At 43.2% G+C, this 115,343-nt stretch carries 101 protein-coding genes (2 of these 101 only partly in view); 52 read left to right on the top strand and 49 right to left on the bottom strand.

What is annotated here, in order from left to right:
* A protein-coding gene (locus IRJ18_RS09630) for a glutamine synthetase beta-grasp domain-containing protein (RefSeq protein WP_194105967.1) crosses the window boundary here: on the bottom strand, positions 1 to 345 show its beginning. The gene continues 663 nt to the left of window position 1, outside the view; 345 of the gene's 1,008 nt are visible here — the first part of the coding sequence; the start codon lies at positions 343 to 345; the stop codon falls past the left edge of the window.
* Between the two features lie 292 nt (positions 346 to 637).
* Here IRJ18_RS09630 and IRJ18_RS09635 point away from each other — a divergent pair, with 292 nt between their 5' ends.
* Positions 638 to 2,434 (top strand): alpha-L-rhamnosidase-related protein, encoded by a 1,797-nt coding sequence (locus tag IRJ18_RS09635; protein ID WP_194105968.1) that lies wholly within the window; start codon positions 638 to 640, stop codon positions 2,432 to 2,434.
* Positions 2,435 to 2,940: 506 nt separating this feature from the next.
* Here IRJ18_RS09635 and IRJ18_RS09640 read toward each other — a convergent pair.
* The 13 genes from IRJ18_RS09640 to IRJ18_RS09700 all read right to left on the bottom strand — a co-directional run bounded on the left by IRJ18_RS09640 (position 2,941) and on the right by IRJ18_RS09700 (position 22,358).
* Positions 2,941 to 4,593 (bottom strand): UxaA family hydrolase, encoded by a 1,653-nt coding sequence (locus IRJ18_RS09640; protein WP_194105969.1) that lies wholly within the window; start codon positions 4,591 to 4,593, stop codon positions 2,941 to 2,943.
* Between the two features lie 7 nt (positions 4,594 to 4,600).
* Entirely contained in the window at positions 4,601 to 6,103 is a 1,503-nt protein-coding gene (locus IRJ18_RS09645) for a tagaturonate reductase (RefSeq protein ID WP_194105970.1), read from the bottom strand.
* Between the two features lie 46 nt (positions 6,104 to 6,149).
* Positions 6,150 to 8,120, bottom strand: a complete 1,971-nt coding sequence (locus IRJ18_RS09650) for a glycoside hydrolase family 88 protein (RefSeq protein WP_228072682.1) — start codon at positions 8,118 to 8,120, stop codon at positions 6,150 to 6,152.
* A 188-nt stretch (positions 8,121 to 8,308) separates the two neighbouring features.
* On the bottom strand, positions 8,309 to 9,955 hold the full coding sequence (locus IRJ18_RS09655) for a glycoside hydrolase family 43 protein (protein WP_194105971.1): 1,647 nt from the start codon (positions 9,953 to 9,955) through the stop codon (positions 8,309 to 8,311).
* Position 9,956: 1 nt separating this feature from the next.
* The gene (locus IRJ18_RS09660; protein WP_194105972.1) at positions 9,957 to 10,964 is read right to left on the bottom strand and encodes a pectinesterase family protein; all 1,008 of its coding nucleotides are present in this window, start codon (positions 10,962 to 10,964) and stop codon (positions 9,957 to 9,959) included.
* 5 nt (positions 10,965 to 10,969) lie between these two features.
* Positions 10,970 to 12,628: a glycoside hydrolase family 28 protein gene (locus IRJ18_RS09665; protein WP_194105973.1), complete on the bottom strand. Its 1,659-nt coding sequence runs from the start codon at positions 12,626 to 12,628 to the stop codon at positions 10,970 to 10,972.
* A gap of 16 nt (positions 12,629 to 12,644) precedes the next feature.
* Positions 12,645 to 13,589 carry an alpha/beta hydrolase gene (locus IRJ18_RS09670; RefSeq protein ID WP_228072684.1) on the bottom strand — a complete coding sequence of 315 codons (945 nt, stop codon included), beginning with the start codon at positions 13,587 to 13,589 and terminating at the stop codon, positions 12,645 to 12,647.
* Entirely contained in the window at positions 13,589 to 14,557 is a 969-nt protein-coding gene (locus tag IRJ18_RS09675; protein WP_194105974.1) for a pectinesterase family protein, read from the bottom strand. The genes IRJ18_RS09670 and IRJ18_RS09675 overlap by 1 nt, the downstream gene beginning before the upstream one ends.
* A 3-nt stretch (positions 14,558 to 14,560) precedes the next feature.
* Positions 14,561 to 15,511, bottom strand: a complete 951-nt coding sequence (locus IRJ18_RS09680; RefSeq protein WP_194105975.1) for a pectinesterase family protein — start codon at positions 15,509 to 15,511, stop codon at positions 14,561 to 14,563.
* Positions 15,508 to 16,299 (bottom strand): rhamnogalacturonan acetylesterase, encoded by a 792-nt coding sequence (locus IRJ18_RS09685; protein WP_194105976.1) that lies wholly within the window; start codon positions 16,297 to 16,299, stop codon positions 15,508 to 15,510. The genes IRJ18_RS09680 and IRJ18_RS09685 overlap by 4 nt, the downstream gene beginning before the upstream one ends.
* Positions 16,300 to 16,302: 3 nt before the next feature.
* A complete protein-coding gene (locus tag IRJ18_RS09690) occupies positions 16,303 to 17,082 on the bottom strand; it encodes a rhamnogalacturonan acetylesterase (protein WP_194105977.1) in 780 nt (259 codons plus the stop codon).
* Positions 17,083 to 17,211: 129 nt separating this feature from the next.
* Complete coding sequence (locus IRJ18_RS09695) at positions 17,212 to 19,068, bottom strand: RagB/SusD family nutrient uptake outer membrane protein (RefSeq protein ID WP_228072686.1); 1,857 nt, start codon at positions 19,066 to 19,068, stop codon at positions 17,212 to 17,214.
* Between the two features lie 17 nt (positions 19,069 to 19,085).
* Entirely contained in the window at positions 19,086 to 22,358 is a 3,273-nt protein-coding gene (locus IRJ18_RS09700; protein ID WP_194105978.1) for a SusC/RagA family TonB-linked outer membrane protein, read from the bottom strand.
* A 293-nt stretch (positions 22,359 to 22,651) separates the two neighbouring features.
* Here IRJ18_RS09700 and IRJ18_RS09705 point away from each other — a divergent pair, with 293 nt between their 5' ends.
* Both IRJ18_RS09705 and IRJ18_RS09710 read left to right on the top strand, forming a co-directional pair.
* The gene (locus IRJ18_RS09705; protein WP_194105979.1) at positions 22,652 to 23,701 is read left to right on the top strand and encodes a LacI family DNA-binding transcriptional regulator; all 1,050 of its coding nucleotides are present in this window, start codon (positions 22,652 to 22,654) and stop codon (positions 23,699 to 23,701) included.
* Between the two features lie 174 nt (positions 23,702 to 23,875).
* On the top strand, positions 23,876 to 25,372 hold the full coding sequence (locus IRJ18_RS09710; protein ID WP_194106697.1) for a malate:quinone oxidoreductase: 1,497 nt from the start codon (positions 23,876 to 23,878) through the stop codon (positions 25,370 to 25,372).
* A gap of 29 nt (positions 25,373 to 25,401) precedes the next feature.
* Here IRJ18_RS09710 and glgB read toward each other — a convergent pair whose 3' ends face one another.
* From glgB to IRJ18_RS09740, 6 genes are all read right to left on the bottom strand, one after another.
* Positions 25,402 to 27,306, bottom strand: a complete 1,905-nt coding sequence (gene glgB, locus IRJ18_RS09715) for a 1,4-alpha-glucan branching protein GlgB (RefSeq protein ID WP_228072804.1) — start codon at positions 27,304 to 27,306, stop codon at positions 25,402 to 25,404.
* 425 nt (positions 27,307 to 27,731) lie between these two features.
* On the bottom strand, positions 27,732 to 30,182 hold the full coding sequence (locus IRJ18_RS09720) for a glycoside hydrolase family 31 protein (RefSeq protein WP_194105981.1): 2,451 nt from the start codon (positions 30,180 to 30,182) through the stop codon (positions 27,732 to 27,734).
* Between the two features lie 317 nt (positions 30,183 to 30,499).
* Positions 30,500 to 32,215 (bottom strand): alpha-amylase family glycosyl hydrolase, encoded by a 1,716-nt coding sequence (locus IRJ18_RS09725; protein ID WP_194105982.1) that lies wholly within the window; start codon positions 32,213 to 32,215, stop codon positions 30,500 to 30,502.
* Positions 32,216 to 32,341: 126 nt separating this feature from the next.
* Entirely contained in the window at positions 32,342 to 34,639 is a 2,298-nt protein-coding gene (locus IRJ18_RS09730; protein WP_194105983.1) for a glycoside hydrolase family 65 protein, read from the bottom strand.
* Positions 34,640 to 34,946: 307 nt separating this feature from the next.
* On the bottom strand, positions 34,947 to 35,597 hold the full coding sequence (gene pgmB / locus IRJ18_RS09735) for a beta-phosphoglucomutase (protein ID WP_194105984.1): 651 nt from the start codon (positions 35,595 to 35,597) through the stop codon (positions 34,947 to 34,949).
* Between the two features lie 27 nt (positions 35,598 to 35,624).
* Complete coding sequence (locus IRJ18_RS09740) at positions 35,625 to 35,960, bottom strand: hypothetical protein (protein WP_194105985.1); 336 nt, start codon at positions 35,958 to 35,960, stop codon at positions 35,625 to 35,627.
* A gap of 142 nt (positions 35,961 to 36,102) precedes the next feature.
* On the opposite strand from IRJ18_RS09740, the gene IRJ18_RS09745 reads away from it, so the two are divergent.
* Together IRJ18_RS09745 and IRJ18_RS09750 are read left to right on the top strand one after the other, a co-directional pair.
* Positions 36,103 to 38,535, top strand: a complete 2,433-nt coding sequence (locus IRJ18_RS09745; protein WP_194105986.1) for a penicillin acylase family protein — start codon at positions 36,103 to 36,105, stop codon at positions 38,533 to 38,535.
* Between the two features lies 1 nt (position 38,536).
* The gene (locus tag IRJ18_RS09750; protein ID WP_194105987.1) at positions 38,537 to 38,872 is read left to right on the top strand and encodes a hypothetical protein; all 336 of its coding nucleotides are present in this window, start codon (positions 38,537 to 38,539) and stop codon (positions 38,870 to 38,872) included.
* Positions 38,873 to 39,007: 135 nt separating this feature from the next.
* Here IRJ18_RS09750 and IRJ18_RS09755 read toward each other — a convergent pair whose 3' ends face one another.
* The 3 genes from IRJ18_RS09755 to IRJ18_RS09765 form a co-directional block, all read right to left on the bottom strand.
* Positions 39,008 to 39,730 carry an ABC transporter ATP-binding protein gene (locus tag IRJ18_RS09755; protein ID WP_194105988.1) on the bottom strand — a complete coding sequence of 241 codons (723 nt, stop codon included), beginning with the start codon at positions 39,728 to 39,730 and terminating at the stop codon, positions 39,008 to 39,010.
* Positions 39,731 to 39,872: 142 nt separating this feature from the next.
* Complete coding sequence (gene gatC, locus IRJ18_RS09760; protein ID WP_194105989.1) at positions 39,873 to 40,160, bottom strand: Asp-tRNA(Asn)/Glu-tRNA(Gln) amidotransferase subunit GatC; 288 nt, start codon at positions 40,158 to 40,160, stop codon at positions 39,873 to 39,875.
* Positions 40,157 to 40,891, bottom strand: coding sequence for a lysophospholipid acyltransferase family protein (locus IRJ18_RS09765; protein WP_194105990.1), 735 nt, complete (start codon positions 40,889 to 40,891; stop codon positions 40,157 to 40,159). The genes gatC and IRJ18_RS09765 overlap by 4 nt, the downstream gene beginning before the upstream one ends.
* A gap of 112 nt (positions 40,892 to 41,003) precedes the next feature.
* Between IRJ18_RS09765 and trpS the strand changes: the two genes are divergently transcribed.
* The 4 genes from trpS (at position 41,004) to IRJ18_RS09785 (ending at position 44,144) form a co-directional block, all read left to right on the top strand.
* Entirely contained in the window at positions 41,004 to 41,999 is a 996-nt protein-coding gene (gene trpS, locus IRJ18_RS09770; protein WP_194105991.1) for a tryptophan--tRNA ligase, read from the top strand.
* Between the two features lie 126 nt (positions 42,000 to 42,125).
* The gene (locus IRJ18_RS09775; protein WP_194105992.1) at positions 42,126 to 42,740 is read left to right on the top strand and encodes a deoxynucleoside kinase; all 615 of its coding nucleotides are present in this window, start codon (positions 42,126 to 42,128) and stop codon (positions 42,738 to 42,740) included.
* A 66-nt stretch (positions 42,741 to 42,806) separates the two neighbouring features.
* Entirely contained in the window at positions 42,807 to 43,535 is a 729-nt protein-coding gene (gene kdsB / locus IRJ18_RS09780) for a 3-deoxy-manno-octulosonate cytidylyltransferase (protein ID WP_194105993.1), read from the top strand.
* A 6-nt stretch (positions 43,536 to 43,541) separates the two neighbouring features.
* A complete protein-coding gene (locus tag IRJ18_RS09785) occupies positions 43,542 to 44,144 on the top strand; it encodes a hypothetical protein (RefSeq protein ID WP_194105994.1) in 603 nt (200 codons plus the stop codon).
* Here the strand turns inward: IRJ18_RS09785 and IRJ18_RS09790 are convergent.
* Positions 44,141 to 45,394, bottom strand: a complete 1,254-nt coding sequence (locus IRJ18_RS09790; protein ID WP_194105995.1) for a TlpA family protein disulfide reductase — start codon at positions 45,392 to 45,394, stop codon at positions 44,141 to 44,143. The two genes, IRJ18_RS09785 and IRJ18_RS09790, sit on opposite strands and share 4 nt — an antisense overlap.
* Positions 45,395 to 45,708: 314 nt before the next feature.
* Between IRJ18_RS09790 and IRJ18_RS09795 the strand changes: the two genes are divergently transcribed.
* The 5 genes from IRJ18_RS09795 (at position 45,709) to IRJ18_RS09815 (ending at position 51,865) form a co-directional block, all read left to right on the top strand.
* Positions 45,709 to 47,319 carry a CTP synthase gene (locus tag IRJ18_RS09795; RefSeq protein ID WP_194105996.1) on the top strand — a complete coding sequence of 537 codons (1,611 nt, stop codon included), beginning with the start codon at positions 45,709 to 45,711 and terminating at the stop codon, positions 47,317 to 47,319.
* Positions 47,320 to 47,336: 17 nt separating this feature from the next.
* Positions 47,337 to 49,166 (top strand): membrane protein insertase YidC, encoded by a 1,830-nt coding sequence (gene yidC / locus IRJ18_RS09800; protein ID WP_194105997.1) that lies wholly within the window; start codon positions 47,337 to 47,339, stop codon positions 49,164 to 49,166.
* A 134-nt stretch (positions 49,167 to 49,300) separates the two neighbouring features.
* Positions 49,301 to 50,677: an exonuclease domain-containing protein gene (locus IRJ18_RS09805; protein ID WP_194105998.1), complete on the top strand. Its 1,377-nt coding sequence runs from the start codon at positions 49,301 to 49,303 to the stop codon at positions 50,675 to 50,677.
* A gap of 203 nt (positions 50,678 to 50,880) precedes the next feature.
* Positions 50,881 to 51,420, top strand: coding sequence for a pyridoxamine 5'-phosphate oxidase family protein (locus IRJ18_RS09810; protein WP_194105999.1), 540 nt, complete (start codon positions 50,881 to 50,883; stop codon positions 51,418 to 51,420).
* Between the two features lie 76 nt (positions 51,421 to 51,496).
* Complete coding sequence (locus tag IRJ18_RS09815) at positions 51,497 to 51,865, top strand: glyoxalase superfamily protein (RefSeq protein ID WP_194106000.1); 369 nt, start codon at positions 51,497 to 51,499, stop codon at positions 51,863 to 51,865.
* Here the strand turns inward: IRJ18_RS09815 and pyrF are convergent, their stop codons facing one another.
* Positions 51,866 to 52,696 carry an orotidine-5'-phosphate decarboxylase gene (pyrF, locus tag IRJ18_RS09820; protein WP_194106001.1) on the bottom strand — a complete coding sequence of 277 codons (831 nt, stop codon included), beginning with the start codon at positions 52,694 to 52,696 and terminating at the stop codon, positions 51,866 to 51,868.
* 278 nt (positions 52,697 to 52,974) lie between these two features.
* Between pyrF and rho the strand changes: the two genes are divergently transcribed.
* The 4 genes from rho to IRJ18_RS09840 all read left to right on the top strand — a co-directional run bounded on the left by rho (position 52,975) and on the right by IRJ18_RS09840 (position 56,449).
* Positions 52,975 to 54,612, top strand: coding sequence for a transcription termination factor Rho (rho, locus tag IRJ18_RS09825; protein ID WP_194106002.1), 1,638 nt, complete (start codon positions 52,975 to 52,977; stop codon positions 54,610 to 54,612).
* Between the two features lie 104 nt (positions 54,613 to 54,716).
* On the top strand, positions 54,717 to 55,439 hold the full coding sequence (locus IRJ18_RS09830) for a CDP-alcohol phosphatidyltransferase family protein (protein ID WP_194106003.1): 723 nt from the start codon (positions 54,717 to 54,719) through the stop codon (positions 55,437 to 55,439).
* Positions 55,420 to 55,674, top strand: a complete 255-nt coding sequence (gene purS / locus IRJ18_RS09835; RefSeq protein ID WP_194106004.1) for a phosphoribosylformylglycinamidine synthase subunit PurS — start codon at positions 55,420 to 55,422, stop codon at positions 55,672 to 55,674. Before IRJ18_RS09830 ends, purS begins: the two co-directional genes overlap by 20 nt.
* Before the next feature lie 358 nt (positions 55,675 to 56,032).
* A complete protein-coding gene (locus IRJ18_RS09840) occupies positions 56,033 to 56,449 on the top strand; it encodes a hypothetical protein (protein WP_194106005.1) in 417 nt (138 codons plus the stop codon).
* A gap of 60 nt (positions 56,450 to 56,509) precedes the next feature.
* Here IRJ18_RS09840 and IRJ18_RS09845 read toward each other — a convergent pair whose 3' ends face one another.
* The gene (locus IRJ18_RS09845) at positions 56,510 to 56,878 is read right to left on the bottom strand and encodes an Hpt domain-containing protein (RefSeq protein ID WP_194106006.1); all 369 of its coding nucleotides are present in this window, start codon (positions 56,876 to 56,878) and stop codon (positions 56,510 to 56,512) included.
* Between the two features lie 22 nt (positions 56,879 to 56,900).
* Positions 56,901 to 57,380: a 2-amino-4-hydroxy-6-hydroxymethyldihydropteridine diphosphokinase gene (gene folK / locus IRJ18_RS09850; protein WP_194106007.1), complete on the bottom strand. Its 480-nt coding sequence runs from the start codon at positions 57,378 to 57,380 to the stop codon at positions 56,901 to 56,903.
* An 88-nt stretch (positions 57,381 to 57,468) separates the two neighbouring features.
* Here folK and sppA point away from each other — a divergent pair, with 88 nt between their 5' ends.
* The 4 genes from sppA to ctlX all read left to right on the top strand — a co-directional run bounded on the left by sppA (position 57,469) and on the right by ctlX (position 62,676).
* Positions 57,469 to 59,238, top strand: a complete 1,770-nt coding sequence (sppA, locus tag IRJ18_RS09855) for a signal peptide peptidase SppA (RefSeq protein WP_194106008.1) — start codon at positions 57,469 to 57,471, stop codon at positions 59,236 to 59,238.
* A gap of 202 nt (positions 59,239 to 59,440) precedes the next feature.
* A complete protein-coding gene (tnpA, locus tag IRJ18_RS09860) occupies positions 59,441 to 59,902 on the top strand; it encodes an IS200/IS605 family transposase (RefSeq protein ID WP_194106009.1) in 462 nt (153 codons plus the stop codon).
* Between the two features lie 167 nt (positions 59,903 to 60,069).
* Entirely contained in the window at positions 60,070 to 61,749 is a 1,680-nt protein-coding gene (locus IRJ18_RS09865; protein ID WP_194106010.1) for a DNA polymerase/3'-5' exonuclease PolX, read from the top strand.
* 12 nt (positions 61,750 to 61,761) lie between these two features.
* Positions 61,762 to 62,676: a citrulline utilization hydrolase CtlX gene (gene ctlX, locus IRJ18_RS09870; protein WP_194106011.1), complete on the top strand. Its 915-nt coding sequence runs from the start codon at positions 61,762 to 61,764 to the stop codon at positions 62,674 to 62,676.
* A 35-nt stretch (positions 62,677 to 62,711) separates the two neighbouring features.
* On the opposite strand, the gene IRJ18_RS09875 is transcribed toward ctlX, so the two are convergent.
* The 3 genes from IRJ18_RS09875 to IRJ18_RS09885 all read right to left on the bottom strand — a co-directional run bounded on the left by IRJ18_RS09875 (position 62,712) and on the right by IRJ18_RS09885 (position 66,790).
* Positions 62,712 to 64,145 (bottom strand): hypothetical protein, encoded by a 1,434-nt coding sequence (locus IRJ18_RS09875; RefSeq protein ID WP_194106012.1) that lies wholly within the window; start codon positions 64,143 to 64,145, stop codon positions 62,712 to 62,714.
* Positions 64,142 to 65,137, bottom strand: coding sequence for an aspartyl protease family protein (locus tag IRJ18_RS09880; RefSeq protein WP_194106013.1), 996 nt, complete (start codon positions 65,135 to 65,137; stop codon positions 64,142 to 64,144). Before IRJ18_RS09880 ends, IRJ18_RS09875 begins: the two co-directional genes overlap by 4 nt.
* 258 nt (positions 65,138 to 65,395) lie before the next feature.
* Positions 65,396 to 66,790: an arginine decarboxylase gene (locus IRJ18_RS09885; protein WP_194106014.1), complete on the bottom strand. Its 1,395-nt coding sequence runs from the start codon at positions 66,788 to 66,790 to the stop codon at positions 65,396 to 65,398.
* Between the two features lie 164 nt (positions 66,791 to 66,954).
* On the opposite strand from IRJ18_RS09885, the gene IRJ18_RS09890 reads away from it, so the two are divergent.
* Together IRJ18_RS09890 and smc are read left to right on the top strand one after the other, a co-directional pair.
* Complete coding sequence (locus IRJ18_RS09890) at positions 66,955 to 67,740, top strand: PhzF family phenazine biosynthesis protein (RefSeq protein WP_194106015.1); 786 nt, start codon at positions 66,955 to 66,957, stop codon at positions 67,738 to 67,740.
* A 179-nt stretch (positions 67,741 to 67,919) separates the two neighbouring features.
* On the top strand, positions 67,920 to 71,456 hold the full coding sequence (gene smc / locus IRJ18_RS09895; RefSeq protein WP_194106016.1) for a chromosome segregation protein SMC: 3,537 nt from the start codon (positions 67,920 to 67,922) through the stop codon (positions 71,454 to 71,456).
* Between the two features lie 216 nt (positions 71,457 to 71,672).
* Here the strand turns inward: smc and IRJ18_RS09900 are convergent, their stop codons facing one another.
* From IRJ18_RS09900 to IRJ18_RS09930, 7 genes are all read right to left on the bottom strand, one after another.
* Positions 71,673 to 73,208 carry a S41 family peptidase gene (locus tag IRJ18_RS09900; protein WP_194106017.1) on the bottom strand — a complete coding sequence of 512 codons (1,536 nt, stop codon included), beginning with the start codon at positions 73,206 to 73,208 and terminating at the stop codon, positions 71,673 to 71,675.
* Positions 73,209 to 73,353: 145 nt separating this feature from the next.
* Positions 73,354 to 74,856, bottom strand: coding sequence for a S41 family peptidase (locus IRJ18_RS09905; RefSeq protein ID WP_194106018.1), 1,503 nt, complete (start codon positions 74,854 to 74,856; stop codon positions 73,354 to 73,356).
* 59 nt (positions 74,857 to 74,915) lie between these two features.
* Positions 74,916 to 75,530 (bottom strand): HAD family hydrolase, encoded by a 615-nt coding sequence (locus IRJ18_RS09910; RefSeq protein ID WP_194106019.1) that lies wholly within the window; start codon positions 75,528 to 75,530, stop codon positions 74,916 to 74,918.
* On the bottom strand, positions 75,520 to 75,825 hold the full coding sequence (locus IRJ18_RS09915) for a hypothetical protein (protein ID WP_194106020.1): 306 nt from the start codon (positions 75,823 to 75,825) through the stop codon (positions 75,520 to 75,522). The genes IRJ18_RS09910 and IRJ18_RS09915 overlap by 11 nt, the downstream gene beginning before the upstream one ends.
* A 4-nt stretch (positions 75,826 to 75,829) precedes the next feature.
* Positions 75,830 to 76,483, bottom strand: a complete 654-nt coding sequence (locus IRJ18_RS09920) for an ABC transporter ATP-binding protein (protein WP_194106021.1) — start codon at positions 76,481 to 76,483, stop codon at positions 75,830 to 75,832.
* A 175-nt stretch (positions 76,484 to 76,658) separates the two neighbouring features.
* On the bottom strand, positions 76,659 to 77,675 hold the full coding sequence (locus IRJ18_RS09925) for a zinc-binding alcohol dehydrogenase family protein (RefSeq protein ID WP_317174065.1): 1,017 nt from the start codon (positions 77,673 to 77,675) through the stop codon (positions 76,659 to 76,661).
* Between the two features lie 11 nt (positions 77,676 to 77,686).
* Positions 77,687 to 78,712, bottom strand: coding sequence for an aldo/keto reductase (locus IRJ18_RS09930; protein ID WP_194106022.1), 1,026 nt, complete (start codon positions 78,710 to 78,712; stop codon positions 77,687 to 77,689).
* Between the two features lie 122 nt (positions 78,713 to 78,834).
* Between IRJ18_RS09930 and IRJ18_RS09935 the strand changes: the two genes are divergently transcribed.
* The 13 genes from IRJ18_RS09935 to IRJ18_RS09990 all read left to right on the top strand — a co-directional run bounded on the left by IRJ18_RS09935 (position 78,835) and on the right by IRJ18_RS09990 (position 93,241).
* The gene (locus IRJ18_RS09935) at positions 78,835 to 79,257 is read left to right on the top strand and encodes a secondary thiamine-phosphate synthase enzyme YjbQ (protein WP_194106699.1); all 423 of its coding nucleotides are present in this window, start codon (positions 78,835 to 78,837) and stop codon (positions 79,255 to 79,257) included.
* 124 nt (positions 79,258 to 79,381) lie between these two features.
* Positions 79,382 to 80,305, top strand: coding sequence for a hypothetical protein (locus tag IRJ18_RS09940; protein WP_194106023.1), 924 nt, complete (start codon positions 79,382 to 79,384; stop codon positions 80,303 to 80,305).
* Positions 80,306 to 80,523: 218 nt separating this feature from the next.
* A complete protein-coding gene (locus tag IRJ18_RS09945; RefSeq protein WP_194106024.1) occupies positions 80,524 to 81,966 on the top strand; it encodes an arginine deiminase family protein in 1,443 nt (480 codons plus the stop codon).
* Between the two features lie 123 nt (positions 81,967 to 82,089).
* The gene (locus IRJ18_RS09950) at positions 82,090 to 82,299 is read left to right on the top strand and encodes a hypothetical protein (protein ID WP_194106025.1); all 210 of its coding nucleotides are present in this window, start codon (positions 82,090 to 82,092) and stop codon (positions 82,297 to 82,299) included.
* 102 nt (positions 82,300 to 82,401) lie between these two features.
* Positions 82,402 to 82,971, top strand: coding sequence for an isocitrate lyase/PEP mutase family protein (locus IRJ18_RS09955; RefSeq protein ID WP_262893267.1), 570 nt, complete (start codon positions 82,402 to 82,404; stop codon positions 82,969 to 82,971).
* A complete protein-coding gene (locus IRJ18_RS21140) occupies positions 82,953 to 83,231 on the top strand; it encodes an isocitrate lyase/phosphoenolpyruvate mutase family protein (protein WP_262893268.1) in 279 nt (92 codons plus the stop codon). The genes IRJ18_RS09955 and IRJ18_RS21140 overlap by 19 nt, the downstream gene beginning before the upstream one ends.
* A 127-nt stretch (positions 83,232 to 83,358) precedes the next feature.
* Positions 83,359 to 85,407, top strand: a complete 2,049-nt coding sequence (locus IRJ18_RS09960; RefSeq protein WP_194106026.1) for a polysaccharide lyase family 8 super-sandwich domain-containing protein — start codon at positions 83,359 to 83,361, stop codon at positions 85,405 to 85,407.
* A gap of 12 nt (positions 85,408 to 85,419) precedes the next feature.
* Positions 85,420 to 85,974 carry a hypothetical protein gene (locus IRJ18_RS09965; RefSeq protein ID WP_194106027.1) on the top strand — a complete coding sequence of 185 codons (555 nt, stop codon included), beginning with the start codon at positions 85,420 to 85,422 and terminating at the stop codon, positions 85,972 to 85,974.
* 125 nt (positions 85,975 to 86,099) lie between these two features.
* Positions 86,100 to 88,820, top strand: a complete 2,721-nt coding sequence (locus IRJ18_RS09970) for a carboxypeptidase regulatory-like domain-containing protein (protein WP_194106028.1) — start codon at positions 86,100 to 86,102, stop codon at positions 88,818 to 88,820.
* Between the two features lie 201 nt (positions 88,821 to 89,021).
* Positions 89,022 to 90,566, top strand: coding sequence for a DHA2 family efflux MFS transporter permease subunit (locus IRJ18_RS09975; RefSeq protein ID WP_194106029.1), 1,545 nt, complete (start codon positions 89,022 to 89,024; stop codon positions 90,564 to 90,566).
* 40 nt (positions 90,567 to 90,606) lie between these two features.
* On the top strand, positions 90,607 to 91,212 hold the full coding sequence (locus tag IRJ18_RS09980; RefSeq protein ID WP_194106030.1) for a TetR/AcrR family transcriptional regulator: 606 nt from the start codon (positions 90,607 to 90,609) through the stop codon (positions 91,210 to 91,212).
* Positions 91,213 to 91,323: 111 nt separating this feature from the next.
* Positions 91,324 to 92,154: an alpha/beta hydrolase gene (locus IRJ18_RS09985; protein ID WP_194106031.1), complete on the top strand. Its 831-nt coding sequence runs from the start codon at positions 91,324 to 91,326 to the stop codon at positions 92,152 to 92,154.
* Positions 92,155 to 92,242: 88 nt separating this feature from the next.
* On the top strand, positions 92,243 to 93,241 hold the full coding sequence (locus tag IRJ18_RS09990; protein WP_194106032.1) for an MBL fold metallo-hydrolase: 999 nt from the start codon (positions 92,243 to 92,245) through the stop codon (positions 93,239 to 93,241).
* 160 nt (positions 93,242 to 93,401) lie between these two features.
* Here the strand turns inward: IRJ18_RS09990 and IRJ18_RS09995 are convergent, their stop codons facing one another.
* On the bottom strand, positions 93,402 to 95,138 hold the full coding sequence (locus IRJ18_RS09995) for a thiamine pyrophosphate-dependent enzyme (RefSeq protein WP_194106033.1): 1,737 nt from the start codon (positions 95,136 to 95,138) through the stop codon (positions 93,402 to 93,404).
* Positions 95,139 to 95,215: 77 nt separating this feature from the next.
* On the opposite strand from IRJ18_RS09995, the gene IRJ18_RS10000 reads away from it, so the two are divergent.
* The gene (locus IRJ18_RS10000) at positions 95,216 to 95,545 is read left to right on the top strand and encodes an antibiotic biosynthesis monooxygenase family protein (protein ID WP_194106034.1); all 330 of its coding nucleotides are present in this window, start codon (positions 95,216 to 95,218) and stop codon (positions 95,543 to 95,545) included.
* Here IRJ18_RS10000 and IRJ18_RS10005 read toward each other — a convergent pair.
* Together IRJ18_RS10005 and IRJ18_RS10010 are read right to left on the bottom strand one after the other, a co-directional pair.
* Positions 95,538 to 96,269, bottom strand: coding sequence for a LytR/AlgR family response regulator transcription factor (locus IRJ18_RS10005; RefSeq protein WP_194106035.1), 732 nt, complete (start codon positions 96,267 to 96,269; stop codon positions 95,538 to 95,540). The genes IRJ18_RS10000 and IRJ18_RS10005 overlap by 8 nt on opposite strands.
* Positions 96,266 to 97,369, bottom strand: a complete 1,104-nt coding sequence (locus tag IRJ18_RS10010; RefSeq protein WP_194106036.1) for a sensor histidine kinase — start codon at positions 97,367 to 97,369, stop codon at positions 96,266 to 96,268. Before IRJ18_RS10010 ends, IRJ18_RS10005 begins: the two co-directional genes overlap by 4 nt.
* Positions 97,370 to 97,606: 237 nt before the next feature.
* On the opposite strand from IRJ18_RS10010, the gene IRJ18_RS10015 reads away from it, so the two are divergent.
* Positions 97,607 to 97,915, top strand: a complete 309-nt coding sequence (locus tag IRJ18_RS10015; protein ID WP_194106037.1) for a hypothetical protein — start codon at positions 97,607 to 97,609, stop codon at positions 97,913 to 97,915.
* Between the two features lie 175 nt (positions 97,916 to 98,090).
* Here IRJ18_RS10015 and ispG read toward each other — a convergent pair whose 3' ends face one another.
* From ispG to IRJ18_RS10040, 5 genes are all read right to left on the bottom strand, one after another.
* Positions 98,091 to 100,115, bottom strand: a complete 2,025-nt coding sequence (ispG, locus tag IRJ18_RS10020) for a (E)-4-hydroxy-3-methylbut-2-enyl-diphosphate synthase (RefSeq protein WP_194106038.1) — start codon at positions 100,113 to 100,115, stop codon at positions 98,091 to 98,093.
* A gap of 121 nt (positions 100,116 to 100,236) precedes the next feature.
* On the bottom strand, positions 100,237 to 100,761 hold the full coding sequence (locus IRJ18_RS10025) for a GNAT family N-acetyltransferase (protein ID WP_194106039.1): 525 nt from the start codon (positions 100,759 to 100,761) through the stop codon (positions 100,237 to 100,239).
* Positions 100,762 to 101,352, bottom strand: a complete 591-nt coding sequence (locus IRJ18_RS10030) for a hypothetical protein (RefSeq protein ID WP_194106040.1) — start codon at positions 101,350 to 101,352, stop codon at positions 100,762 to 100,764.
* The gene (locus IRJ18_RS10035; protein WP_194106041.1) at positions 101,339 to 101,836 is read right to left on the bottom strand and encodes an RNA polymerase sigma factor; all 498 of its coding nucleotides are present in this window, start codon (positions 101,834 to 101,836) and stop codon (positions 101,339 to 101,341) included. Before IRJ18_RS10035 ends, IRJ18_RS10030 begins: the two co-directional genes overlap by 14 nt.
* Positions 101,837 to 101,993: 157 nt before the next feature.
* The gene (locus IRJ18_RS10040) at positions 101,994 to 102,521 is read right to left on the bottom strand and encodes a hypothetical protein (RefSeq protein ID WP_194106042.1); all 528 of its coding nucleotides are present in this window, start codon (positions 102,519 to 102,521) and stop codon (positions 101,994 to 101,996) included.
* A 121-nt stretch (positions 102,522 to 102,642) separates the two neighbouring features.
* Between IRJ18_RS10040 and IRJ18_RS10045 the strand changes: the two genes are divergently transcribed.
* The 10 genes from IRJ18_RS10045 (at position 102,643) to IRJ18_RS10090 (ending at position 110,247) form a co-directional block, all read left to right on the top strand.
* Positions 102,643 to 102,963 (top strand): YbjQ family protein, encoded by a 321-nt coding sequence (locus IRJ18_RS10045; protein ID WP_194106043.1) that lies wholly within the window; start codon positions 102,643 to 102,645, stop codon positions 102,961 to 102,963.
* Between the two features lie 143 nt (positions 102,964 to 103,106).
* A complete protein-coding gene (locus IRJ18_RS10050; RefSeq protein ID WP_194106044.1) occupies positions 103,107 to 104,504 on the top strand; it encodes a dicarboxylate/amino acid:cation symporter in 1,398 nt (465 codons plus the stop codon).
* A gap of 94 nt (positions 104,505 to 104,598) precedes the next feature.
* On the top strand, positions 104,599 to 105,111 hold the full coding sequence (locus IRJ18_RS10055; protein WP_194106045.1) for a hypothetical protein: 513 nt from the start codon (positions 104,599 to 104,601) through the stop codon (positions 105,109 to 105,111).
* 259 nt (positions 105,112 to 105,370) lie between these two features.
* Positions 105,371 to 105,679, top strand: coding sequence for a 50S ribosomal protein L21 (gene rplU / locus IRJ18_RS10060; protein WP_194106046.1), 309 nt, complete (start codon positions 105,371 to 105,373; stop codon positions 105,677 to 105,679).
* Positions 105,680 to 105,734: 55 nt separating this feature from the next.
* Positions 105,735 to 106,184 (top strand): 50S ribosomal protein L27, encoded by a 450-nt coding sequence (gene rpmA / locus IRJ18_RS10065; RefSeq protein ID WP_194106047.1) that lies wholly within the window; start codon positions 105,735 to 105,737, stop codon positions 106,182 to 106,184.
* A 393-nt stretch (positions 106,185 to 106,577) separates the two neighbouring features.
* Positions 106,578 to 107,081, top strand: coding sequence for a D-glycero-beta-D-manno-heptose 1-phosphate adenylyltransferase (rfaE2, locus tag IRJ18_RS10070; RefSeq protein ID WP_194106048.1), 504 nt, complete (start codon positions 106,578 to 106,580; stop codon positions 107,079 to 107,081).
* A gap of 4 nt (positions 107,082 to 107,085) precedes the next feature.
* Positions 107,086 to 108,045, top strand: coding sequence for a glycosyltransferase family 9 protein (locus tag IRJ18_RS10075; protein ID WP_194106049.1), 960 nt, complete (start codon positions 107,086 to 107,088; stop codon positions 108,043 to 108,045).
* 19 nt (positions 108,046 to 108,064) lie between these two features.
* Complete coding sequence (locus IRJ18_RS10080) at positions 108,065 to 108,697, top strand: outer membrane beta-barrel protein (RefSeq protein ID WP_194106050.1); 633 nt, start codon at positions 108,065 to 108,067, stop codon at positions 108,695 to 108,697.
* A gap of 23 nt (positions 108,698 to 108,720) precedes the next feature.
* Positions 108,721 to 109,197: a SixA phosphatase family protein gene (locus IRJ18_RS10085; protein WP_194106051.1), complete on the top strand. Its 477-nt coding sequence runs from the start codon at positions 108,721 to 108,723 to the stop codon at positions 109,195 to 109,197.
* A gap of 81 nt (positions 109,198 to 109,278) precedes the next feature.
* Positions 109,279 to 110,247, top strand: a complete 969-nt coding sequence (locus tag IRJ18_RS10090) for an energy transducer TonB (RefSeq protein ID WP_194106052.1) — start codon at positions 109,279 to 109,281, stop codon at positions 110,245 to 110,247.
* 30 nt (positions 110,248 to 110,277) lie between these two features.
* Here the strand turns inward: IRJ18_RS10090 and dprA are convergent, their stop codons facing one another.
* Entirely contained in the window at positions 110,278 to 111,381 is a 1,104-nt protein-coding gene (gene dprA, locus IRJ18_RS10095; protein WP_194106053.1) for a DNA-processing protein DprA, read from the bottom strand.
* A gap of 114 nt (positions 111,382 to 111,495) precedes the next feature.
* On the opposite strand from dprA, the gene IRJ18_RS10100 reads away from it, so the two are divergent.
* The gene (locus IRJ18_RS10100; protein ID WP_194106054.1) at positions 111,496 to 111,807 is read left to right on the top strand and encodes a hypothetical protein; all 312 of its coding nucleotides are present in this window, start codon (positions 111,496 to 111,498) and stop codon (positions 111,805 to 111,807) included.
* Positions 111,808 to 111,842: 35 nt separating this feature from the next.
* Here the strand turns inward: IRJ18_RS10100 and IRJ18_RS10105 are convergent, their stop codons facing one another.
* Genes IRJ18_RS10105 through IRJ18_RS10115 form a run of 3 tightly spaced genes read right to left on the bottom strand, consistent with a single transcriptional unit; the run spans position 111,843 to position 113,758 of the window.
* Entirely contained in the window at positions 111,843 to 112,712 is an 870-nt protein-coding gene (locus IRJ18_RS10105) for a helix-turn-helix domain-containing protein (RefSeq protein ID WP_194106055.1), read from the bottom strand.
* 20 nt (positions 112,713 to 112,732) lie between these two features.
* Positions 112,733 to 113,146 (bottom strand): nuclear transport factor 2 family protein, encoded by a 414-nt coding sequence (locus IRJ18_RS10110; protein ID WP_194106056.1) that lies wholly within the window; start codon positions 113,144 to 113,146, stop codon positions 112,733 to 112,735.
* Between the two features lie 54 nt (positions 113,147 to 113,200).
* Complete coding sequence (locus tag IRJ18_RS10115; protein WP_194106057.1) at positions 113,201 to 113,758, bottom strand: carboxymuconolactone decarboxylase family protein; 558 nt, start codon at positions 113,756 to 113,758, stop codon at positions 113,201 to 113,203.
* Between the two features lie 309 nt (positions 113,759 to 114,067).
* Here IRJ18_RS10115 and IRJ18_RS10120 point away from each other — a divergent pair, with 309 nt between their 5' ends.
* The gene (locus IRJ18_RS10120; protein ID WP_377094620.1) at positions 114,068 to 114,406 is read left to right on the top strand and encodes a BlaI/MecI/CopY family transcriptional regulator; all 339 of its coding nucleotides are present in this window, start codon (positions 114,068 to 114,070) and stop codon (positions 114,404 to 114,406) included.
* Positions 114,403 to 115,343, top strand: the 5' portion of a protein-coding gene (locus IRJ18_RS10125) for a M56 family metallopeptidase (RefSeq protein ID WP_194106059.1). The gene runs 781 nt beyond the window's last position; the window shows 941 of its 1,722 coding nt (coding positions 1–941); its start codon is at positions 114,403 to 114,405; its stop codon lies beyond the right edge, outside the window. Before IRJ18_RS10120 ends, IRJ18_RS10125 begins: the two co-directional genes overlap by 4 nt.

The following is a 115,343-nucleotide window of genomic DNA, read 5'->3' on the forward strand; positions in this document are numbered from 1 at the left end:
TTTTGGATCCCACAGGAAATATTCCTGCTCAAAACCAAACCAAAAATCGTTATCATCATCCTGGATAAGGGCACGGCCATTAGATTCGTGTGGTACACCTTTTGAATCCAATACTTCGCACATTACCAGGTAGCCGTCTTTTCTTTGCGGGTCAGGACAAATAAAAACTGGTTTTAATATACAATCTGATGAACCACCGGGAGCCTGCTCAGTTGATGAACCATCAAAACTCCAGTTAGGGCAATCTTCTAATTTGCCACTAAAATCCTTTTCAATTTTTGTTTTACTACGCAGGCTTTGTGTTGGTTTGTAGCCATCCAGCCAGATGTACTCTAATTTTGCCATTTTTTTAATCGAGATTTATGTTTTGCTTAATATTTAGTGATGTATAATTCAATTTACCAGTTAAACGATGCTAATCTAAAGTTTTTTTATTTAATTTTTATAATTTTTGTGCTAATTTATATAAATCACACTAAAAATTCATAAAAACATTCACTTTTTTATATAAATATTAAAAAATGAACGAAAATTTATTTCGCAACAATTTTTAAATTTTCTCCCAAACAGGATGTTTATTTGGCTTGCGGCGGGCGGCTTAAAATAATATATTTGATAGAGCCAATAAACCCGTACCATGCCACTAAAAGTCAATCTTAAATTGTTTTTATCTGCAATTATTGCCCTGATAACCACAAACCAGACCATTTTTGCTCAACTTCCGGCAGTTTTTGGCCCGGAAATTAACAAAACGGTCAAAAAAGATGAGTTAACCCGCTATTATATCACGCCGCAACGCATAGTTTGGATGAGCGACAGCAGCGGCAAGCTCATAACTAATCCGCAATTGTTATTACAGCAAGGCATTGGGCAAACTTTTATGGAGAACCGTACCGTTTGCAAGATCATTAACAAGGGCAGCACTGTATCGGGCCTGGTGCTTGATTTTGGAAAGGAAATACAAGGTGGCATACAGATTACCTTAAGCCAGAGTAACCGGGTTACCCCGAAAGTAAGGCTGCGGTTTGGCGAATCGGTAAGTGAAACCATGAGCTACGTAATTGGCGACGGTACCACCGGTAAGGAAGGTGGCGCTACCAATCACCATTCCCTGCGCGATTTTATGGTGCAGATTCCCGGCCTCGGCTCGCAGGAAGTCGGCCGCGAAGGTTTCCGGTTTTTACGGATAGACCTGGCCGATACCAACGCCAGCATAGCTATTAAGGAAATACGGGCGGTGGCTACCATGCGCGATATCCCCTACCTGGGTTCGTTTAAATGCAATGATGAGCTATTGAATAAGATTTGGATGACGGGCGCTTATACCGTTCATCTTAATATGCAGGATTACTTGTGGGACGGCATTAAGCGCGACCGTCTGGTTTGGATCGGTGATATGCACCCTGAGACCATGACCATCAGCAACGTATTTGGCAACAACCCTGTTGTGCCCAAAAGCCTGGATTTTGTACGCGACCATACCCCGCTGCCTGCGTGGATGAACGGCATACCATCCTATTCTATGTGGTGGATAATTATGCAGCACGATTGGTATTATTTCCATGGTGATAAAAACTACCTGATGCAGCAAAAAAGCTACCTATTGCCTTTATTGGATGCTTTATTAAGCAAGGTTGGTGCCGATGGTAACGAAAATCTCAACGGTTTTCGTTTCCTGGACTGGCCATCCAGCGAGAATAAACCTGGTGTGCATGCGGGTTTGCAAGCCTTAATGGTGATAGCATTTGATAAAGGAGCCGAACTTTGCAAAATAATGGGCGAAACCAAACTGGCCACCTTATACAGCAGCAAAGCCAACCAAATGCGCCAGCATGCCCCTGATGCGAATAACAGCAAACAAGCAGCCTGCCTGATGGCCTTGGCGGGTATGATCCCCGCCGAAAAAGCTAACCGCGAGGTTATTGATGTTGGTGGTGTTAAAAAATTCTCAACCTATTTTGGTTACTACATGCTACAGGCGCAGGCCAAAGCTGGTGCTTATGAAACGGCCATCAACAACATCCGCCAGTATTGGGGTGGTATGCTTAAACTGGGCGCCACTACCTTTTGGGAGGACTTTGATTTGGAAGAGGCCGCAAATGCCGCACCTATAGATAATATAGTGCCATCAGGTAAATTAGATTATCACCGCAATACGGGCGCTTACTGTTACATTGGTCTTCGCCGCAGCCTTTGCCATGGCTGGGCATCGGGCCCAACATCATGGCTTACCGAAAACGTTTTAGGCATACACGTAACCGCGCCGGGCTGCAAAACCATTAAAATTGAACCTCACCTGGGCGATCTGGCCTGGGTTGAAGGCACATTCCCCACGCCGTATGGTATAGTAAAAGTAAAACATGTGAAATTAAAAAGCGGTAAAATCCAGACCACGGTATCAGCACCGGCGCAGGTGCATATTATTAAAGTGTAATATTTCTCAATGCTGTAGTTAACACGGTGTCATTTCGAACGAACTGTGGGGGGATTAGTGCGAGGTGTGAGCAGAAATCTTCTACATATAACCGCTTCGCGCAGAAGATTTCTCCTCGTACCTCGTTCGAAATGACATAATATTTCTCTGTTGTAAAGGCTCTGAGATAACTTAGAAGTATAATCCTTATAAAAAGAAATCCCCCACCGGGCGGCGGGGGATATTCATAGTATGTTCCTTTGCACAAAACATACTAACCAAAACCTAATCGATGTAAAATTGCACTTTCTGTATGAAGAAAGTATGAAGTCTAAATCGCAACGTCATGCCGAACTTGTTTCGGCATCCCACTTGCTGAGTGACCTGCGTGATTTACCTTATGATGGGATGCCGAAACAAGTTCGGCATGACGTGATTTGTGAGGGCACAAAAAAAGTTACGAAGTTTTTCAACTTTGTAACTTTGATATTATTACGCTTGCGAACTGCAAGCGGCTTACTGCAAACTTATAAAGAAACGCCTCTCTTCCACGGAATAAAATCATCCTGCCCGTGCGATACGGCGGCAACCTCAACTTCGCCGCTGGCCACTTTTATAACGTAATCTAAAATACGTTCGCCGGCCTGTTGTATGGTTTCTTCACCTTCAATAATAGTCCCGGTGTTTACGTCCATAATATCGCTCATGCGGTTATATAAACTGGTGTTAGTAGCAATTTTTACTACCGGCACAATGGGGTTACCAGTTGGGGTACCTAAACCTGTAGTAAACAGCACTACGTTAGCGCCCGAACCTACTTCGGCCGTGGTGGATTCCACATCATTTCCCGGCGTACAAAGCAGATTTAAACCCGGCTTAGTTACTTTCTCCGGATAGTCCAGCACATCAACCACCGGCGATGTACCGCCTTTTTTAGCCGCCCCTGCCGATTTAATAGCATCGGTGATCAAACCGTCCTTAATATTACCCGGCGAGGGGTTCATATCAAAACCCGAGCCTGCTTCTTCGGCACGCTGGGCGTAAGTGCGTATTAAATTGGTAAAGCGTTCGGCTTTGCTCTCATCCACACAGCGGTCAATTAAATTTTGCTCAACACCACATAATTCAGGGAATTCAGCTAAAATAACCGAACCGCCTAAGGCCACTAACAAGTCTGACGTATAACCAATAGCAGGGTTGGCAGATATGCCCGAAAAACCATCAGAACCGCCGCATTCTAAACCAATAGTAATTTTGTTTAAAGGCGCTGGTTTGCGTTCGTTTTGATTAGCCTGAATTAATCCGGCTAAAGTTTGGCGCAAAGCTTGCTCCAGCATCACCGATTCCTTACCTGTTTTTTGCTGATCGATGACATACAGCGGTTTGCTGAAGTTAGGATCGCGTTTAGCAATCTCTTCCTGTAAAATGCTTACCTGCGCGTTTTGGCAACCAAGACTTAATACTGTAGCACCGGCTACATTAGGATGGGTGATATAACCAGCCAGTAAACCGCACAGCGCAACCGAATCCTGACGGATACCGCCGCAACCGCCTTCATGTGTCAGGAATTTGATACCATCAACATTGGGGAACACTTTCGGACTTTTCTCGCCATCGGTACCGGTTTCTATTTCAGTAAATAATACTTCATCAACGCTTACGCCGTTCTTCACCATGTTAATGAGTTGCTGGGCTTGCGTTTCGTAAACCTTTTTACGGCCGTAGCCCAAAGGTTTTACCAAAGCTTCCTGCAAAACTTCCACATTGCGGTTTTCGCAAAAAACCATTGGGATAACCAGCCAGTAATTGGCCGTACCTACGCTTCCGTCGGCACGGTGAAAGCCGTTAAACGTTTTGTCTTTCCAGTTGCTTACATCCGGCTGTTTCCAGTTCAGGTGTTTTTCGCCGGTTAAAAAGCCACTGGCCGCATGCTTAATATTTTTGGTAGATAATAAGCCTCCCGCAGGTATTTCACTTTGGGTTTTGCCCACTAAAACGCCATACATAATTACGTTGGCGCCCGCAGGCAAGGTGTTAATAGCAAACTTATGTTTGGCGGGGATAAATTCAGTTACTTTGTATAATACATCCTCGTATTTCACTATCTCATCAGCCTGCAAATCGCGCAGGGCAACCAATACATTATCGTTAGGGTGTACTTTTAAAATGCTTTGTTTCATTATTTAGTTAAACTTTTGCTCCTGTTTCTAAAACTTCCAATGCGCCGTTATGCATAATTGCCGCTAATTGGGCGGTAACCGCTGCCGCAAAGCCCGGTAACTGTGTAAGATCGGTATCCCACAGTGTTTTGTTACTTAAAACGTTTTTAACCACCTGTTCCGCATCGGCTTTTGTCCAGGCTTTGTAAAAAATATCAGCCTGGGTATCCGTTACCGGGTATTCAACACCGTCAATCTCGCCTGCAAATCTACCATCAATTTTATTAACTTTCATAAACCTGATGAATGCCGCGAAACCTAAAGCAATAAATTCGGGTACCGATTGCGTTTGTTTGTAGTGATTTAACAGCAAAGGCAGTACCCGCATTTTAATTTTTGATGAATATTGTGCCGAAATGCTGATCCACTGGTGCTCGATATTCGGGTTACGGAACCTGTCCAGCACTTTGTAGGTAAAGTCGTCTGTTTCTTCGGTAGTTACTTTATACGGTATAGCCGGGGCAATATCCGTACGCATCAGCTGCAGAATAAATTGAGAGAACGCCTCGTTATCCATAGCCAGCTTTACAGTCTTAAACCCTGAAAGGAAAGCGATGGCGCAGCTTAGAGTATGCGTGGCATTTAGCAAACGCAGCTTCAGTTCCCTGAATTTTTCAATATCCGAAGTTATTACCACGCCCTTATCTGCCTGGGCAAAGGTTAATACCGATGCTACCTTCTCATCACCTTCTATGGCCCATAAACTATATACTTCCGATACCGTACGCAGGTCATCCTCGTAACCGCACTCCTTTGTTATTGCACTATTGGTTGCCGCATCGGGTTTGCCGGGTACTATCCTATCTACCAGCGAATTGCAGAAGTGGTTACAGCCCTCTAGCCAATCCATAAATGCAGGCTCAAGTTTATTCAGGTGAGCCAATTCCAGGATAATCGATTCCAGCTTCTTGCCGTTATCAACGATCAATTCAGTCGGTACAATTACCAATCCGCATTTATCGCTGCCATTAAAAGCTTTATAACGCTCGTACAACACGGCTAATAATTTACCGGGGAAAGATACCGGCGGGTGCTTGCGGATGTCGTCCTGCACCAATTGGATGCCCACTTCGGTTGTATTTGATATTACTACCTGTAAATGCGGACTGTGCGCTACCTTCAGTATCGCTTCCCAATCCTTACCCGCAGATAATACACGACTGATGGCCGAACAAACAATCTGCTCGTTCACTTCCCTACCGTCTTCGATGCCTTTAATATATAAAGAATATAGGCCGTCCTGTTTATCAAACTCATCTGCTGAACCTGTATCGGTCGATTTAACCACTACTACCCGGCCATTAAACAAACCATTGCGGTTGGCTTTATCAATAAAGTAATCGGGCAGGCCGCGCAGCAATACGCCGGTGCCAAATTGCAGCACCTTTTCAGGCAGGTTAAATAACGCTTCGTCTGGTACAACCAATCCCGGTACGTTAATTTTCTTTAAATTATATTTCGATAAAATCATGTTCAGTTTAAATTATCAGGGCTTTTGTCCCAAACCTTAATATTTATTATTTCTTAGCGGCAATTTGTTTTGTTACCCATTTCACCAGATCTTCCGCGGCTTTATAGTTATCGTAGTCAGCCGGTAATTTCCTTCCGTCGGTATATTCATTATAGAACCATGGGTCGCCAACGGCAAACACAGTCCCTTTACCATATTTGGCGGTAGTGATCACAATATCACCCTTGTCCGTCAGTGCCGATACAGCCGGCGTGGTAACCTTAAAGGTGCTGATCTCTTTAATATAGATTTTCTTAGCTGTTTTAAAAATGGCATTACCCGCAGGGATGTTAATAGCCCCGGTTTCAAAATGCGGCGTGGTTACATGGTTGCGGCTATCTAAATTGAAGGTGATACCAAATTTCCCCATCAGCTTATTCAGGTGGGTAAATTCCGCGTTGCCGGTATCGTTGTTAAACACCAACAGTACACCGCCTTCTTTAACCCAATCGCTGATGGCTTTTATATGCGGTTCTTCAATGTATTTGGTATCCGGGTTTTCCTTGGGGATATCGGGATCGACAATGATGTATACGGATGCTTTTTTCAGGTTATTAGCGTTAGGGGCGTCATATAACGTTTGGGTATTGAAACCGTAGTTATTAAACACATGACCGAAAATAGAGAAGCCGTTATTGTCCATTTCCTCCCATTTATAATGGAACGATTCAGTTTTACCTGTTACTTTATTTTTCAGGTGCTCGTTATTAAAATAGCTATCCAGTAACACCGTTTTGCCTTTAGCGGCTGATAGGTTGGCTAATCGCTCCATTTCCACCGCGGCTAAAATGAACGAGCCCACGCCTTTCATATCGTTGGTCACTACCTTTTCGCTCAGGTAGTATTTATAGCTGCCATCACGATATGGGTTACCGCCTAAACCACCCACGCTTACGGTTTTGGTTAAGTTGATCTGGCCATCGGCATCGGTAGCGATAAACTCTTTCAAGATACCCTTATACCCTTTTTCGGCTACCGTTTGATAGCTGGCAGGGATATAACCTTCGCGCACGGCTTTAGCCAGTGTGTACACAAACATACAGGATACGGACGATTCCAGGTAATTGCCTTCGGCATTCGGCTTATCCAAAATCTGCCACCATGTGCCCGATCTTGCATCCTGATATTTTTGTACTGCGGCTACATAACGGTTAAGGATGGCTATGATCTCAGCACGTTGCGGATGGTTCTTGGGGAAATCATCCAGCGCGTCTACCAGTGCCATACCGTACCAGCCCATGGCCCTGCCCCAAAAGTTTGGCGACAAGCCGGTCTTGGGGTCGGCCCATTTTTGTTTGCGGCTCTCGTCCCATCCGTGATAGATCAACCCCGTTTTTGGGTCGCGGGCGCTTTTCTCCATCAAGATAAACTGCTTCGCGATATCATCAAAATCGGCAGTTTCGCCCATGGTGGATGCATAACGCGAGTAAAAAGTATCGCCCATATACAGGCCATCCAGCCACATTTGGTCAACATAGATCTTCTTATGCCAAAAACCACCTGAAGCCGTGCGGGGCTGGTCTTTCAGTTGCGCACGCAATAGGTTGGCAGCCTTATAATATTTATCGGAACCCAGCACCTTGTACATGGTTAGTACACTGCGGCCCATCAGCAGGTTATCCAGTGTATAAACATCGGCTTTGTAACCACCGCCTACAGTGCCATCAGCGCCTACAAACCTATCAACCGTATGCTGAATGTATCTGAAATAATCGCCGTTGCCAGTTTGCTGCCAAAGGCTTTCCAGGCCGTCTAAAATTACACCGCGCTCGTATGTCCAGCGGGCGTTGGCGGCGGTATCGCTCCATAACTTCATAGCGGTTGCCGCCATGCGTTGCGAGTATGGTTTCTCTTGTGCCTGTACCGCGCTAAACGCGGCCATCATCAGCAAGCCAATCAACAATAGTTTTTTCATCTTATTTCTTGTCCCGATATTTTTATTCAGCGCAGAACTCCTTCTGCGCTTTAATTTTTTCATTATAATTGGTGTTCAAAACGCCATTTTTAACGCAATTTTAAACGTTTTTTCAGGCTTACTTTAGGTTTTGCCGGTAAATAAATGTGCAATCGTTCCCGGCAACGTTACCGAAAAATTCATTCCACGGTTTAATGTACTTCAAAGGTTCAATTTATCCTTAATGTAACCGTCCTGCTGTATCCTGAACGTTACTCATTTTTCGTTACCCTAAACCAGTCTACGTCTGCATAACCCGAATCATTAGTCTGGCTTTCGCGCGTGCAAAACAATCCAACTTTAGCCCCTATCCAGCGCCCAACTTCAGCCTGGAATGTATTGCCTGCGCTGGTAAAGCTTTTACCATCCAAACTATAACTAAAGTCGCATTTAGCGCCGGTACTTATTTTTACCCGCAGATAAACGGTCGGATTATCCAGTTTACTTATTGTTTTCTCCTCTTCGCTTTTTCCTTTATCCGCATCTTTACAAGCCGTGTAGACTAAGTACAGCCCATCTTTTTTACTTTTCACGGCAAGGTTGGCATAGCTAAAGCCCATCACCGTTAGCCCGGCCTTTTCATTTTCCAGCTTAGCATTTGGCGTAAAGGTTAGTTTGCTTGTCGCGGTAAATTCATCAGCTGGGAATTTTTGCAGCAGCACGTTGGATGCACCCCATAAGTTTTTAGCTGTTTCCGGTAGTTTATCCGAATATAGCCTTAACGAACCTTTTGCCGGGTTTAAATAGCTCCAAGTAGCCTGCTGGTTAGCCATCCATTGCCATTGCAGGCCTAAGGTGTTGCCGTTAAATTCATCGCTTTCCGCTGGTGTTTCTATGGGATAAACCTTGCCCACATTTGGTTTTTTATATACCGATACCGGTTCGCCTTTACCATCGCCGTCTTTATCTGTGCCTATTACCGGCCAGTTATCTTTCCATTGCATAGGCTGTAAGTGCACCACCCTGCCATACGGGCCCTTGTCCTGGAAATGCAGGAACCAGTCCTCGCCGGTTTGGGTATTCACCCAGGCACCCTGGTGCGGGCCGTTGGTAGCGCTTTTACCCTGGTCCATTACCACCTTACGTTCGTATGGACCGTAAATATTTTTCGACCTTAGTACTAACTGCCAGCCTGTAGGCACACCGCCCGCAGGGGCAAATATGTAGTAATAGCCATTGCGTTTGTAAAACTTAGGCCCTTCAATAGTGGGGTCTAAGTCGTGACCGTCGTAAACCAATACCCCGGCATCGGTTACTTTGGTACCTTCGGCATTCAGTTTATTCACAGCTATAACGCTTTTAATACCTGCGCGGCTGCCTGCAAAGGCATGTACAAGGTACATCTGGCCGTCATCGTCAATCAGCGGACAAGGGTCTATCAAACCTTTACCGGCATAAACCATTACCGGCGCGCTCCATGGCCCGGCGGGGTTTTTAGCTTTGGTTAGATAGATGCCATAGTCGGGATCTGGATAATAGATATAAAACTCGCCTTTGTAAAACCTGATGGCCGGCGCCCAAACACCATCGCCATGGCGCGGGGTATCAAAATGTTCGAATGGCGGCTGGCGCAGCAACGCGTGACCAACTATCGACCAGTTCACCAAATCTTTAGAATGCAGGATAGGCAAGCCGGGAATATCTTCAAAGCTTGATGATACGAGGTAAAAATCGTCACCAACACGTACAGCGTCCGGATCGGAGTAATCGGCGTTCAGCACTGGGTTTTTATACGTCCCATTACCCTGATCGGCTACCCAAACTTTTGATATATAATTGCTTTTTGCAGCAAGTCTCACCTGTGCTTCTGCCGCGTAAACAGTAGTAAATAAGGCAATTATAGCGATTGAATACTTCATGTTATTTAGCTTCCGGGTTCCAATTGTCTTTACCGCCCAGGATGTTTTTTATAGTGTATTTATTTGCCTGTTTAGGCGTCAGCTGGTGCGACCAAGCTACCCGCGCTTTAGGATTAGCTCCCGGCCCGGTGCTCCCGTATTCCGCATAGTAAGCTGTTTTTTCCTTATCAGGGAACATGGCGTCGCCTTTCCAAGGGTTCCAGCCTTCAGGGATAATATGATTGCCCATTTCTGTACGGATATAAACCGTTTTAGCGTACGATCGCCACGGCCGCCCTAAATATTCTTTATGTACCGATGTATCGGCTATCAGTTTGCAATCCAGTAGTACGTAACCATATTTTTGTAAGGGTGTGGTAGCTGCCGCGGTGATGTAGGAATTAACCAGGCTTTTAATAGTGCAGCGCTGGAAAACTACGGTAGCTTCACCGAAAAGGAAATCGGTAGTGCCCTCAATATAGCAATCCTGGTATAACTCGCGTGAGCTGCCGGTTGCGGTGTATAACGTATCCTGGTTACCCAATATGCGGCAATTTTTCACTACGCAACGGTCACCTTCCACATGCAAAGCCACCGCCTGGCCTACCCTGCCCGCGGTATTGGCAATGGTCAGGTTTTCAGCCCGGAAGTTATCGCCTTGCACCAATACGGTGTACGAGGTATAAGTTGACATTTTATCGCGGCCAAAGGCATCTTTACCACCCGGAACTAATTTTCCCGAAAAATCATCGTTGGTGATGATGGTATTTTCCTTATCCTCGCCAATCAGCGAAATGTGTGTTTTCCACGATGGGATAACCAGCTTTTCGTGATAAACGCCTTTTTTGATATAAATAGGCACTTGCTCAGCCCCCAGGTCGCGCACGTTGTTTACCGCTTCCTGGATGGTTTTAAAATCACCGCTGCCATCCTGGGCAACGGTGATCTTTTTATATATTTTGCTGATGGGCTGTGCATTGGCGGCTAAGCCAACAGCAAACATCATCAATAAGAGCCCCAATCTTTTCATAACAATTACTTTATGGTAATAGCTTTACTATCAGCGCCGGCTTTAAATGTTACTTTCTCTTTTGCTTTAGAGGTATCAGTATTAATAACACTGATATTTTTTGACCTGTCGCCTGTTACGCTGAATAATACATCGGCATTATTGGTGTACTTCAAACCGTCCAATTTAATATCACTGCTATTTTCAATAGTTACTACAGGTTTGGTATCGGTACATTCCAGGTATACATTTTTTAAGGTAACATTGCTGGCTTCAGATATATCAGCGCCTTTGGTTGTCTTCAGCACGATGTTTTCCAAGTGGATGCCTTTAATAGCTAATTCAGGTAAACCACGGATCAATAAACCGCTGGCGGCACCGTCACAAACTACGTTACTCACATAAAAATCTTTGAATTGCGGGGTAGTAATATCAGCAGTGTAAGTTTTGGTATTAGCTACCTTATTGCCCTCGCCATCCAGTACAGATTTACCGCCGTAGTACATATCAAACAAAATAGCACTGCCGATAATATCTTTCATGCTGATGTTCTTCACGTAGATCTTCTCTACCACGCCGCCACGGCCACGGGTTGTTTTAAAACGCAGACCGATATCGGTACCAATGAAAGTACAATCGGTAACGAAGATATTTCGGGCGCCACCGCTCATTTCGCTGCCAATTACAAAGCCGCCATGTGCACGGTAAACTACGTTATTACGCGCAATCACGTTCTCGGTTGGTTTGCCGCGTTTACGGCCTTCCTCATCGCGACCGGATTTAATACAGATACCATCGTCACCCGCATCGAACGTATTGCCTTCCAGCAGTACGTTACGGCATGATTCTATATCTATAGCATCGCCATTTTGCGCGTTCCATGGATTGCGTACACGTACGTTGCGCAGGGTCAAATCTTCACACAAAAGCGGGTGCAGGCACCAGGCCGGCGAGTTTTGCACGGTTACGTTTTGCAATAGCACCTTTTTACAGTTAGTCAGCACCACCATGTTCGGGCGGAAGAAATCCTTCATATCCTCATAATCTTTTAGCGATTTGCCGGGTTTCAGGTAAATGGCTTCCTTCTCGTTCATGCCTTTTAGATAGCTATCTGATGGGTACCAGGTTTTACCATTTTCGCTTACTTTACCGCCTGAGGCTACCAGCATTTTCCATTCAGCTTCGCTTAAACGCTCTTTGCCAATGGCGCGCCAAACACCGCCCGCACCGTCGATAATCCCATCACCGGTAATGCCGATGTTTACCAAATTAGTGCCCGATATAGGCGACTGGTTACGCGGCGAAGGGTGCCCTTCGTAGTTACCCTCAACCAGTGGGTACTGGCTTTTATCATTTGTAAATTGCAATAACGCCGCGCGGCTTACATGCAGGTTTACATTACTTTTCAGCACAATAGGCCCGGTTAGCCATAAGCCTTGCGGAATGAGTACCACGCCACCACCTTTAGCGCTGCAAGCGCTGATGGCCGCGTTAATGCTTTTGGTATTCAGCGTCATACCGTCAGGCTTAGCGCCATACTTTAAAATGTTAACAGTATCTTTTTTAAATACCGGCTGGGCTATCTTAGGCAGGTTAGTCCACGAGTATTCTTTTTGCTGCGCCGAAGCGCTAAATCCATACGCGCCTAATAATAAGGCAATGCAGATGTTCTTTTTGATATTCATAGTTGGTAATTGCATATTATTTTTTTTCAGGTACAATATCTTTTATAAAACCCATTTCGTTAAGCCACGCCTCGCAAAGGGATGTCCATAAGGCGGTTGATCCGGGGTTATTTCTTACCGCTATAGCGTGCTTGCCTTGCGGGAAAGCATGAAAACTTGCCGATACTTTATTTTGCAGCAAGGCCTGGTAAAACAGCAGGCTGTTCATTGGATTTACTGTAGGGTCGTTCACCGCGTCGGCTATAAAGCAGGGCGGCGTGGTAGGCGTTACCAATAATTGCGGCGAAAACTTCTTCGCCAGTTCCTCTGGAGCATCAGGCCCTAAATAATTTTTGCGGCTGGTAGCATGGGCAATGCTTGTGCTCATATCAATCACTGGCGAAACCAGTATCATAAAATTAGGCTTGTAAGATACATTGTCCAGGCTGTCTTTTATCATAGCAACATCATTGTTAAACGTGCCACTCAGCGCCGCCAGGTGCCCGCCTGCCGATGAACCCATAATGCCAATTTTAGCCGTATCTATCCCCCACTGTTTGGCATTGGCGCGGATATATTTGATAGCGCGCTGGACATCCTGTAGCGGCCCTAATTCGCGTTGTACCAGATCGGGCGAGTTAGGCAGACGATAGTTCAGTACAAAGGCATTTACTCCCATCGTATTAAACCATTTCGCCAGTTGTGTACCGCTAATAATGTAGGCTAAGCGTTCGTAACCGCCACCGGGGCATATCACTACCGCCGCGCCTTTGTTTTCCTGTTTGCCAGGGAAGTAAGCATACATACCGGGCAGCATTACGCGATAAATACGCTCGTTAGCAATACTGTCTTTCAGTTTAAGGTGTTTTGAATTAGGAATGTGATTTTTAGGCCATATCGGAATAAAATCCTGCGCGAAGGCAGCTACCCCGCTAAACAGCAGGAACAAACAAAGCGATATGTTAATCACCCAACCTTTCATTATTTATTTGCTTTTACCGGGTCCCAGTTATCCGCTCCGCCTAATATATTTTTGATGGTATAGGCTTTCACCTCATCATCTGTTAGCTGATGTGCCCAGCTTACCCGCGTTGCAGGATTAGCGCCGGGGCCGGTATCCTTATATTCGCTATAACGTGCGGTTTTATAACTTTCAGTTTGGTTCCAGTTGCTCCAACCCTCGGGTTTAATGTGCGGGCCAATCTCGCAGCGGATATAAGCCACCGCGGCATACGGGCGCCATGGGCGACCTAAAGAAACATTATGCAGCGATGTATCACCGGTCAATTTGCAATCGAAAAACACATAGCCGAATTTGCTATCCTGCGTGGTTCCGGCTGCTGTTACGTGCGAGTTCTTTTTACTGTGGATCAGGCAATCTTTAAATACACAAGTTGATGGCCCAAAGATAAAATCGGTAGTGCCTTCGATATAGCATTTGTGATAATACTGCCTGCTTTTAGGCCCTGACGTATACAACACATCCTGGAAACCCACAAAACGGCAATTGTCAAATATCAATTTATCGCCCCAGGCAAAAACGGCTACTGCCTGCCCGGCAGTGAAACCGGCGTCGTTCTGAAAAGTAATGTTCTTAGCTTTAAAATCACCCGCGTAAATAAAAAACGAGGCCGAGCTTGGCGTACTGATAGGTTTGCCATCCGGCGATGTCATGCCGGCGTGGTTGTTATAGGTTAATATCGTATTGTCCTTATCTTCACCAACCAGGGTCACAAAATTCTTAGTGGAATCAAGCACCAGGCGTTCTTTGTAGATGCCTTTCTTTACGAATATTTCTACCGGTTTTTTGTTATTCAGCGGAACAGCATTGAAAGCCTCCTGCACGGTTTGGAAATCGCCGCTGCCGTCCTGCGCTACGGTTATCTTTTTAGTTTGACCAAAGACTGTAGCGGTAATAAATAACAAGCAAATAATTAATATCCTTTTCATTATTTACGGCATTTTAGGATCCCACCCATTAAGGATCAATTTCTTAGTATAAATTTTAGCCTCATCGTCGGTTAGTTGGTGTGACCAGGCCGCCCGTTTATCAGGTTGATAACCGGGGCCGCTACTTTTGTATTCGGCATAGTAAGCCGTTTTTTCATTCTCGGGATTGCGCCAATTATCCCAGCCGGCATCGCTGATTATATCGCCCAGCTTGCAATACAGGTATACCACTTTGGCATGCGGCCGCCACGGCCTGCCCAATGCGAAGGAATGTTCAGGTGCGTTGCCTGTGATATTGCAATGCATCAATACGTAGCCATATTTGGTAGTATCTAAAGTAGATGCCGCCGTGATATAAGCACCATGTTGTTTGCAATAGATATCGCAATCATCGAACAAAGCTGTTGCCGCACCAAAAATAAAATCGACCGTACCCTCAATATAACATTTGCTATAGTACTGGTGACTGCCTAAACCATGTGTATAGATCGTATCCTGAAAACCCAGGAAAAGGCAATTAAAGAATGCAGCCTTATCGCCGGCCACATAAATTGCCAGCGCCTGACCTACCGGGCCTGATGAATTTTGGAACGTAATATTCTTAGCTGTAAAATATGCGCCATACACATAAAAACTTGCCGAGCGCGAGGTACCAAAAGCCTTGCCGGTGCTGTCCAGTTTACCGGCGTAGTTATCATAAGTAAGCACGGTTTGTTTAGCATCTTCGCCTATCAGCGTCACGTGCATTTTGTTTATAGGAACAATGATGTGCTCTTTATAAGTGCCTTTTTTGATAAATATCTCAGTTGTTTTATTCGAACTATCAGGTACCGAATTAATGGCAGCCTGCACAGTTTTGAAATCGCCGCTGCCATCCTGCGCTACTACAATACGTTTTTGCGCAGTTGCGCCAAACGCGATCAATAAAAATGCTATGGCAATTAAATGCTTCATTTTGCGGCAGGTGCTACGTTAGATTTATTTGTCCCGACAACAATGTGCGCTGCCAACGGGTTGTTCTGCGCCTTTAACTCATTCAATACCAGTTCGGCTATTTTGCGGGCGCCATAATCGTTAAAATGGGTGTTATCCAGGCGGCCCACCGGATAGTTTGGATGTTCGGCGGAATCCAGCTGCATAAATAACAGTTTAGATTGCTCGGGGCCTAATTGCTGTATCAGTTCACGACTTTTTTTGTCCAGGTCAATTACCGGCACTTTGTATTCATTACCAATTTCAAATACCGCTTTTGAGTACTCCACATGTGTTTCTTTGGCTTTGTTGTCTTTATCAAACATGCGGCGACTAACCGGGGTAATTAGTATAGGGTTGGCATTTTTAGCCTTAGTTTCAGTAATAAATTTGATGAGGTTCTTTTTAAAATCGGGCACCGGGGTAAAACGGTCTTTATATTTCACAGAGTCGCCTTCATCATTATGGCCGAATTGGATCAGCACGTAATCGCCGGCTTGTAAACTATCAGCAATAGGCTTCCAGCGGTTCTCTGCTAAAAAAGTACGGGTGCTGCGGCCTGGGCGGGCGCGGTTAACAATAGTAACCCCATTATCAAAATAATTGGCAAAAGGCATCCCCCAGCCATTTATCGGGAATTGATGCTGGTTATACAAACTCATGGTGGAATCGCCTATCATATAAACCTTAATAGGTTTGGGTTGCTGCATAAACGACATCAGCACCAACGAAAAAACAATGACAATGCACCAGGACAGCCTCTTTTTCATTCTTTATTTAACGCCTAAGTGTGAAACATAAATACGGTTGGCCAAATCAAGCTTCAGATGTTTAATATCAGCTAAAACTATTTCGGCCATTTTGCGCGCGCCTAATTCGCTGAAGTGCGTATCATCGGCACGGCCATCCGGATAATTAGGGTTTTCGCCTTTATCTAAATAGTTATAAAGCATTTTTGAATTATCAGGTCCCATTTTTTGCAGTAAAGCCTGGCTTTCACGGTCAAGGTCTATCAGGGGTACATTTTGTTCGGCAGCAACTTTGCGCACTATTTCGGCATAAACATCGTGCGTGCCTTGTATTTTCCCATTTGCATCAAATTTGCGGCGGGCCACAGGGGTGATTAGCACCGGGTTACCTTGTTTTGCACGTGTTTCGGTTACGTAACGCACCAAATTATCGTGGAACTGCACCTCAGTAGTAGCGGTTTTTTTGGTCGGTACTTCATCGTTATGGCCAAACTGGATCAGTACGTAATCGCCTGGTTTCAACTTATCAACAATCGATTGCCACAAACCCTCCGTAATAAAACTTTTGGTGCTGCGCCCATTCTTCGCAATATTGGCCACCGTAACTGTTGAGTCCCAAAAAACTTTAAAGGGCATCCCCCAACCTGTTTCAGGGTAAGTATTTACGGCTTTATCAGCCATGGTTGAATCTCCCGCAAGGTAAATAGTGATGTGTTTTGGTTGTTGTGTAAATGCAAAAAACACTACAGTAGTTATAGTTAAAAAGCTGTATAGAATTTTGTTTTTATATAGGCGCTTCTTCATTTTTGGTAATTTGTATAGTTGGCAAAAACCATGCTACTAATGTAGGATATATATGGTTGCTTGCTTTCCTAAGCTGTCATGATATCAAAAAAAAGGCCGCCAATTGGCGGCCTTTTTACCAATTATTATTTAGTAACCATAATCCTGTGTAAGGGCAGAATTAGCAGATAAAGTAGCATTTGCCAAAGGCAATAATTCACTATGGTTTGGTTTATATGCATAAGCAAACACCGTTGTGAATGTAGAATTTATAGCCGAGGCCCCTAACCAGTTTAGCTTGGTTGTACCCGTAGGTGTGGCTGTTGGTGCTGGTTTATATAACGAGTTCAGGAATATTTTTGAATCGTCGGCAGTTGATGTATTGATTGAATACATAAACTTAGGCAAAGTATTAACCAGGCAATAAGCCGGTGGCGGCGCCATATAGCTTGGCGGGGTAATAGCAATTGGAGTTGCAGTACCCATGTTAGCCAGGTTAGCCTTAGTTTCATTAATAGCCGCGGTTAACAGGTTCCAGCGGATCAAATCATATTTACGTACAGCTTCACTGCCAAATTCAAGCATGCGCTCGCGAACGATGAACTTGAAGAAACCGTCTTTATCAGTTGGTATAGTTGGTACCAAAGCGGCGTTGCCGCCGTGCCCACGCTGACTTACTTCTTTAACAGCGGCAATGTCTGAAGCGGAAGGGCCGTTGTTCAATTCGTTATCAGCTTCAGCATACATCAACAGGATGTCTGAAAAACGTTGGATAACCCAGTTTAAACCAAGGTTAGCGGCTGACGAACCCGGAGTGAAAGCCGGATTGCTTAACCACTCTTTGCGCCATTTACCATCAACAATTGCATTAATTGCGTGGCCTTTACGGGTTACCAAATCCGTATTGGTTTCGTACGGGACAGCAACCACATCGCGGCGCACATCCGTTGAATCGAACATGTAAAAATAGGTAGGCAAAATGGTTAACGCACCACCGCCAACAGTACCAAATTTTGTACCGTTATAAGTGCCTAATTTACTATCAGTCGATGCTGTTTGTCCGCCCATGGCTACCTGAAACATCAGCTCGCCGCTTGGGTCGTTAGCGTTATGGCCGCATACATAATCTTTCCAAACCGATTTATAGCTTGGATTTAGTGTATGCTGATCGCGACGTGCCATTAATTCCTGACACTCCTGTAAAGCGATTTGATAGTAGGTTTTATAATCAGCACGGCGTTCCATTATGCCAGATGCACGGCGCAGTGAATAACCGCCACGGAACATTGCAATACGAGCCCTTAAACCTTTAGCAGTACCTTTAGTAATACGCTCATCAGGCTGGTCGCCCAGTGATGCTACTTCAGTGCGCCATGGTAATAAGCTTTCCGCTTGTAAAAGATCGGCCAAAATGTGATTATAAATCGTATCCCTATCTGTTTTTGGTAAAAACAAATTAGGTAGTTGTGCTGATGGAACACGTTGTTCTGGCACATCGCCAAAGTTCCGTACCAATTCAAAATAATACTGGGCACGTAATGTTAACGCCTCACCATATAATCTGCGTAATTCGCCTTTCACCTGTGTTGTGCCAGTAGTATAAAGGGCCATTTTGGGAATATTATCAATACAGATATTAGAACGTTCAATACCTGAATAGGACTGATTATAAACAGGTGCCAATTGCGTATTTGATGAGAACAAATAATAACGGGCAATATTACGGCGTTCGCCATCATCAGTAGTACCACCTGCACCCATCATTTCATCGCTGTCGTACGGATAGTACATGCTAATACGGATACCATAGCCATAATCGCCGGCAAGATTGTTATAGGCCCCAATTACAGCGCTTTTAGCAAAGAAAACGCTATTGCCAAACACCAGGCTATTATCAAATGACGAAAGTGGTTCGGGTGAAAGGTATTTCTTACAGGATGTGAAACCAATGGCTACTATCACCATAGCCAGCAACATCCTTTTTGTTGTTATTTTCAAATTTTTCATTTTAATATACTTTATTGTTAAAATGTAACATTAAGACCTAAGAAATAGGTACGGCTTTTAGGATAAGCTGAATAATCCACATTAGGCGTTAATGGTGACTGACGTCTTACATTAACTTCCGGATCATAGCCTGAATAACCTGTTATAGTAGCGATATTGCTGCCTGTAGCATATACTCTTAAATTGTTTATTTTCAGCTTGCTCAAAACGCTTTTTGGCAAGGTATAGCCTATTGTCAGGGTGTTCAACCTAAGATACGAAGAATTCTCTACAGCAAAAGATTGAGGCTGGTTATATTCAACACCAGTACCAGGGTACCAGTATTTAGGATTGGGATTAATAGCATCCAACACGTCGGGTGCGGCACCTACTACAGTTGTACCAACAGTTGCCTGCGTACGTGCACCTGTAACCGGGTTAGCGTAATGCCATCTGTCGTTAAATATCGCCAACAAGTTAGCGCCGTTAGAGTAACCGCTGGTGAACTCCATTTTGTTGTCGTTGAACACTTTACCACCGTATGAATAGTTCAGGGTTACGCTCATATCAAAGTTACCATAGCTGAATTGCTGGTTCAAACCACCTATAAACCGTGGTAAAGCATGGCCGATAACTACGTAATCGTTCGCATCAATTTTGCCGTCACCGTTTTGGTCAATAAATTTCATACTTCCGGGCTGTGCCAGCGTAAGGCTGGATGGTACACCTGCTTTTAAAGTATATTGTGTAGTGGCAAATGGCAAACTTGCATTTGTGTAAGCGGTTGTATTAAAATCTGATGTTTTATAATAGCCATCGTTCACCAGGCCATACATGGTACCTACCTCTTCACCAACTTTTACTAAATAGTCGGCATTGGCGTTGCTCGAGCTAAACCAACCAGAGTTTTGGGTGAATGACTGTTGAGCGCCCAGGCTTTTAATTTTATTACGGTTAAACGAAATGTTCCAGTTTGCATTCCAATTGAATTTCTTTGTCCTCAACACATTTGCGCTAATTTGGATTTCCAAACCTTTGTTTTCTGTCGAACCTACGTTTTGGAACTGGTCTGTTTCGCCAGCATTGGTTGGGATTTTATTGCTGATCAATAATTTACTGGTTACATTATCATAAACATCAACCGATGCCTGAATACGGCCATGCAAAAAGCCCATATCAATACCTAAGTTTTTAGATATTAAAGTTTCCCACTGCAATAACGGGTTACCCAATAAGTTACTTGGACCTACACCACCTACCAATACATCATTTAAATAATATGGCTTACCTGTTGATAATGTTTGTAAGTATGAGAACGGAGTAATACGGTTATTACCCGCTGTACCATAGCTTACCCTCAATTTCAATTCAGAGAAGATATCCTGGCCTTTCATGAATTTCTCTTCGTTAACTTTCCAGGCAAATGATCCTGATGGGAAATAACCCCATTTTTTAGCCGGGCCAAATATCGAACTGCCGTCTGCACGTATTGTACCTGACAGAATATATTTATTGTCCCATGTAAAATTTAACCTCGAGAAAAGAGACAGATTGTGTACCAGAACTTCAGATGAGGTAGGTGCAGGTTCTGTTGCACCTGCTGGTGCTGCTGCAAGGTTGAAATTTGCAAAAGCCTGGTCAACGGTAATACCTGCAGGGAAATACCTTAATTCTAAATAGTTAGCTTTTGTATCTGTTTGATAAGTTTCCTCGCCTATTAAAAAGTTTAATGAACCTTTTGATTTAAGGAACGCGGCATTAGTATAATTAAGTGTATTTGAGTTATTAATGGTGATAGCCTGGCCGTTATTAACACTTAAAACAGGCAAGGTATTGTATGCCCTGGCATTTGAAGTAATGGTATCATCAAACGCTTTGATCTGTGTGTTGCTAACATCGTATGAAATTAACGATTTTAAAGACAGGTTTTTTACAATGCTGTAAGTAACATTACCGTTCAAATTTAAAACATTTGACGAATTTTTACGGTAAATAGCCGGGATTAAAGCCAGCGGATTTGTTAAAGCCAAGCCGTTACCCGGGTTTAATGTAAGCGTTTGGAACGCATCGTAGTCATCAAGGGCTTTACCTGGTTGCAGGAATGGTGTGTAACGCACGATTTGACGCAGGTTATTTGAACCTGAGCCGCCTACATCTGACGTGCCCGCACCATTTACAGTGCGATTATTATAACGTACGTTAAACCCTACCCTTAACCTATCGGATATAGTTTGATCTAAACGGAAGTTTAACACCTGCCTGTTGTAATCAGAACCTATTAATATACCTTGTTGAGCATCCTCAGTCAGGCTAAGGTTATATTGAGTTTTATCGGTACCACCTGATACACTTAGGTTGTGCGTTTGCTGTACAGCTTTACGGCCAAACATAGTTTGCTGCCAATCAACAAACGGCACGTTACGGTAATTTTTAATGGTATCAAAGTTACTGCCCAAACGTGTAAAGCGGCTCAATGATGCAGAGTCACCTGTTAAACGGAAACGCTCATATTGATACTCTACAAAATCGTAAGGGTTCATTACTTCCAATTCTTTAGCCAATTTTTGGATACCAACATTAACATTGTACGATACGTTGAATTTGCCATTTGTATTTTTACCGCCTTTAGTGGTAATTAATACTACACCGTTTGAACCACGCGCACCATATATCGCGGTTGAAGCCGCGTCTTTTAATACGTCTACAGTAGCAATATCCTGCGGTGCTAAAACATTCAGCGCATTTTCAACCTGTACACCATCTACAATAAATAAAGGTGAACCACTTTGGGTTATAGAGTTACGTCCGCGAATATTAATGTCCGCATCCGATCCCGGCGCACCCTGCGAGGTAGTGATCTGTACGCCGGCCAGTTTACCTTCAAGTGCTTCGGCAAGCGAATTGCTTGGGTTATCCTTTAAATCTTTAGCAGATACAGAAGTTACCGAACCGGCAAGGTCTCCTCTTTTTACTGTACCATAACCAATAGCTACCACCTCGTTAAGCTGGGTAGCATCGGCATCAAGTGAAACTGTTACGCTTGATTGGCTGGCAGGCACCGCAACCTCAGTGGTTTTATAACCTACCGAACGGAACACTAAAGTAACCGCGCCAGCAGGCACGCTTAGTTTAAAGTTACCGTTCAGGTCGGTTTGTGTGCCCCCCTTGTTCCCTTTAACCAATACCGTTACGGCCGGTATCGGGTCTTTGCCGCCTTTTTCTGTAACCTGGCCGGTTACCTGACGGGTTTGCGCAAATGCCGTTCCGCACAGGAAAAGCAACAGGCAAAATTGTAGTAGAAATTTATTCATAGTTTGGATTTGGTTTATAATTATCCCTGGTTAAATTGAATACAACATCAGCCGCAACACGCCGTTAAAAGCTTGTTTTAGCACCGCAAAAAATCTTTTTAATAAATTGTTATAAATTGGTTTGATATCGATTGCAACCTACGCTGACAACCGATTTAATAAGACAAGGTTAAGGACAAGCAGTAAATAAAAAAAGGATATTGCCGATTAAATCCGTGCAATCGTTCCCGGAAACGTTTGCGTAAAAATTAAGACAGGATTATAATTAATAAAACACTAATTTAGCGGGGTACATGTTTGAATCTTATACTATAAAAGACATTGCTAAAGCGCTTGGATTATCAACATCCACGGTATCAAGGGCTTTAAATGGCAGCTACGAAATTGGCGCCGAAACTAAAAAGCTGGTGCTGGAATATGCCGAAAAAATAAACTATCGCCCCAACCCCATCGCGCTTAGTTTAAAAGAGCAGAAAAGTCATTCCATTGGCGTAGTAGTGGCCGAGGTGGCTAATAATTATTTCTCGCAGGCTATTAACGGTATCGAATCAATTGCTTATAACCGCGGCTACCATGTTATCATTACTCAAACGCATGAATCATACGCCCGGGAAACAGCCAACGTGCAGCACTTAATATCGCGCCATGTGGATGGATTGCTGGTTTCACTATCTGCCGAGACTGTGGATCTGAGCCATTATCAGTACTTGCACGATAAAGGCTTCCCTATTGTATTTTTTGACCGGGTTGCCCCTAATATTGAAACACACAAGGTTACTGTAGATAATTTTAAAGGCGCTTTTGAAGCTACGGAACTATTAATAAACACAGGGTTCAAAAAGATAGCCCATTTAACCAATTCATATAACCTACTGATAAGCAAAGAACGGCTGAATGGGTATAAAGCCGCGCTTGAAAAACATAATATTCCGTTCAACCCTGAATATTTGAAGCATTGCAACCATGGGGGTATGATACAGCATGAAGTGGAAACCACCCTACAGGAACTGCTGAACCTGAACGACAAGCCCGAAGCCATATTTGTTACCAGCGACCGGTTAACTACCAATTGTCTTTACATCTTAAAGAAACTGGGTTTGCGTGTCCCTGAAGATATTGCCATTGCCGGCTTTACCAATAGCGATGTTGCCGAGTTATTTGATCCGCCATTAACAGTGGTTCGCCAACCAGCCTTCCAAATTGGCCAAATAGCAACGGAAATGTTAATAAACTTAATTGAAAGTAAGCGTCCGGTGACCGAATTTGTTACTGAAACGCTGGAAACACAATTAATATCGCGTGCATCAAGCAAAAAAACAGCTAAGGACAGCATTAAGTCGTAATTTATTTTGTAAAAACCCGCTTAAATAATTTAAGGCCGGTGTTTTAGCAATATCGAAACCTGCTTTACAAAAAAATTTCTTAAACTTGCCTTGATATTCACGGAATAGTGATAGTGTATCCGCCCGACAATCGCAAACCGTAATTTTGTATACCCTACACGTGCAATTGCCACGATATATAATAAAATGAGCAGTCAAAATACAGAGGTTGATGTTATTTTAATTGGTGCAGGCATTATGAGCGCCACACTTGGGTTTATGCTGAAAGAGTTACAACCCGACCTGAAAATTGAACTTTTTGAAAGGCTTGAAGTAATGGCTGCCGAAAGTTCCGACGCGATGAACAATGCCGGTACCGGCCACTCTGCTTTTTGCGAGTTAAATTATACACCTCAGTTACCCGATGGTTCTGTTGATATCAGTAAAGCCATAAAAATTGCCGATCAGTTTGAGATATCTAAACAGTTTTGGGCTTACCTTATTGATCAGCAATATATTAAAGATCCTAAAACATTCATCACTACCGTCCCCCATATAAGCTTTGTTTGGGGTGATGAGAATGTATCGTACCTAAAAAAACGTTACGAGGCACTAAGTAAAAACCACTTTTTTAGCGACATGCAATACTCTGAAGATCCGGCTGTGTTAAACAGTTGGATGCCTTTGGTAATGCATGGCCGCAATCCGGACGAGAAGGTATCGGCCAATAAAATGGATATCGGCACCGATGTTAACTTCGGTGCGCTTACAAAAGACCTGCTTACCGCTGCACAAAACAAATCAGACTTTAACGTTCACCTTAATCACGATGTTACTAATGTTAAGCGCTGCAAGGGCGGCTGGCAGGTAACCGTAAAAGATAAAGTGGGCGGCGGCAAGCATAAAGTAACTGCTAAATTTGTTTTTGTTGGTGCTGGCGGCGGTGCATTGCCCCTGCTGCAAAAATCGGGCATACCGGAAAGCAAAGGCTTTGGTGGTTTTCCGGTAAGCGGCCAATGGTTGGTTTGCAACAACCCCGAAATTATTAAACAACACCAGGCCAAAGTATACGGCAAAGCATCTGTCGGTTCGCCGCCAATGTCGGTACCGCATTTGGATACCCGTAATATTAATGGCAAACGCTCACTCCTTTTTGGCCCATATGCAGGTTTTTCTACCCGTTTCCTTAAACGCGGGTCGTTGTGGGACTTGTTTGGTTCTATCAAGTTAAACAACCTCCGCCCGCTTATGGCGGCGGGTATAGATAACATACCGCTTACCCGTTACCTGATCAGCGAGGTAATGCAATCGCAGGATGATCGTTTAAAATCCTTACGGGATTACTATCCTGAAGCCAGAAAAGAAGATTGGGAACTGGAGATTGCCGGTCAGCGGGTGCAGGTAATTAAAGCCGACCCTAAACGCGGCGGCGTACTTGAATTTGGTACCGAAGTAGTAACTGCGGCCGATGGCAGCATAGCAGCCCTGTTAGGTGCCTCACCAGGTGCGTCAACCTCTGTGCCTATCATGATCCAGCTGATTGAGCGCTGCTTTAAAGCCCAGGCAAAAACCCCCGAATGGCAGGACAAGCTAAAAGCCATGATCCCATCTTACGGGCAGTCCCTAGCTAAGGATGCCGCATTAAGCAGGGAAGTAAGGGATAGGACGAGTAAGGCTTTGGGGTTAGTGTAAACGTTCTGTTTATCAGTCATCCCGATATCTTACCGCTGTCTCTTAAACATCACCACACTTAAAGGCGGCAACGTGATCACAATAGATTGTTCCTTCCCATGCCATGGTTCGGGTTCAGATTTAAATACCCCGTCGTTATTTACGCCGCTGCCCCAGTATTTTTTATCGTCGCTATTAAATATTTGCGCCCAATTGCCCCGGGTGGGAACCCCGGTACGCTGACCATTGCGCACTACCGGCGTCATATTTAATACTACCAGGATATCATCTTCAGGGTTTTTACCTTTGCGCAGGTACACCAATACCGAATCGTTAGCGTTACCCCCATCAAGCCATTCAAATCCGGTGTGTTCAAAACCAAGTTCATAGAGGGCTGGTTCGCTGCGGTATAGTTTGTTCAGCTCTTTTATTGTCTGCTGTATGCCTAAATGGTTAGGATATTGCAGCAAATGCCATTGCAGGGAATGCTGAAAGTTCCATTCATCACCTTGTCCAAATTCAGCGCCCATAAACAATAATTTAGTGCCTGGGTGCGAGAACATATAGCCATACATTAAACGCAGGTTGGCAAACTGCTGCCATTCATCTCCCGGCATTTTTCGCAGCATTGAACCTTTACCATAAACCACTTCATCATGCGAGAAAGGCAGCATGAAATTCTCGGTGAAAGCGTATATCAGGCTAAATGTAATTATGTTATGGTGATATTTGCGATTGATAGGATCTTCGCTAAAATATTTGATCGTATCGTGCATCCACCCCATCATCCATTTCATACCAAAACCTAAACCGCCTGCATATACCGGGCGACTAACCCCGGTGAACGAGGTAGATTCTTCGGCAATGGTTTGTACATCTGGGAAATGACTATAAACCGCTTCGTTAAATTCTTTAAGGAAAGAAATAGCCTCCAGATTTTCGTTTCCCCCGTACTGGTTAGGCTCCCATTCACCCTGGTTACGTGAGTAATCCAGATACAGCATTGATGCCACAGCATCAACACGCAAGCCATCAGCGTGGTATCTGTCCAGCCAAAATAGCGCATTGCTGATGAGGAAAGCCCTGACTTCATTACGCCCATAATTAAAAATATACGATTTCCAATCAGGATGAAACCCTTTGCGTACATCGGCATGCTCATACAAATGGGTACCGTCAAATTTATAAAGGGCATGCGCGTCACCGGGAAAATGTGAAGGGACCCAATCCAATATTACCCCTATTCCCGCTTTGTGAAACTCTTCTATTAAAAACATCAGCTCCTGCGGCGTGCCGTAACGCGAAGCCGCGGCAAAGAAGCCACTGATCTGATAACCCCAGCTTGGATAATATGGGTGCTCCATTATGGGCATTAACTCCACATGGGTAAAGCCCATTTCCTTTACATAAGGCACCAGCCTTTCAGCCATTTGAGTATAAGTATAAAACTCATCCGGACTTTCAACATTACGTGCCCACGAACCAAAATGTACTTCATACACCGAATAGGGTTTGTTGATACCATTATGATCTAACCGGGTAGCCATCCAGTCCTGGTCTTTCCACTCGTAGTAAGTATCCGCTACAATTGAGGCGGTAGAAGGCGGCACTTCCCAGCGTAGTGCAAACGGGTCGGCTTTTTCCAGATCTTCGCCTGTAGATGATTTAATGTAATATTTATAAGTTTCGCCAACACCAACATTGGGTACAAAACATTCCCAAATGCCTGAACCATCCCAGCGTGGAAATAGTGGCGTAGAGGTTTTGTTCCAGCCGTTGAAATTAGCTATTACCGATACCGTTTGCGCGTTTGGCGCCCACACAGCAAAATAAGTACCCACTACACCTTTAAACTCCACTACATGCGACCCCAGCTTCTCGTACAACTTATAATGCTTACCCGATTTAAAAAGCGCGATATCAAAGTCGGTAAAACGGCTGTAAACCTCGGGCATTGGGGCTGCGTTTGTTTCCACCGTTTTAGTTGCGGCCTTTTTCGCAGTTGCTTTTTTAGGAGTGGATGTTTCAGCGGATAAATCCGCTGAAACCTTAGCGGTTTTAGTTGCTTGTGCAGTTTTCTTTACACTTACAGGTTTATCGGCAGGTAAGTCGGTAGCTGGAATAATGTTTTTTTTTGCCATAGTAAAATGCCCGGAAGGCGTAGATAATTTTCAGGCGATGAGGCAAACGCGATCATCTTCTCAAATATACTTTTATTAACGGATATTGAAGAAGCTTGTTTGATTAAGATGCGGTTAAGGAATAAAAACAAAAATGTCATTTCGAACGAGGTACGAGGAGAAATCTTCTGCATGAATTGCTTTGCGTAAAAGATTTCTCCCGTTGGTCGAAATGACATTGATGATTTGTAGGATTACCCTTATTTCATGATCTTAATCTGCTTAAAGTTTTTAGGATACCTGAATTCCAGCTTGCTATTATTGAAAGTAAAATTAGTTACCCACTTATTATCAATCATGATGTTAGCCGGCTTAAAAGGCAGGCCAACTATAGAGAAAGCATAATTCTCGTACCGTGGGGTATATAAACCTTCCAGGCTTTGCTGAATGGTTAATGCGGTGGTGTCGCCGCTTACGATAAATTTCTTCTCCAGGTAAATATCCTGCTCGTAAGCAAAGGTTTCGCCATAATCTTCAAACAGGAATGAATTAGCTTCAAAATCACTGTAATAGATATTCAATTTCACCTCTTCAATTTCAAGTTCACCTACATATTGCTGCAGCGGGTGCTCGGGGATCACCGACCCTGCCTTTACAAAAATAGGAATGGTATCTAACGGCGTGGCAACCTGTACTTCCTGTCCGCCTTCAATAACTTCGTTAGTCCAGAAGTTGTACCATTTGCCTTTCGGCAGATAAACAGTGCGGCTGGCAATACCGGGTTCCAGTACCGGACAAACTAATATCTTATCGCCATACGTAAATTCGTCCTGGCGGAAGTGGTTCGATTGCACGTCCTGCTCCTGCATTACCACCGGGCGCAGTATAGGAAACCCGTAACGGTGATGCTCCCAAAATGCGGAATACATATAGGGTAACAGACGGTAACGCAATTCAATAAACTTACGATTAATAGCTGTGTAAGGTTCGCCAAAGCTCCATGGCTCACGTTCTTTGGTATCACCTGCACTGTGCGCACGCATAAACGGCGAGAAAGTGCCTAACTGTATCCAACGGGTAAACAGTTCGCCATCGGGTTCGCCGCTAAAGCCGCCTATATCGGTACCGCAAAACGGCACACCCGACATAGATAAGCGCTGGCACTGGATATTCCCCAGTTTCAAATGTTCCCAGCTGGCCACATTATCACCCGTCCAAACCGAAGCGTAACGCTGTAAGCCTGAATAACCTGCCCGGGTAATGGTAAACGGACGTTTATTCTTCATCAGCTTACGCAGACCTTCATACGTGGCGCGTACCATCTGCATACCGTATACATTATGCGCCTTACGGTGCGACCCGCGATAGCCTTCGTACTGGTGACGCACATCGTCGGGGAAAGTGCCCGCGCCAAAAACTGCCGGCTCGTTCATATCATTCCATACACCGGCTACGCCTAATTGCACCAGTTCATCAAACAAACCGCCCCACCAGGTACGTACCTCGGGGTTGGTAAAATCAGGGAACTGGCAGCGGCCCGGCCATACGTGGCCTTCCATAAAATAATCATCGCTTCGGCGACAGAAGTAACGGTTTTCTTTCCCCTCTTTAAAAACAGAATAAGAGTCATCCACACGGATACCCGGGTCGATGATCACGACAGTTTTAAAACCATCGGCAGCCAGGTCGGCTATCATTTGCTTTGGATTTGGGAAGTATTTATTGTTCCACGTAAAGCAGCGGTAGCCGTCCATATAGTCGATATCCAGGTAAATACCATCGCAGGGTATTTTTCGTTCACGGAAACCTTTGGTTATAGCACGCACTTTTGATTCGGGGTAATAGCTCCAGCGGCACTGGTGATAACCCAACGCCCACATTGGCGGCATAGGATGTGTACCCGTAAGTATATGGTAACGCTTCACCACATCCATCATGTGCGGACCGTGGATATAATAATATTGCAGCTCGCCCCCATCGGCCCAAAAACTGGTTTTGGTGACATCTTCCGCCCCAAAATCAAAGTGCGATTTAAAGGTATTATCAAAAAATATCCCATGCGCTATTCCTTCGTTCACACTTACATAAAACGGAATAGTGCGATAAAGGGGGTCTTGCCCCCAGGCGAATGAATAAGCGTCAGTATTCCAGTTAGTGAAGCGCTTGCCGCGCAGGTTAAGTTCGGTCGGCTTATCGCCAAGGCCAAAAAAGGTTTCGTTAGTGTGGCAAACTTTAGTACCAAAAACATAGTAACCACCAAATTGGATATTCTCTTCCCAATGCATTGGCACAGCATCAACGCTGGTAATGTTGTTGTCAGTATCGGAAAACGATATAAAGAAATTTGTTTTATTGATATGACAATTGATGCTTGGCGTAGTTATGCGGTATTCGGCAGCATCTTCAAATAATTTATATTCTGAAGGAATAGCCTCGGCTTTGGGCACGCCATAAGAAAAATCTTCTAAAAAAACGCCGTGTGGCGCTACCCTTATCCGAATTATTTCGTTAGTGACTACAATGGCCTCCACTTTAGCTTCACCATCGGTAAAGTAGAATTTATTACCCGTTTGTTCTACATGATTGGGAATACCGAGGTATTTTTTCACAATAGGTTTTATGCCATCGGCCGGATTATTAAGGTGGCGAAAACCCTCCGTTTCTTCTTCTAAAGGAATAATTATATCTGGATTTAGTACTTTATCTTCCATAAAATGGGCAAAATGTGCGCTTTTATTTACTACTGAGCAATATACACGCGGGCTTTAATCAATAATTTTAACTGCTAATAAACAATATTTGTTCAATAAACGCGCCATCATTTACTAAAAAGTACTGTTAATTATTAACAAATATTAATTTGATAAAATATATGGGCTTAAATTAAAAAGATGACAAATTGATAGATCGTCATTGGGAGAAACATATGCCAATTCAAGCGTGCCGTTTTAATTATCCTGCTTAATTTTCACATAAGCGTAGACACTTAACCAAGCAGAGAGACAGATAATCATCTGTCTCTACGAATTTAAAAACTCAGCATCACTCCACTGGTAGCTGGGAGGTTCATATCAAGCCCGTTGGCGATATCATTTGTGCTGAATTTAACATCACTTAGTATATCGGTAAAATTAACCGGCCCGCTGATACCCAAGCGCTCACGCAGATCCATAGGAAGTTTTACGTTCAACTGGCGCTGATTGCGGTTAAAGTTTACTACAATTAATATTTTTTGCTTACCGGTATAGCGCAGGTAGGCATAAACTTTATCATCAAAGCCGCTATCGTGCTGGTTAGCCAGCATCAGTTCATAAAAATCACCAATACGAATAGCCTCATTCTCGCGTGCGGCCAGTAACAATTTATGGTAGAAGAACCGCAGCGCCTGCTGACCGCCGTCCAATTCGCCGCCATCATATTTGCCGTTGTTTACCCATTTTTGCAGCGAGGGTACGCCCCAATAATCAAATATAGTGGTACGGCCATCGTTACTACTAAAGCCCTCGCTACCATCGGCTGCTTCACCAACCTCCTGGCCAGAATAGATCATTACAGGACCAACGGACAAACTTGTTGTTACGATCATTCCCGGTACAGCCAGCCAGGGATCACCTGCAAAGCCGGCAGAAGCAATGCGTAATTCATCATGATTTTCCATAAAGCGCAGCATATGCTCGTCTACGCCCCGGGTATCATAATTCCATACTTTATTAATATCCCAAACGGTGCCCTCGTTCCTGGTTAGTTTATACACAGCATCGTACAAACCAGATTTATCGTAGAGGTAATCAAACTTCCCATTAAAAATATAATTATTGTATTCCCTTACATCGTAAGCCTCACCAATAAATACCAAGCCCGGAAACTTTTCTTTCAGCCTACTTATTACCCATCCCCAAAACTCCATGGGCACATGTTCCACCATATCACAACGGAACCCGTCAATGCCTTTAGATGCCCAGAAATACAAAATATCATACATTTTATTCCATACGGAAGGAATAGGTTCAAAGTATGTTTTCCAACCGTTCAGATAATCAACCCCGTAGTTTAGTTTTACGGTCTCAAACCAATCGTTAATAGACGGCGAAGCGCTAAAAACATCGTTACCGGTAGCGCGGGCGGGACTTTCTTCATAGTGCCCGTCTTTCAGTGGGTGTTTAAATTCATCCCCGCCAGGATTGTAGCCTGGCGGCACAACAAAAGATTGGCCGGGGATATAATAAAAATCGTTCTGCGGATAGAAAGCTTTGGTCACATCATCTTTTTCACCAAAATCGAATACGCCATCAGGCTTTACATCCGAGCCGTAACACCGTGCCACGTGGTTGGGCACAAAGTCGATCAATACATTTAAGCCATTATCCTGTGTGCGTTTTATCAAAGCTTCAAACTCGGCCATGCGGTTTTTAACATCAACAGCTAAATCGGGGTCAACATCGTAATAATCTTTTATAGCATAAGGCGAACCTGCTCGGCCCTTTATCACATCCGGATCATCGTTAGGAATACCAAAAGCAGCATAATCAGTCATGGTGGCGTGTTCTATTACGCCGGTGTACCAAACATGGGTTATGCCCAGCAAGCGGATCTCCTGCAAGGCCTTATCGGTAATATCGTTAAACTTACCAACACCATTCTCTTCAACAGAGCCGTAGAATTTATTGGTGGTATTGGTATTACCAAACACGCGTGGCAGTAGTTGATATATAACTAATTTATGATCGGGGATGGACGTAGACATGTAATTATACTTTTTATTAACTCCACGTCATTGCGAGGAACGAAGCAATCTCAAAATCAGCAGGTCGACTTCTAAGATACCATAGATAGTTCGGAGATTGCTTCGTTCCTCGCAATGACGGGTTGTTTATGGTTTAAGGAGTTGATCCTGACCGGCAAATATGTTATATTCTTTTTGATAAACCATAATACTTATATCTCCGCCCGACAAATTCTTCACCCTCACTCCTTCTTTACTTACGGTAACTTTAATGGTGGTTCCCCTAAACCCAACATTGAATGAGAACGAATTCCATTTCTCAGGTAGGAACGGGTTGAACGACAATTTGCCATCGCGTACACGCATGCCACCAAAGCCCTCCACAACCGACATCCACGTGCCGGCCATTGAGGTGATGTGACAGCCGTCTTCCGTATCGTTGTTGTAATCGTCCAAATCAAGGCGCGATGTGCGCAGGTAAAATTCATAAGCACGTTTTTCATCGCCCAGTTTGGCAGCTAAAATGGCGTGCACGCAAGGCGATAATGACGATTCGTGCACCGTACGCGGCTCGTAATAATCAAAATTGCGGCGGATGGTATCTATGTCATACCTGTCTTCAAAAAAGTAGATGCCTTGTAACACGTCGGCCTGCTTAATATAGCATGAGCGCAATATCCTGTCCCAGCTCCATTTTTGATTGATGGGGCGCTGACTGGCTGACAAATCTTTTACAAGGATTTGTTCTTTATCGAGGTAACCGTCCTGTTGTAAAAATATCTGTTGCTTTTCATCGTACGGATAATACATCTTTGCGATAATATCCTTAAACCCGGCGCCTTCTTTATCTGCATCAAAACTAATCTTTGCAACCAACGCATCATATTTGGTTTTATCGGTTGCTTTAACTTTATCGGCAACTTCCAGCGCATATTGCATACACCAAACGGCTAAGGTGCTGGTGTACCAGTTGTTATTTACGTTGTTCTCGTATTCGTTCGGCCCGGTTACACCCAGCATTACATATTGCTGCTTATCGTCAGACCAGGTAACCCGCTGCGACCAAAAACGCGCGATAGCCAGCAATACTTCCAGTCCGTAGTCGGCCAGGTAAGCTTCGTCGCCTGTATAACGTACATAATTAAAAATAGCAAAAGCGATAGCCCCGTTGCGGTGGATTTCCTCGAATGTAATTTCCCATTCGTTATGACATTCGGTACCATCCATGGTAACCATGGGGTATAAAGCCGCGCCATTATCAAAGCCCAAAAGTTTAGCGTTCTCAATAGCCTTACCCAATTGCTTATAGCGATACAACAACAGGTTACGGGTAACACGCTGTTCGGCAGTTGAGAGGTAGAACGGCACACAATAGGCTTCGGTATCCCAATAAGTTGAACCGCCGTATTTTTCGCCGGTAAACCCTTTGGGGCCGATGTTCAGTCGATCATCCTCTCCTGTATAGGTTTGGTTGAGCTGGAATATATTAAAGCGTATGGCCTGTTGCGCTGAAACATCGCCATCGATAATAATATCGTTGTGCTCCCACTTTTTAGCCCAGGCCGCGACTTGTTCGGCCAGCATGGTGTCGAAACCTTTGGCTGCAACTTTATCCAGCATGGCGTAAGTTAAAGTGGATAGCTGTTCTGTGGGGTGATTTTGAGACGATAAGTTAGCCGCGTATTTATAAATGGTTACGGTTTGCCCGGCTTTCATCTGGGTCTTTACAACCGAAGCAATATATTTTTCTTTGATAATGGGTTCACTGCTTACTTCACCACCTACTATTTGAAATTTCATACCCGTAGCTACCTCAAACCCGGTTTTTTTAGTACGCATCTGCACGCAGCCGCCATCTTGCCGCGCCTCTTTGCTTACCTCATCCCAAAACTTTTCATCGTAATTGGAATCCTGATTTTTAACATCGCCATCTATTGATGGTGTAATGGTGATTTCGCCATTGAAAGTAATTGATTTTACACTGTATTTAATAGCGCCGGTTTCATCATCGGCCATACTGCAAAAACGAATGGCTTCTACTTCTACCTGTTTACCCGAGGCCGTTTTGGCGGTAAAATTGCGTTTCAGATAGCCTTCTTTCATGTTCAGCTCGCGGCGAAAGATGGTTACTTCGCATTTAGCCAAGTCCAGTTGCTCGCCATCTAACTGAATATCAATTCCAACCCAATTAGCGGCATTCAGCACCTTGGCAAAATATTCAGGGTAGCCGTTCTTCCACCAGCCTACGCGGGTTTTGTCCGGATAGTAAACACCGGCTACATAGTTGCCCTGCAGGGTTTCGCCACTATAGGCTTCCTCAAAGTTGGCCCGCTGACCCATACGACCGTTGCCCAGGCTAAAAATGCTCTCAGATATTTTATGTACATGCGGATCAAAGCCTTCTTCAATGATCTTCCACTCGTCAATTTTAATGTAGTCTTTCATTTTATTCTATAACCGTCATTGCGAGGAGCGTAGCGACGTGGCAATCCCCGACATACAGAGCCACTTTGCGTATGGGATTGCCACGCTATCGCTCGCAATGACGCGTGGTTTATTAAATTTTTACAATTCGTTCACCGTAAAGATGCAAAGCATTTCAGGCTTTCAGAAGAGTTTAGTCGCATCGACTTTATTTTTTAAACTTTTTAACCCGACTTAAAACAACAATAACCTGTTAAACAACAGGTTATTGAAAATATTACACGCTTGTTTTAAAGAAAAATTTAACACCAAATGACCAATAATCAAATTAAAGCTTGTTTAGCAAATCCAAATTCATCTCACTCAGCCCGCTTAAAACCATATCAGCCTGTTTCAAAACATCGGGCGAACCTATGCCTACGGCTTTCATGCCACCGGCTTTAGCGGCTTGCACGCCGGCAATGGCATCTTCAAACACCACGCAGTCGGCGGGTTGCACGCCTAATTCCTCAGCGCCTTTCAGGAATACTTCCGGGTCGGGTTTGGCGGCGCTTACTTTATTGCCGTCAACAATAGCGTCGAACAAACTGGTCATGCCAATTTTATCCAGTATCATCATCGAGTTTTTACTGGCCGAACCTAAAGCTGTTTTTATCCCGGCATCGCGGCAGGCTTGCACAAATTGTTTAGCGCCTGGCAAAATTTCATCGGGGCGCATATGGCTTATCATTTCCACATACCATTTGTTCTTTTGCGCGGCCAGTTGTTCTTTCTCGGCTTCGGTTTTAGTTACACCGCCCAACGCCAAAATAATCTCCAGCGATCGCGTCCGGCTCACGCCTTTTAGCTGTTCGTTATCGTGTTCGGTAAAATCAAACCCAAGGCTGTTAGCCAGTTGCTTCCAGGCTTTATAGTGGTATACGGCAGTGTCAACTATAACACCGTCCAGGTCAAATATGCAGGCTTTTATATCGTTCATATGAATGGGGCGAAAGTACGAACAAAATCAATTCAACACCTCTTCAATACTCTCGTTTATACGATAAGTTGTCCCCTTATACTTTATCGCCGAGCCATGGCACAAAAACGTGGCAGTACTGTCGGCATAAATAACGTGCAGGGTGCAGTTTGTTTCAAAGTCTATCGGCTCTTTTTTATCGGTGTTCACCGCGTTGGCAATATGCCTTATTTTAATAGGATCGGTGTAATTCAGCGTGATGGAATCGGCCTCATCGCGGTAACGTACTACCTTGATCATCCTTACTGCCGACCGGTTGATGAGCATATGGTGTTTACACCCAGCCAATGTGGCTAACAAAATAAGGAGAGCATAGCGTTTCATAGTAAATAGATAAGATGTTTAAATTTAGGGAAGCTATTTGGCATTACCGTCATCATTTTATCATACCACGGTAACAGCGCTGTTATAATTTTAAGTTTTCAATAGCATTGTATAACTTGCTTACTTAAACTATTCGCAAAAAATGAAGGTCGCAAAGGCTTTAATCTCGGTGTTTTTCACCATTGTACTGATATTGGCAGTTGAAATAAAATGGGGCGATATCCCATCTATAGCCGTATTTCTGAACCCCGCTACCGGCTTCTGGCAAAATGCCGACAGCAAGCATATCATCAAGGAAAAAACTTTAAAACTGAAAGGCCTGAAGGGCAAAGTAACCATCCGGTATGATGAGAACATGGTACCCCATATTTTTGCCGAAAACGAGCACGACCTTTACTATGCCCAGGGCTACGTCACCGCCAGCGACCGCCTATGGCAAATGGATATTCAAACCCGAAGTGCATCGGGCAGATTGTCGGAAATTGTTGGGGCAAAAGCACTGGATATCGACCGTTACCATCGCCGTATGGGCATGGTGTACGGAGCCGAAAATTCGCTGAATGAAATGATGAAAGATCCACGGGTGAGCGTGATGGTAAACGCCTATACCGAAGGCATTAACACCTACATACACCAGCTTTGGAAGCGCGATTACCCAATTGAATTTAAACTACTGGATTACGAACCTGAAGACTGGAAGCCTATTAACTGCGCATTGCTGTTAAAGCTAATGTCGGAAACGTTGGCCGGTAGTACCGATGCCCCTGCCATGACGGCTGTACTGAAAAAATTTGGCCCGACAGCTACTAACGATCTGTTTCCCGATTATCCCATGCGCGAAGACCCGATTATTCCTGCAGGTACTAAATGGAATTTTAAGGCTTTGCCCCTGCCTAAACCATCGGCTGATTTTTTAGCTTCAATGCTGGAACCTGTTAAACATAGGGAAAAAGTAGAAGGCCTTGGCAGTAATAACTGGGCAATTGCTGGCAGCAAAACCGCCAGTGGCTACCCTATCCTGGCTAACGACCCACACCTGAACCTTACTTTCCCGTCTATCTGGTATCAAATACAATTAACGGCACCAGGCATTAATACCATGGGCGTTTCCATCCCGGGGACACCGTGTGTAATTATTGGCTACAATAACCACATTGCCTGGGGCGAAACCAATGTGGCTACCGATGTACTTGATTTTTACAATATTAAGTTTAAGGATAGCAGTCATAGCGAATACTGGTACAATAACAAATGGAACAAAACCACCAAACGTGTAGAAACCATTAACGTATTACACAAATCGCCGGTAGTTGATACAGTAATTTATACGCACCATGGACCGGTAGTTTATGAGAATGCGGGCGTTAGGCCAAAATCGCGGGCGGATATCCCGGTGAGCGCGGCTGCCCGCTGGATAGCGCATGATAAATCACAGGATATATTGGCCTTTTACCTGCTCAACCGTGCTAAGAACTATGACGATTACCGGGAAGCTTTAAGTTATTATACGGCCCCGGCACAAAATTTTATTTTCGCTTCTGCGGATAAGGATATTGCTATTACCGTAAACGGAAAGTTCCCATTGAAATATAAAGACCAGGGCAAATACATTTTAGATGGCAGCGACCCGGCTAATGACTGGCAGGGTTGGATCCCCACTGACCAAAATCCTACCGCTAAGAATCCTGAACGCGGGTATTTAAGTTCGGCCAATCAATCATCGACCGACCAAACCTATCCTTATTATCTGAACTGGAGCTTTGCACCTTACGAGCGCGCCAAACGCATTAATGACCGGCTGGCTGCCATGAAGAACGCCACTATAGATAGTATGCGCGTTTTGCAAACCGATACTTACAGCATACGTTCACAGGATGTTTTGCCGGCATTACTAAGCTATATTGACCCTACTAAACTGGACGAAACACAGCAACAAGTTTTGGAAATAGTAAAAAAATGGAATAAACGTTTTGATGCCAACGAGCAGGGCGCAACCATTGTTAATACCTGGTGGCTGAAGTTTTACGGCATGGTGTGGAATAATAAGTTTGGCAAGGATGAGGAACTGATGAAGCCATCACACGATAGGACGATAAAGTTGCTACTGAAAGAGCCGCAATCTAAATGGTTCGATAATCCTAAAACCCCAATTATAGAAACCTGTGCGGATATTGTAAACCGATCGTTCAGCGCTGCTATTGATGAGCTGACAAAAAAATATGGCAAACCGGGTCCAGCATGGGCATGGGGGCGTGTAAAGTCAACTCACATCAATCACCTGGCTAATCTTGATGGATTTGGCGCGGGTAAGTTTGTGGCAGGTGGTGCCGGTTCGGTAGTAAATGCCCTGCACGATGGGCACGGCCCGTCATGGCGCATGGTGGTGCAAATGGGGCCCAAAGTGCAAGGCTACGGTATATTCCCCGGTGGCGAATCGGGCAATCCTGGCAGTTTATATTATGATGATATGCTTAAAACCTGGCAGGCCGGTCAGTTGAAGCCATTGCTTTTCCTGCAATCTGTCAATGAACAGTCACCACGTATCAAATCAACAATCACCTTAATTAGTAAATAACATGTTATTCCTTATTATACTTATCCTATCATTAACTGCCGGATTTATAACCCCGTGGTGGGCGGCGGCAATTATTGCTTTTGTAGCAGCATTGTATGCAGGTAAAGAACCAGGGCGGGCGTTTCTGTCGGGTTTCTTCGCGGTATTTATTGTTTGGGTGGTGCTGGCATTGTTTAAAAGCGTCCCCAATAACCACGTGCTGGCCAGTCGCGTAGCAGTGCTTTTCCATTTACCAGGCTGGCCCGTGCTACTTATTTTAACAGCCTTGATTGGTGGTTTGGTCGGCGGTATGTGCGCTATGTCCGGAGTGTATGTGAAGCGGGTGTTTGAGAAGTAAGAGTAAGCTGTAAAAGCCTGTCATTTCGAACGAGGAACAAGGAGAAATCTTATACATGCAATAAGTACCATCACCCGTATAAGATTTCTCCCTACGGTTCGAAATGACATGATGACTTAAGAGAGAGGTATCAAGCTACAGCGTAGCTGCATCCCTTTTCACGGTATGTATATCAGGATTTTGATAGTCGTTCTCTATTAAACCATCGCGCATGCGGACGATGCGATGGGCGTGCTGGGCAATATCTTCTTCGTGCGTTACCAGGATGATGGTGTTGCCTTTAGCGTGGATATCCTCCATCAGGCCCATAATTTCAATGGATGTTTTGGTATCTAAGTTACCTGTAGGCTCATCGGCCAGGATAATAGATGGGTTGTTTATTAAAGCACGTGCCACAGCCACACGCTGGCGCTGACCACCCGAAAGTTCGTTAGGTTTGTGATCCATACGGTTACCCAAACCCACATTCTTTAAAGCATTTTCAGCACGGTTTTGCCTGTCGGCCTTGCTGGTCCCTGAATATATTAATGGCAATGCCACATTATCTAAAGCGGTATTGCGCGGAAGCAGGTTAAAGGTTTGGAAAACGAAGCCAATCTCTGAATTACGCACTTCGGCCAATTGGTTGTCACTCATGTGGCTAACGTCGATACCATTTAGTATGTACGAACCCTTAGTTGGTGTGTCCAGGCACCCCAAAATATTCATTAGGGTTGATTTACCTGAGCCCGATGGACCCATCAGCGCCACAAATTCACCTTTATTGATAGTTAATGAAACAGATTTCAGCGCGTGAATTACTTCCGCCCCGATCACATATTTACGCCCGATATCTTTAATGGTAATTAATGGCTCCATGCAGTTTTTGTTGCTTTGACAGTGGTAAGGTATGAAATGTTACAGCGAAATGAAATAAATGTGCAAATGTGCGTATCTGCAGATGTGCAAATTGTAGAAAGATGGATTCATTTGCACATACACACATTTGCATATCTGCACATTAACCTATCACCTTTGCTACATGGAAGAAGCTATCATCCTTCTCAGGGGCGTTTAACAGGGCTTCTTCGTGGGTTATCTCCTGTTTCACTATGTCCTCACGTTGCACGTTTACGTCGGCATTCATATACACCAAAGGCTCCACGGCCGATGTATCCACTTCGTTCAACTTGTCCATAAAATCAAGGATACGGTTCATATCCTGTATAGTTTCGGTTTTCTCATCGGCCGATAGTTCCAGCCTCGCCAAATGGGCTATTTTATCAACGGTATCCTGATCTATCTTCATGCAGACTCAAATTTTTCTTTTATCAAACCATATACCTGGTCTTTCAGCGCTTCGGCATCATCCATGGTTAAATGCGCCGTTTCAATAGGCTTATGCACATACACATCACATATCCCCGGTCGACTGCCATATTTGGCGCCATCGTCCCAAAGAACCTTCCAGGTATTCAGCGAAGTTACAGGAATGATCGGAATTTTCAACTCAATGGCCAATCTAAATGCGCCGCTTTTAAATTCATTAATTGTGGGTGGATAAGTATCGGCTATGCCACCTTCCGGGAAAAGGATCATGTTTGTACCGTGCTCCAGGCGTTCCCCTGCTTTTTTAAAAGCTTTGAATGATGATATTTTACTATCGCGATTAACCGGTAAGTCGACCGTACGGAAATAAATACCAGTAAACATACCTTCCAATAAATCCTCTTTCCCCATAAAGCAGCAATTGGTGTGGCCCAATAATATGCTCATGGCTGAAATATCCAGGTTTGAAGCATGATTAGGGCATATGAGGTAAGTACGGTTCCAATCAATAGGCGCTTCAAATTGAAAACGATAAAATATTCCGACCACTGCCGAACTTAAAAACGCCCACCATTTGCGCAGCCATATCATACCATAATAGCGGCTGGGCTTCAGCGAAAAGTATTTTAATGGCGGCCAAAACAGGAAGAAAAACAAACCCAGGCTCGCTACCAACAATATATGGTGCAGTTTACGCAGCGCTTTCGACATAGATCATCAATGATTACAATGCCTCCTATTAACGTAAAAATGCACGCTTCCCTGTTTTAATATCATTTTCATCGTTACCAAAAATATAAAAATTCCTTACTTTCGCCACATTATGGAAACTGTTGTTAGTGGTATCCGGTCGACCGGAAATTTACATTTAGGCAATTACTACGGGGCTATTCAAAACTTCGTAAAAATGCAGCATGAATACAATTGCTATTTTTTTATAGCCGACCTGCATTCGTTAACTACGCACCCTACCCCTGCCAACCTACACGGTAACGTGAAACATGTTTTGGTGGAGTACCTGGCTGCGGGTATCGACCCCGAAAAAGCCACTATTTATATACAGAGCGATGTTCCTGAAATTGCCGAACTATACCTGTATATGAACATGAACGCCTACATGGGCGAATTGGAACGCAGCACATCATTTAAAGATAAAGTACGCGCCAACCCAGATAATGTAAACGCCGGCTTATTAACCTACCCAGTTTTGATGGCGGCAGATATACTAATACACAAGGCTACAAAAGTACCTGTGGGTAAAGACCAGGAACAACACCTGGAAATGGCCCGCACCTTTGGTAACCGTTTTAACCGCTTATACAATAACGAATACTTCCCCGAACCTTATGCCTTTACCTTCGGCGAAAGCCTGGTAAAGATACCTGGATTAGATGGCAAGGGAAAAATGGGAAAATCGGAAGGTGAAGGCAATGCTGTTTACTTATCCGATACCCCTGAAGCTATCCGCAAAAAAGTAATGCGCGCCGTTACCGATAGCGGCCCGACTACCGAAAACCAGGAAAAACCGGTAGAAATACAAAACTTGTTCGATTTGATGAAAGTGGTATCAACCCCCGATACGCTGGCGCATTTTGATAACCTGTACAATACCATGCAAATACGCTACGGCGATTTGAAAAAACAACTGGCCGAGGATATGATCATAGCTACTGCGCCTATACGCGAAAAGATAAACGACATAGCCGCCGACGCCCCTTACCTGCGCCAGGTAGCCCGTCATGGTGCTATTAAGGCCCGCGAGAGTGCAGCGCGTACCATTAAGGAAGTGCGTGAAATTATAGGCTTCAGGAGTTTTTGACCATAATTGTCTGAACCAGGATTTACAGATTAAATGATTTTCAGAATTTTCATAAAACGCTTTTATAATTCTGTGAATTCTGTAAATTGTAAAAATTCTGATCAAGACTAAATATTAAATTATCACATGCATATTGCTATTGTAGGAAACATAGGCGCAGGGAAAACGACACTTACCGAACTGCTGGCTAAAAATTACGGTTGGGAACCTTTATATGAAGCTGTTGATAACAACCCTTACTTAGAGGATTTTTACAGCGATATGAAACGCTGGAGCTTTAACCTGCAGATATATTTCCTGAATAGCCGTTTTCAGCAGATAGTTGACATACAGAAGAACAACCGCAATATATTGCAGGACCGTACCATTTACGAGGACGCTTTTATTTTTGCTGAAAACCTGCACGATATGGGCCTGATGACCAGCCGGGATTACGATAATTACCGTGCCATATTCGATAACATCACCTCGTTCATTAAACCGCCCGATCTGCTGATCTATCTTAAAGCATCGGTACCTACGCTGGTGAACAATATACAGCGCCGCGGCCGCGAGTATGAGATTGGTATCCGTATAGATTATCTTTCAAAACTGAACGAGAAATACGATAAGTGGATAAAGGGCTATGACCTGGGTAAACTATTAATACTTGATAAAGACAACCTTGATTTTGCCAATAACACGGAGGATCTGGGAAGCATTATTCAGTTGATTGAACGGGAGATAAACGGGCTTTTCTAAGAACGTTTTACGTCCCTCCAAGGCATTTTGAAAACGTATAACTTAAAACGTCAAACGTATAACTTAATGAAAGTCCTCGGTATTATCCCCGCACGTTACGCATCTACCCGGTTTCCAGGGAAGCCATTGATTGATATTGGCGGCAAAAGCATGATACAGCGGGTGTACGAACAGGCAAAAAAATGCGACGCCCTGGCCGATGTTTTTGTAGCCACCGATGACCAGCGGATATTTGATCACGTGATAGCTTTTGGCGGTAAGGCCGTAATGACTGCCGACGCCCATCCCAGCGGTACTGACCGTTGCGCTGAAGTGGCGCGACTGCATCCTGAATATGATGTCGTCATAAACATACAAGGCGATGAACCTTTTATTGACCCCGAACAAATTACCAAAGTAGCTGGCTGTTTTAAAGAAGCAGGAACACAATTAGCGACCCTTATCAAACAAATACACAGCACCGACGAACTTTATAACTTTGCTACGCCAAAGGTGATCATCAACACCAACAGCGAAGCCATTTATTTTTCACGCTCCCCCATCCCCCATGTGCGCGGCCAGGAGCCCCAGCATTGGCTTTATCATAACACCTATTACAAACACATTGGTATTTATGGCTACAAAAGCGACGTGCTGCAGCAAATAACGCAATTGCCGGTATCGTCGTTAGAAAAAGCCGAAAGCCTGGAGCAATTGCGCTGGGTTGAAAACGGCTACCGAATAAAAGTAGCGTTAACCGATATGGAAAGCCATGCGGTAGATGTGCCGGAAGACTTGGAGAAACTGAAATTTTAAACTGATATGAAAATACAAGTTCTGTTCACCTTCGCTATGCTTTTAAGCTTAATGACTTACGCACAAAAAAAGTCCGACTACATTATTACTAATAAAGGGGATACACTTATTTGCAAAATTAAACGCCCGTTTTTAAGCTCACTTCAGTATACATTGCCTGGTGACACTGCGAAATACCTTAATACAGATTCAATTAAAGGATATTATATTGCCAAAGATGATAACCTGGTAAGAGCTGTATATATTGGAAATAAAAAAAAGCCAAAATTTATTGATGTTATTGAAAACGGCCCAATAAGTTTGTACCAAATCGTAAATACACATTATAGCATGTATGGTGGGGCAAGCTCAACTACAACGTGGTATATAGGGAAAGGGTCGGATAGGGCGACAGAATTAAAAACTAACGCGTTGTTTGCAGGAAAAAGTCGTGATGAACGTAAAAACGATTTTGCAGAAATGATTAAGGACAAGCCGAATGTATACGAAAAATATATGGCCGAGAATAAGTTCAATTTTAACTTTATCCAAAACCTGGTGCATTTATACAATACAGGTAAATTATTGAGCGAAGAGAAGACCGAGGCAAAAAAGGATGATGCTTATTAATTCTTAATTAGGGCTTCTATTTCCTGTACTGATAATAAATTTGCCCGTGGTAAATAATTATCCACTACTTTAAAATTGCGGTCAATAGCAATGCCGCGGGGTATAGCGCCAATGTTAAATTTTGCTTTTATGACTTTATAGTTTTCTGCATCGGCAAACAGGTTGATCATTTGCAGGTTAGCGCGCTTGCTTATTTGCTGCCAGCGTTCGCGATCCGAATCAATACAGATATTGATCATCACCAATCCTCGGTTTTTATATTGCTGATATATTTTATTCTCCTTAGGGAATTCTCCAATACAGGGTGCGCACCAAATAGCCCAAAAGTTTATAATTATAGGTTTACCGGCATAATCGCTTAGCGATACCTGCTTGCCGTTAATATCTGTTAGGGTTACAGCAGGTACCCTTGCCCCTACCTTCGGTAAACCAAGCTTAGCCTGTATTAAATCGTTGTTATGTATCCGGTTACCTTGATTAACAAAACTAACCGACTTGTAAATAATATCGTATTTGGCTTTTGAACTGGTATAAATCACTCCCAGGCGGCGCATTTTCAGCACATCACTCTCGAGCGTGTTTTTACAAAGACTATCAATTACATACAGCATTGCATCAGGCACTTTTTTGATGACTTGCTTTGATAACCTGTTCAGGTAAAAATCGGTTGCCCACACGTACGATGTATTAAGGATCATGTCCTTATTAATCAGCTTTATTTGCTTTTCAAAGCTGTAATAATCGGGCCTTACAAGAAATGCTTTGCCCGTATGAAATTCTTTATCAATCAGCACATTATATTTACGCATATTACCGTTATACACCAGGCGTTGGTATTCGTGCTTTTTAAACCACTGCGATACCGGTTCAACATATTTTTCTAAAAAATTCAATCTTATTTGGGTGATTGAATCGGCAATTGCGGGGAATCTGTTGAAATCGTTTAGTTTTTCACCTGCGTTATAATATGGTCGGCTCTCGTTATCAGTGTTACCTAAATACTGGTAATACGCCAGATAATATTTATTCTCTAAAGCAAAACTGCCTTTAAACATAATTTGCGCGTTTCTAAAATTAGTGGTTTTAATATCGCACACCACATGCCCGCCCGGGCCATTCAATATACCTAATTGGTTATCAACAAATATAAAATCGGGGTAGCTGTATGATAAACTAATGCTGTCTGCCCTACCCGGAGCAATAGTTAAGCTGATACTGCTTTCCTGGTAAGGCAGCCAGTTAAAAAACATACCTGATATTTTTACAGTATCGGCAGTTGAGTTTTTAAAAACGGTTATTCCCGCCTGCTGCTTTAAATTAACAAAGCACCATAAATTTATTTGCTGTTGCGCCAGGCAACAAAAGCTACTAATACAAATCAAAATAAGTATTGAAAAAGATGCAATACGGCCCATATTCATAATTAATCCATAAAACTAAATAATTAGTTTTACATTCTGTATATTGAATACCAAATGAATATTCAACTTTTCAACAATTAAAATTCACAGTCCCACATCCCGCATTTTTTGTTACCTTTGTATCCCGTACACAAACAAAATCTATGACCAAATATATCTTTGTTACGGGCGGCGTTACTTCGTCGTTAGGAAAAGGAATTATCTCGGCATCGCTGGCTAAACTCCTTCAATCACGTGGTTACCGCGTAACTATTCAAAAGTTCGATCCTTACATTAATATCGACCCGGGAACACTAAATCCCTACGAGCATGGCGAGTGCTATGTTACCGAAGATGGTGCCGAAACCGACCTTGACCTGGGCCATTATGAACGTTTTCTGAACACCCCTACCTCACAATCAAACAACATTACTACCGGCCGCATTTATCAAAATGTCATCAATCGCGAACGCGAGGGTGCTTTCCTTGGTAAAACCGTGCAGGTGGTGCCACACATTACAGACGAAATTAAACGCAATTTCCGCATTTTAGGCGAAAGCGGCGATTATGATATTGTGATCACTGAAATAGGCGGTACTGTTGGCGATATTGAATCATTACCGTTTGTGGAAGCTGTGCGCCAGTTTAAATGGGAAATGGGTTCGGGCAATGCTTTGGTCATTCACCTTACACTTATACCTTTCCTTGCCGCAGCCGGCGAATTAAAAACCAAGCCAACCCAGCACTCCGTTAAAATGCTGCTGGAATATGGTATACAGCCCGATATTTTGGTTTGCCGCACCGAGCATCACATTAACCAGGATATCCGTAAAAAGATCGCTCTGTTCTGTAACGTAAATATCAATGCGGTAATTGAATCGATAGATGCGCCAAGTATTTACGATGTGCCTTTGCTGATGCTGCGCGAACAGTTGGATAAAACTGTGCTAACCAAATTAAAGCTCCCTAACAAAAATGAACCCGACCTGGAAAACTGGAAAGACTTTTTAGGTCGCCTTAAAAACCCTACAGCCGAGATCCGCATTGGATTGGTAGGCAAATATGTAGAGTTGCCCGATGCTTATAAATCTATCATTGAATCATTTGTACACGCGGGCGCTAAAAACGAGTGTAAAGTAAAAGTGGTAAGTATACAATCAGAACACCTTACCCCTGAAAACGCTATTGAAAAACTAACCGGCCTTTGTGGCGTGTTGGTAGCGCCTGGTTTTGGCGAGCGTGGTTTTGAAGGTAAAATTGCCGCCATTAAATATGTGCGCGAGAATAATATCCCATTTTTTGGTATCTGTTTAGGCATGCAGTGCGCCGTGGTTGAGTACGGCCGCAACGTGTTAGGTTTAACCGACGCCAGCAGTACAGAGATGAACCCCGGCACTTCTAATCCGGTTATTGCCATGATGGAAGATCAGAAAAACATCAAAAACATGGGTGGCACTATGCGCCTGGGCGCTTACGCCTGCGATTTAAAAGCCGGCAGTAAAGCGGCCGCCATTTACGGAAAAAACCATATTACTGAAAGGCACCGCCATCGCTATGAGTTTAATAATGAATACCTTAAAGCATACAAAGAAGCCGGAATGATACCATCGGGCATGAACCCGGATAACGGTTTGGTTGAGGTTGTTGAGCTTAAAAATCATCCATTTTTCATCGGTGCGCAATTTCATCCCGAATTAAAATCAACGGTTGCAAATCCTCACCCACTTTTTGTTAACTTTGTCGCCGCTTCGCTGGCCTATGCCCGCAAGAAATAATTGTACCGCAAGAAATAATGGATAGAAATACTTTTACAGGATTATTCCTGATCATGATCATTTTGGTGGGATCGTTCTTTTTAATGAAACCAAATGAGGCCGAATTAAAAAAGGAAAGAGCTAAAGAGCATGCAGATTCGCTAAAACGCGCCGGAATATCAAAGCCAGCAGCTGCAACCACAGCAAAATTTGATACCACTAAGAAAACCGCTGTTACTGATTCGGCCATATTGAAAAGCCCGTTTGGTGCTGCTACTGCCGGTGTTGATCAATTAGTCACCTTAGAAAACCGCGATATGCGTGTAAAGATCAGTGCAAAAGGTGGCCGTATCTATTCTGTTGAATTAAAGGATTATAAAACTTTCGACAAAAAACCACTGATATTATTTGATGGTGGCGATAACCACTTTGGCCTCAACTTTAATGCTGCCGGTAAAAAAATAAATACCGACGACCTTTACTTTAAACCAAGCGCAACTAATTTAACCGTAGCCGGAAAGGATTCCGAGTCGGTAACCATGCGTTTAAGTTACAGCCCTACGCAGTACATTGATTATATATATTCAATAAAAGGCATCAGCAACAAAATTGGTTTGGATATTAAGCCTACGGGATTAGATGGTGTTTTAGCAAACAGCAACACCCTTAACCTGCAATGGACAGCCAACCTGAAAAAACAGGAAAAGGATATGAAACTGGAGCGTCAATATTCAACCATATACTTTAAGAATACAGATGGCGATATTGATTATTTGAGTACCGGTAAAGACGATCAAAAAACCATCAGCGATAAAAAATTGCAATGGTTCTCTTTCAAGCAACACTTTTTCTCCAACGTAATTATTGCTAAGCAAGGTATCAGCAATGCTAATATCTCGGTTACTACCGATGCCAACGATACTACCATTGTTAAGCAAATGAAGGCCGATGTAGTACTAAATAAAGATAATTCAGGCACTTTTCCGCTGGAGCTATATTTTGGCCCTAACCGCTTCTCGACCCTGCAATTACAAGGTTATGATCTGGAAAAGCAAGTAGACCTGGGCTGGGGGCCTTTGAAGTACATTAACCGTTTTGCTGTATTGCCGGTATTTAACTTTTTTAACCAGTTTAACTGGAATTACGGTTTGATCATTTTAGCATTAACCATTATTCTGAAATTGGTTTTATCACCGCTTACCTATAAGTCTTACTTATCAATGGCTAAAATGCGTGTGCTGAAGCCCGAGATGGACGAGATAAAGGCTAAAGTTGGCGAGGATAACCCTACCTTGTTGCAACAGGAATACCTAAAGCTTTATAAAAAAGCCGGTGTAAACCCATTAGGTGGCTGTTTGCCTTTAGTAATACAAATGCCGATAGTCATCGCGTTCTTCCGCTTTTTCCCGAGTTTGTTTGAATTGCGCGGACAAAGCTTTTTGTGGATGCACGATCTTTCAACCTATGATTCTTTGGTTCATTTTGGTACCAGTATCCCAATTTTAGGCGATCACATTAGTTTAATGTGTTTATTGATGACCATTTCGACGTTGATCTACACTTACTTCAACAACCAAATATCAGGTGCAACCGGACAGATGAAATACATAGGGTATATTACCCCTATCATTTTCTTCGGTGCGCTGAACGGTTACCCGGCAGGTTTGAATTATTATTACTTCCTTGCCAACATGTTAACCTTTTTACAGCAATACCTGATCAAGTTTATGGTTGATGATAAAAAGATCCACGCCCAGATACAGGAAAACAAAAAGAAACCTGAAGAGAAAAAGAAAAAATCAGGCTTCCAGGCACGTATGGAAGAAATGATGCGTCAGCAACAACAGCAGACGAAGAAGGGAAAATAGAGATTGGGGATTAGTTAATTAGATATTAGTCAATATTCTTACTAAAGCGATGGGTTTAAACCCATCGCTTTTTTTATGCTTTTTTCTCCTAATCTCTAATTAACTAATCAACTAATTAACTAACTTTGTTAGCAATGTATGCAATAGTTGATATAGAGACCACTGGCGGCCACGCCAGCGCTAACGGGATTACCGAGGTGGCTATCTGCATCCACGATGGTATACAGGTTACACACCGGTATGAGACCCTGATCAATCCTGGCAGGGATATCCCGGTCTATATTCGCGCGTTAACGGGCATCAGCAATGAAATGGTGCAGGATGCCCCGCCTTTTAAACAGGTGGCGCACGAGATATACCAATTACTGCACGATAAGATATTTGTGGCCCACAACGTCAATTTCGATTATTCCTTCCTGCGTTATCATTTAGCAGCATCCGGGTACGATTTAAACTGTAATAAGCTTTGCACGGTAAGGCTGGGGCGTAAAATAATACCGGGGTTGCCATCATACAGTCTTGGCAAGCTTTGCCATAGTTTGGGTATTAATAACGAAAGCCGTCACCGGGCCGGTGGCGATGCTTCGGCTACGGCCGAGTTATTTGGTTTATTGCTAAGCAGAGATGCCAATAAGCACATCCTGTCAGCACTTAAAAAGAACTCCAAAGAACAAAACCTACCGCCGCATTTAAATAAAACTATAATAGAGAAGCTGCCGTTAATGCCCGGCGTGTATTACTTTCACGATCAAAAAGGCAAGGTAATTTATGTGGGTAAGGCGGTAAATATCAAAAAGCGGGTTTGCAGTCACTTTAGCGGCAATAACCCAAACCTGCAGCGTCAGGAGTTTTTAAGAAATATCCACCATATCTCGCACCAGGAATGCGGAACAGAGTTAATGGCATTGGCGCTTGAGGCAATAGAGATCAAACGCCTGTGGCCAAAATACAACCGGTCGTTAAAACGGTTTGAACATACTTTCGGCTTATATACGTATGAAGACCAGCGCGGCTACCTGCGCCTGGCCGTTGATAAGCACCGTAAGTATTCAGATTCGGTACATAGCTGCCGGTCGCTGCTGGAAGGTTATAGCTTGCTAAATCAGTTGATAGAAGAATTTGAACTGTGCCCTAAGCTATGCTTCATTCAAAAGAATAATGAGCCTTGCACGGGTAATTATAAAGAGCAATGCGCCTGCACCGGTCAAATGGACGTACATATCTACAACCAGAAGGTTCAATACGCCATTAGCAGCCTGAAAGAGCAACTTCCTACCTTCGCTTTGCGCGATAAAGGCCGCAACTACGACGAACAAAGCTGTATCCTGATAGAGAACGGCCGCTTTTACGGTATGGGTTATATCACCAATGATTTTGATGCCGATAACTTTGATGCCCTGAAGGCACACCTTTCGCCTTATCCTGATAACGGTTATATCCGCAACATGGTGCTTAGCCATGCCGAGCGGTACCCTGCTAAGAAAGTTGAGTTTGGAATGGTGTTGGCTTAGGCAACCACCCCGTCATTGCGAGGTACGAGGCAATCTCCAAACTATACATCACCACTCTGCAATCCGGGAGACTGCTTCGTCGTTCCTCCTCGCAATGACGCAATATAGAATACATTCCCCCCTAAGAAAATCGCACAACTAATAACACAATATAATTTCCCTTCGGTTATACTATTACATCATAACCTATATAAAAACGTATTATGGATAGTATTAATCAGCAGCAACCCGAAGACAACTTCAAAAACCTGGAGGGCAACGATGCCTGGAAGAAACTAAAGGAACTGGCTGAAAAAGCCGAAAGCTGTTTCTTCTGTACCAATATTAAAACCGGCCTGCCTTTCAATACCCGCCCTATGTCTCCGCAAAGGATTGACGATAATGGCGACCTGTGGTTCCTGAGCGCTAACGATAGCCATAAAAATGCAGATATTAAATCCGACCCACTGGTTCAGTTACTATTTCAGGCATCGCCACATTCCGGCTTTTTAAGTGTATATGGAATTGCTGAAATAAGCGAAGACAAAGCTATGATCGATACACTATGGGACCCGCTATTAAAAGTATGGTTTACCGAAGGTAAAGACGACCTGCGCATCAGTGTAATAAAGGTATCGCCTACCCAGGGTTACTATTGGGATAACAAACATGGCAATGCCATCGCCTTTGTTAAAATGATAGCCGGTGCTATTACCGGTAAAACGCTTGATGATTCGATTGAAGGAAAACTGGTAGATGAGTAATGCAGCCAAGCGTATAGGCGATGAGTTAACTTATGGATCAACAAATGTTATATTAGTGCATATTTAACCCGCTGCTATGACAAAGGCTATCCCGGTATTCCGTGTATTCGATTATAAAAAAACCATAGAGTTTTATGTAGACTGGCTGGGTTTTACCATCAACTGGGAACATAAGCCAGAGGGTAGCCCATTTTATATGCAGGTAAGTATTCGCGGCGTGGCTATCGATCTGTCCGAGCACCACGGCGAATGTTCGCCCGGTGCTAAAGTAATACTGAATGATTTTGAAGGTTTAACAGCTTACCATAAACTGATTAGCGAAAAAGACTTCAAGTATATGAACCCGGGCCTTGAACGCACTGAATGGGATATAGAAACTATTACTACTACAGTGATAGATCCATTTATGAATCAAATTATATTTACCGAACGGGTTGGGAAGTAACTATATCCCCGCTTTCTCCAACTCTTCAGCCATTTGCTGCTGCAGCTTCAATGCTTCGGCACGTGCGGCTTCGGCAAAATCTTCACCGCTGGATGCGTAAATAATAGACCTCGAGGAATTAACAAGCAAACCGCAGTCCTTAGTCATACCGTATTTACACACATCTTCCAGGCTACCGCCCTGCGCCCCTACACCTGGCACCAATAAAAAGTTATCGGGCGCGTAAGCGCGAATGTTGGTAAACTCTGTGCTTTTGGTAGCGCCAACTACATACATTATCCTATCGGCGCCAGCCCAGGTATTGGCTTTCTTAATAATAGTTTCATACAGGTATCCACCTTCTGTTTCAAGGTATTGAAAATCCTTGCTGCCTACGGATGATGTCAACGCCAGAATAATTACCCATTTACCTTCATAAGCCAAATAGGGTTTCACACTGTCGTTACCCATATAGGGGGTTATCGTAATAGCATCAAAGTTCATTCCCGAAGTGCTTTCATCAAAAAATGCGCGCGCGTATTTGTCTGATGTATTACCGATATCGCCGCGTTTGGCGTCGATAATATTCAAGGTATCCTTTGGTAGGTATTTACAGGTATCTATTAATGCCTGCAGCCCTTTTATGCCATAGCTTTCAAAAAAAGCCGAATTAGGTTTATAAGCCACGCACAAATCGCGGGTAGCGTCAATAATCCGTTTGTTAAACTCAAATATAGGTTCGGGGTAGCTTTTTAAAAAGTCGGGTAGCTTATCAAGGTCGGGGTCTAAACCCACACATAAAAACGATCTTTTCTTTTTAATCTCAGCAATAAGTTGTTCCCGGGAAAGCATGCAGTAGTAATATAAGATGTATTTTGATTGTAAAAAAACTAAAAATTACCCTAACTGTTATGCATTTGAGAGATATTTTTTGAAAAAGTTTGAAATACTAATTTTTATTAATTAAAATTGCAGCGTTATCCTTTGAATTTTTCTTGCACCAAAGAAACAATTTAAAATTCCAACGTATTTTACTAATAAAAAAATTACAAGAGTTTCGGTTTCGTTTTGTGTGTTGGTTAACAAATTCTCTCAATATTAAAAATCCTTTTGATTTATAAATTCACCCCATGTCTGACAATACTATTGAATTGAACGATAAACTCGTTTCAGAACTACGCGATATGGCAAAAGCTTTGGGCGTTGCCGAAGCAGATGACCTACGCAAACCACAATTAATTACCCGCATTGTAGAGCAACAGCAGCTAATTGAAGCTGCCAGGATGCAACAGAGCGTTTTGGCCAGCAATTACGCTCCGATAGGTGAAGAACAACCGGCTGCTGAAGCTGAAGATAAACCACGTAAAAGAACCCGTGTTATAAAAGCCAAATCATCAACCACACCACGTGTTGATGTACCTTTGGATGATACAAACCTGTTTAACCAGGATGAAGAAGACGACAATCAGTCGTTTACCGAAGACGAAGCACCTGCTGCCAGCGAAGAGGCGCCACAGGTAATTACAGGTGATGACCAGGACGACCAGCCTTCAAAGCCGGAAGAACGCCCTGCTGAACGCGCGCCCAAATTTGATCGCCGCGCTAATCAGGCAAACCAGCAACAAAACAAAAAAGAAGAAGTTAATCTTGATTTCGACAATGTAATTGTTAATGAAGGCGTACTGGAAATTATGCCTGATGGTTACGGATTCCTGCGCTCTTCTGACTATAATTACCTTACTTCGCCCGATGATATTTATGTATCCCAATCGCAAATAAAATTATTCGGCTTAAAAACCGGTGATACTGTGCGCGGCAGCATCCGTCCGCCAAAAGAAGGTGAAAAATACTTCCCGCTGGTACGGGTGGAAGCCATTAATGGTCGTGTACCCGCTGAAGTGCGTGACCGTGTACCTTTTGACCACTTAACACCTTTATTCCCATCAGAAAAACTGAGCTTGTTTACCGATCCGGGTAACTATTCAACCCGTATTATGGATCTGTTCTCGCCTATTGGTAAAGGTCAGCGTGGTTTAATTGTGGCACAGCCAAAAACAGGTAAAACCATGTTATTAAAGGATGTGGCCAACGCTATTGCTAAAAACCACCCCGAGGTTTACCTGATCATATTACTGATTGACGAACGCCCTGAGGAAGTTACCGATATGGCCCGCAGCGTACGTGCCGAGGTTATCGCGTCGACTTTTGACGAGCCGGCCGAACGCCACGTAAAAATTGCCAATATTGTGCTGGAAAAAGCTAAACGTATGGTTGAATGCGGTCATGACGTTGTTATCCTGCTCGATTCCATTACCCGCCTGGCCCGTGCCTATAACACGGTTGCCCCTGCATCCGGTAAAATACTATCCGGTGGTGTTGATGCTAACGCGCTGCACAAACCAAAACGTTTCTTTGGTGCGGCCCGTAACATTGAAGACGGGGGATCATTAACCATTATCGCTACAGCGCTTACCGAAACCGGTTCTAAAATGGATGAGGTTATTTTTGAAGAGTTCAAGGGTACGGGTAACATGGAGTTACAGTTGGATCGTAAGTTATCTAACAAACGTATCTTCCCGGCTATCGACCTTACCGCGTCAAGCACTCGTCGTGATGATTTATTGCTTGACCGTGATACGCTGCAACGCATCTGGATATTGCGTAATCACCTGGCCGATATGAACTCGCAGGAATCGATGGAGTTTTTACAAACGCAAATTAGAGGCACAAAAACAAATGAAGAGTTTTTGATCTCGATGAACTCGTAATAACTGTAAATACAGTACTTTTATGAAGATATGATTAAAGCACTCGTTTTTTAACGGGTGCTTTCTTGTTGGTTCATAAATTCTTGGTAACTTCACCCCCACAAATGAGGAAGCGAGTAAAAAAACACTTACCCAATGCCATTACCTGTGCTAATTTGTTCAGCGGCTGTGTGGGTATTGTATTTGCTTTTAGCGATAACCTGATCTTTGCTGCCTACTGTATCTTCCTGGCCGCCATCTTCGATTTTTTTGATGGTTTTGCTTCACGCGTATTACAATCATTCTCCGGCATAGGTAAAGACCTGGATTCACTGGCCGATATGGTGAGCTTTGGCTTCCTTCCATCAGCAATTTTGTACGAATTACTTTTAAAGTCGCCGGCTATACCAAGTATTGGGAATTATATACCCTTTTTAGCATTCGCTATCGCGGTATTCTCGGCCTTACGTTTAGCTAAGTTTAATACTGATACCCGCCAGGCTGAAATATTTATCGGGTTGCCAACGCCCGCAAATGCTATACTTATAGCCTCGTTACCTTTCATAACAGATCAATACCCATTGTTTAGCCATTACATACTAAACCAGTACACCCTGGTGGCTATAGATGTGGTAATGTGCGCGCTGCTGGTAGCCGAGTTGCCGCTAATGTCGCTGAAATTCAAAAACTTGGATTCAAGACGTAATTTATATCGCTATATATTGCTGCTTATCTCGGCTATATTGATTCTATTTTTTAAATTTGCTGCCGTTCCGGTAGTGATATTTATATATATCACCCTATCTATCATTCAACTAAAATTCGACAATGACAAAGTTCCAGGCTGAAATTGATGTAATGCCCAAAAAAGAAATTCTTGATCCACAAGGAAAAGCCGTTACCGGCAGCATGAAAAACCTTGGTTTGGAAGAAATTCATAACATCCGCATAGGCAAACATATTTCGCTTGAGATTGAGGCCGAAAACGAAGATTTAGCCCGCCAAAAAGTGGATCAGGCATGTAAAAGCTTATTAGCTAACCTTATTATGGAAAGCTATAGCTTTAGTTTACGAACCGTTTAGATAAATTCGTAAATTTTTCGCATTCTGACCTGCAATCTATCAGCGCCGTATTTATAACACCTGTACTTTACTTACCCCTGAATGATTATTCCGGATTAATTTATTCCATATAAATTAACAACCTGCCTATCAGTCTATTATAGAAAATATATTAAAAAATATAAATATATATGTACATACATTATAACATTTAAATTTTATTCATACCTTCATATTGCTCATTCCTAAACCAGGTCACACTACAACTCTTAGTATTAATCAATAAAAAGGAGGTATTGGCAAGCATCAACTCATCATATCAAATTCAGTTATATCTAATCGGCTCCGCTAAAATTTTAACCATTTAAAACATCAAATCATGAAAGCAAAATTTTTAGCAGTTATTGCAACATTCTTCTTATTAACATCAGTTGTGGCCCCCAAAGCAAAAGCTGAAACCATTACTGTTACCGAAGCACAGATAATTTCCGTTATGACCTTCTGGGATTATGCAGGCCCGCATGACTATTATTTTAACCCATACGGCTCTTATTCACAAACAGCCGACGTGACGGACGGCTTTTATTATACCGTAACCATTGTAGTAGGCAGTAATTATGGAAGTTTTATTGATTATGGCCATTATCACCATTACTGGACTTATAATTACCAAAATAATAGCGAGTCAGCTGATTTCGATACCGACCATAACAGCTCCACTTATGGCCAGTGTACCTTTAATTATGGGGTAACTATAGGATCGGGATACAATACAGTTTTTGATTATTATAACTAATCCCAATAAAAAAGGGATGCCATTTAGCATCCCTTTTTTATTGCTATAATTTTCACTTACTTACAATAGTGCTTCAGTATCAGCTTTAATCTTGGCTAATTTTACCAGGTTGTTGCTTACTACCGATTTTATCCAGGCAAATTTTGTATTGATCATATTAATATCCTGACCACCTGCCTTACAGGCTAATTCTACATCCTGCATAGCGGCCTGGCAATCGCCCATACCAAAAAAACCCAGGTTAGGCTTTAACTTGTGTGAAGCCCCTCCCGCTGTTGCCCAGTCGCCGGCTGCTATGGCATTGGTAATGGTTGTTAACAGTTCGGGGGTTTGCTGCAAAAATAAGTCGATGGAATCAACAATGAACTCATTGCTGCCATCGGCAATTTCATAAAGGAATGAAAGGTCAAAATCCTGGTTATCTGACATATTTATTTTTTCTACCCCAAATTTATAATTTTTTCACAATCAAGCAATCCTGTAAGTTATTTTTAAGATACAACATATTTTGTTTCAATACGGGATGGATCAATTCCGGGGCTACTTCAGCTAATGGCTCTAAGGTAAACCGGCGGTTTTGCAGTTGCGGATGCGGAATAATAAGATCGGGATCGTTCAAAACAATCTCATCGTAAAATAATATATCAATATCTATTGTCCGCGCACCCCATTTTTCCTCGCGTTTGCGCCCCAGGTCCAATTCAATCTGCAATATACGTTTTAATACTTCATGTGGTTGCAAATTGGTTTGCGCTATTACTACCTGGTTCAGGTAATCGGGCTGGTCGGTTTTACCCCAGGCCTGTGTCTCGTACACAGAGGATAGTGTAATAATAGGCCCTATCAACTGGCCTATCTGCCCAATTGCGCGCTGCAAATAGTCATGCCTGTCTCCTAAATTGGTACCTACCAGCAAAAAAACCTTAAACATGTTGTAACAAATATTATTGATAGTACTCTTAGCTGTAATACGCTTGCTAATTGTTAAGTTTGCATAGATAGATAGATTATATTTTTTAATGAAACAATTTTTCAAATTTGTACTGGCTACCATTGTAGGTTTAGTTTTCACCACCATCATTTTAGTACTTATTTTAGTAGGAATAATAGCATCGGCAGGCAGCGATAAAACAGTTGATGTAGATTCGAATTCAATTTTACGCATAGCACTTACCTCTCCTATTGCCGAACGTACCCCCAGCAACCCATTGGCAGGATTAGGTTTTTTAGGTTTGGATGGCGAAAAGGCCATAGGCTTGAACGATATATTGGCCAACATTAAAAAAGCCAAAACCGACGATAACATTAAAGGCATTTTTATTGATGAAAGCTACATGCTATCCGGTCAGGCCACTACCGAGGAGATCCGTAACGCGCTGATAGATTTTAAAAAGTCGGGCAAGTTCATTATCGCTTACTCCGAAGTTTATACTCAGGGTGCTTATTACTTAGCATCCGTAGCGGACAAAGTTTACATTAACCCAAAAGGGATATTTGAATTTAGCGGCTTCAGTCAGCAAATCACCTTCCTGAAAGGTGCCATGGATAAATTGGGTATTGAAGCCCAGGTAATTAAAGTAGGCACGTATAAAAGCGCTGTTGAGCCATACATCTTAAATAAGATGAGTGATGCCAACCGTGAGCAGGTGACCAGTTACCTTGGTTCATTATACGATCATTTTCTTACAGGAATTGGTAGCGCGCGCAAGATCAACAAAGACTCGTTGTTCACTATCGCCAATAATTTACGCATCCAATTTCCTGAAGATGCGTTGAAGTACAAGTTGGTTGATGGCCTGAAATATAAAGACGAGGTAATTAACGAATTAAAAGACCGCACATCAACTAAGAAAAAAGACGATTTGCACAGCGTGGACATTGCCGAGTATACCAAAACCGACGTAAAAGCTGACGATGATGATAAAACATCTAAAAATCAGATAGCTATCATCTACGCATCAGGTGAAATAAATGGTGGCGAGGGCAATGATAATACCATCGGTTCTGAAAGGGTATCAAAAGCATTACGCAAAGCACGTTTAGATAATAAAGTTAAAGCGGTGGTACTGCGTGTTAACTCGCCCGGTGGCAGTTCGCTGGCGTCGGATGTGATTTGGCGCGAAGTAAAACTAACCCATGATGCAAAACCGATCATTGTTTCTATGGGCGATTACGCAGCATCGGGCGGTTACTATATCTCCTGCGCGGCCGATTCTATTATTGCTGAACCTAATACGGTTACCGGTTCCATCGGCATATTCGCGATACTGCCAAACATGCAAAAACTATTTAACGATAAATTAGGTGTTACGTTTGACGGCGTAAAAACCGGAAAATATGCCGATTTAGGTGATGTCAGCCGTCCCCTTACCCCCGAGGAACGCGCTATACTGCAAAACCAGGTAAACCGTGGCTACGATGATTTCACCAAACATGTAGCCGACGGCCGCCATAAAACCCAGGCTTATATTAACAGCATTGGCCAGGGCCGTGTTTGGACAGGCGCGCAAGCTATTAAATTAGGCTTAGTTGACCGCCTGGGTAATATTAATGATGCCGTAGCATCGGCAGCTAAAAAGGCAAAAATTACAGACTATAAACTGGTAGCCTACCCCGATCAGAAAAGCATATTCAACAAATTTAGCGCCGGGTTAACTGCCGAGGTTAAAACCCGCATGCTAAAATCAGAATTGGGTGAAAATTATAATACCTATCAGCAAATAAAATCCATCACCCAAATGATGCGCACGCCGCAGGCACGCATGCCCTATGATGTGGTGATAAAGTAATTTGTAAAGATATTTAGGAAAGCCGCCCAATGGGCGGCTTTTTTTTATCCCTCCCACGTCATTCTGAGCGATAGCGAAGAATCAGTTGATAGGATTCAAATTTTGCCCTGTTCCGTAGGAACATTTGGTAGGTAGAAAAAAATGATTTTCTAAAATTTCGTTCCGTAGGAACGATTGGTGAAATATCATAAATTGCAAAGGTATGCCAAACACTTATACCCAAATCCATATCCAATTTGTATTCGCTGTAAAATACCGCGATGCAATTATCGCTGACTTATGGAAAGAGAGACTGCATCAATATATAACAGGCATTATACAAAATAACGGGCATAAATTACTCCAGATTAATAGCATGCCCGATCATATCCACATATTTATTGGCATGCGGCCCGATCAATCAATATCATCATTGGTGCAAAATGTGAAAACAGAGAGTAGCAAATGGATAAAAGAGCAAAAATTTTGTAACAGCAGATTTGCGTGGCAAGAAGGATATGGCGCGTTCTCCTACGCTAAAAGCCAAGTGCCTGCTGTTATTAAATATATTCAAAACCAGGAACAACACCACAAAAAGGAAACATTTTTGGATGAGTACAGAAAGTTTCTATCAGCATTTGATATCGTATGGGATGAACAGTACATATTTAAGGATTTAGAATAACACCAAGCGTCCCTATGGGACGCCCGCGTTCTATTTCTTTTTTCTACCTACCAGATGTTCCTACGGAACAGTCGTACATTCGGTACTGCTCTAAACTTTTAAAAACTTACCAGCCGTTGCACCGTTCTTACATTACCAATTAGTATTTTAGCCCATCAATTATATACATGGAGAATAAACCCATCGCCCGCACCTTTCGCCTTTTGTCGCAACTGATGGAATTGCACGAGGTAAACCCGTTCAAAATAAAATCGATAGCTAATGCCGCTTTTAAAATAGATAAGCTGCCCTTCCCTATTGCAGGCAAAAGTGTGGCTGAAATGGAAAAGATAGACGGCATTGGCAAAAGCACTGCCGCCAAAGTAGCCGAACTGCTGGAAACCGGCACCATGACCGAACTGCAGGAATTGCTTGCCGCCACCCCTGATGGTATAGTAGAAATGCTGGGTATTAAAGGTATTGGCCCTAAAAAGATCGCTACCATTTGGCACGACCTTAAAATTGAGAACATAGGCGAGCTTTACTATGCCTGTAACGAGAACCGCCTGATTGAAGCCAAAGGCTTTGGGCTAAAAACCCAGGAAGAGATACGCAAGGTTATTGAATACCGCATGGCCAGCAACGGCAAGTTCCTGTACGCCCAGGTAGAGCCCGATGCCGAACGATTGATACAGCTATTGAAAGATACCCTGCCCGGCGCACTGATTGAATTTGGCGGCGAATACCGCCGTAGATGCGAGATCATAACCGAATTAATAATTGTAGTGGGTAGCCGTGATAAGGATATCCTGGAAGAAACGCTGATGACCCAGGACATCATAAAAAATATTAAACCTAATCACGACCATCTTGAAGGCGAACTGGAAAGCGGTTTAATTGTCGATCTTATTTGTTGTGCCAAGGTTGATTTCCACATGACTTTGTTTAACAATACCGGTACCGATAAACATGTGGAAACGGTTTTAGCCCGTACAACTACTATTGTAGATATACCCGAACATGAGCAGATGATCTACCAAAAAGCTGGTTTACAATATATGCCGCCCGAACTTAGGGAGGATGACCGGTTTATAGATTTAGCCCATCACAACAAGCTACCCGAACTAATTACTATTTACGACCTTAAAGGCACGTTGCACAACCACAGTACCTGGAGCGACGGGGTAAATACGCTTGAACAAATGGCTTTATATTGCCGCGACGAAATGAAGCTGGAATATCTGGGTATTTGCGATCATAGTAAAAGTGCGTTTTACGCCAAGGGGATGAGCATTGAAAGTGTGCTGCAACAGCATGAAGAAATTGACCATCTGAATAAAAAATTAACCGGCTTCCATATTTTTAAAGGGATAGAATCGGATATTTTAAACGATGGATCACTGGATTACCCTGATGAAATATTACAACGTTTTGATTTCATTGTGGCATCGGTACACTCAAACCTTAAAATGAGCGAGGAAAAAGCTACTGCCAGGTTAATAAAAGCTATTGAGAACCCATACACAACCATGCTTGGCCACCCAACCGGCAGGCTGCTGCTTAGTCGTACAGGATATGCTATTGATTATAAAAAGGTGATCGATGCCTGTGCAGCCAATGATGTGGCTATTGAGATCAACGCCAACCCTTTACGTTTAGACCTTGATTGGCGCTGGCAGCAGTACGCCTTAGAACAAGGTGTTTGGCTATCCATTAATCCCGATGCGCACCGTAACGAGGGTTTTCATGATATGAAATATGGTGTATTTGCCGGGCGTAAAGGTGGATTATCTAAAGACAGGTGTGTAAACGCGTTGACATTAAATGAGATCACGAGGTTTTTTAAAGATAAAAAGCCTAAGAAGTAATACCGGCATAATATGCATACCCCCACCACCCTATTAATGATACGTCCTGTCAGCTTTGGTTTTAACCCCCAAACTGCCGGCAGCAACGCTTTCCAAAGCCGTGACGCCGAACAACAACAGGTACAGGATAAAGCATTGCTGGAGTTTGACGGCTTTGTAAACACCTTACGTGCCCATGGTGTGGAAGTTATTGTGATAAACGACACCCCGGCACCGCATACTCCGGATGCTATTTTCCCAAACAACTGGATAAGCTTCCACTCAACCGGGGACATATTGCTATACCCCATGCAGGCTGAAAACCGCCGCCTGGAACGACGGGAAGATATTATTAATCAACTGGAAGATGAGTTTAAAGTAAGGCATGTTATAGACCTGAGCCGATTTGAAGCAGAAAATAAATTCCTGGAAGGCACGGGCAGCATGGTATTAAACCGCGAGGATAAACTGGCTTATGCCTGCCTTTCCCCGCGTACGGATATTGATGTGCTAAACATTTTTTGTGAGCAAACAGGTTACCAACCCATTGTTTTCCACGCATACGACCAAAACAACCAACCTATATACCATACTAACGTGATGATGTGCATAGCAGACCGTTACGTGGTTATTTGCCTGGACAGCATTACCGATGCCAAAGAACGCGAGGCGGTAGTAGCCTCTTTCTATCAAACCAATAAAAGTATTTTTGATATCACTTTCGATCAGATGAACCACTTTGCAGGGAACATGCTGGAAGTATTTAACCAAAATGGCGAAAGCTTGCTGGTGATGTCGGCCAGTGCCTATCATTCCTTATCTGAACGGCAAATTGCTACCCTGCAGCAATTCTCGCGTATTGTTTATGCGGATATACCAACTATTGAACGCAACGGTGGCGGCAGTGTAAGGTGTATGATGGCCGAGGTGAGGCTACCTGTTTTGTAACCTGTATATAGTCTTCACTTAAAATCCGCGCTGAGTTACTGATCCATCCAGAGCACTGAGTTCCCGGTACCAAATTCATTTTGCTCCCATTGCTTGTTGGTATTATCCAGCACCCAGGTACCATCTACAATAAATTTGTAAAGGCATTTGCCGGGTTTCAAGCGCAGGCTGATGGTCCAGGTATCACCCTGATGTGCAAGGGTATAACCGTCTTCGGCCCAGTTATTGAAATTGCCTGATATCCTGATGGTATGGGCATGGCTATAGCCTTTCAGCGTAAAAGTATGATTTGGCTTTACAACCAAAAACGAATTGGTTTGGCCGTCTAAATTAACCGTATGGGGATTGGCCGGGTCGGTCATCCAGCGCCCGTCTACAATAAATTTATATTGATAATTACCCGGAGAAAATGTGTAAGGTAACGTCCAGCTATTGCCATTGTGTTTTAAGGCCAATTCACCGTTTTTCCAGTTATTGAAGCTACCCGCTACAAAAACTTCGTGTGCGGTGGAAAAACCATCCAGTTTAAATGTGACAGTTTCGCCCAGGTTTAACACAGATTCGGTAGCTGATCCGTTCTTTTTGTTGTTTGGGTTTAACGGATCGGCTATCCACTGCCCATCTACCATAAAACGGTAAGCGTGCATCCCATCGTGCAGGTAAAGCGATTTTTGCCACCCTCCTGGGCCACGCGTCATTTCCAGCTGATTTGGGTTCCAATTATTAAAATTGCCCGCCACGGTCACCTTATGCGCAGCAATGTATCCCGGCAGTTTAAAGGTATAGTTATAGCGATAATAAATGGAATTGGTGTTGCCTACGCCATCATCCTGGCGTAGCTTGTTGTAAGTATCTATAGTCCAGTCGCCATTAATAATAAACTTATAGGCATAAATACCCGGATCAAGTTTAACATCACTTATCCAGCCGCTATCTGTACGGCTCATAATGCCCTTGCCTGTGCTCCAATCGTTAAAACTACCCGAAAGCAATACCCGTTTAGCATTGGTATTTCCCGGTACAAAAAAGCGGGTAAGCCCCGAGGGCAGTTCGTGAACGGTAACGCGCGTAAAACTATTCACGCCAAACATCACTTCGTCCGGGTATCCAGGGCGACCCTGTGTTTTGCTAAGCTTGGTGGTAATTTGAAACGGACTGGTGATCAGGCTACTATTTAGGGTTTTTAACGAGCGGTCAAACTGTAGCAAGCCGTCATGCAGTTTAACAATATTCCAGCCATCTTTGCGCAAAGCATCATAATCGCCTTTAAGTACCATATCTGCTTTAACACCGGTAATACCAGCCGTTTTCAGGATACTATCTATCTGTGCCCGGGTCGATTTCAGGTCTATCAGTAACACCAAATGGTCGCGGTCAAGCAGCAGGTTGTTTTTACTTTGGGCCATAGCATTGCTCACTGTGCAAAGCATCAGCAAAAACAGGATGATATGTTGTTTAAGCGCCCTCATTTAATATTATCGCGATTGTAAATGTACATTTCAAACTCCTTTTTAACGAAATTGAGCGTAAATATCCCGCGTGAGTAAAAATCATACCCTAACATAGCATCAACCGAATAACCATAAGCCGACCCCATCTTATCAAGATCGGTAACCACCGCTTTGTTTTTAAGGAATTCGTGGTCGCCTACCACCAGTTTATCAAACTCGGCCGTAATTACTTCAAAGCTGCTATTGCCTATACCGGTAAGCTTAGCACGACTAATTACCCGCATGCCGCGTACCAGTTTTTTGTTCCGGCTGTAATCTATCAAGTTGCTTTCAGCGCCGGTATCAAAAGCAAACCAAAGTTTCTGATCGTTGGCGGCACACCTCAGATACACCACATCGTTCAATAGTTTAAACGGGGTTTTAACATCAGCTACCGCAAACAGGCGTTCCGCTTCAGGGATATTGCCTTTATCGTCCAGTTTGTGGATGTATAACACGCTTTGATTCACATCAACCGTAATGGCCAGTTTATTGAATAACCTTGTACCTAATAAGCCCAATATCTTAATATTACGCCCATTTTCAATGCCCGACAGGTCGCATACATCGGCAGAGAGTTTATCATAATTCAGTTCAAAAATAGACAGGTGTTTGATGGTAGTTTTAAAACTACGGTCGGCCAGGCCGTTAATGCCGCCGGCATCTTTATCTTCAATATGGGGCGCGTCGCGAAAATAGGTCTTGTTCAATACCAGGCAAGGAGCGCCGGTATCCAGTATAAAATTGCCATATACCGAATCAATCTGTGCTTCAATAACAATCAGGTTGCCCGCTTTTTTAAACGGCACTATCAGCGTTTTAAAATCACCGTAAGGTTCAGGATCGGGTTCGGCAACAATAGCGTTTTTAAAACTGACATGATGAACCGGCTGCGGATTACGCATGGCATTGGCCTGAAAACGTCCCCCCATAGTAAACAGGAGGAATAGTAATAGGCCAATTTTATTCATTTGCGTCGGTAGCTGTATTTACCATATAGACGCTAAAAGCAAGGACTTAGTTACAGTTGTATTGTTAATTGATGTTAAAGAAAGTTAAAGCTATTAGAAACACGCACTTTTAACGGCGATATAAAAACGCAAAAAAACCACAAAAAAAGGAGCCAATCGAATAATTATAAATAATTATAGATAAAAATAAATAATAAAAAAAAGGTGCCCCGGGTTTGCCCCAAAACACCTTTATGCTTTCGCCTTTTACCTTTAAGCTTAGGTAGTGTAGCCTAAAATTTTCAGCACTTGCTTGCTGTTTTGCTCTTCGCCAAAAACCTCGAAGTTAAATGTTTCATCGCGGTTGCGGCGGATGATGACATGCTTTGGCGATGGCAGCAGACAGTGATGTATGCCCCCGTAACCGCTTAAAACTTCCTGATAGGCGCCGGTATTAAAAAAGCCTAAGTATTGCACCTTGCGGGTTTTAGGCATAAATACACTGTTCATATGCGCTTCCTGGTTGTAATAGTCTTGCCCATCGCAAGTGATGCCGCCAAGGTTGACGCGTTCGTACTCGCTGTCCCAGTTGTTAACCGGCAGCAAAATGTATTTTTGGTTCAACGCCCAAACGTCGGGCAGGTTGGTGATGAACGATCCGTCCAGCATTAGCCAGCGCTCGCGGTCGTTTTGTTGCTTGCGGCCCAATACTTTGTATAATATGCCCGATGCTTCGGCTACGGTATATTTGCCAAACTCGGTAATAATATCCGGCTCAATGGTATCATGCTCAGCACAGATCTCTTTAATACGGCTAACAATCTCGTTGATCATATACTCGTAATCAAAATCAAACACCAGCGAATCTTTAAACGGCATACCGCCGCCTATATCCAGCGTGTCTAAATGCGGGTTTACCTTTTTAAACTTGCAGTAGAGCGTTACATATTTCTCTAACTCGTTCCAGTAATATGGTGTATCAGAAATACCCGAATTAATAAAGAAATGCAGCAGTTTTACCTGGAAGTTGGGGTTGTCTTCAATTTTATTGTGATAAAAATCGATAACATCTTCCATACGAATACCTAAACGCGAAGTATAGAACTGCGAATCAGGCTGCTCTTCAGCCGCTATACGGATACCCAGGTTACATGGGGTATCCATCTCTATCTCGTCATCGTACAAGTTAAATTCCTCTTTGTTATCCAACACGGGGATGATGTTTTTAAAACCATCGTGCAGCATATCAATAATATATTGCTTGTACTGGTAAGTTTTAAAACCATTGCATATCACCGTCATGTCCTTGCTTAAAGCACCTTTTTTCTCCAGCGCGTCAATCATAGGCATATCAAAGGCCGACGATGTTTCCAGGTGGATCTCGTTTTTCAGCGCCTCTTCAACAATATGCTTAAAGTGCGAGCTTTTGGTGCAATAGCAATATTTATAACTGCCACGGTAGTTGTTTTTAACAATAGCCTGCTGGAACAACAATTTGGCCTGCTGTATTTTTTTAGAAATAATGGGCAGATAAGTGAAGCGCAATGGTGTACCATACGTTTCTATCATCTCCATTAAATTCAGGTCATGAAAATATAATTCATCTTCAATGATCTCGAAGCCATCCTGCGGAAAGCCAACACTAAGATCAAGAAACTCCTGGTAACTCTGCATCTAATAAAATTTTGGCAAAAATGTAATTTTAAAACGGAAAATACAGCTATTTGTTAGCGATTTTTTGTAGTGGCAAAGTAATTTGATGGATACAAACCCATCATCCATTAGATATTTACAATTTACAGCTCCCCGACTATACTGCTAATACCTATCTTAGCCTCATGAATATCCCAATTTACCAGGCCGACGCCTTTACTGATACCCTGTTTGGCGGCAACCCCGCCGCTATTTGTCCGCTGACTGAATGGCTCCCTGATGCTACCATGCAACAGATAGCTGTAGAGAACAACCTGGCCGAAACCGCCTTTTTTGTAAAGATCGATAACGGCTATAAACTGCGCTGGTTTACACCCGAATATGAGATTGACCTGTGCGGCCATGCTACCCTGGCTGCTGCGCATATCCTGTTCACCCAATTGGATTATGCGGAAGACACTATTCATTTTGAAACTGTAAAGGCCGGCGTGCTGACCGTAACCAAAAACGGCGATAAATACACGTTGGATTTTCCATCGCGCCCGCCTGAGCCAGCCACTATGCCACCTGGCTTAACTGAAGCACTGGGCATGAAAGAACCGCTGGAATTCCTGAAATCGCGCGATTATATACTGGTTTATGATAACGAGGATGACATACTTGCCTGCAAGCCTGATTTTGCCTTACTGGGCAAGTTTGATGTGGTCGGCATCATTATCACATCGCGGGGCAAGGAAGTGGATTTCGTTTCCCGTTTCTTCGCGCCATCGGCGGGGATACCTGAAGACCCGGTTACCGGCTCGGCACATTGCAACCTCATCCCTTACTGGGCCAGTAAACTGGGCAAAAATAAGTTACACGCCTACCAGCAATCGGCCCGCAAAGGCGAACTTTGGTGCGAACTAAAGGGCGACCGGGTACTGATGAGCGGCAAAGCGGTGACTTATCTTAAAGGAGAAATATTTATTTAGCTGAAAGCACAAAGCTTTATACTTTGGTCTTTCAGCTTTTTTTCCACACCCCATGTTATTAACTCACTTAAAACTCAAGCCAACAATTAACCGATAAGGTTGTATCTTTCGGGTTCAAATGGGATGGCGGGTCGTGCAAACAACCGTGAACTATCAACCATGAACCATGATCTACAAGAATGAAGCTAACTAAGTTAGAAATAAAAGGTTTTAAGAGTTTTGGGGATAAGATCGTCATCAATTTTGATGAGGGGGTTACCGCTGTTGTGGGGCCAAATGGCTGCGGCAAATCCAACGTGGTCGATTCTATCCGCTGGGTACTGGGCGAACAGAGCACGCGCGCCTTACGGTCGGAGAAGATGGAGAACATCATCTTCAACGGCAATAAAAGCCGTAAGCCCGCCAACCTGGCCGAGGTTTCCCTTACCTTCGATAATACGAAGAACATCCTCCCTACCGATTTTTCGCAGGTAACGCTTACCCGTAAACTTTATCGCAGCGGCGAGAGCGAATACCGCCTGAACGATGTACAATGCCGCCTGAAGGATATTACCGACCTTTTCCTGGATACCGGTATCGGCGCCGACTCCTACTCTATCATCGAACTAAAGATGATTGACGAGATCATCACGAATAAAGAAAACTCGCGCCGGGCACTATTCGAAGAGGCTTCGGGGATATCCAAATACAAACTGCGCAAAAAGCAAACCTTTAATAAGCTAAAAGATACGGAAGCCGACCTGGAACGTGTAGAGGACCTGCTTTTTGAAATTGAAAAAAACTTAAAAACCTTAGAGAATCAGGCCAAAAAAACCGAGCGATACTACAAACTGCGCGAACAGTATAAAACACTGAGTGTGATGCTGGCCTCGTTCAGGATATCGATGTTTAGTCAATCGCTTGCAGAAATTGAGGAACAGGAACAAAAACAAAAGGAGGGCAAAGCCGGTATACTCACCCAGATAGACACCCTGGAAGCCGACCTGCAAAAGCAAAAGCTGGACAGCCTGACCCGGGAGAAAAACCTATCGATCCAGCAAAAGGCCACTAACGAATATATAGCCAAAATACGCGCTTACGAAAGCGAAAAGAAGATAAAGAACGAACAGTTGCGCCATCAGCAGGATAAGGAAACGCGGCTGACAGAGGAACTGGAACGCGACCGTAACCAGCTAAACCACGTGCTGTACAACATCAAGCGCCTGAACGAGGAAAAGGTAACCGAAGAGGAATACCTGGAAACCATTAACCGCCGCGTAGCCGATTTGAAAGCCGCGGTTGACGAATTGCGTACTACTCAGGCCGAAGCTCGCAATGAGCTGAACGAGCTGACCAGCATTAACAACCGCCTGCAAAACCAGATATATAAAGCAGAAAAGGATTCGGAAATATTGCAGATACAGGAACAGGCGCTGGAACAGGAAAGTCTGCGCAATATGGAGGATGCGAGTGGCAAGGAGGTGGAACTATCGCACTTTAACACCGTACTGGCCGAACTGCAGCAACGCACCGAAACCTTTGAAAAGGAATTGCAGGTAGCTGCCGATAGCGAGAACAAGCTGCAGGAACAGATCAGCGCCACAGAGAACGAACTGACCAGCGTAAAGGAATCTATTATTGCCGAAAGCCGCCGGCTGGACGCTAAGCAAAACGAATATAACCTTACCAAAAGTTTAGTGGATAATTTGGAAGGCTTCCCGGAATCTATCCGCTTTTTAAAGAAGAACAGCGACTGGGGCAAAAATGCGCCGCTGTTTAGCGATGTACTATTTTGCCGTGAAGAATACCGGGTGGCTATTGAAAACTACCTGGAGCCGATGATGAACCACTATGTGGTGCAGAATTACGAGGACGCCATTAGCGCCATTAACCTGTTAAGCAATTCATCGCGCGGACGGGCCCAATTCTTTATATTAGATAATTATCCGCAAGAAAACTTCACCCCTGCCGTACACGGCGATTGGCTGCCTGCCTTGAGTGTGGTTGAGGTGGAGGCTAAATACCAGCCGCTGTGCAACCAACTGCTTAAAAACGTTTATTTGGTTGATGATAATGCCGATAAAGGTCTGGACAAACAAGCGCTGCCCGATGGTGTAGTGTTGCTGGGCAAAAGCGGCAAATTCAACAAAGCCAAGCTCACTATGGCAGGCGGCTCGGTTGGGTTGTTTGAGGGTAAGCGTATCGGTCGGGCTAAAAATTTAGAGAACTTATCTAAAGAGATAAAACAACTGGAAACCCAGGTTGGCAAGCTGAAGAACCGTTCGGAAGAATTACAGTCGACACTCGTAGCCTTGCGTGCCGAAGGCAAGGCCGACGAGATACGCCAGAAACAATTACAGCTAAACCAGCTGAATACCGAACTGGTTACCGTTAAAACCCGGCAGGAACAATACCAGGCCTTTATTGAGAACAGCCGCAATCGCAAGGAAGATATTGCCCGTAAAATTGCCAATATTAAAGAAGAAATGCTGGCATTGCAGCCCCAACTCGCCGAATTTAAAACCCAAAAGGAAATACAGGGCGAGCTGTTGCTTGAAAAACAGCAGGCCTTTAACGAATTAAACGAGCACCTCACCGTTCAATCTAATACTTATAACCAGGAGAATATCCGCTTTCACCAGCAGCAAAACAAAGTATCGGGGCTGATGAAGGACCTGGATTATCGTGAAACGCAGCAGGAAAGCCTGGAGGCACGGATAACGCAAAACAGTACCGAACTGGCTGTAGTGAAAAACACCATCCAGGAAATACTGAAACATGCCGACCACAGCGATGACGACCTGCTGGAAATGTATGCCCAGAAAGAAGAACTGGAAAAAGCCGCCCAGCAAGCTGAACAGGAATATTACGCCTGGAAAGGCCAGATCACCGAGGCGGAAAATACCGTATCTAACCTGCGCCGAAATAAGGATAATGTAGAACTGATAGAGGCAGAATTGCGCGATAAACGTACCAATTTGCGGGTTGACCTCAACTCGCTTAAGGAACGCCTTTCAGTAGAATTTAACATTGATATTGAGGAATTGCTGAATGCCGAGGTGCCTGAAGGTGAGGATGAGGACGACTTGCGTGAAAAGACAGATAAACTGAAACGCCAGCTGGACGATTTTGGCGCCATTAACCCAATGGCAGTTGAGGCTTATAACGAAATGAGCGAGCGTTACGAGTTTATCCAGGCGCAAAAGAAAGACCTGAACGAAGCAAAAGCATCGTTACTGGCCACTATACAGGAAATTGACGATACAGCTAAAGAGAAATTCATGGCGGCCTTCACCAGTGTGCGCGAGAACTTTATCCATGTTTTCCGTTCGCTGTTTAACGAGGAAGACAGCTGCGATCTGATCTTGAGCGATCCGCAGAACCCGCTGGAATCGGACATTGATATTATTGCCAAGCCTAAAGGCAAACGCCCGCTATCTATCAACCAGCTTTCGGGTGGCGAGAAAACCCTGACCGCTACGGCCATCCTATTCTCACTTTACCTGTTGAAGCCCGCCCCCTTCTGTATTTTTGATGAGGTGGACGCCCCGCTGGATGATACCAATATTGACAAGTTCAATAATATCATCCGCAAATTCAGCATCGATTCGCAATTCATTATCGTATCGCATAACAAGCGTACTATTGCCAGCACCGACGTTATTTACGGTGTTACCATGGTTGAACAGGGCGTATCGCGTGTAGTACCGGTAGATTTGCGGGAACTGGCGGATTGAGTTAGTGATTAGTTAATTAGTGATTAGGGATTAGTTTCACCACCAACGTCATTGCGAGGAGCGATAGCGATGTGGCAATCCCCGGCGTGCAGAGCCGCCCCTGCTTATCGGGGATTGCTACGCTACGCTCGCAATGGCGTGTTTGTATAACAAGAAAGGCCCGGTAAAAACCGGGCCTTTCTTGTTAACTAATCTCTAATTAACTAATCTCAATCATTACTTCAAGTGGTGCCTTTTCAATATCATACCGTTAAATTCCTTAGCGGTAGTTTTTTGAACGAATTCACTTGCCTGGTTTGTAGTGAGTGTATTGCCGGTGCTTTCCACCTGTAAATTAGCAGAAGTAAGGTAAACCCCTTTATTTACATAGTTAATGGCCTGCGCTAATAAGCCTTCGGTTACATCACCAAAATCTTTGGTCACATCATCGCTGGCTAATTTGCCGGGATAATCTGTTGAAGCCGGGGTCATACCTGAATAATAGCCGCCCTGCCCTGCCGAATTTTTGGTTTCAAACTCGGGGATATACATTTGATATTTGTTAATATCAATATCAAAAAAGCCTACCGGTTTACCGTAAGTTGTACCGCCAATTAACTGCACATTCATATAAGGGCGCAGGTTGTTAATGGTTAATTCACTGGCCGATGCTGTAGACTGGCTTACAATGAAAAACACCCTATTGATGTTTAGTGTGCCTTGCTTAGCAAACTTTTCGGTATTTGCCGTCGGCGAATAATCTATCTGACTATAGTTATACAGTTGGTTAGTAGCAGCATCACGGCGCACCTGGTTTTTAAGCAGGGTTTCTTTATTGGCTGCAAGCGTACTGTTATAATAAGCCGTATACATGGTACTTCCGTTGGCTGATGATGGCGCTATCAGGTTATCCAAAAACTCTGCAGTTTCCACGTAACCACCGCCATTATAACGCAAATCAACCACCAGGTCGGTAATACCTGCTGCAGTGAACGAGTTAAATGCAGTAGTTAAAGCCGACTGTGTGCTGCTAAGTGTTACAAAACTATTGAACACGATATAGCCTATTTTTTTACCTGTTGTGGTTGAATAATCTAACACCTTATAAGTAATAACCGGTTTAATGGTATAAGCTGCTGTTGCAAGGTTTACTGTAAAGGTAGTAGCATCCGGTTTTTTAAGCACCATAGTAATAGTACTGCTGGCGGTGTAGGCGTTTACTATAAAATTAACGTTGGCTGTAGTATAAGTAAGATCGGTATGCCCATTTATACTCATAATCTGATAACCGCGTTTTATTCCGGCCAAATCAGCCGGTGAACCCGAATAAACATATTTAATGCGCAGGTCGCCGGTAGTAGTATTATTATAAAAGGGGGCAAAACCAAAATCGCCGGTAACAGCGTTCAGTTTAGCCGAAGCGGAACCATCATCAATAAATGAATATTTAGCCTCGCCTGGGTTTGGCGAATAATATTCGTAAGGCTTGTTTGTTAGCGGGTTTATTTTGTATTGTGATATTTTAGTAACCTCGGTTTGTAGGGCTGCCAGATCGGTTGAACCTGAAATTGAACGCGGATTAAATGTGGCATAATCAGGGAGGCCGTCATTCCAGTAATAATCCTCTTTTGCATATAGGAAAACAGAATCGCGCATTAAATCGAGCGCAGTACCTGTAACAATCGGATCAGGGTTTTCATTAGCAGGGCTACTTTTTTTACATGCGGTAAAAAGGGTGAATAAAGCACCTGCACACAATAGAATTTTTTTCATTTTAATCGGGGTTAATAACATCATATACGTTACAACTTGTAAAATAGTGTGTTACAGTGCAAAGATATTAATAAATATTATTTAATATGACAAAAAATAAAGGCTAAGGAAAATCCCAGCCTTCATTTTCTGTTACATCACTCTCTTATTTTTTTACTTTTAGTCCTTTGTCCAGTATCATACCGTTAAAGCCATCCTGACCTATGGCGCGTTCGGCTGTTGTATTACCGCCATCTATGCTTTGCACTTTCAAAGCGGTGCCATAAGTACCCTGTTTTACATAATTCAGGGCATGTGCCAACAGGCCTTCTGTAGCATCACCAAAATCTTTGGTCAGGTCGTCTTTGTCATTAAAGCCCGGATAATCGGCACTCCCCGGAAGCATACCAGTGTAATACCCTCCCTGGTTAGCCGAGTTTTTTGTTTCAAATTCGGGTACGTATAATTGATATTTGTTTATGTTGATAGCAAAGAAACCAACCGGTTTGCCATAGCTGGTTGTCCCTATCAGTTTTACATCCATTTGCGACCGCAGGTTATTAATAGCCAGTTCACTGGCCGATGCTGTTGAACCGGTTACAATAAAAAATACTCTGGGAACTGCTAATGAGCCCTTTTTACTGAAATTTACCGCATTGCCGGCTACCGAATAATCAACCTGGCCATAATTATATAAGTTGTTATTAGCATCCCTGAAAAACTGTTTTTTCAGTAACTCTTCTTTCCCGCTTTGCAGTGTAGGGTTAAAAAAGGTATTATACATCAGGGTATTATTTTTAGCTGCAGGTACAATAAGGTTAGCCAAATATTCTGAGGTAGAAACATAACCGCCGCCGTTATAGCGAAGGTCGACCACCAAATCGGTTATACCATTTGTTGTGAAGTAGTTAAAAGCCTCGTCAAGTTTCGGCTGCGCGTTGGAGGGGGCTGTAAAGCTGTTAAATACAATATACCCTACTTTTTTACCGCCGCCTAAATCAAATATCTTATAAAGCAATACGGGGTTAACCGTATAGCTGGTTGAGTTTAAGGTAACACCATAAGTACTGCCATCGGCCTTTTTTAACGTGATAGACATTGGCGACGTACCCAAAGCATTTATAACAAAATTGTAATCGGCAGTTACGCTTAAGTCAAGGTTTGAACGGCCGTTAATAGTAACAATTTGTTCGCCGCGGTGTAAGCCTGCAACCCCGGCAGGGCCTGTGCTATATACATAACGCACCCTGAAATCGGTATTGCTGATGGCAGTAATAGCGAAACCAAAATCGGCCTTGGTGCCACCCAGGGCTGTGCTGGTTTGCCCGCCATCAATAAATGAGTATTTAGCCTGGCCGCCGCTATTAGCCACATATTCATAAGGTAAATTGGTAGCCGGGTTTATTTTGTATTGCGATATGATATTTACCTCGGCAGTAACCGAAGCCTGGTCTGTACTGCCTGCAATAGTACGCGGCTGAAAGGTAGCATAGTCAGGAAGGCCATCCGCCCAATAATAGGCTTCTTTACTATATAAAAAGATAGAATCTCTGATCAGATCGATTGTCGAGCCTGGTGCATCGGGGCCAACGGGGTCAACCTTATGTTTTTTACAGGCTGTAAAAGCACCTGCAAGCAATATCACGGCGAAGTATAGCGTTTTTTTCATATACACAACAGTTTATAAATAATCAGTTTAAACGTAAGCAACCAGCTGTAAGTTGCTTTTTATAAAGATATAAACTCTTCGGCATAAATAAAATCAATACCGCAGGCTTGCGCGCAAAGCGCATCGGTTTCATCGTTACCGGCCATTACCATTTCCCGGCGTTGCAGGTTATGGTCGTTTATCAGCTTCAATACCATATCCGGTTCGGGTTTAGGGGCTATTTCATCGGCGAAGTAACAAACCAGGTATTTTTCCAGCCCGTGCCACTCCACCTGTTTTAATTTATTTAGTTGTAATTCGGGGATTCCGTTGGTAACAATAAATATCTTCTTGCGGTCTACCACAATATCCTGTAGTAATTGCAGCATATCAGGGTAAAGCAACAGCTTTAAGGGCAGCTGCGCATTTTTATGCAGGTGTTCAAAATTAAAACGGTATTTTTCATCCAGCTTAAACTTTTCCTGAACGCGGTTAAACACGGCGCCGGCCCCCTCCTCTTCAAAGGTCTTTACCATCAGGTTCACCAGTACTTTGGCATCCAACAGCTCGGTATATTCTAAAAAGCCGGCAAATAGATAATACACCTGGTACAGGTAATCCTTTTCGGGATAAAGCACATTGTCCAGTTCAAAAATAAAAGCGGTTTTACGCGTATCTATATCGCTATATTTCATCGGCCGATAAAATAGTTATTCCATATTCGTTAAAAAGTGTGCCGGCTTCCTTTAATAAGCTCAGTTCGGCAGGCTGCAGCGCATAGATCTTCGCAATCTGATTATCCAGACTAAGCGTCAGCATCTTATGTGCGTACGATGAGTCATTAGGCGCCGGCAGGGCCAACATATTACCCGTTTTTAGCATAGTACCTGGCAGTTCGGCATAATCGCCCAGGATAGTATCGGGATTATTTAGCTTGTTTTTAAGCTGATAGGCTTGCGCCGACGCGGCAGATGTAATAAGTATTTTCAATTGATCAGGCTGTAATTAAACCATCTTTCATTATCACTTTACGGTCGGACAGATCGGACAGGTCTTCGTTATGGGTTACGATCACAAAGGTTTGGTCAAACTCCTTGCGCAGCCTTATAAACAACTCGTGCAAATCGCGCGCATTAGCCGAATCCAGGTTACCCGATGGTTCATCGGCAAATATCAGGTCGGGTTTATTTATCAGGGCACGGGCTACCGCCACGCGCTGCTGTTCGCCGCCCGAAAGCTGGTTTGGCTTGTGTGTAGCCCTGTCGCTTAACCCTAACATATCCAATAACTCCATAGCTCGCTTTTCGGCCTGGGCTTTGGGTGTACCGGCAATAAAAGCGGGGATACAAATATTCTCCAAAGCGTTAAACTCGGCCAGTAAATGGTGAAACTGGAAGATAAAACCTATTTTACGATTGCGAAAATTGCTTAATTGCTTACTATTCAGCTTACTTATCTCGTGCCCGTTAAAAAAAAGCTGACCAGAGTCTGGTTTATCCAGCGTGCCCATAATATTTAGCAGCGAGCTTTTACCTGCGCCCGATGCACCGACGATGGCCACAATCTCGCCCTTTTTAACTTCAAGGTCTACCCCCTTTAAAATATGCAGGTTCCCGTACGATTTATGGATAGCTGTAGCTTTAAGCATGCGGTAAAGTTAATAATTTGGCTGGATTTTAACTCACCCGGTCCACGCTGCACTAGACCTCCCTCTTTTCGCGTTCCGCGGAAAGAGAGATTTACTATCAAATAGTACTTCCCACCCTCCTTCAGCCAAAGGCGAAGAGAGGGTCGACGAGTGAAACGATGTCGGGGTGAATCACCTACAACTCCACCATAGCCTTTATTACCCCGTTGGCCGGATCAAGCCAGCTTTCAAACTGATCTTTAACTTCGTCGAACTTCACGCGGTGGGTAATATAATTAGTTGGGTCGACCAATCCTTTCTTCATGGATGCTATTACATGCTCAAAATCGGCACGGGTGGCATTGCGGCTGCTCATCAGGGTGGCTTCGCGTTTATGAAATTCGGGGTGGCTGATACTTATCTCGGCCTTTTGCAAACCTACCAGCACATACCTTGCGCCATGCGCCATATATTGAAAACCATTATTGATGGCCCGCAGGCTGCCTGTAGCGTCAATAACCACTGTAGGCATATCGCCGCCGGTTATGTCACTTAGCTTTTGCATCACGTCGTCGGTAGTAACGTTAATGATATGGTCAACTTTTAGCTTATCGCGACAAAAATCAAGGCGGCCCTGGTTCATATCCATAGCTATTACTTTGCCACCGGCTATGCGGGCAAATTCCATAGTACCTAAACCTATAGGCCCAGCGCCAATTACCAGCACATATTCGCCAGCCTCTACTCCTGCCCTCCGCACGCCATGGGCGCCAATGGCCAATGGTTCAACCAAAGCCAGCTCATCATAACTTAAACCTTCGCCATGCACTAACGCATACGATGGCACCGCCAAATATTCCACCATTCCACCATCTACATGCACACCACATACCTTAATACTGGCACAGCAATTGGGTTTGCCACTGCGGCAAGCAATGCACGTACCGCAATTAAAATATGGGATAAAAGTCACTGCTTCATTCTTTGTAAACCCTTCGGCGCCATTGGGTTCAACCAAATAGCCCGATAGTTCGTGCCCCAGTATACGCGGGTAACTAAAAAATGGCTGCGTACCTTCATAGGCGTGCAAATCGGTGCCGCAAATGCCTATCCGCTTAATACGGATCAAAGATTCTCTCGGTTGGGCAACCGCTGCTTCCTTCTCTTCATAGGCCAGTTTTCCCGGCTCTTCACAAACTAATACTTTCATCATTTTTTTAACGCCTATATATAAGCGTAATTTTTATTTATCAATCCTGTGGCTTTCATTTCATCCCAAAACGCTGCCGGGATCTGTACATCAGCCATTGCTATATTTCCTTTTACCCGGGCAGCATTGGTGGTACTTAAGGCTATGCTTTTTACCCCGGGCGCGTGCAGACCAAACGCTACACAGGCTTCAGCTGGTTTAATATCATATTTGCTGCACAAGGCAAAAAAGTCATCACGCCATTTAAACAGATCGGCGTGGGTCTCTTTATCCATCAGGTGATAATTGTAATAATCGCCCCCAATTAAAAAGCCCGCGTTAAACACTGCTGAGTTGATAATAGCCACACCTTTACGCTCCAGCTCTTCCATAAAGGCCACCAAATCATTCGGGTGACTGTGCACCGTCATGCTGTTAGCTATCATGGCCCAATCCAGTTCAATATCTTTTGATATCTGCTGTATCATCCGCCAGTCTTTCGAACCTACGCCTATCGCCGCTACCTCGCCCTGCTCCTTTAATTCACCAAGTGCCCGGTAAGCGCCCAGCACATCGCGGTAACGTTGTTGCCTGTCGCCTTCGCTTGTTGCCGCGACCAGGTATTCATCCGGGTCGTGTACCGATACCAGGTCAGCTTTATAGCCATTCAGCAATTCGTTACCCTGGCGGTAACAATCCAATATGCCATCGTAACTTATTTTTTGTACGGCGTCGAATTTCAGGTCGCGCCATACACCGGGCTCAAAGGTAGGCTCCGGCGTTTTTAATTCTGTCCTAACCCATCCCAGTTTGTTACTTATCAGTACATCTTCCTGTTTAACCCCCAGGCGCTTCAGGCATCTTCCTAACGACTCTAACGCCAACCCCGCGCCATATTTCCCCGCCGAATCAAACACTACCGGCTTCTGCGAATTGCTCACCACCTGTTCAACAATTTCGCATTTGGCATCGTCATCCATAGCTACATACAGGTTTCCCAGGCCACTGGTACCAAATATTACTTTGGGTAAATTAAGATTGGCGGATTTTTTTATCGTCATAATTGGAGGGTTAGCCTTCAAAATTAAATAAATATGTGTCGTAAATACATTTATAATAAAAATTCAATTGCATTAAAATAGCTTTTAAAACCGCATTGCGGTAATATTGTATTCATATTATGATGAAAATATTTCAGCAAGCGATACAACTGCGCGAACGTAAACGCGGGTTCCACCTTATTACAAACGAAATAACACACGCCTTGCCACAGATAGCAGAACTACAGGCAGGTATGTGCCAGGTGTTTATTAAACATACATCGGCATCGCTTACTATTAACGAGAACGCCGACCCCACCGTGCGCCAGGATTTTGAAATGTATTTTAACAAAACCGTACCCGAAAACGACCCCGATTACCGCCATGATGATGAAGGCCCCGACGATATGCCCGCCCACCTTAAAGCGGCCATGCTGGGCAGTTCGGTCACCATACCCATAACCAATGGCCGCCTGGCTTTAGGCACATGGCAAGGCATTTATTTATGCGAGCACCGCAACGATGGCGAGGCGCGTAAGCTAGTCATCACCGCCTGGGGAGCGTAATTTTGATGTGCAGATGATCCTTTAATGTGCATATTTGCACGTTATACCGCATTTGCATATCTGCATATTCGCACATCTGCACATCAAAACCATTTGTACATTTTATTATCTTCGCCATGTACATATGAATTTTCTAAAATACGCCAGTTTATTATTTATAACAGTCTTGGCTTTCACTGCCTGCCAGCAACCCAAACCACCGGCAGTAAAACCACCGCCTTCTTTTAAAAAAGTTTTTAATATTGATTATACCGAGGTGCGCCGCTACTTTAGCACAGGTTATAGTTTTAACGAGAAAGGTTACGAGCTTGACCCCAACTGGCGCTTCTCTATCCCTTCGGATGATTCAGTACACATCTACAACCCTAAACGGAAAATATTTGTAAACGCGCCGCTAATTTGGGACCACGATTCAGTTTTTAACATTGCCTGGGCTTATTTGCGCTTAAAAAAGTTAAGTAAAGACAGTATGATCTTCCAGGTACTGCGGGTGAGCGGCAAAGTGGTAGATAACGAAAACTCGAACGTTTATATGACGCTGTATGCTAATAACTATATTAAAAACGTACTGCACAAGGAGCCTTTAGCCATGCAGGTTTTCACCCGTAAGGATACCTTATTTATAAAACGCAAAGTGACCGAGGCAACGCTCGACCATAAAAAGGCCTTCGCCGCGCGTAATGTGGCACAGCTGATCAGCAGATCGCCATTAGTTACGGTTGAGCGTGTAGTTAACGATGACCGCGCCGATACCGACAACGATGGCCCGCCGATAGATTACCTGTCGCCGGAGTATAACATCACCATCCGTAAAGCTTACGATGATTTTAATTACTATTTCACCATTTATGTGGATGAAAAAGGGCAAATGAGTTTCGGTAAATCAATGGTGCCGCTTGATCCCGAATTTGCCGAATCGTACCCGCGGATAATGAAAGGAATTGTGAATGGCTACATGAAGGCTTATTTAAAAGTTATACCGGGCACCACCCTCGGCATGCCCCACACCAGCGAAGTGATTGTTTCTGTAAAGGGAACAAAAAGCTAATGTTAAGATTAGCAAGTCGAAGTTGGCAAAATCATGGTTTACACATTTTTGCCTAAAAAAATCATAATAACCTAATTATCAAATGGTTAATTAGAAAAATTACTCAGATTTTGTAAACCATGTAAACCATGATTTGGCGTGTCCGTTTTGTTAAGATTAGTATGCAAGCATAGAAATATCAATAAATCCAATAGCTTTGTGTTATCTACCGATCATTTATGCTGTCCGATAAAAATTTTGAGCTTAATGTAACTTCTGAAATAGGCGCGTTGCGTGCTTTGTTAATCCATAGTCCCGATAGTGGTTTGGGCAAAGTTGTGCCCAGCAAAGCGCAGGACTGGCTTTTTGAAGATATTGTGCACCTGGATACCATGCGCAAAAACGAGTATGACCATTACGTTAAGCTACTGATGTATTTCCTTGATCCGGATAAAATACAAGGCCGGTTAGATGAGATCAACTCGCGTACCAGCGAGCGTAACTTCTTTAAACCTGATAACGCCGGCTTCCATGCCTCCACCAAGGTGATCGAACTACAAACCTTGCTATCTGATATTTTAGAAGACGCCAGCATACGCGAAAAGCTGGTGGCCTCGGTTTGCGCCATCGAGGGCTGCACTTACCGCCTGCAGGAAAAACTGGTGGCAACCTCGCCGGTCGAGCTGGCTAAAATATTTATCTCGGGTGCATTAACAGATGATGAGATGATCTTCGCCCCTATCCCTAACCTTATTTTCTCGCGGGATATTGGCATTGTCATCAATAAACATATCCTCATCAATAAACCCGCTAAAAAAGCCCGCTCGCGCGAAACATTACTGGTGCGGTATATCTTCTTTAACCATCCGCTGTTCGCCGCTTATCGCGATAATATTTTAGAGATCCCTGAAACCGTTCAGCACTTTCTTCGCCCCGGCGAAGATACTGACGGAAAAACCACGCTGGAGGGCGGCGACGTAATGGTAGTTAGTCCGGGCCATGTTATTATTGGCTGCAGCGAACGCACCTCGGTAAGCGGCGCTAACGAGGCCATTAAACTGTTGTTTGAAAACAAGGTAGTAAGTAAGGTAACCATTGTAAAAATTCCGCACAAGCGCGATTATATGCACATTGACACTGTGTTCACACAAGTAAAACGCAATGTTTGGGTATTGCTTGGCACTTTAGGCAAAATGGAAATTGATGTGGAAACGGCTGAGCCTATTGCCTGGTTCGGCGATAAAAAATCGAAAGATAAAACCGAGATATTACAGTTTGAAGCCGGCAAGCAATCGCCACGCACGTTTAGCTGTATTGAAGATCTACTGAACGATATCAGTCGGAACGACCTGCATAGTACCGAGCCTACCAAATTCATATATTCGGGCAATGGCGTTTTTCCGTACGATTCGCGCGAGCAATGGACTGATTCGTGCAACTTGCTGGCTGTACGCGAAGGCGTAGTGCTGGGTTACGACCGTAACACCAAAACGGTGGAAGCTTTTAAAAAATCGGGCTTCAAAGTGATCAAAGTAGCCGACCTGTTACAGAAATTTGAACGTGAGGAACTGGATCCGCAGACGATGAAAGATACCCTGGTGCTTATGCCTTCGGCCGAGCTATCCCGTGCACGCGGTGGCTTCCATTGTATGAGCATGCCGATATTGAGAGACGGTATTTGAGGAAAGAATATAGAATCAGGAATCAAGTATTTTTCTTGACTCTTATCTCTTGATTTTCAATCTTTAGCAAAAACATTTTAAAACAACCGTGGTTATTCTTTTCAAACAAACCAATATTACCCCATGAAAAAAATAACAAGCTTATGTGTTGCGATGCTTTGCTTAATTAGCTTAGCCTTCGCCCAATCAAAAACTGTAGTAGCTAAAGATGAGGTGAAAACCAAAAAAACTACTACCATCCCGCAAAAGGTGCACAATGTATTTAGTAAGCACAAAAAATACAACGGCACTAAAACCAAACATGTTGTGAAGACAGCCAAAGTGAAAGCGTAATTATTTATTTTTAATATGAAAGATCCCGAAGGTGGTTTGTGCCATTTCCGGGATTTTTTGTTTAGTATTTTGTAGCTTCGTTTTATCCAATACCATTTTTTTATGAACGCATCGCAACACGCCAAAGCCGAAACGTTAAAAGCCCTGCACCAGCGCCCGGGCATATTTGTAATACCTAACCCCTGGGACGCAGGCTCGGCCAAAATGCTGGAAAGTTTAGGATTTGAAGCCTTGGCTACAACCAGTGCCGGGCTGGCTTATTCTTTAGCTAAACCCGATGGTGAAGGTGTAGTTAGCCGCAATGAAACCCTGGAAAATGCACGCGCCATTTGCGCGGCAACAAACTTACCAGTATCTGCCGATCTGGAAAATGGCTATGGCGATAGTCCGGAAGCTTGCGCAGAAACTATTTTATTAGCTGCACAGGTTGGGTTAGTAGGCGGTTCTATTGAAGACGCAACCGGGCGTGCGGATGATCCTATTTACGATTTTGATCTGTCGGTTGCGCGTGTAAAAGCAGCAGTTAAAGCTGCGCGCAGCCTGCCTTTCCATTTTACCCTGACTGCCCGCGCAGAAAACCTGATCCGCGGCCGGGTGGATCGCCCGACACTATCCGCCGTTTACAAGCCTATGCCGAAGCAGGCGCGGATGCATTGTTTGCCCCAGGCCTGAAAACACGTGAAGAAATTGAGGCTGTAGTGAAAGCCGTAGCGCCTAAGCCTGTAAATGTGGTGGTAGGTTTAGGTAGTTCATCCCTAACAGTAAATGATATGGCAGCGTTGGGTGTTAAACGCATTAGTTTAGGTTCGGCGCTGGCCCGTGCGGCTTATGGCAGTTTTATAAACGCAGCGAAAGAGATAAAGCAGCATGGCACATTTGACTTTACTAAAAATGCCGTACTATATGCCGAGATCAATAAGATGTTTGAGTGATCCGGCCCCCTTGCCCCTGCTGAATTTTTAGCATCTATAAGCAAGTCTGCAACTTGATTCTCAATTATACATGTGCAATCTCAAATAAATTCGGGATGACGGGCTGATTTTTTTAAATTACGCCGCCATGAATAAACTACCTACGCTGGTGTTGCTTATTGTTTGCCTGATCTCGTTCAAAGCTAAAGCGCAACAAGTACCCCCTACCCAGCTTGACGACGTTCGCCAGGAGTGCCGCAAGCTTTTATTATCTGACACAGCTTACGCGACAGAACAAAGCTTCCGTTTAACAGATGATATCCGTTACAATACGGATGCCGCAGGTTATTTTAAGGCCCTAACGCCCGAAGGTAATTGGAAAGATCTTGATTACAGCCGCGCCGATATCCCAAGTTCATGGCCGCCGGTATGGCACTTGTACCGGGTAATGCTGCTGTGCCGCCAATACTATAAGACTAACAACCCGCAATATTTGGAAGGTATTCATCGTGCCCTGGCTTTCTATATCAAAAACGATTTTAAGTGCAATAACTGGTGGCAAAATGAGATCAACGTACCTTATGTCTACAGCAGCATTATGCTGATGCTGGGAAAGGACGCAAATGCCGGTGAGATTGCTTATTTAGATAACATACAGGTTGGCCGCGAGCGCCAGCAAAAGAACCCGACCGGACAAAATAAAATATGGCAAAAAGATATTGAAGCCCGTATAGCACTGTTGCACCGCGACCAGGCCGCCTTTGCCACGGCTATCAACAGCATGCAATCGGTCATCACCCAGTCTACCGCCGAGGGTATACAAGCCGACAACTCATTTCAGCAACATGGCACAATGCTGCAGTTTGGCAACTATGGGCTGCATTTTATCAATAGCTTATTATTTTGGATAAGATTGACGGCAAATACGTCGTTTGCGTTTAGTAGTGATAAACAGCAGATCATTTTCAACTACTGCTCGGATGGTTTGCGGTGGACGGTGTTTAAAGGCGCCATGGATATTACCGCTATTGGGCGCCAAATACGCCCGGGTTTTGCAGAAAAGCGGGGCGCTAACTTGTATGATGATTTTAATTTGATCAAATCGTTCGATAATAATGCCTGCAAGTATTTTCTTGATGGTTTAAACCCCGCATCAAATTGTACACTTGCGGGCAACAAAGGCTTTTGGCGCAGCGATTATATGGTGCAAATGCAATCGGGCCAGTATATGATGAGTGTGAAGATGCACGGGCCGTTTGTAAAAAAGACAGAATCAATCAACGGCGAAAATTTATTAGGTGCCTACCTTAGTGATGGAGTAACACTTATCCAGCGCACTGGTAACGAGTATAAAAACATACAGGCCCTGTGGCGCTGGAATATGCTGTCCGGCACCACAACCGATACTACACTTGTAGTCACCGATGCCAAATTGTTGACCAGCAGTAATCAGTCCGGCTTTGTGGGGCAAATATCAAACGGGATAGTAGGCGCCAGCGCTATGTATTATAACCGAATGGAGGTAAGCGCTTATAAAAGTTATTTTTTTATTAACGATATGATGGTGGCCCTGGGCGCTGGTATCACATCGCCGCAAATAAAAAATGTGGTAACTACTGTTAACCAGCGTTATTACAATTACCGCACCGGCGGTAAACAACTAAAGGGCGAAGGCTGGATGTGGCAGGATGGCGTAGGCTATTTCTTCCCGGATAAAAGTACGGAGTTAAAAAGCATCATCAGTCGCCGCAAAGCAGATTGGGGAATGGTGGATAAACAGTCGGCCGGGAAAATTTCTATTGATTCTACCATTACCTGGTATATCGGCCACAACAATTCAGATAAGTACAGCTACATGATAAAACCCGCGTATGGGGTAGTGGCTACCCGCAAACTTGCTCCGCATTTGCCGGTGAAGATTATATCCAATACCAAAGATATCCAGGCCGTGCAATCGGCAGGGACTATTATCGTGGTATTTTACAAACCCGGGACATTGCATCTAACCGAAACCCAGCGCCTGCAAACCGACCAGCCTTGTATGCTTATATGCAAAGCCGGGCCGGCAGGTTACGAAGTTTGGGCATCAGATCCTACCCGAAAGTTAACAGTAGCTAATATTACGCTTAATAAAAAAAATGTACAAGCGCAGTTCCCCCAAGGGGAAATACTAGGATCAACGATAAAAGTTTTATAAATTTGGCTTGATATGACATCCGAAACATATATAGGGCTTGGGCGAATAACAGCCCTTATATCATTTTTAATCGGTACAACCATCTTATTTTTTTATTTCATCAGTCTATCTGCTGACTTTGCCTTCATTGGATTATTTTTCTTTATGATTGCAGGCCTTGTTAATATTGTTATACTTGTTCTGATACTTATTAACGCCATTGCCAATTCAAATTATCGCAAAAAGCTGCTTATCTCTGCCGGCCTTATGTTGATAAACATTCCCATTGTATTCTTCTATTTCTTTCTTGGCGGCTTAATAGCAAATACACTCCGCATCACTTTTAATAATAGTACCAAAGATATTCTTACCGATATTCGTATTAATGGCTGCAGTGCTAAACATATTGATAAATTAAATGCTGGGGAAAGTCAAACTATTTGGATGAAAATACCTGGTGATTGCGCGGTAAATATTGATTACCTGGAAAAAGGTGACCGCAAAAAAGCCGACGTTGCCACTTATATCACAAATGAAGGCGGGCAGCAGTTAGAATATAACATTGGCGGACAAAATGAGTCTTTTTGATTTATCAGCTTTTATTTTGTAACACTACTACCACATTGTAAAAAAATGTTAAATAAAGCGGCATATTTTACGTTATTGTCTTTATAACGCTATATTCAGCCATCCATTTTTCTGTTAAGTTACCAATGAATTATAAGAAAATTTTACCTGCTTTTATTTTACTGTTTTTTACCTGTCTTTCGGTTTTTGCACAGCGCGATACGTTGAGTTTAAAAACCATTATCGACAGATCGGTAAAGTACGCTAACGATTATCCAATAGAGAAGGTATATGTGCATTTTGATAAACCTTATTACGCTGCAGGAGATACCATTTGGCTAAAAACTTATCTTACAGCTGATATCCACCAGCCATCGCAAATAAGCAAGATTGTTTATATTGATATGTATAACGATCAGGATTCGTTAACGGCATCCATTAAACTGCCTGTGGTAAATGGTGTAGCGCCGGGAATGATCCCGCTGCCTGTACAATCATACAAGCAGGGCAATTACCGCTTGCGCGCCTATACTAACTGGAACCTGAATTTTGATGCCAACTACCTGTTCACCAAAGTAATAACAATTGGCAACCCCATTGATAAAGAAGTGTTGACCAACGTTAACTTTAGCGGTGGTACCAGTCCGCAGCAAGGCGTAACCGTTAAAATATTTTATAAAGATGCCAGCGGCAGGCCTTACGCAGATAAGAAAGTTAAATGGCGTACCGAGGCCAGTCATGATGAGACAGGCAAGGGCAGCGGCACCACAGATGCAAACGGTTATTTAACCATAACGCTGCCACCTACCCCCTCTATCACCCTGGGTGCTTCAACACTATTCACTACTTTAGATATCGGCACAAAAAACGTAACCAATATCTTCCCGTTAAAATCGGCCGCGACGGGTAAGGATGTACAGTTTTTTCCGGAAGGTGGACAGCTTATAGCCGGTATACCGGTTAAAGTAGCCATTAAAGCTATTAAAGCCGATGGTTTAGGTATTGAAGTAAAAGGCACCATTGTTGATAATCAGGGTCAAAGCGTTGCTACATTTGCATCGCAGCACCTAGGTATGGGCGCGTTTGCTTTTCAGCCAGAGGCGGGTAAAAGTTACAAAGCTAATGTCTCTTTTGCCGATGGCTCGCAGGGAAGCTATGATTTGCCACGCGTGCAAGCCAGCGGGATAACCCTGTTAGCTATAAATAACGATCCCGACAACCTGGCGGTGCGTATTACATGTAATGAAGTTTATCTTAATGCTAACCAGAATAAGAATTTTTACATTATAGGGTCGCAGGGCGGTTTTATTAAGTATGCCGCACAGCAACAGATAAACAAGCAGGTCTTTTCCGCCCCTATCCCAAAAACCAAATTTCAATCAGGTACTTTACAATTAACCTTGTTTGGGCCAAATGGCTACCCTGTGGCCGAACGCCTGGTATTCATTCAGCGTAACGATCTGCTAAACCTTGCCATAAATACCGACAAGCCGTTATACCTGCATAGGCAGCCCGTAAAAATGACGATAAGCGCTAAAAATGGGGCACTGCCGGCTGAAGCTAATTTATCGGTATCGGTAATAGATGAAAAGAAAGTACCCGTTGATGAGGATGCCGAAACCACGATTTTAACCAGTTTACTGCTTACATCCGACTTAAGGGGCTATGTAGAAAAACCAAATTATTACTTTAAAAAACCCGATGAAAAAACCGCTGCCGACCTGGACGTATTAATGATGACCCAAGGCTATCGCCGCTTTGTCTTCAGGGATGTATTAATGGGGAAAACGCCTAAAATAACCTTACTGCCCGAACAAGGTATCACTATATCGGGCACGCTGCGTAACCGTACAGGGTTACCCATTTTTAAAGGAAATGTACGCTTGCTGATACCTGATAAAAACTTTTCGGCGCAAACTGTCACCAATTCTGAGGGGCAATTTAAGTTTGAGAACGTAATGGTTAACGATTCGACCAAGGTGACTATTAATGCCCGTGATAACGTAAATTATAACAGCGTAATGCTACAAATAGACGGTGTAACCTACCCGTCGCCAACACGTATTATTAACCTGCCCGATGAACGTTTGAATATTGACAGTGCCATGCGCCCTTACCTTGAAAACAGTAAACGTGTTTATAATAATACACACCAACTGAAGGAAGTGGTAATTAAAGCAGCAGCAGCCCCACGAAGGCTTGGCCATCTTGATCAGTCGGCCCTAATTGGCTTAAGCCCCGAGCCAGACCATTTAATTGACGGCGAACGTTTTAAAGGCTGCACCTTTTTTGTAAGCTGCCTTCAAAGTATGGCTTTAGGCCTAACCTACATTGACAATATCTTTTATGTGACCAGGGATTATAACGCAGGTATTAGAAAACCGATGGAAGTATATATGGATGGTTTACAGGTAGATATGAATTACCTGCAAAGCGTTGTAGCCAGCGATGTGGAATCGGTAGAAATATTTTTTAAAGATGGCATGAGCGGTATAAACCAGCGTGACGGTACGGATGGTGTACTGGTTATCAATAAGAAAAAAGCGCCAAAAGGCATCCCAATGAAACTGGCCGATCTTCAAAAGTTACTTCCGCCGCCGTATCTGGTTGAATTTACACCGCATGGCTATACACCTGTAAAAGAGTTTTATTCGCCAAAATACAATCCTGCGCGCACAATCAATACCGGGGTAGATTTACGCAGCACCATATACTGGAACCCTAAAGTATTAACTGATAAAACAACCGGCAGCACGCTGTTACAATTCAATAACGCTGATGGTACCGGTAGCTACCGGGCGGTAGTTGAAGGTATAGATAAAGATGGTAATATTGGCCGCTTTATTTACCGATATAGAGTGCAATAGCATAAACTATTTATAAACTGCGAAGAGACGCCATAACCGGTGTCTCTTTTTTTGTATCATCTAACAAGGTCTCAATTTATGACATAAAATATACCAATTGGTATTTTACTATATATACATTTGTTGCGAATTTCACAACAGCCGACTCGCCGGCTATATTTATTTTTATTATTATACCAATTGGTATTTTTACTAATCAACATGAGCCCAATTCAAAGAAAATTATTAATGGTAACCGTTATAGGGGCGGCCATTATGGAACTGATAGACATTTCTATTGTTAATGTTGCTTTGTCCCACATGAGCGGCAACCTGGGCGCAACCATAGAGGATACCAGTTGGGTTATTACATCATATGCTATAGCCAATGTCATCATTATCCCTATCACCAGTTTCCTTACGGCTAATTTGGGCAGGCGTAACTATTATATCGGATCTATAGTTTTATTTACGTTTTGTTCGTTCATGTGTGGTAATGCCGAAAACATTTGGGTGCTGGTATTCTTCCGCTTTTTACAGGGTATTGGCGGTGGGGCGCTGTTATCGGTGTCGCAGGCTGTTATGTTTGAGTTATTCCCTAAAGAAAAACAGGGCATGGCTGCCGCGTTATTTGGGATAGGTGTATTCATCGGGCCAACCATTGGGCCTACCCTGGGTGGTTTTATTACCGAAAACTATTCGTGGCCCTGGATATTTTATATCAATATCCCCTTAGGTGCGGTCACTGCTATATTATGCTATTTTTTACTCACCGAACCTGCGATAAAACCAAAAGTTGCAGCGGTGGACTGGACAGGCATTGCGTTGTTAAGCATTGGTGTGGGCACGTTGCAAACCGTATTAGAACGTGGCCAAACCGAGGATTGGTTTGCCACAGGCTATATTACTTTGTTTACGGTTATTGCCATTATATCCTTAACAGCATTTATATTTTGGGAATTGCATATACCCAACCCGGTTGTAAACCTGCGCGTACTGAAAAGTAAAACGTTAAGCATATCCGCTATTTTAACTTTTGTAACTGGCTTGGGGATGTTCACCTCTATTTTTCTTACCCCGGTTATTGCGCAGCGTTTATTAGGTTTTACCCCTACCGAAAGCGGTTTGCTGTTATTGCCCGGTGCCATTCTGGCTTTGTTTGCGCTGATGTTTTCAGGGAAGCTTTTGCAAAAAGGGGTGTCGCCAATATATATTATCGCTTTTGGCTTCTTTATGTTTATGTATTTTAACTGGTGTATGAGCCGCATTAACCCCGATGTTTCGGCAGCGACCATCAGCCTTAATCTTGTTTTCAGGGCAATAGGAATGGCTTGCTTAACGGTACCATTAACATCACTGGCCGTATCATCGCTTGAACCTAAAGACATCCCGCAGGGAGCAGCTTTAAATAATATGATGCGGCAACTGGGCGGGTCGTTTGGCATATCGCTGGTAAATACTTATACCGCCCGGCGTTTTGCCCTGCACCGGGTAGACCTGATCACTAACATAACAGCAACAAACCCGCAAACCCTCAGCAGATTACAAGGTTATACCGGCTACTTTCAAACTAAAGGGGCCGGTTTAATTGAGGCTAAACAAAAAGCCATGGCGTTAATAGATATGTCGGTGGTTAAGCAATCGGCCTTATTAAGCTATCTTGATGCATTTTTGCTTATCGGGTTGCTTTTTGCATTTACATTGCCCCTATTGTTATTTGTTATTCGCCGTACTAAAGGCCCGGTAGTTGTCGTGTCCGATCATTAATTTTTTAAAACGTCAATACCTATTGGTATATTTACATATCATGGATAAATCATTATCAAAAGCCGAACGTACCCGGCGTTTTATTATTGAAACAACGGCCCCTATATTCAATACCAAAGGATACGAGGGTACTTCTATGTCGGATATTACGGAGGCGACCGGCTTAACCAAAGGCAGTATTTATGGAAACTTTGAGAATAAAGAGGCAGTAGCGTTGGCCGCCTTTGATCATAACTATGCCATCATCAAAAAAACAATTACCGATAAAATTGCCCAGTCACAAACTTATCATGATAAACTGATGGTTTATGCCACTGTGTACCACAGTTTTACCCGTCGGTCGGGTTTTGTAAAGGGTGGTTGCCCCATATTAAACACAGCCGTTGAAGCCGATGATACTAACCCCCTGTTGTGCGCAAAGGCGGCCAGCGCCATACAAAGCTGGCGCAATGCCATTATGAATTTAATAAAAGCGGGGGTAGCATCGGGCGAGTTTAAACAGGGTTTAGACCACGAGCAGATTGCTTTATCTATTATAGCACTTATTGAAGGCGGGGTAATGATATCTAAAGTTACGAATACACCAGCCAATTTAGATATTGTGTTAAAAACGGTAGCTGCGCTGATAGGTCAGTTAAAAAAATAGAGCCCCCCTCACAAGTTTGGAAAAATACCGGCATTTGTGGGGGCGTTTTTCTATATTAAATAGGGTTAACCATTCCTGAAAAATCCCTACATTTCCGCCGCTTAATTTATCATGATCAAAAAAGAGAATTATACAATTGCAGGCGCCGGCGGCCGTTTAATGCTGGCAGACCTTACTTATGACGATACCAGGTCGCGCGGGCCAATGATCATCTTCTCGCATGGGTTTAACGGTTTTAAAGATTGGGGCGCATACAACCTGATGGCCGATTATTTTGCCAGGCAAGGTTTCCGTTTCCTGAAATTCAATTACTCGCACAACGGCACCACGCCCGCTCAGCCGGTTAATTATGCCGACCTGATAGCCTATAGTGAAAACACCTTTAGTATAGAACTGGATGATCTGGGCCGTATAATAGATTTTGCCTGTAACGGCACCGCAATTCCCCGTGCGCAAAGTGTTACGCTGATGGGACATAGTATGGGTGGCGGTATTAGCATTATAAAAGCCGCCGAAGATAAACGCGTAAGTAATTTGGTCACCATGGCAGCCATAGCAGGCTTCCGGAATTTATGGTTGGAAGAGGACGAAGCGCAATGGCGTTTGCAAGGCGTTCAGTATTTTTTAAATGGGCGTACGGGTATGGAAATGCCCGTAAAATCGGGTTTACTGGATGACCTGGACCGCAACCCTGTACGATTAAATATAGCCGCCAAGGCCGCCGAAATAACCGTACCCTGGTTATTAGTTCACGGCGATATGGATACTATTATACCACTAAACCATGCCCACCAGTTGAAAGCCGCGCAGCCTGCTGCTGAATTATTAGTGATCCAAAAGGCCGATCATGTCCTTAATACCGCTCACCCCTATCCATACAACACTTTAACCGTGGAAATGCAGGAGTTTTGCGACGCGACGGTTAAGTTTTTGCGTAACTAATTTGTGAAAGTAATATAAAGTATATAACCATATTTCGTTATTTGCGTTTACTTTCTAAAAATGTATATAGCTCATACCTGCAGATAGAATGACATTAAAAGGATCGATAAAGAAAGAAGGCAAATATTTAAACCCGATACCAACTACTGATGCGGGTTTTGCAAAACTAATACCAATACTGGTGGAATACGCCACCAATAAAGCCGAGAACACCCCTAAAATACCTTTAGGCCCGTTTAAAACAGATATATCGGTATACAACGCTGCTCCACTTAACGGTTTGCGCATTACCTGGTTTGGCCATTCCAGTTTACTGATTGAAATTGACGGTAAGCGTATATTGACCGATCCTGTTTGGAGTGACAGGGTATCGTTTTCGCAAAGCTTTGGGCCCAAACGCTTTTTTGCCCCGACGTTGCCACTGAAGGAATTACCACCGCTCGACGCCATTATTATATCGCACGATCATTATGACCACCTGGACAAGGGTACTATAAAGTTCTTTGCCGGCACTACTATTCCGTTTTATTGCTCGCTTGGGGTTGGCCAATACCTGGAAAAGTTTGGTATCATAAAAAACTATATCCATGAAATGGACTGGGGCGATAGCGTGATGATAGGCCACGATTGTGTGCTTACGGCCACACCTGCCCGCCATTTTTCAGGTCGTGGCATTATTAACCGTAACGAAACGCTATGGTCATCGTGGGTAATAAAGGGGCACACGCATAATATTTTCTTCGGGGCGGATTCGGGTTGGTTTAGCGGGTTTAATGATATAGGCGATGCCTTTGGCCCGTTTGATTTGACCATGTTAGAGATAGGCGCCTACGGCCAGCATTGGGCCGATATACACATGGGACCGGATAATGCCAGTAACGCGCATTTAGCATTGAAAGGCAAAGTAATGATGCCGATACACTGGGGCACGTTTAACCTGGCCCCGCATGCCTGGTACGAGCCTGTAGAATTGCTGCTGCAATATGCCAGGGAGAAAAAAATAGAGTTATTTCTGCCATCGCCGGGAACACCGACTGATGTGGACGGCGCATTCAATTCAGAATGGTGGAAGCAATTTTTGAGTTGATATAGATAACACACTTTTTGGCGAGCAGATACAAGGCATTCAACGCGGTATAAGTTAACATCCTACACGCCAGAGCCCCTGGACTCAGGATGTTACCCTACTTTTCTCACAGCTTGTACAGCGCCATATCACCCAGTGATTGATCACCAATACCCAATGGTTACAAAACATCCTTTAAGTGTTTATAATTTGATTTAACTGTATCCAGCACCTCTTCCATTTTACCGTTCAGCATAAGCTTGGTCATGGATAGCGCCATCCCCTTTACCTGTGCAAATTCAACCTTTGGAGGCATAGCCAGCGCGTTCGGGTCGGTCATAATATTTAATAATGCCGGGCCATTGTGGTCAAACGCTTCTTTAATTGCTTGCTTTACTTCATTCGGTTCCCTAACGGTTATCCCTTTAATACCCATTGCTATTGCGATAGCTGCAAAATCCGGGTCCACCATATCGGTTTGCCAGTCAGGTATCCCCGCAACTTCCATTTCCAGTTTCACCATACCTAACGAGCGGTTATTGAATATGACGATCTTCACGGGTAATTTATATTGTGCGATAGTAGCCAGATCGCCCAACAGCATGGATATGCCGCCATCCCCGCAAAGCGCAATAACCTGCCGGTCGGGGCAAGCTAACGCAGCGCCCATCGCCTGCGGCATAGCATTAGCCATGGAGCCATGATTAAAAGAACCCAGCATTTCACGCTTGCCGGTAGCATTAATATAGCGTGCGCCCCATACGCATGACATGCCGGTATCTACGGTAAAAATGGCATCGTGGGTAGCCAACTCATCTATCGCGGCAGCAACAAATTCGGGATGGATGAGATTAGTTTCACCGTTATCATCCACATAGGTTTGCATATTTTCTTTAACCCCTGCATAAAATTCCAGTTCCTCATGCAGGAAGCTGTCGTCTGTTTTTTGTTTGACAAAGGGTAAAAGCGCTTCCAGCGTGTCTTTTACCGTGCCCTGTAAACCCATAGTTACTTTAGCGCGGCGCCCAATATTCGCAGGGTTAGTATCTAACTGCACTATTTCGCATTCGGTTGGCATAAATGGCGTGTATGGAAAATCGGTACCCAGTAAAAGCAGCAAATCGCAATTGTGCATACTATGAAATGCGGATGGCAGGCCAAGCAAACCAGTCATGCCTACCTCGTTAGGGTTATCATACTGGATACTCATTTTACCCCGGAAGGAATAGCCTACCGGTGCATGTACCTTTTGTGATAATGCCACCACCTCATCATGCGCGTCCTTAGCGCCAATACCGGCAAAAATGGTGACTTTATTGTGTTTATTAATCAGGCTGGCTAATTGCTTCAAATCGGCATCAGTAGGCAACATCCTGGCCGTTGGGTTAAACACCTGCATAGCGGTGCTAATTTCTTCGGCATCCATACTTGTTACGTCGCCGGGAAGTCCTACCACTGCTACCCCTTTTTTGTGCAAAGCGGCTTGTATGGCTGTTTGTACCATTCGCGGTAACTGTTTGGGCGTTGTGGCAATTTGATTATAATGGCTGCAATCGGCAAAGAGTTTAATAGTGTTGGTTTCCTGGAAATATTCGGTACCAAATTCAAACGATGCACAGGTGGAGGCAATGGCCAGTACCGGCGCACCCGAGCGGTGGGCATCGTACAAACCATTTATTAAATGCACATGCCCCGGTCCGCTGCTGCCAGCGCAACAGGCCAAACCCGATAACTGTGCCTCGGCGCCCGCGGCGTAGGCCCCCGCTTCCTCGTGGCGTACGTGTATCCATTGTATGCTGCCTTCGCGGCGCACCGCATCGTTCACCTCATTTAAACTATCGCCGGTAACGGCATATATCCTTTTTATACCGGCATTCACCAGCATTTCTACTAATTGGTCGGCCACTGTTTTTGCCATGGTAATTGATGTAATATTCTTATTAAGCAACACGTGTGGCTTTTTAAAGTTTGTATATTAGTATAAATACCTGTGCCATGAAAAGCGTTATTGTAATTGTAGCCTATAAACCAAAACCCGGCAAAGCAGATGCTTTAAATGGATTAGTAAAAACTCACGTGTCCCGCCTGCGAAAAGAGGGTTTGGTTACACATCGCGAACCAATATTATTGAAAGCCGCGGATGGCACAGTGATAGAGATGTTTGAATGGCTTAGCCAGGAGGCTATACAGCAAGCACACCGTAACGAGGAAGTACATAAAATGTGGGCAGAGTTTGCCGAGGTATGCGATTACATCCCGTTAAGCGAACTACCCGAAACCAAGGGTTTATTTGCTGAGTTTTCGCCTTTAAACCATACTACATAAAATGCAAATTCTCGCCCTTCAGGCGTTTTTGCATTTCCTGCTTATAATTGCGACCAACAGGAAGTTCGTGTCCGTTTATTTCTACACTGTACGAGTAAAAGGAATTAATGCGCGAAAGCGCGACGATGAAGGAACGATGGATGCGTACAAACTTTTTTTCGGGCAACATTTCTTCCAGCAGGCTGATCTTTTGTTTGCTGATGCAGGCATTATCTGTAGTAATCACCTTTACATAATCGCGCAGGCTTTCTATCCATAAAATATCATTCACATTTATTTTAACGGTTTTGCGTTCTACTTTAAGATACAGAAAAGCTTCTGTGTCCCCTATCGGCTTTTCGTGCCCTATTACTGCTGTTGCCTTATGCTCGGTTAGTTGGTAAACTTTGTCAATGGCCCGCAAAAAGCGGTCGAAAGAGATTGGCTTCAGCAAATAATCAACCGCATTCAGTTCAAAACCATCCAAAGCATATTCGCTGTAAGCAGTAGTGAAGATCACTTTGGGTGGGCTTTTCAGGCTTTTTAGCAAATCGGTACCATTCATTCCCGGCATTTTAATATCAAGGAACATTAGATCAACCGGTTTTTGCTGCAATAATTGAAACGCTTGTATGGCATTATTGCATTTACTTACCAATTCCATGTTATTGAAGTTAGCCAGATAATTTTCTATCACTTCAATAGCGTGCGGTTCATCATCAACTATTAGTACGCGTAGTTTCATGCGTTTACCAATGGGGTTACAGGATGTGTTTGAAGCTTTAGTTCTAATATAGCCAAAAAGGCATCCTCGTCGTCCATAATTTTCAGTTTATGCGTTGCCGGATAAAGCAGGTTAAGCCTTTTCTGCAAATTGGTTAACCCAATATGCCCAATATATTTTTCCGCATCAGTGGTTGTCATATCGGGTTTGCTGTTTGATACCTTCAAGCGTAAATCGTCCTCTTCTATATAAAGGTTAATGTTTATCCAGGCCTGCCCTATCTTTTCACTTGTGCCATGTTTAAACGCATTTTCAATTAATGGCAGCATTAGCAGCGGTGCTATCATTTTATGGTCGGGATTGCCGTAAATATTGAAGGTAAGATCGAGCCTGTCCTCGTACCGTAATTTTTCCAGACTGATAAATTGTTGAAGCATCAGTATCTCCTTACTAAGCGGCACACTATCGGTATTACATTCATAAAGCATATATCTTAACAGGCCCGATAAACCCAGCACCACCTGCGGCGATTTTGGCGAATTATTAAGTGTAAGCGCATATAGATTATTCAGCGTATTGAATAAGAAATGTGGATGTACTTGTCCTTTCAGCCCATTCAATTCTGCCTGCAGGGCGGCCTGCTTACGCTCGTACCATAATTTAAACAATTTTATTACCACCGCAAACCATACCACAAGGTTAACTGCTTTAAGTGCGTTAATAAAATATAACGGGCTGCTTAACTTTTGCCAAAATGTTTGCTTGCTGATCTCTATATAATCCCAATCTATATCACGCACATTTTTGATAGTGTACGGAACCACTATCCATATATCAATTAACCGGCTAATAACGGTAATAAAAAATATAAGCACTATTAAATATAAGGCGAATTTCAGATACCGGGCAGTTAATAGGTAAACGGGGATTAGCCAGTAAGCAATGGCATAAAAATAGGCCATGTGTATCGGCACATAAAACAGGTTGTTTCGTGCCGCTACCAGGTATGTGCTTTTAATGGCATATATAATGGTAAAAAAAGCGAATACCACTATCCAGAAAGCAACATGCAAGGTTAAACGCCCTACTTTCATTCCCCCAAACTGCAAACTGTTATTCATATAGCTAAGCTACAAATATCAACCTCAAATACCGGCATCTGCACTCCGCTTATCGACTAACAGCAAGCTTTTGCAGACTAACTGCACTAAATCTTTACATATAACCGGTTTTTAAATGACGAATGCATCTTGTAAACCTATTGATGTGATTGATATGTGTATGCCTACAGACTGCCTGCTATGCTATTTAATACACACGGGGCGCTATAGTTTAGCTCTCAATAAATATCAAAATGTATGAAAAAGATAATCCTAACACTCGTAATTCTCACTATGGCTGCTCAGAGCAGTGTTGCGCAAAATAAACCGTCAACTACCGGTAGCTGGGTGATAGAAAGTAATGTAAGGCAGCCCAAAACGCAAACCGTTAAATTTTACGGTAATAACAACCAATTACTTTATAGCGAAACTATTAACAAACGTTTAAATATTAATCGTAAAAAAATAAGGCAAAACCTGGATAAGGTGCTGGATTCTCTAACTGGCAAGAAAGATTATGCACAAAACCGGGCTATACTGGCAGCAATATTTAAACTGAAGAGATAGGCTTATATATAATTCTTTGTGCCGCTTTGCATATATCACAATAGTTGAAAGGGGTTTTAGTTATTGTGTAGACTGCAGAAGGTGCGGAGAATTATAGATAGCATGAAATTAGTCTGGTTTAAACCCCGTCTAAAAAGTCATTATAAGATATCCTGCGCTCAACTTACAGTAGTATTTAAACTGGTTCTATCCAGTTACCGTCTTCGCGGATGATATTGATCAATTCATCCAAAGCTTTATCCGAAGTCACGTTTTTTTTCACCACCTCTTTGCTGCGGTATAGCGTAACCTTTCCGGGGCCGGAACCGACATAACCATAGTCAGCATCGGCCATTTCGCCTGGGCCATTCACGATGCAACCCATAATGCCAATTTTCAATCCTTTCAGGTGACTGGTGCGACTGCGGATCATTTGCGTGGTCTCCATTAAATCGAACAGTGTACGCCCACAGCTTGGGCATGAAATATATTCAGTTTTTGAGATACGCGAACGCGTAGCCTGCAATATCCCAAAAGCGGTTGACGTAATAACTTCCGGGGCAATCTCCGGCGCATCTATCCAGATACCTTCACCAAAACCATCCACCAGTAAAGCGCCTAAATCGGTAGCGGCGTAAAGTTGTAATTGAGTCTGAAGTCTAAAGTCTAAAGTCTCAATCGCATCTTCCGACTTAAGACCATCGACTAATGACTTATAATTCCTTCTCACTATCACCGGCACATCCAGGCCCATTTCTTCCAGTTTAAAGAAGAAAGCACGCTGATCGGCCATGCCGTGGGCTTCGTTGGTTTCCAGCACAAATACCAGTGATTTGTCCAGTTGCAGGGCACCAAAATCATCGGTATCCAAATCGGCATGGGTAATGCGCACCAGGTTCAGGGCTGATGAACGGTCAGCGTCCGCAGCTATATATTCTTGTAATGTGAATAGCGGATGGCATTGCACTTTATCGGCTAATTTTAACCAAGTGTTGTAATTATATAATTGCTTAAGGTTGCCGGGCATGCTGAACGATGGCAACTCATCGGCCAGGTAAACAAAATCTACAGATTGCTCGCCCATGTTATACTTATCCAATATTGGCGAATACAGGTAACCGGCAGCGTTCAGCACTGCGGGGTCTTTCAGATTTGCTTTAGAAAGATCAAGTACGACCCTCGGCACCATATGCCCGCCTATAAAAGCGTTAGATTCGTAAGTTACGCGTTTTTTATATTCGTAAGGGCTAAAAGCTGAAGGCTGAAAGCTGAAAGCAGTTTCTTCGGCTTTTTGCTTTTCGCTTTCCGCTTTGCGCTGAGTATAGCGATTCACCAGCGCAATAGCCACCGGTGCTTCGGCTTCAGGTTCTTCGGTTAGGGATACACGGACGGTATCGCCCAGGCCATCTTCCAGCAGGGTACCAATACCTACGGCAGATTTAATGCGGCCGTCCTCGCCATCGCCTGCCTCGGTTACCCCCAGGTGCAGCGGATAATTCATGCCTTCGGCTACCATGGTTTGCACCAGTAAGCGGTAGGCCTGCACCATTACCTGCGGATTGCTGCTCTTCATGCTCACTACCAACTGGTAATAATTCATAGCCTCGCACATGCGTATAAACTCCATAGCCGATTCCACCATCCCCTGCGGGGTATCGCCATAACGGCTCATGATCCTGTCGCTTAACGACCCATGATTAGTACCAATACGCATAGCGGTACCATATTCTTTAGAGATTTTCACCAGCGGTGAGAATTTCTGGAAGATGCGGTCAAGTTCGCCCTGGTATTCGGCATCGGTATAAGTTAGCTGGTCAAATTTCTTTTTATCGGCGTAGTTGCCGGGGTTAACCCGCACTTTTTCTACAATCCGGGCAGCCACTTCGGCAGCATTAGGCGTAAAATGGATATCAGCCACCAAAGGGGTGGTATAACCACGGGCACGCAATTGTTTCTTTATCTCCGCTAAGTTTTGTGCTTCTTTAATACTGGGCGCGGTAATACGCACATATTCGCAGCCGGCCTCAATCATGCGGATGCTTTGCTCCACCGTACCTACAGTGTCCATGGTATCGGTCGTAGTCATACTTTGTATGCGGATAGGGTTATTCCCACCCAGCGGCACATCGCCAATGGCAACCTCGCGGGTAACGAACCGGGAATAATCAGTCAGCGAATTACAATATTGACCGGGCAACAGCTTTATAGCATCAGCATTCATATATTATGGAATAGCTTTATTGAGGGCAAATTTACTAATAAATTTCCCTATGTCATTCTGAACGGAGTGAAGAATCTCACTGCGCCATGTTATCAGTTAACGTCAAACTCCTCCGGATCGCTTAAAATGACAGGTCTTTCCGCATCAGCACATCACACTGCAAATCATTACCCAGCATAAAATCGTGACTGCCGAATATTTCGAAACCGTTTTGCTGATAAAATTTGATGGCGCGATGGTTCTTATCCCACACCCCTAACCAGAGGTATTCCAATTGATTTTCGATAGCCGTTTGCACGGCAAAATCCATTAGTTGTTTGCCTATTTGTTTGCCCTGGTGATCTTTACTGACGTAGATCCGCTCAATTTCAAGAGAAGTATCGTCCTGCAGGTCGGACTGCGTCGGGCCACGGTTTAGTTTGGTGTAGCCTGCTACTTCCCCGTTAAGCAAAGCAAAATAAAAAGCTGATGAAGGGTTATTGATCTCGTCCTGAAGGTTTGCTTTAGTTAGTTTATTATCTACGTAAGCGTAAATGTCTTCAGGCTTGTTCAGGTGAAAGAATGCATCTAAAAAGGTTTGCCTGCTGAAATCTAATAATTTATCAAGATGCGTAGGGTCGACTTTCCTAATAGTAATTTGCTCCATTTACTCAAACTGCGATTTTAAGCGTTCTAACCGGTCTATCATTACATTTAGCTTTTCCTGCTCGTTCATAAAAATGCGGCGTTTCAAATAAAATGTACAGAATAATAACCAGGCGCCTGTTGTACCGTAAATCATTATTTTGCCATATAACGGAAACGTAGCCAGTACCTCATAAAAATAAAGCAGCAAGCCTAAACTAATAAGTAATACGTAGATATAATAGAACCAGCCTGCAATTTTTGCCCGTTGCTTTTGGTATTCGTGCAGGGTAATTAGGTATTCGGTTGGGTTAACGGTAGCATCATGCCGGTTAAGGATACGGTAATGCCTGATGATGAGCGTAAAATACATTAGCATACACACCATCATAATGGAGATACCTGCATAAGTAACCCACGAATTAAACACCAGGAAAAACATTACGGCAAATGAATTAATAAGTACGGCAACCATGGCCACAATACTCCAGCGCAGCTTGCCTGCCAAACTGTTTACATCTTTTTTTACCTGCTTCAGCACGTTATCCACTGAAAGCTTGTCGTGAACAGGCTGCTCCTGCCACACCGACATTAGGTGATCAAAGTCTTTCATGGTGGTTATATAATTCGGTTAACTTCTGTTTAATACGGTGAATTTTCACCCTCAGGTTGCCTTCAGATATCCCTGATATCTCGGCAATTTCGGGGTATGGCAATTCGTCCAGCACCATTGTAATAATAATCCTCTCGCTCTCTTCCAACTTCGATATACATTTATACAATAAAGCTACTTGTTCGTTTTTCTCAGAAAACTCTTCGGCGCGGGTTTCTGCTATTGTTTCAGTTAGTTCGTCCTTAGCCTGGCGTTTTTCAGATCGTAAATAGGTTAGACAAGTGTTAACAGCAATGCGATATATCCAGGTTGATATCATGGCCTGGTTTCGAAACTTATCCAGGTTTTGCCAAACTTTTAAAAATGTCTCCTGCAAAAGGTCGTTCGCGGCATCATTATCGCCGGTATAACCTAAGCACAAATGAAAAATCTTTTTCGAGTTAGCTTCAAATATATTCCTGAAGGCTACTTCCTTATTGGCCACTATGCTGTTAATTTATGGGTTTGATGTTTCGCCGCGGCAAATGTTACAAATTTTTTTGAATGAGTGAAAGATTAAATGAGTGTATGAGTGAATGTAAAAATCCTTTTGGCCGGGTTCCATCATTCACCCATTCAAAACTCACTCATTCACTCATTATCTAAAGGGTATACTCCAACTTATTAAACCAAGGCAGTTTATCATCGGCGGCATTCAGCAGTTGGTTGTAATCGTTCAGGTAATCAAACTGCATATCTTCGTGCAACTTACTTATCAGTTTACCAATTTTCTCCACCTGCCGTATCAGAATGGTACGCAACGGCTTGTAACTTACCCGCCGGTCTACATATTCCAGGTAATTATGGCAAAAGCTTATCAGTAATGTTATTTCGACATTTTTGGAACCTGAAAAACGCGAGAGCTTAGTAACCATGCGTAGTATCTTCCGCAACACTTTAGCCGCATCGTAAGCCCGCGATGGCATGATATAAAACATCATCCCCACCTCGTATTTGGATTGCTCTATAAAAGCAATTTCATCATTAGCTAAAAACAACAAGTAGGCCAATAATTCCTTATTCTCCTTTTTATGGCGTGCTAAGCGCAGCACCAGTTCGGCCAGTTGCGGGGCGCTTAAATGCTGTATTTCTTTTTTAATATCCTGTAAGCCATATGCTTCTATCGCCATAAATTCTTTTTGCAGGTAAACGTAACAAGTGGTTCAAATATCACTCCAAATATTGTATTTTTAGTAACGCTTTAGGACATATTAAAATCACAATTAAACAATATAACAATTATCATTAATTATGTTAGTAACAACCAGTACAAGTTTAGAAGGTTACAAGGTGACCGATCATTTAGGTATTGTCCGGGGTATCACCGTACGTTCACGCGGCATAGGCGGTAACTTTTTAGGCGGGTTGCAAACCCTTGTAGGTGGCCGTAACAGTGTTTATACCGATCTGTGCGAACAATCGCGCCAGGAGGCTTACGAGTTGTTGATGCTGCATGCCCAGCAAGTTGGCGCCAATGCGGTGATTAATATGCGTTACGATGCCAACGAGGTTATGCAGGGTGTAACCGAAGTTTTGGCTTATGGCACAGCTGTAAAAGTAGAGAAAGTATAGCGTTTAGCTAATCGGAGATTAGTTAAAGCAGCCCTTAACTTAGTGTATCCGAAACACTAAAATCGGGTATTATTTGTGTAATTGACAGCTACTTGTAATTCAATTGCAAATTCGTAGTTTCGCACCCTATTTGTAAACTCCCGATGCTAAAAAACAAACTAACACTCTTTATTTTCATAGCGCTTGTTGTGGGCGTTATTACAGGTTACCTATATAATCTTAGCGTTATCGATCAGTATAACCAAAAGATAACCACCGCCGACGCCAACATTAAAGCTATTGACACCAAACTGGTGGAGATGAAGGACACCACTGTGGCCGATTTTAAAACGCTTAAAACCCAGCGTGCTGCCGAGGTAAAGGTAAAAAAGGAAAACGACGGCATCCGCGAGGATAAGCTGGAAGGGTTTACCATCCTGAGTGATATTTTTCTGCGATTGATAAAAATGATCGTCGCCCCGCTGGTGTTTACCACATTGGTAGTGGGCGTAGCCAAAGTTGGCGACATTAAAGCTGTGGGCCGCATTGGGGGCAAAACGCTGCTATGGTTTTTAAGCGCTACGCTGATATCGCTTTTACTGGGTATGCTGCTGGTAAACTTGTTTAAGCCCGGCATTGCCATGCACATTCCCCTGCCCGATAGCCATTTGGGTACCGAGATCAAAAAAACCGCTCTTTCTCTTAAAGATTTCATCAGTCATGTGGTACCGCGCAGCTTTACCGAGGCTATGGCTAATAATGAGATATTGCAAATTGTTATCTTTTCTATATTCTTTGGCGTAGCTACTGCCGCCATTGGCAAACAAGGTGATATTGTAGTGAAGGCCATGGATGCCATTGCACATGTTATACTAAAAATTACAGGTTATGTAATGAACCTGGCCCCCATTGCGGTGTTTGGTGCCATTACCGCGGTTGTGGCTAAACAGGGTTTGGGTATCCTCTCCACCTATGCCATATTTATCGGCGAATTCTATTTGTCGATATTCCTGCTGTGGCTCATCATTATTTTTGCGGGATACCTGGTATTGCGTAAACGGGCATTTAACCTGGTTAGTAATATTAAGGATGCTATTTTGGTAGCTTTCAGTACATCAACCAGTGAAGCCGCTTATCCGCGCGTACTTATCGAACTTGAAAAATTTGGCTGTAATAACAAAATTGTAAGCTTTGTGCTGCCATTGGGCTATTCGTTTAACCTGGATGGGTCGATGATGTATATGACCTTCGCTTCCATTTTCCTGGCGCAATCATACGGGGTACATTTATCCGTTACTCAACAGATCACCATGTTATTAATATTAATGCTGACCAGCAAAGGTATTGCCGGTGTGCCGCGTGCATCGCTGGTGGTTATTGCAGGCACTATTGCTATGTTCGGCATCCCGGAAGCCGGTTTAGGCCTGCTGATTGGTATTGACCCACTATTGGATATGGGCCGTTCGGCAACCAACGTTTTAGGCAACGCTATGGCTACCGCGGTAGTAAGCAAATGGGAAGGCGAATTGGGCGAACCGAAGGAATTAGATACAGATATATAGTAATTTTAGATTTCGGACTTTCGATTTCGGATTTAGAATTACCTTTGTCCGCTGAACTGGTTTAAACTAATGACCAGTGACAAATGACTAACAAATGAGCAACACTAACAAAAAGATATTCCTTACATTAAGCATTACCGTACCGTTTTTGCTGTATTGCATTTATTATTATGGTATTATGATCAAAAACGCGCCTTATAAATTCGCGGAGTTTGATCACATCAGTATCCAGTACGGCACCGGCGATAGCTTGCTGAACAAATACAATTCAAAAACAGCCGACTACCAGTTTTTGAATAAGCGCGACTCGCTTATCAAGAAAAAACTGCATTTAAAACACAACGATTTGCTATACCTGCACCGCAAGGCCGCCGAGCTGGGTTTTTGGGATTTTCCGCGTAACGAAACATTTACTGGTGACACTACTAAAACCAGTAACCCAAAAGTGCCCCGTTATATTATAGAATTTGGCTACAAACGCAAAACCAAGCGGGTGATATTTGACGCCAACTTTGACGGGAACCCCAAATTAAAGGACGCTAATATGCAGTTGATCAAAGAGATATTGGGTGTGATAAATACGGCCGATGAAAATTTGACTAAGTAGGTAAAAAAACCGAAAGCCGGAAATTAGATTGCATACGTCATGCCGAACTTGTTTCGGCATCCCATATGCAAACATATTACAGGTCAGATGAGATCCTGAACAAGTTCAGGATGATGATTATGCTCACTTTCAGTTTAGTCTTACTTTCGGGCTTTCTACCTACCAGACTTTCTGACTAAATAAAAAAACTATTGTTTATCAAAAAGCAAACCTCTATATTTGCACCTCGAAATTTTTAAAAACAAATAACTAATTAACAATGTACGCAATAGTAAGTATAGCCGGACAGCAATTTAAAGTTGCTAAAGACCAGCAGATCTTTGTACACCGCTTACAGGGAGATGAAGGCGCTAGTATTGAATTTGACAGTGTGTTATTAGCAGAGAACGAAGGTAAATTCAAATTAGGTTCTGATTTGAAAGGCGCTAAAGTATCAGCTACGATCATGTCGCATTTAAAGGGTGATAAAGTAATCATCTTCAAAAAGAAAAGAAGAAAAGGTTACAAAAAGAAAAATGGTCACCGCCAGCAGTTCACTAAAATCCAGATCACTGGCATTACGTTATAATTCCTAAGTTTAAACTCGATCCCGAAGTAAATCCGGGATCATAAAGACATAAAAAATGGCACACAAAAAAGGGGCCGGTAGTTCACGGAACGGTCGCGAGTCACATAGTAAACGTTTAGGTATCAAAATTTTTGGTGGTCAGCCAGCAATTGCAGGTAACATCATCGTGCGTCAGCGTGGTACCAAACACAATCCGGGCCTAAACGTAGGTATCGGTAAAGATCATACCCTGTTTGCATTAACAGAAGGTGTGGTAACCTTTAAAAAGAAAGCTGATAACCGTTCATACGTATCAGTTCTTCCTTTCGAAACTGCACCAGTTGTTGAAACTGCTGCACCAGCACCTAAAGTAAAAGAAGAAACTAAAGCTAAAGCAGCTCCTAAAACTAAGGCTGAAGCAGCACCTGCCGAAGAAGCCCCTGCAAAAAAAGCGCCTAAAGCTAAAGCCGAGCCAAAAGCAAAGCCAGCTAAGGAAACTGAAGAAGAGGCAGCACCTGCTGAATAATTGGTTTTACTGCGATATTGAAAGCCTGTGTTTTTAACACAGGCTTTTTTTATGCCTGCTATATCTGTCCTATTTAGAAAACCATCTTTTGGGCCGAAAAGAAAAATACACCAGTAGGATTACATAAAAGCTCTCCTTCGCAACCAGGGAAATCACTTTTAAAAAAAGCATCGTATAATTTGAGGCTAAAGCCATCTTATAATTCGCTTATCCGTTGGCTGAAGCCAATGGCAATAAAAATAAGGTGAAATTTCATTGCCGTCCCATTTATGGGTGGTTACAGGCAAAGTGAAAAGGCTTTAGCCTCAAAAACAGATTGAAATTTAAACGCGATTTCCCTCCTTCTTAATCACTGGAAATAACATATTGGCAGAAATATAGTAGATTTACAGCATGAGCATCCCGCTTAAACAAAAGATACAGGAAAAAATAACCACGCTGCCCGAACTTAAAAAATTGGTTAGTTTTTGGCAGGCGGGCGGCGAAAAAGTGGTGTTTACTAACGGTGTTTTCGATCTGCTGCACACCGGGCATATCACCTACCTGGCCGATGCCGCATCGCTGGGTACAAAGTTAATTATCGGTTTAAATTCCGACGCCTCGGTTAAGCGTTTGAACAAAGGCCCCGAACGGCCTGTTAATGATCAGGACAGTCGCGCTTTATTGCTTGCCGCTATGCTTTTTATTGACGCTGTAGTAATTTTTGACGAGGACACCCCCCTAAATTTGATCACTACCCTGATGCCGGATGTACTGGCCAAAGGGGGCGATTATACAGTTGATACCATTGTGGGCGCTAAAGAGGTAATGGCAAATGGCGGTGAGGTTAAGGTGATTAGCTTTGTGGATGGTTTTTCTTCGACAGCTATTATCCGTAAAATAAAAGACGCACAATAATAAAATGAAGATACTGGTTATCCGCTTTAGCTCGATGGGTGATATTATTTATACTACTCCTGTTGTGAGGTGCTTAAAACAGTTGCCCGGTGTTGAAGTGCATTTTTTAACCAAACCAGCATTTAAATATATTTACGACAATAACCCCTATCTCGATAAGCTGCTTTTACTTAAAGAAAGCCTGTCGGATACCATTGAAGTAATAAAAGCCGAGCATTACGATTATATAATTGATTTGCATAGCAACCTGCGTACAGCCATTATTAAGCTGCGCACAGGTATCAAATCATCAACCTACAATAAACAGCGCATTAGCAAATGGTTAAGTTTAAAGTTTAAACTAAAGCTGGTTAAGCCGGTACACCTTGTAGATCGTTATCTTAAAACGGTTAAGTTTTTAGGCGTAGTGAACGATAATTTGCCGATAGATTACTATCTGAAAAAAAATCACCGGTTAAACAAATTGCTGCCTGCATCGCACCAGCAGTTTATCGCTTTTGTAATTGGCGCTACCCATTTTACCAAGCGTATGCCCAATGAAAAAGTGATCAGTATTTGTAAAAAACTGAGCCTACCGGTAGTGCTTTTAGGCGGTAATGACGTTAAAGCAAACGGCGATGAAATTGTAGAAGCTATTGGCCCCTATGTGTACAATGCCTGCGGGATTACAACGTTAGATGAATCGGTTTTCCTGGTTCAAAAAGCAGAAAAAGTAATTGGCTTTGATACCGGCCTAACGCATATTGCCGAAGCATTTAATAAGCCCATTGTTTCAATTTGGGGCAGTACCATACCCGAATTATTGGGCGTACAGCCATATATGGTTAAACAAAGCTTAGTGGCGGGTGTTGAATTACCTTGCAGGCCGTGCTCAAAATTTGGCCAGGCCGCATGCCCTCTTGGGCATTTTAAGTGTATGTATGATATTGATGAAAACAGTATTGTTAATTTTGTAAATAGTTAGTACCCCTATATAATTTCAGATGAAAAGACTGATCAATATTATAGCTATCATTTTTCTGGTTCAAGGCTTGGCCCATGCACAGAAACGGAAAATTGAATACGGTTTCAGAATTGGGGGCGGGTTAGCCATCCAAAGTATTGATAATAACAACATTTTATCAAACAATTCCATTCGTGCTTTTAATGCTAACATAGTAGTCAGCTTTCCTATCTTGAAATATTACTATTTACGTACCAGCTTAGGCATAGCTAATAAAGGCACTGTTATCACAGAAGATGCCCTTACCACTACCAATAAAATAATGTATTACGAGCTGCCTGTTAATATCATGCGCAAATACAGTATACCTACATTAGGCAAAATTATAGCGGGAGTCGGCGGATATTTCGCGATGGGCGACCGGGGTACTTTAACTTACGAGACACCAAACAGTAGTACATCTAACTATGTTAGTTTTGGAAACGATAACGATTTTTTAAAGTATGATGCAGGCATAAACCTGATAACAGGGCTTGAACTTAACAACCACTTAACTTTTAATTTAGGGTATGATCTGGGCCTGGTGAATATCGCGTCGCAGCCACTAAAAGATTCAGGCTATAAAAGCATATATAACCGTCAGTTTTCTATCACCCTGGGGTTATCTTTTTAAATTATCTAACGTATACATGCCCGATGAAAAAGTTATTATTAATTAGACATGCAAAGGCCGGCAGTCATAATATGAAAGATTTTGACCGCCCTTTAACCGAGAAAGGCATGCACGATGCCGCGTTCATGGCCGGTCAGCTTAAAAAAGCAGAACTGATACCCGAATATATTGTTACCAGCCCATCCCTGCGTACTAAAACTACTGCCAATATATTTGCCAGACTATTATCTGTAAAAAAAACCTTTGATAACAAGCATATATACGAGGCGAGTACGCGCGAACTATTAACTACAATTAACCACTTACCCGAAGAGTATAGTTTTATAGCGATAGTAGGCCATAACCCGGGTATAAGCCAGGTATTATATGAACTTACCGGCGAAATGCGCGATATGCCGCCTGCTGCCGCAGCCCTGATAGGTTTTGATTTTGATGAATGGGAAATGGTGCATACCGATACCGGAAAACTGGCCTGGTACGATTCGCCCAAGGAACATTAATAAGCAGAACTTAAGCTAATCAGCTATTCTTATTTTAAGTTATTTTGGCTGCTTGTAAAAAAGAAGTAATTTGGCATATACATGAATACTAAAAGCCTAAGCCTTATAATTATTTTATGTGTCGTTTCCGGCATAATCGACATTGCTTGCGCACAACAACAATCATTTTATATAAATTATAATGGCCAGTTACTATCATCTGCCGATAGCGCGGATTACATTCGTATAATTAAAGCGCCGGATGATGCATCAAATCTTTTTAACATTTTTGAATTTTATCCTGACGGGCAAAAAAAGCTCATTGGTAAATCAGCCAAAGTTGACCCGTATAATTTGGACGGCCCATGCGTAAGTTATTACAGAAATGGGTTTAGAAAAAGGGTGGTTAACTATAGCAGCGGCTTAATGGTGGGCGAGGAATATTTATACTTTCCCAATGGTGTGCTGTATACCGTAAAAAGTTATAGTAAACCTAAAGTAGACATTTATACCCGCATACCTATCCAGGACGTTAAAATTATTAGTTGCAATGATTCTTTAAATACATCACTGGTAGTGGAAGGCAAAGGTCATTACCGGGGATATGATCCCGAATTTAAATATATATGCGAAGAAGGCGACGTACTTAATGGAAATAAAATTGCAGAATGGCACGGGGAAGACCGTGCATATGGCTTAAAATTTACAGAGAATTATACAGCCAATGGCAAGATCGAAAACGCTACCTCGGTAACAGCCGATGGCAAGACCTATGCATACAAGCAACGAGAAGTAAGTCCTCAGTTTGCAGGCGGTGTGGACTCTTTTAATGATTACGTGAGAAGAAACTTAGTTGCAGGCACAATTGTGAGGGGTGCTGTATTTGTTACTTTTACCGTTGAAAAAGATGGTAATCCAAGCGGTATAGTGTTGAAAGACAAAGCTAACGAATTTATTATTGAGGCTATTAAGGTTGTAAAAAACTCGCCGAAGTGGATGCCCGCAACCCATTTTGGTGTCCCTGTTGCCCGCAGATTAACGATACCAGTATTTTTTAACCAGGTGTACTAATTAGTAATACTTTATATTTAAGAGTAATAACTAATTGACCATATAAGTCTTCCCCGGTAACGAGCGGATAAAGCCCTGCATTTCCATATTTAGCAAATTCATAGCCAGCTGACTGGTTGGCATATTGATGCGTAAAGACAAATCATCAATAGCTAAAGGCACTTTGTTTTGACGGATGGCTTCAAATATTAACTGTTCAGCACTTGATAGGTCGATGGGGAGCATGAGTTGCTCAACCTGTTTGGCGTCGTCTTTCTTTTCCCATCCCATAATATAAGCCAGATCGGCCATGCATGATAGTAAAGCAGCCTTATTATTCCGGATCAGGAAGTTACATCCTTCAGAGAATTCGTCGTTTATACGTCCAGGGAAAGCAAAAACGTCCCGGTTATATGAATTGGCAATTTCGGCCGTGATAAGTGCACCGCCCTTTATACTGGCTTCCACCACAATAGTTGCATCGGCCATACCGGCTACAATGCGATTGCGTGCAGGGAAATTAGCAGGATGGGCTGCCACGCCTGAAGGATATTCAGTCAGCACTCCCCCATCTGCCAGCATTTTATTGGCCAGGGTACGGTTTTGAGCGGGATACATACTATCGAACCCATGTCCCAACACACCTACCGTTGGTATATTAAATTTCAGGCTTTCTTTGTGCGCGGCGGTATCAATACCGTAGGCCAGTCCACTCACTATAAGCACGTTGTATTGCTGTAATTCCTCAATCAGGTCGTGACATAGCCGCTTACCATAGTCGGTAGCATTACGTGTACCAACTATACTTATGACTTTCGGCATGTTTAAGTCACCATTGCCTTTACTATATAATAACAATGGCGCATCTTCGCAACTTTTCAGGCGTTTAGGATACCGGCTATCGGTATAAAACACGGCCTCCACTTTGTTCCGTTCCATAAACTCCAATTCCTGCTCGGCACGCATCAGTGGCGATTCCAGATCGGCCAGGAAAAATTCCACCCGTTTATCGTTAATACCGGGAATGTTTTTCAGTTTGGCGGGCGATGTTTTAAACAATGTTTCCGCATCGCCGGTGTACGCTAACATAGCACGCGCAGATGAAGGGCCAATTCCTTTAATAAATGTAAGGGCAACCTGGTGTAATAACGACATATGGTTACGAATATATAAAACCCATAGCAAATGCTAAAATAATTAGGAAAATTGCGGCTCAATAATTTTCAGGCTTTTTCAGCGTATATATATTATCACAACAAAACCAGCACCATGAAAATCATCAGCAAAAAAGAAAACGGTTTAGCAAAACTTTTCGTTACACTCCCACTCGGCGCAGCGTTAAGTTTTGTTACTACAGTAGCTATGGCACAGCAACCGCCGGCCCCCGGCAATCCTCCACCACCGCCGCCTTCACCTAAAGAATTGTTCGATAAAGTGAACCCTTTTAAAAAGAGCAAAAAAGAAACAAAAACCGATAAAAATTCAAAAGAAAAAGTAAATAGTGCAAAATCAGGTTCACTGCCAACGCCGCCGCCACCAAATCCGATAGATCTGTTTAAAAAAAAGAAGCCAGCGAACTAAAATACAAACGCCCAGGTAAATCGGGGCGTTTATCATTATTCGGCTTTAGCAAACCCAACGGTATCTCTATAATACTGTGGTGATATAGCCACGTTACTTTTAAAAAAACGGCTAAAGTAAAATTCATCGTTAAAGCCAAGTTCGTATGCTATAGTTTTAACGGGTTTTGAAGTAAGATATAATTCACGCTTAGCTTCTATAATAATACGCTCGGCAATTAAACCGGATAGGGTTTTATTAAAGTGTGCTTTACTAATGCGGTTTAAAGCCCTTGTGGATATATTTAACATATCCGAATATTCGCTGGGACTGTGCTTTATTCTATAATGTTCTTCAATTGCATGTTTAAGCGTTTTTAATATAAATGGCTCATTGGCCATTTTCAATTCAGCTATTCCCTGGTTTATTTTAATACGGGATGCGCTGATAAGCAATATTTTCAGGTAGGAAACCAATAATTCATACTGGGCCAATGCGGCGTTCTGCATTTCAGTTTTTAGCTGATCAACCAGCAACAACAATTGCTGTACTTCTGTATCAACTAATTGTATTACTGGCGTTTCGTATATATTATTAAACAACACGCCATTGCAAGCCACTTCCTGCTGATGTTTGTGGATGCAAAAAAAATCGGGGTGAAAGTTAATAAGTACACCTTTAAAAACACCTGTGGTATTGATCATAAATGGTTGGTAGATGCCGAAACACATTAAATTGCCATCATAAAAATTATAATCCGAAAAGTCTGCCCGTACTTTACCCTCTCCTTCTAAAACTAATATAATAGTGTAATAATTATAATTTTTAAGCTGTTTAAAGTAGGAGGCGTCATCAAATATAAACACCTTAAAAGCCAGTTTTTTGGTTTGAGGATCAATAAGCGTATATGAAGTTTGTGCTGTCAAGGCGTGATTTATTTATCGAATTAAAACAATTTTCTTTCGCTAACGGCAATTTCCAGGTCATTTATACTGGCAAAGCGTTTCCGCATTAAGCCGTTATCGTCAAACTCCCAAAGTTCGTTTCCATAACTGCGATACCATTGCCCGGTTTTATCATGCCATTCATATTCAAACCTAACAGCCATCCTATTTTCCCGAAACCCCCACAATTCTTTTTTAAGCTTGTAATCTAATTCTTTTTCCCACTTGCACTGTAAAAAAACTTTTACTTCTTCGCGCCCGTTAATAAATTCTACCCGGTTACGCCATTCGGTATCAACGGTATAGGCTAAACAAACTTTTTCGGGGTCGCGTGTATTCCATGTATCTTCGGCTAATTGTACTTTTTCTAACGCCGTCTCCATAGTAAATGGCGGCAAAGGTAATTTTTTGTCCATTGTATCATATTAAAAGGATGGGTAATTATTCTACCCATCTAAAGGTTGTCTGTTTTATTTTATAACAGCGGTGGCTACCAGCTCCTCGCCAGGGAAATCGACAGTGACATTTGCAGCATTATTAAAGTAATTGGTAAATATGTTTAAACCAACATGTGCAATAATTTCGGCTATGTTAGCATCGGTGTAACCGGCATTTTTTAACAGACTAACATCGGTTTCGTTAACCAATCCCTTTTTTGCTACTATCGTCCTGCAAAAGGTAAGCGCCGTTTGTATTTTAAGGTCTTCTGATAGTCCCACGCGTGCATTGGTTAAAGATGTATCATCAATATGTGCCAGGTTTTTACCTATAAAGCTGTGTGCCGCGTTGCAATAATTACAGCCATTTGCATTGGCAACAGTAAGGGCTATCAATCCTCCAAGTTTAATACCTATACTGCTTTTGCCCAAAGCTGCATTAAAAGCCAGGTAGCCATTTAATACTGCCGGCGAATTTCCCATGGTGCGCATCATATTGGGCACCATACCCAGTTTTTGTTGTATTTCATTAAATAATTCTTTTGATTCCCCTTTAGTTGTTTCCGGATCAAGTGCGATTAAACGTTGCATTGTGTGTTGTTTTTAATTGTTTGAATTAACAGTACAAAGTTGCAGCTGCTGCACCGCAGCCAACATGGATTATAGTAGCTTATACATGGATAATTGGGACATGCTTTGGAGATAATAAGCTCCGGATTTGCTCCCTTATTAGTCTTATAAAATAAGACATTGATTATCAAGGTTTAAATTAAAATCAAAAGAAACTACAAAAATAGTTTGCAAACTATAAAAATAGTTTATACCTTCATTCAAAGTAAACTATAAAAATAGTTCGGAATGAAAAAAATTAAAGAACTAACCAAAGCCGAAGAACAGGTAATGCAAATACTATGGCAATTAGGCGAAGCCATTGTAAAAGACATTATTGAGAAGATACCCGACCCTAAACCAGCCTATAATACGGTATCTACCGTGGTGCGGGTGCTGGAAGGAAAGGGGTTTATCGATCATAAATCGTACGGAAACTCGCATGTGTATTTCGCTACTGTGCCTGAAGCAGATTATAAGAAGTTCACCTTTGATAAAATGATGACCAATTACTTCAGCAATTCGTACCAAAGCCTGGTTTCATTTTTAGTAAAAGAGAAAGACCTGAGCATTGAGGAACTGCAGGAGTTAACTCAATTGGCCGAAAAACTTAAAAACAAAAAGCAATGAACTGGATAAATTACCTGTTAGAAGCCAACCTGTATATGGTGCTTTTTTATGCGGCTTACCGTTTGCTGTTGCACCGCGATACGTATTACCAGCTTAACCGCATTTATTTGATAGCGACGTCGTTATTGAGCTTGGCTATACCACTGGTGCAAATAGGCGTGTTAAAGCCCGCACCTGTTACACTACCACCAGTTTTAGTTTCTGTGCCCTACCCGGTAGCGTTTGATAACATCCCGGTAGAACATACCATAGCAGTGCCTACGTTGACGATAAACTATTTTGTATTAGTTTATAGCCTTTGTGCTTTGGCAATGGCTGTGGCATTAGTACTACGGATATATCAATTAATAAAAATGGCCCGAAATGGCAGCAAACGTATTAACAATCAATATAAGATCATTGAACTGGAAGATGATGACCGTGCTTTTTCTTTCTTCGGGTATCTGTTCATTGGTAAAAAGTTGGCTTCATCAAGCACTATTATTCAGCATGAACTGGTACATATCCGTCAAAAACACAGTATGGACATTATGTATTTCGAATTGCTGAAAATTATTTGCTGGTTTAATCCGGCGGTTTACCTGATGCAGAACAGCGTTAAAGAAGTACACGAATATCTGGCCGATAACTATTTAGCCAATCACGGCCAGGATGTGAACCACTACACCGACTTCCTGATCAGCAACGCTTATGGCTTGCCTGAAATGGCCATGGCCAATAATTTCTTCAACAAAAACCTATTAAAAAACCGGATTATGATGTTACACCAAAAAAGATCAGGCAGTTTGGCAAGGCTGAAGTACCTGGTAGCCCTACCCCTGCTGGCCGGCATGCTTTGCCTGTCCACACTGGGGTTCACCAAAAATTATTCTATGATTGACCTGGCGCCGGCGAAAGCTGTTACCCATGCTAACGCACCAGCAATGAATCAAAACAA

Origin of the sequence: Mucilaginibacter boryungensis, from assembly GCF_015221995.1 — a bacterium.
GTDB lineage: Bacteria > Bacteroidota > Bacteroidia > Sphingobacteriales > Sphingobacteriaceae > Mucilaginibacter > Mucilaginibacter boryungensis.

Coding starts and splice junctions, on each gene's coding strand:
- IRJ18_RS09705 (WP_194105979.1), top strand. CDS start 22,652: ATGTTTGAATCTTATACTATAAAAGACATTGCTAAAGCGCTTGGATTA.
- IRJ18_RS09750 (WP_194105987.1), top strand. CDS start 38,537: ATGTTATTCCTTATTATACTTATCCTATCATTAACTGCCGGATTTATA.
- IRJ18_RS10090 (WP_194106052.1), top strand. CDS start 109,279: ATGAATACTAAAAGCCTAAGCCTTATAATTATTTTATGTGTCGTTTCC.
- IRJ18_RS09675 (WP_194105974.1), bottom strand. CDS start 14,557: ATGAAAAGGATATTAATTATTTGCTTGTTATTTATTACCGCTACAGTC.
- IRJ18_RS10110 (WP_194106056.1), bottom strand. CDS start 113,146: ATGGACAAAAAATTACCTTTGCCGCCATTTACTATGGAGACGGCGTTA.
- rpmA (WP_194106047.1), top strand. CDS start 105,735: ATGGCACACAAAAAAGGGGCCGGTAGTTCACGGAACGGTCGCGAGTCA.
- IRJ18_RS10120 (WP_377094620.1), top strand. CDS start 114,068: ATGCAAATACTATGGCAATTAGGCGAAGCCATTGTAAAAGACATTATT.
- IRJ18_RS09885 (WP_194106014.1), bottom strand. CDS start 66,790: ATGCAGAGTTACCAGGAGTTTCTTGATCTTAGTGTTGGCTTTCCGCAG.
- IRJ18_RS09910 (WP_194106019.1), bottom strand. CDS start 75,530: ATGAAATATAGCGATATAGATACGCGTAAAACCGCTTTTATTTTTGAA.
- IRJ18_RS09965 (WP_194106027.1), top strand. CDS start 85,420: ATGACATCCGAAACATATATAGGGCTTGGGCGAATAACAGCCCTTATA.
- IRJ18_RS09785 (WP_194105994.1), top strand. CDS start 43,542: ATGAAAATACAAGTTCTGTTCACCTTCGCTATGCTTTTAAGCTTAATG.
- IRJ18_RS09840 (WP_194106005.1), top strand. CDS start 56,033: ATGAAAGCAAAATTTTTAGCAGTTATTGCAACATTCTTCTTATTAACA.
- IRJ18_RS09955 (WP_262893267.1), top strand. CDS start 82,402: ATGAACGCATCGCAACACGCCAAAGCCGAAACGTTAAAAGCCCTGCAC.
- IRJ18_RS10005 (WP_194106035.1), bottom strand. CDS start 96,269: ATGAAACTACGCGTACTAATAGTTGATGATGAACCGCACGCTATTGAA.
- IRJ18_RS09945 (WP_194106024.1), top strand. CDS start 80,524: ATGCTGTCCGATAAAAATTTTGAGCTTAATGTAACTTCTGAAATAGGC.
- IRJ18_RS09905 (WP_194106018.1), bottom strand. CDS start 74,856: ATGAAAAAAACGCTATACTTCGCCGTGATATTGCTTGCAGGTGCTTTT.
- IRJ18_RS09690 (WP_194105977.1), bottom strand. CDS start 17,082: ATGAAGAAGCGCCTATATAAAAACAAAATTCTATACAGCTTTTTAACT.
- IRJ18_RS09810 (WP_194105999.1), top strand. CDS start 50,881: ATGGATAGTATTAATCAGCAGCAACCCGAAGACAACTTCAAAAACCTG.
- IRJ18_RS09925 (WP_317174065.1), bottom strand. CDS start 77,675: ATGATGAAAGTATTAGTTTGTGAAGAGCCGGGAAAACTGGCCTATGAA.
- trpS (WP_194105991.1), top strand. CDS start 41,004: ATGGAAACTGTTGTTAGTGGTATCCGGTCGACCGGAAATTTACATTTA.
- IRJ18_RS09970 (WP_194106028.1), top strand. CDS start 86,100: ATGAATTATAAGAAAATTTTACCTGCTTTTATTTTACTGTTTTTTACC.
- IRJ18_RS09775 (WP_194105992.1), top strand. CDS start 42,126: ATGCATATTGCTATTGTAGGAAACATAGGCGCAGGGAAAACGACACTT.
- IRJ18_RS09950 (WP_194106025.1), top strand. CDS start 82,090: ATGAAAAAAATAACAAGCTTATGTGTTGCGATGCTTTGCTTAATTAGC.
- IRJ18_RS10045 (WP_194106043.1), top strand. CDS start 102,643: ATGTTAGTAACAACCAGTACAAGTTTAGAAGGTTACAAGGTGACCGAT.
- IRJ18_RS09985 (WP_194106031.1), top strand. CDS start 91,324: ATGATCAAAAAAGAGAATTATACAATTGCAGGCGCCGGCGGCCGTTTA.
- IRJ18_RS10075 (WP_194106049.1), top strand. CDS start 107,086: ATGAAGATACTGGTTATCCGCTTTAGCTCGATGGGTGATATTATTTAT.
- rplU (WP_194106046.1), top strand. CDS start 105,371: ATGTACGCAATAGTAAGTATAGCCGGACAGCAATTTAAAGTTGCTAAA.
- rho (WP_194106002.1), top strand. CDS start 52,975: ATGTCTGACAATACTATTGAATTGAACGATAAACTCGTTTCAGAACTA.
- IRJ18_RS09995 (WP_194106033.1), bottom strand. CDS start 95,138: ATGGCAAAAACAGTGGCCGACCAATTAGTAGAAATGCTGGTGAATGCC.
- IRJ18_RS09875 (WP_194106012.1), bottom strand. CDS start 64,145: ATGAGGGCGCTTAAACAACATATCATCCTGTTTTTGCTGATGCTTTGC.
- ctlX (WP_194106011.1), top strand. CDS start 61,762: ATGCATACCCCCACCACCCTATTAATGATACGTCCTGTCAGCTTTGGT.
- IRJ18_RS09660 (WP_194105972.1), bottom strand. CDS start 10,964: ATGAAAAGATTGGGGCTCTTATTGATGATGTTTGCTGTTGGCTTAGCC.
- IRJ18_RS09920 (WP_194106021.1), bottom strand. CDS start 76,483: ATGCTTAAAGCTACAGCTATCCATAAATCGTACGGGAACCTGCATATT.
- pyrF (WP_194106001.1), bottom strand. CDS start 52,696: ATGCTTTCCCGGGAACAACTTATTGCTGAGATTAAAAAGAAAAGATCG.
- IRJ18_RS09755 (WP_194105988.1), bottom strand. CDS start 39,730: ATGGAGCCATTAATTACCATTAAAGATATCGGGCGTAAATATGTGATC.
- IRJ18_RS09650 (WP_228072682.1), bottom strand. CDS start 8,120: ATGAAAAAATTAAAGCGCAGAAGGAGTTCTGCGCTGAATAAAAATATC.
- smc (WP_194106016.1), top strand. CDS start 67,920: ATGAAGCTAACTAAGTTAGAAATAAAAGGTTTTAAGAGTTTTGGGGAT.
- IRJ18_RS09745 (WP_194105986.1), top strand. CDS start 36,103: ATGAAGGTCGCAAAGGCTTTAATCTCGGTGTTTTTCACCATTGTACTG.
- IRJ18_RS10025 (WP_194106039.1), bottom strand. CDS start 100,761: ATGGAGCAAATTACTATTAGGAAAGTCGACCCTACGCATCTTGATAAA.
- IRJ18_RS10040 (WP_194106042.1), bottom strand. CDS start 102,521: ATGGCGATAGAAGCATATGGCTTACAGGATATTAAAAAAGAAATACAG.
- IRJ18_RS09815 (WP_194106000.1), top strand. CDS start 51,497: ATGACAAAGGCTATCCCGGTATTCCGTGTATTCGATTATAAAAAAACC.
- dprA (WP_194106053.1), bottom strand. CDS start 111,381: ATGTCGTTATTACACCAGGTTGCCCTTACATTTATTAAAGGAATTGGC.
- IRJ18_RS09890 (WP_194106015.1), top strand. CDS start 66,955: ATGAATATCCCAATTTACCAGGCCGACGCCTTTACTGATACCCTGTTT.
- kdsB (WP_194105993.1), top strand. CDS start 42,807: ATGAAAGTCCTCGGTATTATCCCCGCACGTTACGCATCTACCCGGTTT.
- IRJ18_RS09975 (WP_194106029.1), top strand. CDS start 89,022: ATGAGCCCAATTCAAAGAAAATTATTAATGGTAACCGTTATAGGGGCG.
- IRJ18_RS09730 (WP_194105983.1), bottom strand. CDS start 34,639: ATGAAAGACTACATTAAAATTGACGAGTGGAAGATCATTGAAGAAGGC.
- IRJ18_RS10050 (WP_194106044.1), top strand. CDS start 103,107: ATGCTAAAAAACAAACTAACACTCTTTATTTTCATAGCGCTTGTTGTG.
- IRJ18_RS09740 (WP_194105985.1), bottom strand. CDS start 35,960: ATGAAACGCTATGCTCTCCTTATTTTGTTAGCCACATTGGCTGGGTGT.
- IRJ18_RS09930 (WP_194106022.1), bottom strand. CDS start 78,712: ATGACGATAAAAAAATCCGCCAATCTTAATTTACCCAAAGTAATATTT.
- IRJ18_RS09725 (WP_194105982.1), bottom strand. CDS start 32,215: ATGTCTACGTCCATCCCCGATCATAAATTAGTTATATATCAACTACTG.
- IRJ18_RS10010 (WP_194106036.1), bottom strand. CDS start 97,369: ATGAATAACAGTTTGCAGTTTGGGGGAATGAAAGTAGGGCGTTTAACC.
- IRJ18_RS09720 (WP_194105981.1), bottom strand. CDS start 30,182: ATGGAAGATAAAGTACTAAATCCAGATATAATTATTCCTTTAGAAGAA.
- IRJ18_RS09680 (WP_194105975.1), bottom strand. CDS start 15,511: ATGAAGCATTTAATTGCCATAGCATTTTTATTGATCGCGTTTGGCGCA.
- ispG (WP_194106038.1), bottom strand. CDS start 100,115: ATGAATGCTGATGCTATAAAGCTGTTGCCCGGTCAATATTGTAATTCG.
- IRJ18_RS09900 (WP_194106017.1), bottom strand. CDS start 73,208: ATGAAAAAAATTCTATTGTGTGCAGGTGCTTTATTCACCCTTTTTACC.
- IRJ18_RS09960 (WP_194106026.1), top strand. CDS start 83,359: ATGAATAAACTACCTACGCTGGTGTTGCTTATTGTTTGCCTGATCTCG.
- IRJ18_RS09655 (WP_194105971.1), bottom strand. CDS start 9,955: ATGAAGTATTCAATCGCTATAATTGCCTTATTTACTACTGTTTACGCG.
- IRJ18_RS09635 (WP_194105968.1), top strand. CDS start 638: ATGCCACTAAAAGTCAATCTTAAATTGTTTTTATCTGCAATTATTGCC.
- IRJ18_RS10085 (WP_194106051.1), top strand. CDS start 108,721: ATGAAAAAGTTATTATTAATTAGACATGCAAAGGCCGGCAGTCATAAT.
- purS (WP_194106004.1), top strand. CDS start 55,420: ATGACAAAGTTCCAGGCTGAAATTGATGTAATGCCCAAAAAAGAAATT.
- IRJ18_RS09865 (WP_194106010.1), top strand. CDS start 60,070: ATGGAGAATAAACCCATCGCCCGCACCTTTCGCCTTTTGTCGCAACTG.
- IRJ18_RS09940 (WP_194106023.1), top strand. CDS start 79,382: ATGAATTTTCTAAAATACGCCAGTTTATTATTTATAACAGTCTTGGCT.
- IRJ18_RS09670 (WP_228072684.1), bottom strand. CDS start 13,589: ATGAAAGGTTGGGTGATTAACATATCGCTTTGTTTGTTCCTGCTGTTT.
- IRJ18_RS09980 (WP_194106030.1), top strand. CDS start 90,607: ATGGATAAATCATTATCAAAAGCCGAACGTACCCGGCGTTTTATTATT.
- IRJ18_RS10030 (WP_194106040.1), bottom strand. CDS start 101,352: ATGAAAGACTTTGATCACCTAATGTCGGTGTGGCAGGAGCAGCCTGTT.
- IRJ18_RS09685 (WP_194105976.1), bottom strand. CDS start 16,299: ATGAAAAAGAGGCTGTCCTGGTGCATTGTCATTGTTTTTTCGTTGGTG.
- IRJ18_RS10115 (WP_194106057.1), bottom strand. CDS start 113,758: ATGCAACGTTTAATCGCACTTGATCCGGAAACAACTAAAGGGGAATCA.
- IRJ18_RS09640 (WP_194105969.1), bottom strand. CDS start 4,593: ATGAAACAAAGCATTTTAAAAGTACACCCTAACGATAATGTATTGGTT.
- IRJ18_RS09845 (WP_194106006.1), bottom strand. CDS start 56,878: ATGTCAGATAACCAGGATTTTGACCTTTCATTCCTTTATGAAATTGCC.
- IRJ18_RS09830 (WP_194106003.1), top strand. CDS start 54,717: ATGAGGAAGCGAGTAAAAAAACACTTACCCAATGCCATTACCTGTGCT.
- IRJ18_RS09700 (WP_194105978.1), bottom strand. CDS start 22,358: ATGAATAAATTTCTACTACAATTTTGCCTGTTGCTTTTCCTGTGCGGA.
- IRJ18_RS09935 (WP_194106699.1), top strand. CDS start 78,835: ATGAAAATATTTCAGCAAGCGATACAACTGCGCGAACGTAAACGCGGG.
- IRJ18_RS09880 (WP_194106013.1), bottom strand. CDS start 65,137: ATGAATAAAATTGGCCTATTACTATTCCTCCTGTTTACTATGGGGGGA.
- yidC (WP_194105997.1), top strand. CDS start 47,337: ATGGATAGAAATACTTTTACAGGATTATTCCTGATCATGATCATTTTG.
- IRJ18_RS09665 (WP_194105973.1), bottom strand. CDS start 12,628: ATGAATATCAAAAAGAACATCTGCATTGCCTTATTATTAGGCGCGTAT.
- IRJ18_RS09645 (WP_194105970.1), bottom strand. CDS start 6,103: ATGATTTTATCGAAATATAATTTAAAGAAAATTAACGTACCGGGATTG.
- IRJ18_RS09695 (WP_228072686.1), bottom strand. CDS start 19,068: ATGAAAAATTTGAAAATAACAACAAAAAGGATGTTGCTGGCTATGGTG.
- IRJ18_RS10015 (WP_194106037.1), top strand. CDS start 97,607: ATGAAAAAGATAATCCTAACACTCGTAATTCTCACTATGGCTGCTCAG.
- IRJ18_RS10000 (WP_194106034.1), top strand. CDS start 95,216: ATGAAAAGCGTTATTGTAATTGTAGCCTATAAACCAAAACCCGGCAAA.
- tnpA (WP_194106009.1), top strand. CDS start 59,441: ATGCCAAACACTTATACCCAAATCCATATCCAATTTGTATTCGCTGTA.
- IRJ18_RS09790 (WP_194105995.1), bottom strand. CDS start 45,394: ATGTTTTTTAACTGGCTGCCTTACCAGGAAAGCAGTATCAGCTTAACT.
- IRJ18_RS10055 (WP_194106045.1), top strand. CDS start 104,599: ATGAGCAACACTAACAAAAAGATATTCCTTACATTAAGCATTACCGTA.
- IRJ18_RS10080 (WP_194106050.1), top strand. CDS start 108,065: ATGAAAAGACTGATCAATATTATAGCTATCATTTTTCTGGTTCAAGGC.
- IRJ18_RS09765 (WP_194105990.1), bottom strand. CDS start 40,891: ATGTCGAAAGCGCTGCGTAAACTGCACCATATATTGTTGGTAGCGAGC.
- folK (WP_194106007.1), bottom strand. CDS start 57,380: ATGTTTAAGGTTTTTTTGCTGGTAGGTACCAATTTAGGAGACAGGCAT.
- rfaE2 (WP_194106048.1), top strand. CDS start 106,578: ATGAGCATCCCGCTTAAACAAAAGATACAGGAAAAAATAACCACGCTG.
- IRJ18_RS09795 (WP_194105996.1), top strand. CDS start 45,709: ATGACCAAATATATCTTTGTTACGGGCGGCGTTACTTCGTCGTTAGGA.
- pgmB (WP_194105984.1), bottom strand. CDS start 35,597: ATGAACGATATAAAAGCCTGCATATTTGACCTGGACGGTGTTATAGTT.
- sppA (WP_194106008.1), top strand. CDS start 57,469: ATGAAACAATTTTTCAAATTTGTACTGGCTACCATTGTAGGTTTAGTT.
- gatC (WP_194105989.1), bottom strand. CDS start 40,160: ATGAAGATAGATCAGGATACCGTTGATAAAATAGCCCATTTGGCGAGG.
- IRJ18_RS09805 (WP_194105998.1), top strand. CDS start 49,301: ATGTATGCAATAGTTGATATAGAGACCACTGGCGGCCACGCCAGCGCT.
- IRJ18_RS09990 (WP_194106032.1), top strand. CDS start 92,243: ATGACATTAAAAGGATCGATAAAGAAAGAAGGCAAATATTTAAACCCG.
- glgB (WP_228072804.1), bottom strand. CDS start 27,306: ATGCCCGAGGTTTACAGCCGTTTTACCGACTTTGATATCGCGCTTTTT.
- IRJ18_RS10100 (WP_194106054.1), top strand. CDS start 111,496: ATGAAAATCATCAGCAAAAAAGAAAACGGTTTAGCAAAACTTTTCGTT.